Source organism: Comamonas endophytica (assembly GCF_023634805.2).
GTDB lineage: Bacteria > Pseudomonadota > Gammaproteobacteria > Burkholderiales > Burkholderiaceae_C > Comamonas > Comamonas endophytica.
The window spans coordinates 1683416-1795182 of the sequence record NZ_CP106881.1 but is presented as its reverse complement, the minus strand read 5'-3'; the positions used below and the strand labels follow the sequence as shown (position 1 = coordinate 1795182).

Here is a 111767-nt window from a genome sequence, read left to right as displayed (position 1 = left end):
GTGCCGGTCTCGGCGTTTGCCGCCGCGGGCGACATGGCAGGGCTCAACAAGGCATTGGAGCAGGGCCTGTCGGCCGGCCTGAGCGTCAACGAAGCCAAGGAAATCCTGGTGCAGCTCTATGCCTACGCCGGTTTCCCGCGCAGCCTGAATGCGCTGGGCGAGCTGATGAAGGTGCTGGAGTCGCGCCGCCAGCGCGGCATCACCGATCCCGCGGGCGCGCTGCCCGGCCGCCCGGCGCCCAAGGGCGATGCGCTGCACGCAGCCGGCACCGCCAACCAGACCAAACTTTCGGGCGGCCCGGTGAAGGGCGCACTGTTCGACTTCGCGCCGGCCGTCGATGAATACCTCAAGACGCACTTGTTTGGCGATATCTTCGAGCGCGACAACCTCGACTGGCAAAGCCGCGAACTGGCCACTGTCAGCATGCTCTCGGCGCTGCCCGGCGCCGAGTCGCAGCTGCAGTCGCACATGCGCATCAGCATGAATGTGGGCATCACCGCGGCGCAGCTGCAGCAGCTCGCGGCGGTGCTGCAGGAGCGCGTGGATGCAAGCAATGCGCAGCGTGCGCGCGAGGCGCTGCAGCGGCATCTGGCAACGCAGACGGCGCGCTGACAGGGCCGCTCAGCGCGGCGCCAGTATCGCCATGGTGATGCGCGAGGTGCAGGTGAGCTGGCCTTCGTCGTTCACCATGTCGATCTGCCAGACCTGCGTCGTGCGGCCTATGTGCACAGGCTTGGCGGTAGCCGTGACCCAGCCGCTGCGCGCGGCGCGCAGGTGGTTGGCGTTGATGTCCAGGCCGACCGCGGTATGGCCCTCGGGGCTGGCGTAGAACGCGCCCAGCGAGCCCAGGGTCTCGGCCAGCACCACGCTGACGCCACCGTGCAGCAACCCGAAGGGCTGCATGGTGCGCGCGTCCACGGGCACGCGGCCGGTGATGAAATCGTCACCGACCTCGGTGATCTCGATGCCCAGATGGCTGACGGCGGTGTTGGCGCTGCTCTGGTTCAGGGCTTGGGCGGTGATAGGTTTTTTCCAGATGGGCATGGGCGGCTCGAAGGGTGGATGCGATGGGTGCATCATGCCTAAAGCCGGCGAAGGCGCCACAACGGAGGCGACAGCTGTTTTCCACGAGGGCAGGCCGTCCATCCTTCGACGAGCTCAGGACGAACGGTTCGCGTAAGGTGCGCCCTCGACCAACGTTCTTGATGAGCCTGTCTTTGCCGTTCGTCCTGAGCCTGTCTTTGCCGTTCGTCCTGAGCCTGTCTTTGCCGTTCGTCCTGAGCCTGTCGAAGGATGAACGGCCCCCTAAAGCTCAGGGAGTGGGCCGTGGATCAGGGAGCGCTTCGATCACCCGTGCATGCTCCCCGTCTCCAGAAAGCGCTCGTGCCAGCTCAACGCCTCACGCAGGATATGCGGCGTATGCTGCGCCCCCTTCAGCCGCGCCCGGTCGAAGTAGTCCTGCAGCATCGGGCGGAAGTCCGGATGCGCGCACTTGTCGATGATCACCTGCGCGCGCTCGCGTGGCGACAAACCGCGCAGGTCGGCCAGGCCCTGCTCGGTGACGATGATCTGCGTGTCGTGCTCGGTATGGTCCACATGCGAGCACATCGGCACGATGCAGCTGATCTGGCCGTCCTTGGCCACCGACGGCGTGACGAAGAACGACAGATAGCCGTTGCGCGCGAAGTCGCCCGAGCCGCCGATGCCGTTCATCATTCCCGAGCCCATGATGTGGGTCGAGTTGATGTTGCCGTAGATGTCGGCCTCGATCATCGAGTTCATGGCAATGATGCCCAGGCGCCGCACCAGCTCGGGGTGGTTGCTGATCTCCTGCGGGCGCAGGATGATGCGCTCGCGGTAGAAGCCGATGTTGCGCTCGAATTCCTCGTAGGCGGCGTTGCTCAGCGAGATCGCGGTGGCCGAGGCCTGGCGCATCTTGCCGGTGCGCAGCAGGTCGAGCATGCCGTCCTGCAGCACTTCGGTGAAGCCCAGCAGGTTGTCGAAGGGGCCATTGAGCAGCCCCGCGAGTACCGCGTTGGCGACGTTGCCCACGCCCGACTGGATCGGCAGCATGTCCTTGGGCAGCCGGCCGTGGCGCATCTCGTGCGCGAGGAAGTCGATGATGTGCGTGGCGATCTGCGTGGACACCGTGTCGGGCAGCGCAAAGGCCGTGTTGCGGTCGCTCTGGTGCGTCTCCACCACCGCGATCACCTTGGCCGGATCGACGCGCAGATAGGCCTCGCCGATGCGCTCTGCCGCGTGCGTCATGTGGATCGGCGTGCGGCGTGGCGGAATGGCGGTGCCATAGTAGATGTCATGCATGCCCTCGATCGCCAGCGGGGGCTTGGTGTTGACCTCCAGGATCACCTTGTCGGCGATCTCCAGCCAAGTCTTGTTGTTGCCCACGGCGGTGGACGGGATCAGCCGGCCGTCGGGCAGCACGCCCAGCACCTCGATCACCGCCACCTTCATCTCGCCGAGGAAGCCGAACCACGCGTGCTGGGCGACATGCGACAGGTGCATGTCGACGAAGTGCATCTCGCCGGCATTGATCTTGTTGCGGCAGAGCGGGTCGCTCTGGAAGGGCAGGCGCTTCTCGTAGGCATCGGCCGCGGCCAGCAGGCCGTCCATCTCGGGCGCCGTGGAGGCACCGGTCCAGGCGCTGATCTTGAACGGCCGGCCCGCCGCGTGCTCGGCGCGCGCGCGCGCCGCCAGGGCCTGGGGCAGGAGCTTGGGATATCCCGCGCCGGTGAACCCGCTCATGCCCACATTGGCGCCCGCGGGCACCAGCGCGGCCGCCGCCTCGGCGCTCATGATCAGGGAGTGGAAATCGCTATACCGTACGCGCTCAATCAGGGACATCAAAGGCTCCGCAAGAAAACGCCACCGCCTGTCTCCAGCAAATCGGGCGCGGTGGCTTGCGGGGCGGATGTTAGCAGCGCCGGGATGCGCTTTTGGGAACCGTGCGAGGTACCCAGCCTGGCGTCATGGAGCCGTTCCAGACGAGAAAAAGGGGCCTTGCGGCCCCTGTGTATCCCCATTCGTCCTGATCCTGAGCTTGTCGAAGGATCGAAGGATGGACGGCCTGCATTCAAGTTTTCAAGACAGGCCGTCCATGGTTCGACAAGCTCACCACGAACGGTTCCCCTTGCTTCCATCTTCAACGCGGCTTGCGATCCAGCAGCGCATAAAGAATGATCGCCCCGAACGTCGCCGTCCCGATGCCGCCCAGCGCGAAGTCGCCGAACTTGAGCGTGAATTCCCCCGTGCCCAGGATCAGCGTGATCGCCGCGACGATCAGGTTCTTGTTCTGCGAGAAGTCGACCTTGTTGCGCACCCAGATATTGGCGCCGGCCACCGCGATCAGGCCGAACACCACGATCGACACGCCGCCCATCACCGGCAGCGGGATCGCCTGGATCAGCGCGCCGAACTTGGGGCTGAAGCCCAGCAGCACCGCCAGCAGCGCCGCGCACAGGAACACCGCCGTCGAGTAGATGCGCGTGGCCGCCATCACGCCGATGTTCTCGGCATAGGTGGTCACGCCCGTGCCGCCGCCCGCGCCGCTGACCATGGTGGCGACGCCGTCGCCGATGAACGCGCGGCCCATGTACTGGTCGATGTTCTTGCCGGTCATGGCGGTGACGGCCTTGATGTGGCCCAGGTTCTCGGCCACGAGAATGACCACCACGGGAACGATCAGCAGCATGGCCGGGCCGCTGAACACCGGGGCATGGAACTGCGGAAAGCCGAGCCAGGCGGCGTTGGCCACGCCCGACAGGTCGATGGGCTTGCCCAGGCCGGCGACGTTGGTCAGCAGCGCATAGAAGATGCTGGAGATGATCAGGCCGACCAGGATCAGCAGGCGCTGCAGCATGCCGCGGGTGAGCACCGCGACCAGGCCGACGCTGACGAAGGTCAGCGCCTGCATCCAGCTGTCGAAGTTGCTCGAGGCCATGTTCTTGATGGGAATGCCCGCGAGGTTCAAGCCGATGACCGCGACCACGGCACCGGTCACGACGGGCGGCATGAAGCGTTCGATCCAGCCCGTGCCCAGCCACTGCACGATGAAGCCGATCAGCGTGTAGACCGCGCCGCAGGCGATGATGCCGCCCAGCGCCACGCCGATGTTGGCGTTCGCGCCCTGGCCCGCGTAGCCGGTGGCGGCGATCACCACGCCGATGAACGCGAACGACGAGCCCAGGTAGCTGGGCACCTTGCCGCCGGTGATCAGGAAGAAGATCAGCGTGCCGATGCCGCTCATCAGCACCGCCAGGTTCGGATCGAAGCCCATGAGGATCGGCGCCAGCACCGTCGAGCCGAACATCGCGATCACGTGCTGGATGCCCATCAGGCCGGTCTGCGGCCAGGGCAGGCGCTCATCGGGGCCGATCACGCCTCCGGAATGCAGCACATCGGAGGACTTTTCGGTCCAGTGGAAAATTCCCATTGCTTCTCTCCAAACAAAACTGGCGCGATGTTAGAGATATTCGGCGCCGCATGGGGGACAGATTCGCAGAACGTTGTAGGAGGATGACGCCAATATCCCTGTCGCCAAGGCAGCAGTTCCAGGGCTAACCCTGAACCTGCCATACGCCCAGCGCCTTAACGTCTGAACCATGAGCACCATCCCCGCCTATATCCCGCAGATCCGCCGCTACCAGGACTGGCTTGCGCAGCGCCATGGCCTGGAATTTCCCGACTACGACGCGCTGTGGCGCTGGTCCGTCACCGAGCTCGATGCCTTCTGGCAGAGCATCTGGGAGTACTACGACCTGCAGTCGCCGACTCCGCACGGCGCAGTGCTGGCGCGCAATGTGATGCCCGGCGCGCAGTGGTTCCCGGGCGCGCAGCTCAACTACGCGCGGCAAGTGATGCGCCACACCGAAGCCGCCGCCGCCGCAGGCATGCCGGCCGTCATCAGCCGCAACGAGCGCGGCCTGCACCGCGAGCTGAGCTGGCCCGAGCTGCGCCGCCAGACGGCCGCGCTGGCGCTGCACCTGCAGGCGCAGGGCGTGCGGCCCGGCGACCGCGTGGCCGCCTATCTGCCGAATATTCCCGAGGCCATGGTGGCGCTGCTGGCCTGCGCCAGCATCGGCGCGGTCTGGAGCATCTGCGCGCCCGACATGGGCACGCAGGCAGTTCTGGACCGCTTCCGCCAGGTCGGGCCCAGGGTGCTGATTGCCGTCGATGGCGTGCGCTACGCCGGCCGCGATCTCGACCGCCAGCCGGTCGTGGCCGAGCTGCGCGCGCAGCTGCCGAGCCTGGAGCAGGTGATCCTGGTCAACAACCTGGACCTGTCGCTGGAGCGTGCCGACTGCGCGCACTGGGGTCGCATCACCGCGCGCGACGACGCCGCGACCACAGCCTTCGAGCCGCTGTGGCTGCCTTTCGAGCATCCGCTGTGGATCGTGTATTCCAGCGGCACCACCGGCCTGCCCAAGCCCATCGTGCATGGCCACGGCGGCATGGTGCTGGTGGCGCTGCAGCTCAAGGGCCTGCACAACGACGTGGGCTGCAGCTGGGAGCCCAACAGCTGGGGCGAGCGTTTCCACTGGTACAGCTCCACGGGCTGGGTCATGTGGAACGCCCAGACCGCGGGGCTGCTGGGCGGCACCACCTGCGTGATCTTCGACGGCAGCCCCGGCGGCAGCAAGGAGCAGCCCGACTGGGGCGTGCTGTGGCGCTTCGCGGCCGAGACCGGCATCACCAGCTTTGGCGCGGGCGCGGCGTTCTACACCAGCTGCATGAAGGCGGGCGTGGATCTGTCGGCCTGCGGCGACCTGTCGCGCGTGCGCGCGCTGGGCTCGACCGGCTCGCCGCTGTCGGCCGAGGTGCAGCAATGGGGCACGGACCAGTTCCGCGCGCTGCGCGCCAAGGCCGAGGCCGGCGGGCAGCCGGGGCTGCCGTCCGCAGAAGACATCTGGTGGAACAATATCTCCGGCGGCACCGATTTCTGCGGCGCCTTCCTGGGCGGCCACCGCGAGCTGCCGCAGGTGCCGGGCGTGATGCAATGCCGCCAGCTGGGCGCGGCCGTCGAGTCCTGGGACGACCAGGGCCGCCCGGTCATCGACGAGGTGGGCGAGCTGGTGTGCACCCAGCCGCTGCCGTCGATGCCGCTGTATTTCTGGGGCGATGAAGGCGGCAAGCGTTATCGCTCCAGCTACTTCGAGCATTTCCCGCCGGGGCGGGGCCGGCGGCCGGGCGGCGGCGACACCGGGCCCGAGGCCGGCGCCGTCTGGCGCCATGGCGACTGGATCCGCATCACGCCCGAAGGCGGCTGCATCATCTATGGCCGCAGCGACGCCACCATCAACCGCCATGGCCTGCGCATGGGCACCAGCGAGATCTACCGCGCGGTCGAGGCCCTGCCCGAGGTGCTCGACAGCCTGGTCGTCGATCTCGAATACCTGGGGCGCGAAAGCCACATGCCGCTGTTCGTCGTGCTGCGCCCGGGCGTGGAGCTGGACACGGCCCTGCGCGCACGCATCAACGCGGCAATCCGCCTTGGTGTGTCGCCGCGCTTCGTGCCCGACGAGATCCACCGGGTGGCCGAGGTGCCGCGCACCCTCAGCGGCAAGAAGCAGGAGCTGCCGATCAAGCAGCTGCTGCTGGGCAAGCCGCTGGCGCAGGTCGTCAACAAGGACACCATGGCCAACCCCGGGTGCCTGGGCTGGTACGAGGCGCTGGCGCAGCGGCGCCAGGCGGCGCAGAGGAGCGCGGCGGAGTCGGCCCAGATGTGAGGACCTGTATCTCCGCCGACACACGCAGACTGCGGCCCGCAGCCCCAGGGTACACTTCGGCTTCGTCCAACCAGGCCCCGGCCTGGTTTCCGACCTTCCTACCGCAAACCCTTCATGGCCGCTGATTCGACGGGCACCGCCCGCTCCAGTTTTGACCTCAAGAGCGCGCAGCTGCACGTCGTGGCTGTCGCGCTCAAGGATACGGACATCCAGCTGGTTGCGGCCGATCTGGCGCAGCGTCTGGCGGACGATCCCGATTTCTTCGACAACGACCCGGTGCTCATCGACCTGTCCCAGGTCAGGGAGTCCGAGCAACCCATCGACTTCACGGCGCTGATCGCGCTGCTCGAGGCGCACCGCACCCAGCCGGTGGCGGTGCGCGGCGGCAGCGAGGCGCAGACCCGCGACGCGCTGGCCGCCGGCCTGTGCTCGGCGCCCGACGCCCAGGCCGCGCGCGCGGCGCCGGCGGTCGAGGTGCACGAGGTGATCCGCGAGGTCGAAGTCGAGGTCGTGCGCGAGGTGCCCGTGCCCATGGCCGGCGCGATGGTCATCGACAAGCCGCTGCGCTCGGGCCAGCAGGTCTATGCCCGGGGAACCGATCTGGTGGTTCTGGCCGTCGTCAGTTATGGTGCCGAGGTGATCGCCGACGGCAACGTGCATGTGTATGCGCCGCTGCGCGGCCGCGCCATCGCGGGAGCGCGTGGCAATACCTCGGCGCGCATCTTCAGCACCTGCATGGAGCCGCAGCTGCTGTCCATTGCCGGCATGTACCGCACCACCGATACCGAGCTGCCGCCGGAGGTGGTCGGCAAGCCGGCCCAGGTCCGGCTCGACGGCGAGAAAATCATCGTCGAGCCGATGTAATGCGTGAACGGGCGGGAGCCCCGGCTTCCCCACATTGAGCTTCGTCTTTAAGGAACAGTGCAAACATGGCCAAAATCGTCGTCGTGACCTCGGGCAAAGGTGGAGTGGGAAAGACCACCACCAGCGCCAGCTTTGCCTCCGGCCTCGCCCTGCGGGGCCACAAGACCGCCGTCATCGACTTCGACGTCGGGCTGCGCAACCTGGATCTGATCATGGGCTGCGAACGCCGCGTGGTGTATGACCTGATCAACGTGATCCAGGGCGAAGCCAACCTGCACCAGGCGCTGATCAAGGACAAGCAGTGCGACAACCTGTTCGTGCTGGCCGCCTCGCAGACGCGCGACAAGGACGCGCTGACGCAGGACGGCGTCGAGAAGATCCTCAAGGACCTGGGCGAGATGGGCTTCGACTACATCGTCTGCGACTCGCCCGCCGGCATCGAGAGCGGCGCGCTGATGGCCATGCACTTCGCCGACGAGGCGCTGGTGGTGACCAACCCCGAGGTCTCCTCGGTGCGCGACTCCGACCGCATCCTGGGCATGCTCAGCTCCAAGACCAAGCGCGCCATCGAGGGCAGCGAGCCGATCAAGGAACACCTGCTGATCACACGCTACAACCCGAACCGCGTCGAGGACGGCCAGATGCTGTCGCTCGAGGACATCCAGGACATCCTGCGCATCGAGCTGATCGGCGTCATCCCCGAATCGGAAACCGTGCTGCTGGCCTCCAACCAGGGCATTCCGGCGGTGCACATGGCGAATACCGACGTGTCCGAGGCCTACAAGGACGTGATCGACCGCTTTCTGGGCGAGGCAAAGCCCATGCGCTTCATCGATGTGCAAAAACCAGGTTTCTTCAAACGCATCTTCGGGGGGAGGTAAGAGATGTCGATGCTGTCTTTTCTACTGGGTGAAAAAAAGAAGTCGGCTTCGGTCGCGAAGGAACGCCTGCAGATCATCCTGGCCCACGAGCGCGTCGGCGGCGGCCGCAGCCAGCACGACTACCTGCCGGAACTGCAGCGCGAGCTGATGGCGGTGATCTCCAAGTATGTGTCGATCCATCCGAACGACATCAAGGTGCAGCTGGAGCGGCAGGACAATCTGGAAGTGCTCGAAGTGAAGATCGAGTTGCCGGAAGCGGTGAAATAACCAGGACCCGCGCGCTCGTCAAAAGCGTGTGGCAGGGCGTTGCAAGTTGCGCCCTTTTCTTGACATTGGCCGTTCACCTTCGACGGGGCCGCCCAGACAGGCTCAGGGCGAACGGGTTAGGCGCGACGCGTCCCAACTCCTCCGTTCGTCCTGAGCTTGCCTGAGCGGCCCCGGCGAAGGATGAAGGGCCTGCGCTACAGATAAACTCCGGCCGTCTTCAATTGACGGTCTCGGTATCCCCCGCAGGCGCCCTACCTCATCCTTCCATCGTGATAGATCAGCGGCGCCGCCTCATTGCGGTACCCGCACCGCTCCACTTCCCCCACGAAGATCACATGGTCGCCTTCCTGGTAGCGGCTGCGGTTGAAGCATTCGAAGGTCGCCACCGCGCCGTCCAGCAGCGGCACGCCGCTGTGGCCGGGCTGGTGCGCCACGCCGGCCCAGCGGTCGATGCCCTTGGTGGCGAAGCGCATTGCCAGCTCCTTCTGCTCGGCGCCCAGCACATGCACCGCGTAGTGCGTGCCGGCCATGAACACCGGCAGCGACGCCGCGCTGTTGGCCATGCTCCACAGCACCAGCGGCGGATGCAGCGACACCGAATTGAAGGAGCTCACCGTGACGCCCACGGGCTGGCCCAGGGCATCGAGCGCGGTCACGATGGTCACGCCGGTCGCGAACTGGCCCAGCGCCTTGCGGAAATCATGCGGGGTGAAGATCGGTGGCTGGGCCACGGCGGAGGGGGATAGAGGCGAGTTCACGGGCAGCGGTCACGGGAGGGAGGGGCCTATTATGGGCCGAGCCGGATCAACCGCCGCATCCTGGGGAAGAAGCTCGCCATCGCGGCCGAACAGGTCACGGGTCAGCGGGTACTGCGCCGCCTGTTGCGCCAGCAGGCGCGCCATCTGGCCCTTGGGGCAGCGCTGCAGCGTCGACAGCACGCCATGCCCGGTCTGGCCGAGGCCCCAGCGCAGCCGCAGGTCGTGCTGCATGCGCGCCAGCAGGCTCGCGGCCATCTCCGCATCCGCCAGCGCACGGTGGGCGCGCCCGGCGCGCGGCAGGCCCAGGTGGTCGACGATATTGCCCAGCTTGTGGCTGGGCGCCTCGGGGTACAGCCGCCGCGACAGCAGCACGGTGCAGGCAAAGGGCTGCGGCGCCTGAAGGCCCGCTTGGGCCAGTTCGGCCTCCCAGAACCTGCGGTCGAATGCGGCGTTGTGCGCCACCATCGGCGCGGCGCCGACAAAGCGCGCGGCATCGCGCATCACCTCCTCGGCCGCCGGCGCCGCGGCCACCATCGCATTGGTGATGCCCGTGAGCCGGGTGATGAACGGGGGAATCCACACCCCGGTGCGCATCAGACTCTGGAACCGGTCCACGACCTGGCCGTCCTCGAGCAGCACGATCGCCACCTCGGTGGCACGGGCGCCCTGGCCGGGGGTCATGCCGGTGGTTTCGAAGTCGATGACGGCGATGGGGGAGGACATGGGGGGATTGTCCCATGGGGGCCAAACCGGCTTCTTTGCGTGGTTGAACCCGCTTCGAGCGCAAAAAAAGGCCGGAGACAGGCTCCGGCCTTGCTTTCTGGCCTGCAGCAGGCCAAGAGCGGGCGCTTAGCGCACCAGCAGCACCGGCACGGTGCTGTGCGCCAGCACCTGGGTGCTGACCGAGCCCATCACCAGCTTGCCCAAAGCGCCGTGGCCGTGGGTGCCCATGACCAGCAGGTCGTACTGGCCATCTTCGGCTATCTTGGCGATGGTCTCGCCCACCGGGCCGACGCTGGCCATGCCGTTGGCCTGCACGCCGTGCTGCGCCAGGAAGTCGCGCACCGGGTTCAGGATCTTGTCGGCTTCCTCGCGGTAATACAGTTCGAGGTCTTCCTTGGACAGCACGCTGCGGGCGCGGGGAGGCAGCGCGCCTTCCACCGTCAAGGCCGTGTACTGGTGCGTGGGCGCCAGCAGCTCGGCGTGCGAGACCAGGTAGCTGAGCATCTTCTGGGTGTAGGCGCTGCCGTCGACAGCAAGCAATATCTTCATAGGTTCCTCCTGATGTTTTGGATCGGATTGGTGCCAGCAGAAGTTGCGCGTCTTGATGTAGGTCGTGTTTTTTGGAGACCGCAGCCAGCAAGCCGCCCGGCGCGCGGGGCGCGCGGGCGGTAAGGCCATCATAAGTCGATGCAGGCGCGCGGCCGGAAAAAAGCCTGTTCGCCCTTGCGCGCATAGCCCAGCGGATTGGCCACGACCCGGCACTGCCAGGGCTGGCCGTCGGCGCGCGCGCCGCGCACGGTGTAGTCGCTGGGCGCATGCAGATGGCCGTGCAGCCACAGCTGCGCCTGGGCAAACAGATCATCCAAAGCGTTGCAGAAACCCGCCGTGCCCGGAATCAGCCCATAGCGCGGATCGGCACTGTGCAGGCTGGGCGCGAAATGCGTCACGGCCACGGTGGGGCCGTCGAAGGCTTGGGCCAGCGCTTCGCGCAGCCATTGCTGGCATTGCAGCGCCTGCGCGCGCATGGGCTCGGCCAGGAAGGCCTCGCCATGGCGCGTGCCGCCGGTCTTGCGCAGGTAGAAATTGGCCGCGCGGAAGGCCTTCTCGCGCAGGCGCAGCAGCGCGCCCAGGTCGCCGGCCTGCACCTTGGCGTCCTGCAGCGCGATCGCGTCGTAGTCGGTCCACAGCGTGGTGCCCACGAAGCGCACGCCGTCCAGCACCACGCTCTCGCGCTCCAGCCAGATCAGGCCCAGCCGGTCGCAGGCCTCGCGCAGGCGCGCATGCGCGGCGTCGAAGTCCTGCATGTCGTATTCGTGGTTGCCGGGCACGAAGATCACCGGGCAGGGCCAGCCGGCATGCTGCGGCAGCGGCGAAAAGCGCGCCAGGCCGAAGTCCTCCTCGGTCAGCTTGCCGCCCTGCTGGTAGGAGCCGATATCGCCGGCCAGCACCAGCACATCGGCGCCGGGCGCGGGCTCGGCCTGGAAACTGGGATCGGCTTCGAGGTGCAGGTCGGAAAGCAGCTGGATCTTCATGGCGGCGGCACGGATTCACCTTGGGTTGGGGCCGCCTATGTTGGCACAGTCCAGGCCAGGGTGCAGGGCATCGCGCGCAGGGCAGGCGCCGACAGCGCCGCAATGGCCCTCAGGCAGCCGGCGGGGCCAGCAGGCTGACATGCGCCGCCACCACGCGCCAGCCTTCGGGCATGCGCAGCCAGGTCTGGCTCTGGCGGCCGGTGCTGGCGCTGCCGGTGCGGCGGAACTCGATATTGGCCGTGGCGCAGTCCCGTCCATAGGTCGTGATGACCGTCTTCAGCACTTCGCGCTCCAGTCCGCTCGAGGGCCGACCGGCGCGGAAGCCGGCGATGGCCTCGTAGCCATACAGGTTCTCGGTCGCGCCATAGCGCAGCGTGTGCGGGCTTTGCCAGAACAGCTCGTCGAGCACGGACACGTCGTTGGATGTCAGCGCCCGTTCGTAGCGCGCGAACGCGGCCGTCACCTCGGCCAGGACATCGGGAAGGTTGATCTGCATCGGTTCCATCATTGCTCCATGCGGGCCGTGCCCGCTTCCTCCAGAATGCGCGCGGCGCGCAGGCACAGCGCCTCGTTCCACGGCGCGGCGATGAGCTGCACGCCGATCGGCATGCCGCCCGTGCCTTCGGGCCACAGGGGCGCGGCCACCACCGGGCAGCCGGCAAAGGAGATGGGCTGCGTCAGCAGGCCCATGGCCGGGCGGCAGAGGTGGGACGTGCCATTGATCTCTATCCATTCGCTGCCGATGGTCGGGGCGCTGACCGGCGTGGCCGGCGCGATCAGCACATCCCAGTCCTGGAACAGCGCGTTGACCTTGTCGCGGTAGGCGCGCCGAAAGCGCTGCGCGCGCAGGTACCAGTCCGCCGGCTGCAGCAGGCCCGAGATGAAGCGGTCCACCGACAGGGGCTCGAAATCCTGCGGACGGCTGCGCAGATCGTCCAGATGCAGGCTGCCGCCCTCGCTGGCCGTGACGATGAATGCCGCGGCGCGCGCGAGAGCCGCATCCGGCCACAGCACCTCGTCATGCGCTCCCAACGTGCGTGCGGCCAGGTCCACCGCGGCACGCGCCGGGGCGCTGGCGAAATCGCGGAAGTACCCGCCCAGCACGCCGATGCGCAGGCCGCCCGCACCCTGCCGCAGGCTGGGCAGCGCGGCCTGCACGCGCAGCGCATGGCAGCCCGGATCGAGCGCATCGGGCCCCTGCATCGCGTCATAGGCCAGCGCCAGGCCCTGCACGCTGTCCGCGATCGGGCCGAGATGGTCGATGCTGTGCACGAAGGGATAGGTGCCACGGCGCGAAAGCCGCCCGAAGGTGGGCTTGAGCCCCCAGGCGCCGCACAGCGACGCGGGCACGCGGATCGAGCCGTTGGTGTCGGAGCCCAGCGTCAGCGGCACCTGGCGCGCCGCCACCGCGGCCCCGGAGCCGCCCGAGGAGCCGCCGGCGATGCGCGTGGTGTCGCGCGGATTGCGCGTCGGGCCGTAGTGCGTGTTCTCGGTCGTGAAACCGTAGGCGTACTCGTCCATGTTGAGCGCGCCGACCAGCACCGCGCCGGCCGACTGCAGGCGCTGCACCAGCACCGCATCCTCATGCGCCGCGGGCAGCCCCTGGTTGACCTTGGAGCCGGCCAGGGTCGTGAGGCCTTCGATGTCGAAGAGATTCTTCACGGCATAGGGCAGGCCGGCCAGCGGCGGCAGGGATTCGCCGCGCGCGCGGCGCGCATCCACGGCATCGGCCTCGGCGCGCGCGCGTTCGGCCGTGATCTCGGTGAAGGCATTGATGGCGCCATCGCTGGCCTCGATATGCGCCAGGGCTTCGTCGCACACCTCGCGGGCGCTGCGTTCGCCGGTGGCAACTGCGCGCAGGATGGTGGTCGTATTCATGCCTGTGCCTCCTTGACGGGAAAGGGCGCCGGGCAGTAGATCTCGGCCAGCTCGTCTTCGGGCGCCAGCTGCGCCTGCTCCAGCAGCCGGGCCATCGCCACGGTGCGGCCGAAATGCTGCGCGACGGCGGCCGCGCGCTGCGCATCCAGCGTCAGGCCCAGCGCCGGCGCCGCGGCTTTCACGTAGGTGAGGATTTCCTGTTCTTCCATGTCTGGTGCTCCCTGTGATGCGTCAGGCGCGGGCGATGATGGCGACCGGGCCGCCACCGGCCGGCCCCTGGTGCTCGGCGCCGCCGGAAACGTAGACCATGCCGTGTCCGACCACCGAGGCGACGACGGCGCCCGTCACGGCGCGCGCGTGGCGCGTCGAGTTGATGTCCGAATCGACCAGCATGGTGTGGCGCATGCCGCGCACCAGCCCGTCGGGACTGGCTTCGGCCTTACAGAAGACATTCACGATGCGCTCGAGCCCTTCGGCGCCCTCCAGGCCCAGGGCCTGCAGCGTGCGCTGCACGGCCTGCGCATCGATGGCGTCGGCCATCACGTCGTGGGCGATGACCAGCTCGCTGGTGGCCCGGGCGCTCATGCCGATGGCGATGACGACGTTGTGCTCCACCTCGATGCCGGCGGATGCCGAGGCCACGCCCGAGGACAGGCTCCAGTCGTGCAGCACGGCTTCGTCGGCGAGGGCCGCCGCATCCGCCTCGCCGGTGGCCAGCGCAATGCCCAGCGCGCTGGCGCCGCGCGAGTAGCCCATCGATTCATAGGTGTCGGCCGTGACCGGCTCGCAGCCGCGCGCGCGCGCTTCGGCGATCTTGGCGGAGGTCAGCAGCGGGCATTTCACCTGCACGAAATGCAGGTCCCCGGTGGACTCGATGCCCGCGTCGCGCATCGCCTGGCGCACCGCGTCGGCGGTCTCCTCGATCTGCGCGCGGCGGCCGATTTCCTCGGGCAGGAAGTCGCGCGTGAAGGCAATGCCCAGAGTCAGCCGCTTGGCGCCGGCGACAGGCGTGCCCTGCGCCGGGCGCCGCGCGAAGACCGTGTGGTGCGGCGACAGCACGCCCTCGGTGCCACCCGACATGACAAAGGCCACGCGCTGTTCCACTTCGGCGGGCGAAAGCTGCAGGTGCCGGCCCAGGCAGGCCGCCAGCGAGCTGGTGGCGTACTCGCGCGTGTAATCGTTGACGCAGCCGTTGCCCTCGGTCTTGCCCATGACCGCGACGATGTCGCTCGCGGCCACCCGGCCCGAGGCGATCAGCGCCTCGAGGCCGGAGATGTCGCCCGGGCTGCGGCTGGGAATGCGGATGACGTCGACGTGATGCATGTTCGTTGGTCTTTCATTGGTCGAGGGGCTGGAGCGGTGCCCGTTGCCGTCTTGTATGCAAGCGCCATGCCATCCAGCGCTCTCGACCGAGGCCTTTTTGCACCCCGTGCGCTGCCGTTCTGGCATCGGTCTTGCAGTGCATGCGCATGCAACACCTGCGCTTTCTTCACTATGTCGATGCCGTCGCGCGCTGCGGCTCCATCCGCGGCGCCGCCGAGAAGCTCCATGTCGCCTCCTCCGCCATCAACCGGCGCATCCAGGACCTCGAGGAGGAGCTGGGCACGCCGATCTTCGAGCGGTTGCCGCGCGGCGTGCGCCTGACGCCGGCCGGCGAGCTGTTCATTGGCTATGCGCGCCGGCGCAAGGCCGATCTGGAGCAGGTGCGCTCGCAGATCGAGGAGCTCGGCGGCGTGCGGCGCGGCCGCGTCACGCTGGCCGCCAGCCAGGCGCTGGCGCCCGCCTTCCTGCCGCAGGCCATCCACGAGTTCCAGACGCTGCGGCCGGGCATTGCCTTCGACGTCAAGGTGCTCGACCGGGAACGGGCCGTCGATGCCGTCACCGACTTCGAGGCCGATCTGGGGCTGATCTTCAATCCCCCCGAACTGCGCGGCCTGACGGTGCTGGCACAGGCGCGCCAGCGCACCTGCGCGATGGTGGCGCCGGACCATCCCCTGGCAGGGCGCGCGAGCGTGCGGCTCAAGGATTGCCTGGCCTATCCCCTGGCCCTGCCGGACGGCAGCCTGTCGGGGCGCGGCGTGCTGGAGGATCTGTTCGAGCAATCCCCGGAGCAGCCGCATCCTCCGCTGGTGTCCAACTCCTACGAGATGATGCGCGGCTATGCGCGCGAGGCCGGCGGCGTGAGTTTCCAGATCGAGATCGGGGCCGGCCCTTCGGCGGGGGCCGTCGCCATCCCCATCGACGAGCGCCGGCTGCCGGCCGGCAGGCTGGTGCTGGTGGCGCTGCGCGAACGGGTGCTGGCGACGGCCGCAGCGGCATTCGCGGAGTTCGTCTCCGGCAAGCTTCGGGAAGCGGGCCAGATCGGGGAGTGGGCAACCAACTTGGTGCAGCGCGCACCAGAGTGAGACCGGCCTAGGGCGCGCGCGGGAAAGTGGCCTGCGCGGCGCGGAACAGCGCCTGCAGCAGCCATCCGCCGGCGTTGGCCTGCGGCCCGCGGTGGCGCCACAGCGCATCGACATGTACCGGCGGCACGCTGAACGGCAGCTCGCGCAGCGCCAGCGAGTGCGCCATGCCGGTCACGGGCACGAAGTGCCGCGGCAGGATGGTCAGCAGGTCGGATTGCACCACCACGCGCCCGGCGGTGAAGAACTGGTTCACCGTCAGCACCACCTGGCGCTTGCGGCCCAGCGAGGCCAGTGCTTCGTCGATGAAGCCGAACGAGCGCCCGGAAAAGCTCACCAGCATGTGGCGCGCCGCGCAGTAGTTGTCCAGCGTGAGCGGCACCTCGGCCAGCGGGTGGCCTTCGCGCATCACGCAGATATAGGCACTGGCATACAGCCGGCGGCTCTCGAAGCCGACGGCGTCGCCCGATTGCTCGCGCGCCGTGAGATCGGCCAGCACCGCGGGGAAGTAGCCCACGGCAATATCGGCCTCGCCATCTTCGAGCAGCTGGCGCGGATCGCGCGTCGTGAGCGGCAGCACCCGCAGCGTGATGCCGGGCGCCTCGCGTTCCATGATCGCATAGAGCGCCGGCACCAGCGTCGAGGCCGTGGCGTCGGCCATGGCCAGAACGAAGGTGGTGTTGGCGGTGGCCGGATCGAAAGGGTCGGGTGCCAGCGTCTGCTGCAGCTGATTCAGCGCGCCGCGCACCGCGGGCCAGAGCGCGAGCGCGCGCGGCGTGGGCTGCACGCCCTGGCCCTGGCGCACCAGCAATTCGTCGTCCAGCGCCTCGCGCAGGCGGCGCATGGCGTTGCTCACGGCGGGCTGGGTCAGTGCCAGCTTGTGGGCGGCGCGCGTCAGGCTGCGCTCGGCCATGACTTCGTCGAAGACCCGCAGCAGGTTCAGGTCGAGATGCTGGAAGCTGCGCGGCGTCATGGCGGCAATACATCACTCATATGAATGATATTAATTCAAAAGATAAATTTGAAGTTACCTGGGGTAAACCCTATGATTACTGCATTGCCCGGCAATTTCGCCACAAGCGTCTGTAACAAGGGTTTCCATCATGACCAGTTCCGTAGATTCCAGCTCCTCCTTTGAACACAACGGCATCCTGCGCGTGCAGCGCGCGGCCGTGTTCCTGCAGGCCACCGCCGCCGACCTGACGGGTTCGCAGCGCCTGCCGCTGATGGCTGGGTTGCGCGCTGGTCTGCGCCTGCTGTCTGCTGCGTCGCGCCGTACCAGCATTACGCTGCGTGCGGGTTACCGCGGCTGGGTGCAAAGCCGCAGGCAGGCGGCTGAGGACGAGCGGACCTGGAATGCGGCGCTCAAGGATGCGCGCATGATGGCGGATCTGAGCCGGGCGATGCAGAATCAGAGTCGTTGAGTATTACTGGATCCCGGGGCTTTGATGCTCCATTGAAAGCCGCTGCCCAGAAGGTTGCGGCTTTTTTGTTTTTCGACCGGTCCACAGGGGTGCTGCCCGTCCATGGTTCGACAAGCTCGCGACGAACGGTATTGGGAGGCGCGTCGCGAACGGTTTCCTATCCGTTCGTCCCGAGCTTGTCGAAGGATGACGGGCCTGCGCTCAAGTCTTGAAGATAGGCCTTTAGTGGTTCGATCCTTCGGCAGGTTCAGGATCACCACGAACGGTTTTGAGAGGCTCATTGCGAACGTTTTTAGTGAAGCTGGCCACAAACGGTTTCAATACCCGTTCGTCCTGAGCCTGTCGAAGGATGACGGGCCTGTACTCAAGTCTTGAGGACAGGCCGTCCATGGTTCGACAGGCTCACCACGAACGGTTTGGGTCAGTGCACGTCTTTGGAAATAAAAAAGCCCTGCAGAGCAGGGCTTGAGCCAGAAAGCAGGCACCCTGCTTCCTGAAGCATGCGAACTCAATCCGCCAGACGCTTTTCCAGATCCGCACGCGTCGCCAGCAGTTCCTTCGGCAGCTTGTCCGCCAGCTGAGTGAACAGGGCGTCGTGCAGTTCCAGTTCGGCTTGCCAGGCGTCCTTGTCGATGCGGGTCACGGTGTCGAACTGGGTGGCGTTGAAGTCCAGGCCGTTCCAGTTGATTTCGGCGTAGGCCGGGCTCACGCCGAGCATGTTGTCCACGCCTTGCGCCTGGCCTTCGATGCGGTCGATCATCCACTTGAGGACGCGCATGTTCTCGCCATAGCCGGGCCAGACGAACTTGCCGGCTTCGTCCTTGCGGAACCAGTTGGTCGTGTACAGGTGGGGCAGCTTGGCGCCCGTGGCTTCGAGCTTGGCGCCGATGTCGAGCCAGTGCTGGAAGTACTGGCTCATGTTGTAGCCCATGAAGGGCAGCATGGCGAACGGATCGCGGCGCACCACGCCCTGGGCGCCGAAGGCGGCGGCGGTGGTTTCGGAGCCCATGGTCGCGGCCATGTAGACGCCTTCGGCCCAGGTGCGGGCTTCGGTGACCAGGGGCACGGTGGTCGAGCGGCGGCCGCCGAACAGGAAGGCGTCGATCTTCACGCCGGCCGGGTCGTCCCAGGCAGGGTCGAGCGCGGGGTTGTTGGTCGCGGCCACGGTGAAGCGGGCGTTGGGGTGCGCGGCCTTGGCGCCGGTTTCGCGCGCGATCTGCGGCGTCCAGTCCTTGCCCTGCCAGTCGATCAAGTGCTCGGGCAGGCTGCCGGTGTCCTTTTCCATGCCTTCCCACCAGACGTCGCCGTCATCGGTCAGCGCGACGTTCGTGAAGATCACGTTCCTGTCGAGGCTGGCCATGCAGTTCGGGTTGGTGTGGTAGTTGGTGCCCGGAGCCACGCCGAAATAGCCGGCTTCGGGGTTGATGGCGCGCAGCGAGCCGTCGGCCTGGGGCTTGATCCAGGCGATGTCGTCGCCGATGGTCGTGACCTTCCAGCCGTCGAACGCGGCCGGCGGCACCAGCATGGAGAAATTGGTCTTGCCGCAGGCCGAGGGGAACGCGGCTGCGACGTGGTACTTGGTGCCGTCGGGCTTGGCCACGCCCAGGATCAGCATGTGCTCGGCCAGCCAGCCCTGGTCGCGGCCCATGGTCGAGGCGATGCGCAGCGCGAAGCACTTCTTGCCCAGCAGCGCGTTGCCGCCATAGCCCGAGCCGTACGACCAGATCTCGCGCGTCTCGGGGTAGTGCACGATGTACTTGGTCTTGTTGCAGGGCCAGCTCGTGGTGTCCTTCTCTCCCTCGGCGAGGGGCGCGCCCACGGTGTGCACGCAGGGCACGAACTCGCCTTCGGCGCCGATGACGTCGTACACGGCCTTGCCCATGCGCGTCATGATCTTCATGTTGACGGCAACATAGGCGCTGTCGGAGAGCTCTACGCCGACATGGGCGATCGGCGAGCCCAGCGGGCCCATCGAGAAGGGCACGACGTACATCGTGCGGCCGGCCATGCAGCCGTCGAACAGCGGCTGCAGCGTGGCGCGCATCTCATTCGGCGCCATCCAGTTGTTGGTCGGGCCGGCATCGGCCTGGTTCTGGCTGCAGATGTAGGTGCGGTCCTCGACGCGCGCCACGTCGGACGGGTCGGACCAGGCCAGGAAGCTGCCGGGGCGCTTCGAGGGGTTCAGCGGCTTGAAGGTGCCGGCGGCGACGAGCTGCTCGCACAGCGCGTCGTACTCTTCCTGCGAGCCGTCGCACCAGTGGATGTGGGCCGGCTTGCACAGCGCGGCCATTTCGGCGACCCAGGCGATCAGCCGGGCGTTCTTGACATAGGAAGGCGCCTGGATGTCCAGGGCTTGCAGTGCGGGTGCGTTCATCACGGAGAGCTTTCTAATTGAAAAAACGTTTTTTCAAAGGCAGTGCAGCACTGCGGCAGCCTTTGAGAAAACAGGTTTTTTCAGCCTTCGAAGCCACGCCGGATGGCGCGCGGACCCAGCGGAAAAATCACCGGGAAGCCGCCATTCTAGGTAGCCGCCGCATTTTTGTGTCATCAATTGGTCAAAAAACTATGCAATATAAGTATCAATATATGCGGAGCATGATTGAAGGATGCGCAAAAAACAGGCAAAAAAAAGCCCCGTGGCCGGGGCTTCGAGCAGGGAATGAAGTGGCTTCAGGCCAGATAGACAGCGATGAAAGCCAGCAGCAGCATCATGACCGCACCCACCAGCGGCAGCACGATCGGGATATATCGCACCACGGCCTCGGTGGTATCGATGGTCGGCTCGTCGGCCGCATTGGGCGGGGCAGGGTGGGTCATCGGAGGGCTCCCGTGTTGGTCTGCAATGCCGTTATTTTAAGCAGCGCCCATCCAAGCCGCGCATGGGGTAAGCCATGAGGCTGCGCGGCAATGCTCAGGCACGCTGCGCTTCCATGCCCTGCGCGCGCAGGCGCTCGAGCACCTGCTCGACATGCAGCTGGTTGCGCGTCTGCAGCACGCATTCGATCTCGACGTTCTGCGCCGCCAGCAGCGTGAACGCGCGCTGGTGGTGCACCTCCTCGATGTTGGCGCCGGCGTCGGCGACGGTGGCGGTGATGCGCGCCAGCACCCCGGGCACGTCGCGCGCGCTCACGCGGATGCGCGCCAGCCTTCCCGAGCGCACCATGCCGCGCTCGATGATCGCCGCCAGCAGCAGCGGATCGATATTGCCGCCCGACAGCACCAACCCGACCTTCCTGCCGGCAAAGCGCGCACCATGGCGCAGCATGGCTGCCAGGCCCGCGGCGCCCGCGCCCTCGACCAGGGTCTTCTCGATTTCCAGCAGCATCAGCACCGCCTGCTCGATATCGCCTTCATCGACCAGCAGCAGGTCATCGACCAGCTCGCGCACGATGTCCTGCGTCAGCACGCCGGGCGTGGCCACGGCAATGCCCTCGGCAATGGTCGACTGGCCCATCGGCAGCTCACGGCCCTGGATGGCGTTGACCATGGAGGGAAAGCGCTGGGTCTGCACGCCGATGATCTCGATGCCGGGCCTGAGGGCCTTCGCGGCCGTGGCCACGCCAGCGATCAGGCCGCCGCCGCCCACCGCGATCACCAGCATGTCCAGATCGGGCTGGGCCTGCAGCATCTCCAGCGCCAGCGTGCCCTGGCCCGCGGCCACGGCTTCGTCGTCATAGGGGTGCACGAACACCAGCCCCTGGGATTGCGCCAGCTCGCGCGCATGGGCGCGGGCCTCGTCGAGCGTATCGCCATGCAGCACCACCTCGGCGCCGAAGCCGCGCGTGCGCTCCACTTTGACATCGGGCGTGAAGCGCGGCATGACGATGACCGCGCGCAGCCCCAGGCGCTGCGCATGGTAGGCCACGCCCTGGGCATGGTTGCCGGCGCTCATGGCAATGACGCCGCGCGCGCTTTCCTCGGGCGTGAGCTGGGCCAGCTTGTTGCAGGCGCCGCGCTCCTTGAAGGAGGCCGTGAACTGCAGGTTCTCGAACTTGAGGAACACCTGCGCGCCGACGATCTGCGACAGCGTGCGCGATTCCACGCAGGGGGTTTCAAGGATATGGCCGCGCAGCCGCTCCGCCGCGCGCTCGATGTCTTGGAGGCTGATCATGGCGCATTGTGGGTGCAGATGAAAGCCTGAAGGGGGCGTGCTGGTTATGGCGGAGGCGGGATGCCGATCACTCTTATGGCAAACCGTTCGTCCTGAGCCTGCCTGGGCGGCCCCGTCGAAGGATGGACGGCCTGCGCTCGAAACATGAGGGCAGGCCGTCCATGGTTCGACAGGCTCACCACGAACGGTTTCCGCCTGCGCCAAGCGCAGTCGAATGGTCCCTGCTTGGACAGCCGCCTCTACTCCGGCAACGCCCTTTGAGCCTGCCTGGGCAGCCCCGTCGAAGGATGGACGGCCTGCGCTCGAAACATGAGGGCAGGCCGTCCATGGTTCGACAGGCTCACCACGAACGGTTTCCGCCTGCGCCAAGCGCAGTCGAATGGTCCCTGCGTGGATAGCCGCCTCTACTCCGGCAGCGCCCGCTTCAACAGCAGATCCACATTCATCTGCCGCGTATCCAGCGCCCCCAGCACGCGTCCTGCGCCGGCGTGGCCCAGGCGGGTGGTGATGAAGGCCTGCGACACGGCCGGCGGCGCGTCGCGGTGCAGCAGGCAGGCCTGCACGGTGAGCACCAGGCGCTGCACCAGCATGCGCGCCATGGCCTGCTGCTCGGCCGGGGGCTGGGCCAGCATGGCGCGCAGGGCATGCAGATGCGCGAGGATGCGCGCATCGCTCCTGGCGATGCTCTCGAGCGCCTCGAACAGCAGCTTGGTCACGGGGCGCTGGCGGTCGAGGGCGTGCAGCGCCTGCAGGCACAGCGCATTGCCCATACCCTCGCCGCGGCCCTGCGCGGGTGCTGCCAGGAACAGCCGTGCCAGGGCCCGGCCCTGGGGGCTTTCCAGCGCGCCCTGGGAGCCAGCCCATTCCATGGTTTCGGCGGTGATCTCCATGGCGCGGCGGCCGATCCAGAACTGCGCCGCGGGTGCCATGACCTGCTGGAAGGCGCGGTCGATCACCGGCAGCGTGTCGTCGTCGGAGTCGTCGCAGCGCTCGTAGGCCTGGGCCAGGCGCATGGCCAGCACCAACGCGGCCTCGCTTTCGATCGCCATGTCGACCAGCACGCTGCCGAGCAGCGGCTGGCCCTGCAGCTGGGTCAGCCGGCGCGCCTGTGCCAGCGACTGCACCAGCGCCTGGCGCAGCAGCGCGCAGCTGGCGAGCGTGTGGCCCAGCCGCACGACGCTCTGCGCCGTATGCAGGCTGGCCTGGCCCTGGCCTTCCTCGCCCAGCAGATAGCCGCTGGCGGCATCGAGCTGGAGTTCGGCGGCGATATGGGTGCCCAGCGCGTTGGGCTGAGGCTGGACCACCACACCGTTGCGCTGGCCGTCCTCGCGCCAGCGCGGCACGAAAAAGCAGCTGGGTCCTTGCGCCGTCTGGGCGCACAGCAGATGTGCGTCGCTGTCGGGCGTGGCCAGCCCGGGGCTGCTGCCGCTGAGCAGGTACTGCCGGCCCCAGGCGCCCATGCCCACGGGCATGGCCTGGAGCTGCGGCGGCACCGCGCGCAGCGGCTGCGTGGGCTGCACGGCACTGGCATCGAGGCCCATCCAGAGCGCGGATTTCTCGCCGATCGGCAGGTCGCGCGGGTCGTCCTCGGGATTGCGCAGCGGCGGGCCGAGCCGGGCCCAGAGCGCGGACTCCTTGCGCAGCACGGCCAGCGATGCGGAGGTCAGCAGCAGCGGGTCGACGCTGTCGGGGGCGAACTGGCTGTGCAGGTACAGGCCCGCGGCCCAGACGCTCCAGCGCCCGGGCGTGTCTTCGGTCAACGCCTGGGACACCAGCCCCTGGCGCCGGCCCAGCGCGCGCTGCGCCTGCCAGGCCGGATGGTCGTGGGCGGCGGCCGCCGGCGGCTGTGCCCGGGCAAGCCGGTCGGCATAGGCGTCGAGCTCGTCCTGGACCGATCCCAGATTGGCGCGCCGCAGCGCATCCTCCAGGGGGGCATCGTAGGTGATGGACGACTTTGCCGGTTGCAGGACGGTGGACATGGTGTCTCCTGGGCGCGTTGTTGTAGGGGAATGCCGGAATCGGCTGCCCGCATAGACGCAGTATCGCGAGGGCGCAACGCACGCGTTGTCGGAGAGCTTCGCCGTTCGCGCAGTGATTTTGTAATCAGGTTTAACCGGGAAAGGCGCGCTGCAGGATGGGGTCGATATCCTGGTTCGCGGGATCGAGGGTGCCGACGACCCAGCCCCCGCATTGCGCGCCCAGGCGCGTGGCGATGAACGCCTCGGCCGTGGCCCGGGGCGCAGCATGCAGCAGCAGCCCGGCCTGGGCCAGCAGCACCAGCCGCTGCGCCAGCAGCCGGCCCTGGCCTTCGAGCTGGGCGGGGGGCAGTTGCAGTTGCTGGGCCAGCGCCTGCGCCGCCTCGCGCAGCGGCGGCTCGCCAGCGCCCAGCGCCAGCAGGTCGTGCAGCAGCGCGCGCGCCAGCTCGGGTTCGCGCGCGATGGCGCGCAGCACGTCCAGGCACATCACGTTGCCCGAGCCTTCCCAGATGGAATTCACCGGCGCCTCGCGCAGCAGCCGCGCCAGCAGGCTGTCATCCACATAGCCGTTGCCGCCAAACACCTCCAGGGCCTCGGCCGAGAGTTCCACGGCCCGCTTGCAGACCCAGAACTTGGCGGCCGGCGTCATGATGCGCTTCCAGGCGCGCTGCACCGGCGTGTCGTCTTCCTCGAAGGCCTGGGCCAGGCGCATCGACAGCGCCAGCGCGGCCTCGCTTTCCAGCGCCAGGTCGGCCAGCACCGCGCGCATCATCGGATGTGCGGCCAGCGGCTTGCCGAAGGCCATGCGCCGGCGCGCATAGGCCAGCGCCTGCACCGTGGCCGAGCGCAGGATGCCGGCGCTGCCGAGCACGCAGTTCAGGCGCGTGTGGCCGGCCATCTCCAAGATCGTCGCGATGCCGCGCCCTTCCTCGCCCAGCAGCAGACCCCAGGCATCCTCATACTCGACTTCGCTGCTGGCATTGCTGCGGTTGCCCAGCTTGTTCTTCAGGCGCTGCAGGCGCACCGCGTTGCGGCTGCCGTCGGGCCGCCAGCGCGGCACGAAAAAGCACGCTGGCGGCCCGCCCTCGCCCAGCCGCGCGACGACCAGATGCGCATCGGCCATCGGCGCCGAAAGGAACCACTTGTGGCCGCGCAGCAGGTATTCGCCGCCCCTGCCCGCACTCGCGCCGGCGCCCAGCGGCACGGCCTGGGTGGTGTTGCTGCGCACGTCGGAGCCGCCCTGCTTCTCGGTCATTCCCATGCCGATCCACAGCGATTGCTTTTGCGCCAGCGGCACGTCGCGCGGGTCGTAGGCATCGCTGTAGAGCCCGGCCTGCAGCTGCTGCCACAAAGCGGGTTCCTTGCGCAGCACCGGAATGCTGGCCAGGGTCATGGTGCCGGGGCACAGGCTGCCCTGCTCGACCTGGGCATGCAGATAGAAGCCCGCGGCCCAGGCGCTCCAGCGGCCGGGGCGCGGATCGCGAAACGGCAGGCTGGCCAGGCCCTGGCTGCGGAACAGCCGCTGCAGTTCATGCCAGCTGGGGTGATATTCGACCTGATCGATGCGCCGCCCGCGGGCATCGAAGCGCTGCAGTTCGGGCACATGCCGGTTGGCCTGCGCGGCCAGCGCCCAGCTGCCGGCGCTGCCCAGCCGTTGCGCATACTGCGCCAGCTGCGGCAGGCACCAGCCGGCGCCGCCGCGTGCGATCGCTTCCTGCAGCGCGGCATCGGTGGCCAGCGGGTCGAAATCGGTCAGCTCGTCGAACTGGTTGCTGACCTCATGGGTGGCAAAGGCATGCATGGCGGGACCTCCATGCAACCAGTCTAGGAGGCACCGCCCGGCACCGCTGTGCGGCTTGATGCTGAAAGCGCCTACTGCGCCATCTGGCACACGCGCAGCACCTCTGCCCCATAGGCGTCGAACTTCTTCGCCCCCATTCCGGGGATGCCGCTCAGGTCGTCCAGCGCTGCCGGATTGCGCTCGGCGATGGCCGCCAGCGTGGCATCGTGGAAGATCACATAGGCCGGCAGGTTGTGCTCGCGCGCCACCTCGGCGCGCCAGGCCTTGAGGTTGATGAAGCGCACCTGCGCGTCGGGGCCGAGGTTGAGCGCGGCAACATTGGCCGCTGGCGCCCGGCGCGTGCGCTTGGGCGCGCTGGCGGTGGCCTCGCGCAGCATCACCGGGGCGTCGCCGCGCAGCACGGCGCGCGAGCCCGGCGTGAGGGCCAGCGTATCGAAGCTGTGGCCGCTGTCGCTGGTGACCTTGTGCAGGCCCAAAGCCCCCGTGGCCAGCAGCTGGCGCAGCACGCCGCGCAGCTGGGCCTCGGAGTACTGCGCGCCCAGGCCGAAGGTCGACAGGCCCTGGTGCCCGAACTGGCGCACCTTCTCCGTGTCCTTGCCGCGCAGCACGTCCATGATGTGGCCGGTGCCGAAAGTCAGCTGGCTGGCCTCGTGCACGCGGTAGATGGTCGACAGCAGCTTGCGCGCGGCATCGGTGCCGTCCCAGACGGCCGGCGGCTGCAGGCAGTTGTCGCAATTGCCGCAGGGTGTCGATGCCTCGCCGAAATAGCCCAGCAGCCGCTGGCGCCGGCAGTCGGTGGCCTCGGCCAGCGCCAGCAGCGCATCGAGCTTGCCGCGCATCACCTGCTTGAAGCTTTCCTCGGCCGGGCTTTCGTCGATCATGCGGCGCTGGTTGACGACGTCATTCAGGCCGTAGGCCATCCAGGCATGCGCGGGCAGGCCGTCGCGGCCGGCGCGGCCGGTTTCCTGGTAGTAGCCCTCGATGTTCTTGGGCATGTCCACATGGGCCACGAAGCGCACGTCGGGCTTGTCGATGCCCATGCCGAAGGCGATCGTCGCGCACATGACGATGCCTTCCTCGCGCAGGAAGCGGTTCTGGTGGTGCTGGCGCGTGTCGGCCGGCAGGCCCGCGTGGTAGGGCAGTGCGGCAATGCCGGCGTTCTGCAGCGTCTGCGCCAGCTCCTCGACGCGCTTGCGCGACTGGCAATAGACCACGCCGGCCTCGCCCGCATGCTCGGTCTGGATGAAGCGCTGCAGCTGCGCCGTGGCATCCTTCTTCTCGACGATGGTGTAGCGGATGTTGGGCCGGTCGAAGCTGCTGACGAACTGCTGCGCCTGTTCGAGCTGCAGCCGCTCGACGATGTCGGCGCGCGTGAGCGCATCGGCGGTCGCGGTGAGCGCGATGCGCGGCACGCCCGCGTAGCGCTCGTGCAGCACCGTGAGCGCGCGGTATTCGGGGCGGAAGTCATGGCCCCACTGGCTCACGCAGTGCGCCTCGTCGATGGCGAACAGCGACAGCTGGCCGGCCTCGTAGAGGCTGTCGAGCAGACCCAGGAAGCGCGGCGTGTTCAGCCGCTCGGGCGCCGCGTAGAGCAGCGTGATGTCGCCGGTCTGCAGCCGCAGCTCGACCTCCTGCGTTTCCTCGTACGACAGCGTGGAGTTCAGGAACGCCGCATCCACACCGGCTTCATGCAGCGCGCCCACCTGGTCGTGCATCAGGGCGATCAGCGGCGAGACCACGATCGCCACGCCGTGTCCCTGCTGCTGGCGCACGATGGCCGGCACCTGGTAGCACAGGCTCTTGCCGCCGCCCGTGGGCATCAGGACCAGCGCGTCGCCGCCAGCGATCACATGGCTGACGATCGCCGCCTGCGGGCCACGGAACTGGTCGTAGCCAAAAACTTCTTGCAATACGGACTGCGCGGTGGACAAGCGGATACTCTCGAGAAAACTGCGGGGGCGGCATGCCAGCCGGGCGGCCTGCGGCGGCGATGGCGATGCTGCGGAACTGTATATTGTGCGCCCGCGGCGCCGCGGCGTGGTCCTCGCGCCGCCCCGGCCCCGGCTGCCGCGGGCTTTCTACAATGCGCGCAACCCCCTTGAATCCACTGCGTTTTTGCCATGCCCCGCACTCCTTCGCCCTCCGGATCCATGGCCTTGGCCGACAGCGGCCGGCTGTTCGATGCGGCCGACGAGTCGCCCATCGCGCTCGATGACGGCGCCTGGCTGCTGCCCGGCCGGGCCGAGGCCGAGGCCGGCCAGTGGGTGCAGTGCGTACGGTCGGTCGTGGCCCGCGCGCCCTGGCGCGTCATGCGCACGCCCGGCGGCGCATCGATGTCGGTGGCGATGAGCAATTGCGGCGCCTGGGGCTGGATTTCGGATGCCGGCGGCTATGCCTACAGCGCCGCCGATCCACTGAGCGGCCGGCCCTGGCCCGCCATGCCCGAATGGCTGTTTGCCCAGGCGCGCGCGGCAGCCGCGGCCGCAGGCTACCCCGGCTTTGCACCCGACGCCTGCCTGATCAACCGCTATGCGCCGGGCGCCAGGATGTCGCTGCACCGCGACCAGGATGAAAGCGACCGGCGCGCGCCCATCGTCTCGGTGTCGCTGGGCCTGCCCGCGACCTTTGTCTGGGGCGGCCTCGAACGCAGCGACCGCGTGCGCCGCATGCGGCTCGGGCATGGCGATGTGCTGGTCTGGGGCGGGGCCACGCGGCTGGCCTACCACGGGATCGATCCGCTCAAGGATGGAATGCATCCTTTGCTGGGCAATGAACGCTGGAATCTGACCTTCCGCATGGCGCGATCCCGCTATTCAAGAGATGGCTGACCGGAGACGGGGCCACGCCCAACTTCCTACAATCGGGGGATGAGCCTGCCCCACTACACCCGCGCCAAAGAACTGCCCGCCACCCTTGCCCGCCGCATTGCCATTCTCGATGGCGCGATGGGCACCATGATCCAGCGCTTCAAGCTGGGCGAGGCGCAGTACCGCGGCGCAGGCTACACCGGTGCCGATGCCGTGGGCGAGCGCTTCCAGGACCTGCCGCGCGACGTCAAGGGCAACAACGAGCTGCTGAGCCTGACGCGCCCCGACGTGATCCGCGACATCCACGAGCGCTACCTGGCCGCGGGCGCCGACCTGATCGAGACCAATACCTTCGGCGCCACCACCGTGGCGCAGGACGATTACCTGCTGGGCCATCTGGCCCATGAGATGAACCTGCGCTCGGCCCAGCTCGCGCGCGCCGCCTGCGACAAGTACAGCACGCCCGAGCATCCGCGCTATGTGGCCGGCGCGCTCGGCCCCACGCCCAAGACCGCCAGCATCAGCCCCGACGTCAACGACCCGGGCGCGCGCAATGTCGATTTCGAGACGCTGCGCCAGGCCTATCTGGAACAGACGCTGGCGCTGATCGAGGGCGGCTCGGACGTGCTGCTGGTCGAGACCATCTTCGACACGCTCAACGCCAAGGCCGCATTGTTTGCCATCGACGAGGCCTTCGAGCAGACCGGCGAATGCCTGCCGATCATCATCAGCGGCACCGTCACCGATGCCTCGGGCCGCATTCTCAGCGGCCAGACCGTCACCGCCTTCTGGCACAGCGTGCGCCATGCGAACCCGCTGGCCATCGGCTTGAACTGCGCGCTCGGCGCGGCGCTGATGCGGCCCTACGTGCAGGAGCTGAACCGCGCAGCGCCCGATACCTTCATCAGCTGCTACCCCAACGCCGGCCTGCCCAACCCGATGAGCGACACCGGCTTCGACGAGACGCCCGAGGTCACGAGCCGGCTGGTGCACGAGTTCGCGGCCGAGGGCCTGGTCAACATCGTCGGCGGCTGCTGCGGCACCACGCCCGAGCATATCGGCGCGATTGCCCAGGCGGTGCGCAGCACGCCGACGCGTTCGGTGTTCTACCCGGCCGCGGCGTGAGCGCCATGCCGCGATGAACCAGCCGCTGCCGCCCGCTTCCGGACCGGCCCTCACGGCGGCCGCATCCCCGGTCGCGGCGGTGACGCCCACTGCGGCCACCACGCCCACGGCACCGGCCCAGGCTGCTGCGCCGGCCGCGCCCGCTGCCCCCGTCACTTCCGCGTTGAGCCTCTCGGCCCAGGCGCAGCAGGCGCTGCGGCTGCAGGTGTTCCAGACGCTGGTTGCGCAGCTGGTGACCCAGGTGCAGTCCAGCAACCCGGCCGCGGCGCCGCAGTGGCCGGCATCGGGCGTGGCGCCGCAGTTGCGCGAGATGCTTTCCGCGCTGATCGCGCAGGCTACCGCGGGCTTGCCCCAGCCGCAGCAGCTGGTGGCGGCGCAGCCCTGGCCGCAGGCCTGGGTGAATGCGGTGCTGCCGCCGGCTGCGGCCACGCCGGCACCCGCAGGCATTGCCGCCCCTGCCGCAGGTTCCGGCAGCGAAGCCGCAGGCAGCGCCGCGCCAGGCACGGCCGCCGGTCCCGGCGCGACGGCGCCCCCAGCCCGGGCGCGCCCGGCCCGGCGCCGCGCCTGCCGCCCATGCAGACCCTGCTGGTGCAGCAGGGCGTGGTGCAGGCTCCGGACGGCGAACGCGGCTTTGCGCTCACGCTGCAGGTGCCGCAGGCCTGGGCGCAGATGCAGGCCGCGGCCGTGCCCGCTCCCGGCGCAGCCCTGCCTTCTGCCGCGGCGCCGGCACCGCTGCAGCTGCCGTTTGCCGCGCCCGCGCAGCAGCTGGAATCGGGTGCCCTGGCTTTGGTGATGCAGGGCGCGGGGCCTGCGGGGGAGAGGGTGCGCACCAGCGCGCTGCTGTGGCTGGATTTCCAGCCGCCGCCGGCCGCGGCGGGCGCGCCATCCGCAGCAGCGGCGCTGGCCGGCCTGCTGCCCTCGGCGCAGATGGCGCAGCAGGCATTGGCCACGCTGCAGCCCCGCAGCGACCCCTGGCTGCAGATGGCCGTTTTGCAGGCCAGTGGTCAGCAGCCGCGCGATGAGCAACGCATCGAGGAGCGCCGCATCGGGCTGTGCCAGGAACTGGACTGCCCCTATCGCGCCAAGGCCAGCTGCGTGCAGCCCTTCTGCACGGAAATGAACCGGGCCTGGGCCACGGCGCGCATCGGGTCGGCCGCCAGCTGAGGCGTGCGCCAGTCAAGCCCGGGACGCCGATTCATGCCATATTCAACGCCGGCAAGCCGACCACGGCGACGCTGTTGTCCGCGTCCTGGGGCTCGGCAACTTCAAAGGGCTGAAGCATATCCCCACAGGCGCTATCCATAGGTGGCTGCACATCGGCTTGTGCTTCGTCGTCTGGGGCACTGGTTCCGCCGTCCTGCTGGTCGATAGCTTCCATCAGGAACTTGATCTGCGCCGTTGTCAGGGTGTTGGCTTCCGTCAAGGCCTTCTCTTGAGCTTCACGCAGGGCTTCGACTTCCTCCAAGGCCTTCTCTTGAGCTTCATGCAGGGCTTCGACTTCCCCCAGGGCCTTGTATTGAGCTTCCTGCCGGGCTGCCATTTCCTCCAGGGCCTTCGGGTCAACTTCCTGCAGGGCTTCGGTTTCCTCCAAGGCCTTCTTTTGAGCTTCCTGCATGGCTGCGACTTCCTTCATGGTCTTCTCTTTAGCTTCCTGCAGGGCTGTGACCTCCTTCATGGCCTTCTCTTTAGCTTCCTGCAGGGCTGCGGCTTCCTCCAGGACCTTCTCCTTAGCTGCCTGCGACGCTGCGACTTTCTCAATGGCCTTCTCTTGTGCTTGGTATTTGAATGCTATTTTTTCCCGAAGCATGCTCGCAGCGGATTTGAGCTCGCGGAGCATGTCGTTGACGACGTGCTTTTGTGTTTCATAGCCTTGCTTGAGATACGTCCCGGATGTGTTGAGCATGGTTGAAAGTGAAAAGTTGATGGATGAATATATAGCTTAACTCTATCAATAATGATTAATCAATAGCATTTTCATTTGTTGTGAATTTGCTTAATCAGCACGCGCCTGCCTTGGTTCCAGCCAGGGCCGTGCGTTGGTGGAGTGCCTGGAGGCCGGTGGCGCGGCAGGGGGCCAGGGCCTCGCGCAGGCGCAGGCCTGCCAAGACGCGGCGCGAACTGCGTGGCGGTGCAGGCGCTGGAGCCGCAGAGGCAGGAGCGCAGTAGGTTGGAGCCTGCGTCTGATGCGCAGTCCGTACAGACCCAGCGTATTTGCCGGGTGCCAGAAAGCAGTGTCCCCCTCCACCGTCAGGTGAGAGGGGGACCAAGGGCGTCAGCGCGCCGCGTTCAGGGCCTGCGGCGCCCGGCGCGCGTCACGGGTAGAGGCCGCGCATCTCGCGCGCATGCAGTATCCGCTGGCACGCGATGATGAACGTCGCAGTCCGCAGGCTGACCTTGTGGTCCTGCGCCACCTGCCACACGCCGGCAAACGCGTCTTGCATGATGCGCACCAGGCGCGCATTGATCTCGTCCTCGCTCCAGAAGAAGCTGGAGAAATCCTGCACCCATTCGAAATAGCTCACCGTGACGCCGCCGGCGTTGGCAATGACGTCGGGCAGCACCAGCACGCCCTTGTCGTTCAGGATGTCGTCGGCTTCGGGCGTGGTCGGGCCGTTGGCGCCCTCGATCACCAGCTTGGCCTTGATCTTGCCGGCGTTGTCGGCGTGGATCTGGCCCTCGAGCGCGGCCGGGATCATGATCTCGCAGTCCACGCCCCAGAACTCTTCCTTGGCCAGCACGTCGGCACCGGCGAAACCGGCCACGCCGCCCGTGTGCTGCACATGGCGCAGCAGCGCCGGCACGTCGATGCCCAGGCTGCTGTGGATGCTGCCGCTGTGGTCCTGCACCGCGACCAGCTTGGCGCCGGCCTCGACGAACAGCTTGGCGGCAATGCCGCCGACATTGCCGAAGCCCTGCACGGCGATGCGCGCCTCTTCGACGCGCATGTTGGTGCGGCGCATGGCTTCAATGCCGACGGTGAACACGCCGCGGCCCGTGGCTTCGCGCCGGCCGAGCGATCCGCCCAGGTCCACGGGCTTGCCCGTGACCACGCCGGTGGCGGTGGAGCCGGTGTTCATCGAGTAGGTGTCCATCATCCAGGACATGATCTGCTCGTTGGTGTTGACGTCCGGCGCCGGGATGTCCTTGTTCGGGCCGATGATGATGCCGATCTCGCTGGTGTAGCGGCGCGTGAGGCGCTCGAGTTCGGCGTGCGACAGCGTCTTGGGATCGACGCGGATGCCACCCTTGGCACCGCCGTAGGGCACGTTGACGGCCGCGTTCTTGATCGACATCCAGGCCGACAGCGCCATGACTTCGGACAGCGTCACGTCCTGGTGGAAACGCACGCCGCCCTTGCCCGGGCCGCGGCTGGTGTTGTGCTGCACGCGGTAGCCCTCGAAGTGGGCGATGGTGCCGTTGTCGAGCTCGATCGGCACATCGACGATCAGCGCGCGCTTGGGGCGCTTGAGCGTTTCGACCCAGCGCGCAAGATGGCCCAGGTAGGGCGTGACACGGTCGATCTGCTGCAGGTAGATGCCCCAGGGGCCGAGCTTTTCGGCTTGCAGATAGGAGGGCAGGGGATGGGCCGGCAACGTGCTGGTCGACGGGGAGACAGGGGTGTTTTGCATGGAAGATTCCAAAGCGTTTGAAGCGGTGGTCAAAGAAGTAATGACACGTTTTTGAGCTTATTCCTGCAGTTGCGGCTTGTCCAACGCCGCTTCCTTTGCTTGTTATGCATTTCATGCATAACCATGGTGTGTCTCCCAGGACACTTTGCCGTGGAACCACGTTTTTACGCAAGAATGCAGCCCTGGTCACATTGCTGTCTTTGCCAAGGAATTCCATGTCCGTTGAAGCCGTCACCCACACCTTGCTGCAGGCGCGCGCCCATGGCCGGCTGGCCGATGCGCTGCCGCTGGCCGAGAGCCTTGCCAGCGTGGAGGACGCATATGCGGTGCAGCAGGCCGTGGCCCGGCAGCGCGACTGGTTCTACAACGGCGCGCCGCGCGCCTGGAAGTCGGGCGGCGCCTCCCGCAGCGCGCCGCTGACCCATGCGCCGCTGCCCCCGGCGGGCGTCTGGGCCAGCCCGGCGACGGTGGCCCGCTGGCCCGTGCGTCCGGGCGGCATCGAAGCCGAGATCGCGCTGCGGCTGGGGCAGGATGTGACGCCTGCACAGGCCGAGGGGCTGGTGGCGGGTCGGGGCGCGGAGCTGATCGATGCGATGGCCGTCTCCATCGAAGTGGTGGAGTCGCGCTGGCTGCAGCAGTTCTCGGCGCCGCCGTTGCTGCTGCTGGCGGATCAGCTGTGCCATGGGGCGCTGGTGGTTGGCGACTGGCAGCCTTGCGATCTGGTGCGGGCTGCTCCCGACTGGATGCAGCAGGTGTGCCGGTTGCGCGTGGGCGAGGGCGAGGTTTCGGTGCATGCCGGCACCCATTCGCTGGGAGATCCGGCCTGGCTGCTGGCGGACTGGTTGCGCCATGCGACTTCTCGGTACGGCACGCTGAGGGCAGGTACCGTCGTGACCACTGGGAGCTGGGTGGGGTTGGTACAGGTGCAGGCGGGGGATCGGGTGCATGCGCAGTTTGATGGGGTGGGAGAGGCTTGGCTGCAGCTTTGATTGGGGGCTAGGCGCCCCCGCCAGCCCGGGCCCTGCGCGCGGCAGGCGCAGCCAGATGGGCGGGATCGGGAGCGGAATAGCTTCTTTGGGACGTGAAAGACGTCAACCGTGCCTATAGCGAGCCCTTGCAGGTAAAACCGTTCGTCCTGAGCTTGTCGAAGGATGAAGGGCCTGCCCGAGAGTGCATGGATACGCTCACCCCCGCTCACTCTCCACCCATCTGCTTCCCCATCGCCCGCACAAACATCTGCGCCCCCAGCCCCATCGGCCTTTGCTTGGACCACACCACGTCCACCCAAAGCCGCAGGCCGTTGCTGAGATTGGAAAACGGCATCTCCACCAGCCGCCCGGCCTCGATGTAGGGCGCCACCAGCGAGCGCGGCTGCCAGCCCCAGCCGAGGCCGGCCTCGATCAGGCCCAGGGCGGCGAGATGGTTGTCGGTGCGCCAGATATGGCGGGCATAGACGAAGCGGGCGTCGATCTGGCCGAGGTCGCGGCTGGCGACCACGATCTGGCGCGTGGTCTTGAGGTGTTCTTCACTGAGCGACGGCAGTCCATGCCCTGCGGCCTGGGCGCGTGCGGCTTCCAGCACCGGATGATTCGGGGACATGACGGCCACCAGGGTGTCGCTGCCGACCTCCTCGAAGCCCTCCCGGCCGTCGAGGCTGGGGCGCTCGAAGACCAGCGCCAGCTGCGCGCGGCCGGTGTGCAGCATTGCCAGCGCGTCTTCCTGCGGCGCGGCCAGCACCTCGACTTCCAGCAAGGGATGGGCCTGGGCCAGCGCGGCCAGGGCTGCGGGCCAGTGCGAGGCCAGCAGCTCGGGAGCGATGGCGATGCTCAGGCGCTGCTCCAGCCCCTGCGTCAGCGCCAGGGCCTGGCCGTTGAGCTGCTGCAGCTGCGCGGCCAGCAGGCGCGCCTGGGGCTCCAGCGCACGCGCGCTGGCGGTGGGCTGGGGCTCGCGGCCAGTGCGGTCGAAGAGATGGAGCTGGAGCTCCGCTTCGAGGTGCGCGATCGCCATGCTCACGGCCGACGGCACCCGCGACAGCGCGCGCGCCGCGGCCGAGAACGAGCCGTGATCGAGAACCGCCAGGAACACCAGAACATTGTCGGAGGAGAAAGCCATGGGCTCAATCTATCAGCAAAGTTGAAAGATGCTGACTTTTGCTGTCAGTGAGAACCCTATAAAGTCCGCGCATGTCTTTGAATATCTCTTCTCCGAAGCGCCAGCTGCAGGGACCCTGGCGGCGCGTCGTGTATGTCACTTTGTTTGAAGTGTTTGCCATTGCCGCCACTTCCTTTGGCCTGTCCGCACTGACCGGCGAAAGCGCCGCCCATTCCAGCATCGTTGCCGTCATGACCTCGGCCATCGCGGTCGCCTGGAATGTGGTCTGGAACGGCCTGTTCGAGCGCTGGGAAGCGCGCCAGGCGCAGCGCGGCCGGGGCTTCGCGCGGCGCGCGGCGCATGCGCTGGGCATGGAGGGCGGGCTGGTGGTGATGCTGGTGCCGCTGTTCGCCTGGTGGTTCAAGGTCAGCCTGTGGCAGGCCTTTCTGATGGACCTGGGGCTGCTGCTGTTCTTCCTGGTCTATACCTTTGTCTTCAATTGGGCATTCGACCGGGTGTTCGGGCTTCCGGCTTCGGCGCAGGAGCAGTCCGCGCCTCAATCCGTGGCCGCCGGCGCCTCGTAAGCCAGCTCCAGCCGATACGCCATCCCCAGGAACAACGACTGCGCCAGCGCCATGGTGCTGGTCAATGAACGGAACCCAAAGGTCGCGCCATCCTGCGCGACCAGCACCACGCTGGCTTGCGCGGCCAACGGGCTCAGCTGGCTGTCGGTGATGGCCAGCAGGTGCGCGCCGCGGGCCAACGCGGCCTGGGCCAGCTCCAGCGTTTCCTGCGCATAGGGAGCGAACGACACCGCCAGCATCACGTCGCCGGGGCGCAGCGCGCGCATCTCGAGCTGCTGCATCGCGCCCAGGCCATTGAGCCAGTGCACCGGCTTGCCGGTGTGCTGCAGCGCATAGGCCAGGTAGGCGCCCACGGGAAAGGCGCGGCGCGAAGCCGCCAGCCAGATCGCCGGGGCCTGCACCATCAGATCCACGCCGGCTTCGAAGCGCTCGTCGGGCAGCTGGCGCTGCAGCGCCTGCAGGCTGTCGACGCTGCGCTCGATGACTTCGCGCGCCAGCTGCCCCACGGCCAGGGTCTGGGCGCCGGGCACGATCAGGCCGCGGATGCGCTCCTGGTAGCCGCGGTTGGGCGCGAGCTGGCGTTCGGCGTCGGCGCGGAACAGTGCCTGCAGCTCGGAATAGCCGCTGAAGCCGAAGTGCTTGGCAAAGCGCACCACCGCCGACGGCTGCACGCCGCAGGCCTCGGCCGTGGCCTGCACGCCGTCGAGCGCCAGCCGGTCGCGGTGCATCTCCACATGGCGCGCGATGGTCTTGAGCTGGCGGCTCAGGCCATCGAATTGCGTCTGCAGGTCCGCCAGGAAGGCCTGCGTATCCGAAAACGGCGCCGGCGCCACGGCCACCGGGGCTTTCCCTGAAGTTGTTGTTCTATTTTTCATGAATTTAGAAAATATTTTCTATATCGGATTATCATCCGCTGGCGAAGATTATCCGGCGGGGCCTGCGCGCTGCCGATGTGACCACAAGGAACCCATGAGCACGCTGCCCTTTCCCGCCGACCGCCCCTTCGACGTTGCCTGCCTCGGGCGCCTGGCCGTCGATCTCTATGCGCAGCAGATCGGCTGCAGCCTCGAGGACGCCAGCGGCTTCTCCAAATACCTCGGCGGCTCCTCCGCGAACATTGCCTTCGGCACGGCGCGGCTGGGCCTGCGCTCGGCCATGGTCTCGCGCGTGGGCAACGAACAGAACGGCCGCTTCCTGTGCCGCACGCTCGAGCGCGAAGGCTGCGACGTGAGCCAGGTGCGCATTGACCCGGAGCGCCTGACGGGCATGGTACTGCTGGGCATCAAGGACCAGGATACGTTCCCGCTGCTGTTCGCGCGCGAGAATTGCGCCGACATGGCGCTGTGCGAGGACGACATCGACGAGGCGTTTCTCGCGCGGTGCCGCAGCCTGGTGGTCACCGGCACCCATCTGAGCACGCCCGGCGTGCTGGCCGCCAGCCGCAAGGCGCTGGAAATCGGTGGTCGCCATGGCCTGGTGCGCGTGCTCGATATCGACTACCGGCCCGTGCTCTGGGGCCTGACCGGCAAGGGCGACGGCGAGACCCGCTACATAGGCAACGACCAGGTCAGCGCGCACCTGCAGCAGCAGCTGGGAATGTTCGAGCTGATCATCGGCACCGAGGAGGAGTGGATGATTGCCGGCGGCGCCGAAGGCGACCTGATGGCCAGCCTGCGGTGCGCGCGCGAATGCACTCGCGCGGTATTCGTCGTCAAGCGCGGCCCGCTGGGCTGCTCGGTGATCGAAGGCGCGATCCCAGCGGCCATCGACGATGCGCTGACGGTGCTGGGCGAGCGCATCGAGGTGCTCAACGTGCTGGGCGCGGGCGATGCGTTTGCCTCGGGCCTGCTGGCAGGGCTGCTGCGCGGCAAGTCCTTTGCCGAAGCCGCGGCCATGGCCAACGCCTGCGGCGCGATCGTGGTGTCGCGCCATGGCTGCGCGCCCGCCATGCCCACGCCGGCCGAGCTGGCGCACTGGTTCTCGGGCAAACGCCACGTGCGGCCCGACCAGGATCCGCAGCTGGCGCATCTGCACCGCGTCACCGCGGCGCGTCCGGCCTGGCCCGAACTTTGCGTGCTGGCCTATGACCATCGCTCGCAGTTCGAGGAGCTGGCCGACCAGGCCGGCGCCGACCGCGCGCGCCTGCCGCGGCTCAAGCGCCTGATCAACCGCGTGGTCGAGGAAGTGGAGACCGATCCCGGCTGCCAGGGCCGCATGGGCGTGCTGATCGACGGCCGCATCGGCGAGGCCGCGCTGCACGACGCCACCGGCCGCGGCTGGTGGGTGGGCCGCCCCATCGAGCGCCCGGGTTCGCGCCCGCTGCGCTTCGACGGCACGCATTCGCTGGCCTCGCAGCTGCAGCACTGGCCGCGCGAGCAGACCGTCAAGTGCCTGGTGTTCTACCACCCGCAGGACGACGCCGCGCTGCGCGCCGAGCAGGAGGAATGGCTGCAGCAGGTCTGGGAGGCGACGCGCGCCAGCGGCCACGAGCTGCTGCTGGAAGTGATTCCGCCCAGGGACCGGATCGCGCCCGGCGACACCGGCGAATGCGTGGTGCAGACCATCGGGCGCTTCTACGACCTGGGCTTCAAGCCCGAATGGTGGAAGGTGGGCGCGATGTCGCGCGCGCAGTGGCTGGCGCTGGAGGCGCTGGTGCGCGAGCGCGATCCGTATTGCCGCGGCGCGGTGATCCTGGGGCTGTCGCAGCCGCTGGAGCAACTGATCGCGGCCTTTGCCGAGGCCCCGGCCTCGCTGGTCAAGGGTTTCATGATCGGGCGCAGCGTGTGGTCGGCGCCGGCGCTGGCCTGGCTGCAAGGCGAGATCGACGATGCGGGGCTGCATGCGCGCATCGCGGCGAATTTCCGCGCGCTGATCGCGGGATGGCGTGCGGCGCGCAGCGCGCCGCGGGTGGCGCAGCCCCTGGCCGAAGGGCTGCCGGCATAACTGCAGCTTTATCGGCTGCATAGGAATTCAGTGGAATCGAAGCGCCTCGCGCTCACAGAACAAGGAGACAGACATGACCCATTCCCTTCACCGCCGTGCCTTTGGCCGCCGGCTGGCCGCGTTGGCCGCGGCGTCCGCCCTGCCGGCCTGGGCTGCCGGCACCTCGCCGGCCAGTGCCTCGCCGGCCGGCGGCTACCCGCAGCGCCCGGTCGAGCTGATCGTGCCCTTTGCCGCGGGCGGCGGCACCGACGTGCTGGCGCGCGCGCTGGCCGAGACCATGCGCCGGCACTTTCCGCAGAACGTGATCGTGATGAACCGCGCGGGCGCCAGCGGCGCGCTGGGCTGGTCCGAGCTGGCGGCGGCCAAGCCCGATGGCTACAAGCTGGCGATCATCACCGTCGAGATGACGATGATTCCGCACATGGGGCTGACGAAGGTCACTTCGGACGATGTGCAGCCCATCGCGCGGTTGAATGCCGATCCGGCAACGATTGCGGTGCGTGCCGACTCGCCGTTCAAGACGCTGGAGGAATTCCTGGCTGCCGCGAAGAAGAGCGCGGGCGATGTGCGCATCGGCAATGCCGGGCCGGGCTCGCTGGGGCATCTTGCCGCGGCGGCGCTGGAGGACAAGGTCGGTGTGCAGTTCAACCATCTGCCGTATCGCGGTGCGAACCCGGCGGTGCTGGATCTGCTGGGCGGCCATATCGAGGCCGTGGCGGTTACGCCGGTCGAGGTGGCCACCTATGTGGCGGCGGGCAAGTTGCGGCCGCTGGCGATCATGGGCGACAGGCGCATCCAGGCGGGCTGGGAGCAGGTGCCCACGCTCAAGGAGCGTGGCATCGATCTGGTGATCGGGGGCTGGCGCGGCCTGGCGGCGCCGAAGAACACGCCGCCGGAGATCGTGCAGCAGTTGCGCACGGTGATGGCGCGGACCTTGCAGGAGCCCGAACTGCGCGCGACCATGGCCAAGCAGAACATGGGCGAGGGGTATCTGGACCAGCCGGCGTTTCTGGAGGTGATTGCGCGGGACAACGCTACCTTCAAGCAGCTGGTCAACAAGCTGGGGATCAAGGCTTGAGAGTTGGTTGATCCCGTATATGCCAAGCGCCCGGAAGGATGCCGCGTGGTTCTTCTATAGAGGGGCCGTTTACCCTTCGACGGGGCCGCCGAGGCAGGCTCAGGGCGAACGTTATTCAAAGCGCTGCGGTTTTCTCCGTTCGTCCTGAGCCTGTCGAAGGATGAACGGCCCCTCTCCAAATAAGCCCCGTCACCCTTTCCCCTGCGGCGCAAACCCCCCCGCAAACACCTCCCGCAACCACTCCACGAACACCCCCACCGCCCGCGGCACATGCGCCGAATAGGGCCGCATCGCATAGATCGTCGGACTGAAAGCGCCCATCGGCCGCCACTGCGGCAGCACCGGCACCAGCTGGCCCGAAGCCAGCGCGGCCTGGGCGCTGAAGTCGGGCACCAGGGCGATGCCCAAGCCGGCGATGGCCGCGTCACGCAGCGCCTCGCTGTTGTTGGCCACCAGCGGGCCGCTCACGGGCACGGTGGTGCGGGCGCCGCCGCCGCGGCCCAGGCGTTGCAGGGTCCAGGCGGCGGCTTCCTGGCCGCGCGGGTAGTGCAGGCAGCGGTGCTGGCGCAGGTCGTCGGGCACGGCGGGCGCGGGGCCGTGGCGCTCCAGATAGGCCTGGCTTGCCACCAGCACCGAATGGGTCGTGCACAGCGCCCAGGCCACATGGTTCTCGGGCGGCGCGGCGGTGTGACGGATCGCCAGGTCCAGGCCCTGCTGCGACAGCGGGCGCAGCTGGTCCGAGAGGTCGAGCTCCAGTTGGATGTCGGGATAGCGGTCGAGAAACGCCGGCAGCCGCGGCACCAGGTGCTGGCGCGCCAGCGCCACGGGCGCCGTGACGCGCAGGCTGCCGCGCGGCGCGTCGGCGAGGTCGCGCACCTGCGCGAAGCTGCCGGCAATGCGCTCGAAGGCCTCGCGCGTGTCCTGCACCAGATGCCGGCCGGCCTCGGTCAGCAGCATCGAGCGCGTGGTGCGCCGCACCAGCGGCACCCCGGCCGCGCGCTCCAGGCCGGCAATGTGCTGGCTCACCGCGGCCTTGCTCACGCCCAGGCGCGCGGCGGCGGCCGTGAAGCTGCCCTGCTGCTCGAGCACCACCAGCCACCACAGGTGCGACCAGAGCTGCTCGGTTTTCAATGCATCGTTGGAATTCATTGCGGCATTGTTCATCAAATCAAACAATCAATTCAGCTGCCAGGGCTGGGCAGGGCGTAGCCGGCTGCCTAAACTTGGCTCCAGTTTCGCGACGATCCAAGGAGCTTCCATGAACGCAGCCATCTCCACCGCCTCCATCACCCATTTCATCCACGGCCAGCGCGTCGCCGGCAACAGCCTGCGCACCCAGCCCGTCACCAACCCCGCCACCGGCGCCGTCACGGGCGCCGTGGCGCTGGCCAACCGCGCCGATGTCGACGCCGCCGTGGCCGCGGCCGCTGCCGCTTTCCCGGCCTGGGCCGACACCCCGCCGATCCGCCGCGCGCGCGTGATGTTCAAGTTCCTCGAGCTGGTCAACCAGCACAAGGACGAGCTGGCGCACGCGATCACCGCCGAGCATGGCAAGGTGTTCACCGATGCCCAGGGCGAGGTCGCGCGCGGCATCGACATCATCGAGTTCGCCTGCGGCATCCCGCAGCTGCTCAAGGGCGACTTCACCGAGCAGGTCTCGACCGGCATGGACAACTGGACGCTGCGCCAGCCGCTGGGCGTGGTCGCCGGCATCACGCCCTTCAACTTTCCGGTGATGGTGCCGATGTGGATGTTCCCGGTGGCCATTGCCGCGGGCAACACCTTCGTGCTCAAGCCCAGCCCGACCGACCCGACGGCCTCGCTGATGATGGCCGAGCTGCTGCAGAAGGCCGGCCTGCCCGACGGCGTGTTCAACGTGGTCCAGGGCGACAAGGAAGCGGTGGACGCGCTGATCGAGCACCCCGAGGTCAAGGCCGTGAGCTTCGTCGGCTCGACGCCGATCGCCAACTACATCTACGAGACCGGCGCGCGCCTGGGCAAGCGCGTGCAGGCGCTGGGCGGCGCGAAGAACCACATGGTGGTGATGCCCGATGCCGATATCGACCAGGTGGTCGATGCGCTGATCGGCGCGGGCTATGGCTCGGCCGGCGAGCGCTGCATGGCGATCAGCGTCGCGGTGCTGGTGGGCGACGTGGCCGACAAGGTCGTGGAGCGCCTGGTCGAGCGCACGCGCACGCTCAAGGTGCTCGATGGCGAGAACCTGGCGGCCGAGATGGGTCCCATCGTGACGCGCGCCGCGCAGGAACGCATCGCCGGCTACATCGCCCTGGGCGAGCAGGAAGGCGCGCAGCTGCTGGTCGACGGCCGCAATTTCGACGGCGCGCAGGCCGGCGCGGGCTGCGAGGGCGGCTTCTGGCTCGGCGGCACGCTGTTCGACCACGTGACGCCGGAGATGCGCATCTACAAGGAGGAGATCTTCGGCCCGGTGCTGGCCTGCGTGCGCGTGCCCGACCTGGCCCAAGCCATTGATCTGGTCAATGCGCATGAATTCGGCAACGGCGTGGCCTGCTTCACGCGCGACGGCAACGTGGCGCGCGAATTCGGCCGCCGCATCCAGGTCGGCATGGTCGGCATCAACGTGCCGATCCCCGTGCCCATGGCCTGGCAGGGCTTCGGCGGCTGGAAGAAGAGCCTGTTCGGCGACATGCATGCCTATGGCGAGGAAGGCGTGCGCTTCTACACCCGGCAAAAGAGCATCATGCAGCGCTGGCCGGAGAGCATCGGCAAGGGGGCGGAATTCGTGATGCCTACGGCGAAGTAGGGCGCTCTCTGGTCGCTAGCCACCCTTCGACAGGCTCAGGGCGAACGGATTTTCCCGTTCGTGGTGAGCTTGTCGAACCATGGACGTCCTGCCCTCCAGACCCCTAGCCACTGCGACCTCCGCGCATCCCCGTTAAAATCCCGGGTTAACCCCCAAGGAGCGTTGCAGCGACGGCCCCGGCACGTGTCCGGACCGCTCGTCAGGCTTGGGGTTTCGTCTTCCGCAACGACGCTCACCTGTTGGCCCTTGTTTTTTGCAGGTGAGTTGCATGCCGTCTGAAGTTTCCATTCCTCCGATGCGTCTGTCGGGCCTCGAGCCCGTGTTCGTGGGCGAGGACACGCTGTTCGTCAACATCGGCGAGCGCACCAATGTCACCGGCTCCAAGGCCTTTGCGCGGCTGATCCTCAACGGCCAGTTCGAGGATGCGCTGGCCGTCGCGCGCCAGCAGGTCGAGAACGGCGCGCAGGTGATCGATGTCAACATGGACGAAGCCATGCTCGACAGCGAGGCCGCGATGGTGCGCTTCCTGAACCTGATCGCCTCCGAGCCGGACATCGCGCGCGTGCCGATCATGGTCGATTCGTCCAAGTGGGCGGTGATCGAGGCCGGGCTGCGCTGCATCCAGGGCAAGGGCATCGTCAACTCGATTTCCATGAAGGAGGGCGTCGAGCCCTTCAAGCAGCAGGCCAAGCTGGTCAAGCGCTATGGCGCCGCGGCCGTTGTGATGGCGTTCGACGAGCAGGGCCAGGCCGATACCTTCGCGCGCAAGATCGAGATCTGCGAGCGCGCCTACCGCATCCTCGTCGACGAGGTCGGCTTCCCGCCCGAGGACATCATCTTCGACCCGAACATCTTTGCCGTCGCCACCGGCATCGAGGAGCACAACAACTACGCCGTCGATTTCATCGAGGCGGTGCGCTGGATCAAGCAGAACCTGCCCGGCGCCAAGGTCTCGGGCGGGGTGTCGAACGTGTCCTTCTCCTTCCGCGGCAACGACCCGGTGCGCGAGGCGATCCACACCGTGTTCCTGTACCACGCGATCCAGGCCGGCATGGACATGGGCATCGTCAACGCCGGCATGGTCGGTGTCTATGACGACATCGAGCCCGTGCTGCGCGAGCGCGTCGAGGACGTGGTGCTCAACCGCCGCCCCGACGCCGGCGAGCGCCTGGTGGAAATCGCCGAAACCGCGCGCAGCGGCGCCAAGGACGAGAGCAGGAAGCTCGAATGGCGCGGCACGCCCGAGGCGCCCGTCACCGTGGCGCAGCGCCTGGCGCATGCGCTGGTGCACGGCATCACCGACTTCATCACCGAGGACACCGAGGAGGCCTACCGCGAGGTGCTGGCGCGCGGCGGCCGGCCGCTGCATGTGATCGAGGGCCCGCTGATGGCGGGCATGAATGTCGTCGGCGACCTGTTCGGCGCGGGCAAGATGTTCCTGCCGCAGGTGGTGAAGTCGGCGCGCGTGATGAAGCAGGCCGTGGCCCACCTCGTGCCCTACATCGAGGAGGAAAAGCGCCAGCAGCAGGCCGCGGGCGAGGATGTGCGCTCCAAGGGCAAGATCGTGATCGCCACCGTCAAGGGCGACGTGCACGACATCGGCAAGAACATCGTCACCGTGGTCCTGCAGTGCAACAACTTCGAGGTCGTGAACATGGGCGTGATGGTGCCCTGCCACGAGATCCTGGCCAAGGCCAAGGAGGAGGGCGCGGACATCATCGGCCTGTCGGGCCTGATCACGCCCAGCCTGGAGGAGATGCAGTACGTGGCCGGCGAGATGCAAAAGGACGAGTACTTCCGCAGCCGCCGCATGCCGCTGCTGATCGGCGGCGCCACCTGCTCGCGCGTGCATACGGCGGTGAAGATCGCGCCCAAGTACGAGGGCCCGGTGATCTACGTGCCCGACGCGTCCCGCAGCGTGGGCGTGGCGCAGAGCCTGCTGGGCGAAGGCCTGCAGGAATATCTGCAGGCGCTGGAGGCCGACTACGACAAGGTGCGCCAGCAGCATGCCAACCGCAAGCAGGTGCCGATGTGGCCGCTGGCCAAGGCGCGCGCCAATGCCACGCCCGTGGACTTCACGCGCGTGCCGCCCGCGCCGCGCGCGCTGGGCCGGCGCGTGTTCAGGAATTTCGACCTGAACGAGATCGCGCGCTTCATCGACTGGGGCCCGTTCTTCCAGACCTGGGACCTGGCGGGCCCGTACCCGGCCATCCTCGACGACGAGATCGTCGGCGCCGAGGCGCGCAAGGTCATGGCCGACGGCCAGGCGATGCTGCAGAGGATCATCAGCGGCCGCTGGCTGTCGGCCAATGGCGTGATCGGCCTGTACCCGGCCAACAGCGTGGGCGACGACATCGAGTTCTACACCGACGACACGCGCAGCGAGGTGCTGCTGACCTGGCATGGCATGCGCCAGCAGACCGAGAAGCAGGCCGTCGAGGGCGTCATGCGCCCGAGCCGCTGCCTGGCGGATTTCGTCGCGCCCAAGGACAGCGGCATCAAGGATTACGCCGGCCTGTTCGCGGTCACGTCAGGCCTGGGCATGGAGAAGAAGGAGCAGGAGTTCATCGACCAGCTCGACGACTACTCCGGCATCCTGTTCAAGTCATTGGCCGACCGCCTGGCCGAAGCCTTTGCCGAATGCCTGCACCAGCGCGTGCGCACCGACCTCTGGGGCTATGCGCCGGGCGAAGCGCTGAGCAACGAGGAGCTGATCAAGGAAAAGTACCAGGGCATCCGCCCCGCGCCCGGCTACCCGGCCTGCCCCGACCACAGCGCCAAGATCGCGCTGTTCGAAGCGCTGCAGTGCGCCGACATCGGCATGCACCTGACCGAAAGCCTGGCGATGACGCCGGCTTCCAGCGTCAGCGGCTTCTATCTGGGGCATCCCGATGCGACCTACTTCAATGTGGGGCAGATCGGGGAGGATCAGCTGGGCGACATGGCGCGGCGGCGGGGGATTCCGGAGGAAGAATTGCGGAGTTTGCTGGCGCCTAACTTGGCTTGAGGGCAGGCCCGTTACCCTTCGACAGGCGCAGGTCGAACGGACCCTACCGTTCGTCCTGAGCCTGTCGAAGGATGAACGTCCTGCCTACAGTTCCGCCGACCAAGGCACCTCGGCCCGCGGCCTTCCCGTCGCAAAGAACGCCTTCAGATTCTCCACCACCAGATCCCCCATCGCCCTTCGCGTCTCATGCGTGCCGCTGGCCATATGCGGCGCCAGCACCACGTTGTCTAGTTCGAGCAAAGCCGGCAGCGGCCGCGGTTCGTCCTCGAACACATCCAGCCCCGCCCCCGCGATGCGCCCCTGCTGCAGCGCCTGCACCAGCGCCGCTTCGTCGACCACGCTGCCGCGCGCGATATTGACCAGGAAGCCCTTTGGGCCGAGCGCGTCCAGCACCTCGGCGGTGACCAGATGGCGCGTGCCGGCGCCGCCGGCGGCGGCCACCACCAGGTAGTCGCACCACTCGGCCAGGGCCAGCAACGAGTCCTTGTACGCATGCGGCGAGCCCTCGACCGGGCGGCGGTTGTGATAGCCGACCTCCATGTCGAAGCCCGATCCGCGGCGTGCAATCGTCGAGCCGATGCGGCCCATGCCGAAAATGCCCAGGCGCTTGCCCGACACCCTGGTCTGCAGCCCGAAGCGGCCGCGCGTCCAGTCGCCGCGGCGCACGAAGCGGTCGGCGGCGCTCACGCCGCGCGAGACGTCGAGCAGCAGCGCAAACGCGAGATCCGCCACGCAGCCATCGAGCACCTGCGGCGTGTGGCCCACGCGCACCTTCTGCGCGACCAGCGCGGCCTCGTCCAGCGTGTCATAGCCCACGCCGAAGCTGCTCACGACCTGCAGGTTCGGCAGTGCGCGCACCAGTTCGGCGTCCGCGCCGATGCCGGCCGAGGTGACCAGGCCGACGAATTCGGCGCCATGCGCGGCCAGGAAGCCCGCGCGGTCGGCCTCGAGGTCGAGGCGGTGGATATCGAACTGGGCGGCCAGCTCCTGATCGAGCGCGGCCAGGGGCATCTTGCCGTTTTGCAGCAGGCGAGGGGGACGGGACATGGGTCGATTCTTTCGAAGTGCAATGACGCCGGACATTCTCGCCGCGTTTTTTCCCGCTGCCGCGCCAGCCATGCGTGTCAGACTTTTTCGCAGGATGCGTTCCGGCAGCGCGCAGGAATGCATTTTTGATAGCGCAAGCGCGCATCCTGGTTCAAGATAAGCGCATGCCTCCGATGCTCGACTCCCTCATGAAGCGCGCACATGTCCTCGTGCGCCCCATCCAACCGCTGATCGATGCGTTCAACCTCTGGCTGAACGCCGACGGGCTGCGCATGAGCGCGGCGATGTCGTTCTACGGCATCCTGAGCCTGGCGCCGCTGCTGCTGCTGCTGGTCGGAGTCCTCGGCTGGTGGCTGGACCGTTCGTATATCGAAACCACGCTGCTGGCCCAGGTGCAGGGCATCATCGGCGAGCGCGGCGCCGAGGTCGTCAAGGCGGCGCTGGCCAGCGCCCAGGAGCCCAGCGAAGGCACGGTGGCTTCGATCATCGCCTTCGTGCTGCTGCTGTCGGGTGCCACCGGTGTGTTCGTCGAGCTGCAGTCGGCGCTCGAGAAGCTCTGGCAGATGAATTCGGCGCAACCCGCCGAACAACGCGCCGCGTGGTGGCGCATGGCCACGCTGCGCCTGCGCGGACTGGCCTATGTGCTGGCGCTGGGTTTCCTGCTGATGGTCTCGATGGTGCTGTCCACGGCCGTCCACATGCTCACGACCTGGGCCGGCAGCCATCTGGCGGTGGCGCCCATGGCGCCGCTGGTCGGCCTGATCAACGAGAGCGTGGCCTTCGGCATTTCCATGCTGCTGTTCGTCGGGCTGATGCGCATCGGCACCGGCCCCAAGCCGCCGCTGCGTTTCCTGATCTTCGGTGCGTTCATCGGCGCCACGCTGTTCACGCTGGGCAAGCAGGGCCTGGCCTACTACCTGTCGACGGCGGCCGTGGTCTCGGCCTATGGCGCGGCCGGCTCGATCGTCGTGCTGCTGATGTGGATCTATTTCTCCTCGGCCATCTTGCTGTTTGCCGCCGCCAGCGCCAAGGCGGTGTGCGATGCGCGCAGCAAGAAGAAGGAGCCGCTGGGCGAACTTGCGAAGCAGCCCGACAGCGCCATTCCCACCTATGCGGGCGAGAATATCTGAGCTGATTCCGCCGCAGCCCACCGGCCGCCTGCCCGGCCAAGAAATGCCGGAAAGCATTTCAACAAGCGGGCTCGCCATGACGTGTCTGCCGAGGCCCCACGGGCAGGCATTCCGGATGATGCCCGGCATTGGCTGCGTTGAGCCGACGGAGCCACTGCATGCCACCAACTGCCGGAAGATCAGTCACGGACGTTCAGCGTCGGGATCATTCTTTTTCCATAGTAAGCAGCAACAAGCAAGCTGAACCAGCGGCCGATGCGCTGCTCGCCAAATGCGAACTCCGCTCCTATGCGTTCGCCGGTCGAGGAAGCGCCACTAACGCGCCCGGTCGCATTGGAATCGGAAATTTCAACCTTGCCGTAGAGAGCGAGTTTCAAACCCATCAGTCTGCCGATGTAGTTCCTGGGAAGGAAATAAAACCAATGGCTTGGAGCGCCAGAAACGGAACCGGTGGCACACGACCGGGAGATGCCAACCGTGCTGTCTGGCGCGGCAAAGGTGGCTCCCATCAACCCGCCGACGCTGTTTGTGCCGGACACTGATCCGGTTGCATAGGCCACGGAAATTTCGATCTTGCCGCCGGTGGAGATGCTCCCACCCACCAGCCCACCGACCAATTCCTTGCCGTCCACCGTTGCCATGGCATGGGAGCTGGAGATCCGGGCCGTGCCGCCGTCGGCCGAGCTGATCAATCCAACCAACCCACCTACGGCGTCTGCGCCAGACACGGCTCCTTCTGCATAAGACCGGGACATATTGGCGGTGCCGCCTTCGGTGGCCGTATGCTGGCCGACCAGCCCGCCGACAACGTTGGCGTTGCTCGACACCTGCGCGATTGCATGGGCGTTGCAGAGCTGGATCTCACCGCCTTTTTCGGCCCGGTTACGGCCCGCTATCGCGCCGACCTTCCCCTGTCCCGCGACACGCGCGCAGGCATACACGTTGTCCACAAGAGCCATGGCGCCGCATGCCCTGTTGTCTCCCACCAGCCCGCCGACGTAGCTTGCGCCCTCCACGCTGCCCCTGTGCAAACCGACGTTGCGCAGCGTGGCGTTCACGGCATTGCCAAAAAGGCCTGCATGGTTTTGCGCCGGACGTTTGACGGTCAGGCCGGCAATGCGATGGCCCAGGCCGTCGAAGATGCCACCAAAAGCCTGGTTTCGATCTCCAATCGGCGCAAAGCCCGCTTCCTTCGACCACTTGCGCGTGGGGCTGGCATCGATGTCCGCGCCCAGCGCGTATTTGCCCGACAGGTTGCCCTGAATGCCTTGCAGGTCCAGCCCCGTGGTGCTGTCCTGGCTGCCCAGCGCTGTCAGGATGGTGTAGCTGTCGCCGTTGATCTTCAGCCGTTGATTTTCTGGGATGCTTTGGTCCTGCACGTCCCTGAAATCCACGCGTCCGGTGAACTTGTCGTTTATCCGTGCCATGCGAACGCCGCTGCCTGCAGCGGCTGTCGCGTTGGCTTCGGAGTAGCCCCCGTAATTCATCTCCAGCCCGGCCGTGCCTTCGGCAGTCATGACGCCATTGACTTTGATATTGCGCCCGGCGTTGAGCGTCAATGTGTTTGCCGTCCACGTGACGTCATCGTTGAAGTGGATGTCGCCTTTGCCGCCGGCAATGCCTTGGCTGACCATGGCGATGGTGACATTGCCTTCGTCCAGGTCGCCGGACAGCTGCGCGCCGGAGATATCGCCGCCAACGGGAGCAATGGTGTAATCGCCGGGCTTGATCAGCCAGGTGCCGGCATGGCCGCTGGCGGCGCAGGTGGTGACCTTGCGGCCGGCTTGCAGCGTGACCCGGGCGGCGCGGGTTTCAACAAACCCGCCATTGCTCCCATCGGGCGCGCTTGCATCGATTAGGCCGCTGTGCACCACCTCGCCATGCCGCATGTCGCCCAGCAGCAGGATGCGCCCTTCTTTCACGGCCAGCGTGCGCGCCTGCACCGTGCCGGTGTTGGACACCACGCTGGCCGACAGTGTGTCGGCGGTGCTGGAAGTCATCACCACCTGGCCGCCATCGGCCTTGATCAGTTGCCTGTTCTCGATCAGCGTGTGCACCGTGGCCGGGTCCACCGCCACCTGCAATCTTCCATCCACGCCAGCCTGCAGCGTGACCTCGTTGCCACCGGCCAGCACCACGTTGCCCGACTGCGCGCTGAGGATTCCATCGTTCTTCACCGTGACCGCCAGCAGCGCCAATGTGCCGCCATCTGCCACCGTGATATTGCCCCCGTTGGTGATGCCTCCCCGTGCCGCGCTGCGCGTGAAGACCGGCTTGCCTGCATCGAAGTCGATGCTGGTGATATCCAGCGTCGAAGCCGCCAGCCCGCCCATGTTTACCTGGCTGTCTTTGCCAAAAACCACACCGTTTGGATTCACCAGCCAGACCTGGCCATTGGCACTGAGCTGTCCGCTGATCTCACTGGCATTGCCGCCCACTATGCGGATGAGCGTGACGGCACTGGCATCGGGCTGGTTGAATTGCACCTTGGCTCCGCTGCCGATGGCAAAGTCCTGCCAGTGCAGGATGGCGACCTGGCTGGCCTGATCGACGGTCATCTGCGCGCCGCTCTGGCCAACGCTGGCCTGGCCGGAAACCACTTGCCCGCCGGTCGGCAGGACCTGGGCTGCTGTGCGCACAGCCAGCTGCGCGCCCACCAACGGCGCCACGGACGTCAGCACAGCAGGGTTCTTGCCAGGGTGGCCCTTGCCAGGGCCGCGCGTGGCCGCAGGGGCGGGGGCATGGAACCGGGCGCTGTGATTCGAGAGAGGGCGGTAGTGGGGGTTCATGAAAGTCTGCCTCCAGGACATCAGGAAAATCAGGTGGTTTAATGCATAAACTATGCGATGTGAATGTATGATAGTTTTAAACTATCTTCAATGCGAGGTGGAGCATCACGTGCATTCACCGGTGCAGAGGCGATGGCGCTGGGCGCAGGTGCAAGGCCAGAACGACACAAGCGCCCGGGGGCGGGCGTCAGTGTGAAGCGCCCTTTAGCCCTTCGAGCAGGGCGGGACGCAGGCAGACGGCTGTTCGATCCAGGCGCAATGCGGCAATGGCTGCCGTGGAGGTTCGACTGCAGGAAGCGGGCGTGGCTCCGGCGTGTATGGCCTGCGCCTCAGCCCTGGAGCGGCAAATGCGAAAGCCAGGCTGGAAGGACCCAAAGCACCCAAGCCCGAGAAATAGAAGCCGGGGCCTATCTGCCAGGCCCGTCAAATCCAATGCGGTACCAGCCATCCTGCGCCTGGATGGCCTGGCGCAGGAATGGCTTACTTCTCGACGAACGCGCGTTCGACGACGAAGTCGCCGGGGGTGGTCGTGTTGCCTTCCTTGAAGCCGCGCTCCTCGAGCATGTGCTTGAGGTCCGCAAGCATGGCGGGGCTGCCGCAGAGCATGACGCGGTCGGTCTCGGGGTTCAGCTCGGGCAGGCCGATGTCGGCGGCGAACTTGCCGCTCTGGATCAGGTCGGTGATGCGGCCCTGGTTGCGGAAGGGCTCGCGCGTCACGGTGGGGTAGTAGATCAATTTGCCGCGCACGATGTCGCCGAGGAACTCGTGCTCGTTCAGGTCCTGCTCGAACAGCTGCCGGTAGGCCAGCTCCTCGACCTGGCGCACGCCGTGCACCACGACGGCCTTCTCGAACTTCTCATAGGTCTCGGGGTCGCGCGCGACGGACAGCCAGGGCGCGAGGCCGGTGCCGGTGCCGATCATGTAGAGGTTCTTGCCGGGCAGCAGGTAGTCGATCAGCAGCGTGCCCGTGGGCTTCTTGCCGACGATGATGGTGTCGCCCACCTGGATGTGCTGCAGCTTCGAGGTCAGCGGGCCGTTGTCCACCTTGATCGACAGGAACTCCAGGTGCTCCTCGTAGTTCGCGCTGGCGATCGAGTAGGCGCGCAGCAGGTTCTTGCCGTCCACCTTCAGGCCGATCATCGTGAAGTGGCCGTTGGAAAAGCGCAGCGAGGTGTCGCGCGTGGTGGTGAAGGAAAAAAGGCGGTCGGTCCAATGGTGGACGGACAGCACGCGTTCTTCGTTGAAAGCACTCATGGCGTGATAGGGATGAAGTGGAACGGGACCCGGTGCAAGGACAGGTCGGAAGCTGGCTGGCAAAACGCGGCGTGGAGAGGCACAACGTTCACGGGGCGGGCATCTGTCAAGCGGGCAAACCTGGGCATTGTCGGGCAAATGCGGATGTAAGGGTACATTTCATTCCCAGTCCGTATTCAGAACCAAGGAAATCGCATGACAAGGCAAGCGTGGACGGTGGCGGCAGTGCTGGCACTGGCCGGGGGACAGGCGGGGGCGCAAGGCGTCATCAAGATCGGCGAGATCAACAGCTACAAGGCCATGCCGGCCTTCCTGGAGCCCTACAAGAAAGGCATGGAGCTGGCCGTCGAGCAGATCAATGCCGGCGGCGGCATTGCCGGCAAGAAGCTCGCGCTCGTCACGCGCGACGACAACGGCAACCCGGGCGACGCAGTGCGCGCGGCCGAGGAGCTCTATGCGCGCGAGAAGATCGACGTGCTCACCGGCAGCTTCCTGTCGCATGTGGGGCTGGCGCTCACCGATTACGCGCAGCAGAAGAAGCGCTTCTTCCTGGCCTCGGAAACGCTGACCGACAAGGTGGTCTGGGCCCAGGGCAACCGCTACACCTACCGGCTGCGCGGCTCGACCTACATGCAGGTGGCAATGCTGGTGCCCGAGGCGGCGAAGCTGAAGAAAAAGCGCTGGGCGATCGTCTATCCCAACTACGAATACGGCCAGTCGGCGGTGGCGACCTTCAAGAAGCTGCTCAAGCAAGCACAGCCCGATGTCGAGTTCGTCGCCGAGCAGGCGCCGACGCTGGGCAAGATCGATGCCGGCAGCGTGGTGCAGGCGCTGGCCGATGCCAAGCCCGATGCGATCTTCAACGTGCTGTTCTCTGCCGACCTGGGCAAGTTCGTGCGCGAGGGCAATACGCGCGGGCTGTTCAAGGGCCGCGAGGTGGTGGGGCTGCTGACCGGCGAGCCCGAGTACCTGGAGCCTTTGAGGAAGGAAGCGCCGCTGGGCTGGATCGTCACCGGCTACCCCTGGTATGCGATCAAGACGCCCGAGCACCAGGCCTTCCTCAAGGCCTACCAGGACAAGTACAGGGAGCATCCGCGGCTGGGCACCATCGTCGGCTATGGCGCGATCAAGTCGCTGGAAGCCGGGCTGCGCAAGACCGGCGGCAGCGCCGACAGCGAGAAGCTCATTGCCGCGTTCAAGGGCCTGGAAGTCGACATTCCCTTCGGCCGCATCACCTACCGGCCCGAGGACAACCAGTCGACCATGGGCGCGTATGTGGGCAGGACGGCCTATGACCAGAAGCTGGGGCATGGGGTGATGGTGGACTTCCACTATGCGGATGGGAAGGATTACCAGCCGTCGAACGAGGCCGTGCGCCAGCTGCGTCCTGCCGCCGCGCGATGAGCCTGTCCGGACTGCTGGTGCAACTGCTCAACGGGCTGGCCAGCGCCTCCTCGCTGTTCCTGGTCTCGGTCGGGCTGTCGCTGATCTTCGGCGTCACGCGCACCATCAATTTCGCGCATGGCTCGTTCTACATGCTGGGGCTGTACATCGCGTACTCGCTGGTCGGCTATCTGGGCGAGCACATCGGTTTCTGGCCGGCGCTGCTGCTGGCGCCGCTGGCCACCGCGGCGCTGGGGGCGCTGGTCGAGATGGCGCTGCTGCGGCGTATCTACAAGGCGCCCGAGCTGTTCCAGCTGCTGGCGACCTTTGCGCTGGTGCTGGTGATCAAGGACGCGGTGCTCTGGCATTGGGGGCCGGAGGAGCTGTTCGGCCCGCGCGCGCCGGGGCTGGAAGGCGCGGTCGACATCCTGGGGCGGCAGTTCCCGGTCTATGACCTGCTGCTGATCGCCGCGGGGCCCGTGGTGCTGGGGCTGCTGACGCTGCTGCTCACGCGCACGCGCTGGGGCACGCTGGTGCGCGCCGCCACGCAGGACCGGGAGATGGTCGGCGCGCTGGGCGTCAACCAGGCCTGGCTGTTCACGGCGGTGTTCGCGCTGGGCACGCTGCTGGCGGGCCTGGGCGGCGCGCTGCAGCTGCCGCGCGAGCCTGCACATCTGGACATGGACCTGCTGACGATCGGCGCGGCCTTTGTCGTGGTGGTGGTCGGCGGCATGGGCTCGATTCCCGGAGCGTTCGTTGCGGCGCTGCTGATCGCCGAGCTCAAGGCGATCTGTATCTGGCTCGGCATGGTCGAGATCGCGGGTGTCGAGATTTCCTTTTCCAAGCTGACGCTGGTCGTGGAATTCGTCGTCATGGCCGTGGTGCTGGTCTGGCGCCCCTGGGGGCTGATGGGCCGGCCGCAGGCCGCGGCGCGCGCGCTGGGCGAGGCCGAGGCGCCGCTGCGGCCCACGGGCACACGCGGGCAGGCCGCGGCCTGGGCGGGGCTGGCGCTGCTGGCCGCGCTGCCGCTGCTGGCCGGCGAGGGCAGCTATGCGCTGGTGCTGATGACGGACATCCTGATCATGGCGCTGTTTGCCGCCAGCCTGCATGCGATCCTGGGGCCCGGCGGCATGCATTCCTTTGGCCATGCGGCGTACTTCGGATTGGGCGCCTATGCGGCGGCGCTGCTGGTGCGCGGCAGCGGGCTGCCGATGGAGGCCGCGCTGCTGCTCGCACCGCTGGCCGCAGCCGGCGGCGCCTTGTTGTTCGGCTGGTTCTGCGTGCGGCTGTCGGGTGTCTACCTGACCATGCTGACGCTGGCGTTTGCGCAGATCGTCTGGGCCATCTGCTTCCAGTGGGATGCGGTGACGGGCGGCAGCAACGGGCTGACCGGCGTATGGCCCAGCGAGTGGGCTTTGCTGAGCGCGGGCTTCTACTGGCTGGCGCTGGCGCTGGCGGCCGCGGGTGTCTGGCTGCTGCGGCGCATGCTGTTCGCGCCGCTGGGCATGTCACTGCGCGCGGCGCGCGATTCGGCGTTGCGTGCCGAGGCGATTGGCATCGATGTGCGGCGCGTGCAATGGGCCGGCTTCGTCATCGCCGGGCTGTTTGCCGGGCTGGCGGGCGCGCTGTTCGTGTTCTCCAAGGGCAGCATCTCGCCCGACAGCCTGTCGGTGACGCGCTCCGTCGATGCGCTGGTGATGGTGCTGCTGGGCGGCGTGCAGTCGCTGGCCGGGCCGCTGCTCGGCGCGGGCGTGTTCACCTGGCTGCACGACACCATCGCGCGCGAGACCGATTACTGGCGCGCGCTGCTGGGCGCGGTCATCCTGCTGCTGGTGCTCCTGTTCCCGCAGGGCCTGGCCGGCATCGCGCGGCCGCTGCGGCGCCTGTTTCACCGCAGCGAGGTGCGCGCATGAGCCTGCTGCAGGTCACGGGGCTGAACAAGGCCTTTGGCGGGGTGAAAGCCGTCGATGGCGTGGATTTCTCGCTGGACAAAGGCGAGCTGCTGGCGCTGATCGGGCCGAATGGCGCGGGCAAGTCCACCACCTTCAATCTGGTCGGCGGGCAGCTCGTGCCCGACAGCGGCTCGGTGCGCCTGGCGGGCCGCGAGATGGCCGGGCTGCCGCCGCGCGCCATCTGGCGTCTGGGCGTGGGCCGCACCTTCCAGATCGCCGCGACCTTTGCCTCGCTCAGTGTCGTGGAGAACGTGCAGATGGCGCTGCTGTCGGCCGACCACAAGGTGTTCGCTTTCTGGCGCCGCGCGGCCGGGCACCGGCGCGCCGATGCGCTGGCGCTGCTCGAGCGCGTGGGCATGGGCACCCAAGCCGACCGGCCCTGCAGCGCGCTGGCCTATGGCGACGTCAAACGGGTGGAGCTGGCCATGGCGCTGGCGCATGCGCCGCAGCTGCTGCTGATGGACGAACCCACGGCCGGCATGGCGCCGGCCGAGCGGCTGGCGCTGATGGCGCTGACGCGCGCGCTGGCGAAAGAGCGGCAGATGGGCGTGCTGTTCACCGAGCACAGCATGGACGTGGTGTTCGGCCAGGCCGACCGCGTGCTGGTGCTGGTGCGCGGCAGGCTGCTGGCCGAGGGCACACCCGAAGCCATCCAGCGCGATGCGCGCGTGCAGCAGGCCTATCTGGGCAATGGGCAGATTCTGGGAAAGCACAGGCAATGACGGCACCTCTACTGGAAGTCAGCGGGCTGGACGGCTGGTATGGCGCGGCGCAGGTGCTGCAGGACGTCGCGCTGAGCGTGGGCCCGGGCGAGGTCGTGGCGCTGATGGGGCGCAACGGCGCAGGCAAGTCGACCACGCTCAAGGCCATTGCCGGGCTGCTGGCGCGCAGCAACGGACAGGTGCGCTGCATGGGCCAGTCCATCGCCGGCTGGCCTGCGTACCGCATCGCGCGTCTGGGCCTGGGCTATGTGCCCGAGGACCGGCGCATCTTCACCGATCTCACGGTGCGCGAGAACCTGGAGGTCGGCCGGCAGGCGCCGCGCCGCTGGCCCGACGGGCGCGCCGCGCCGCACTGGACGCCCGAGCGGCTGTTCCAGCTCTTTCCCAATCTCGGCGAGATGCCGGACCGCCCGGGCGGACGCATGAGCGGCGGCGAGCAGCAGATGCTGTCGGTGGCGCGCACGCTGATGGGCCAGCCGCTGGTGGTGCTGCTCGACGAGCCCTCGGAGGGCGTTGCGCCGCTGATCGTCGAGCACATGGCAGAGGCCATCCTGGCGCTCAAGAGCGCGGGCATCGGCATCCTGCTGTCGGAGCAGAACCTGCCGTTCTGCGAAGCCGTGGCCGACCGCGCCTATGTGCTGGAGAAGGGCTGCATCCGCTACGCCAGCAGCATGCGGGAGCTGCAGGGCAATCTGGCGGTACGCCAGGCTTACCTGGGCATCTGAGGCGTGCGGCTGGCCCAGGCCAGCAGCGTGCCCAGCGCCAGCATGGCCGCGGCCAGCGCGAACAGCGGATGGTAGAGATGAGTCTGCGCGTAGAGCCAGGCCATGCCCGTGCCCGACAGCGCCTGGGCCAGCGCGAACGCCGCCGTCGCATAGCCCCAGATGCGCTTGTGCGCCAGCGGCCCGACCAGCTGCAGCAGCCGCCCCGAGACCAGTGCCGCCATGCCCGGCGACAGCGCGCCGACGATGAACGAAGACACCCCGTAGGCGACGAGCTGAAGCGCGGGCGAGGGCCCGGACAACAATGCCCAGGGCAGCGCCACGGGAATGCCCACCGCCACCGCCTTGAGCGCCATGCCGCCGACCACGGCGCGGTGCCAGTCCCAGCGCGTTGCGCACCAGGCGGTCACGATCGGGCCCAGCAGCGCGCCCAGGCCGAACAGCCCCCACTGCAGCGCGCCGAATGCGGTGCCGAGCTGGCGTTCGCGCGCCAGGTAATCGACCCAGAACACGGTATGCGGCACGAAGCCCGCGGCATCGCAGGCATAGGCGGCCAGCAGCCACAGCACGGGCACAAGCCAGAGCCGGCGGGTCTTGCCTTGAGGCGGCGGGGCGGGCGCCGCCACCGTCTGCTGCCGTGCCAGCTGCGCCGCCACGGCCGGGATCCGCAGGCTGCTGCGCCAGCCCCAGAAGCCGCACAGCGCCGACACCAGCGCCAGCGCCACCCAGGTCCATGCCAGATCGAGCCGCGCCAGCGCCGGCACCAGCGTGGCCGACAGCAGCGCCCCGACGCCGACGCCCGCGAACAGCACCGGGCCGAGCACTGCGCGCCGCGCCACGGGCAGCGCCGCCATCGCCGCAGAAGGGCCCACCACCATCAGCACCGCCGCCGCGACACCGGCCAGGCAGCGCCAGGCAAAGAAGGTGGCAAAGGGCTGCGGCAGCACCGACAGCGCGAAGCTCAGCGCCACCGCGATGAAACTGCCCAGCAGCACGCGCGGCACGCTCCAGCGCTCGGTGAGCCGGTGGGCGCCGAGCGCGCCCACGAGGTAACCCAGCAGCGTGGCCGCGCCCAGGTAGGCGGCCTGGTCGGCGCTGAACCAGTGCGCCTGCACCAGCGCCGGCATCAGCGCGGTGAAGGCCATGCGGCTCAGGCCGACACCGCACAGCGTGGCCAGCAGGCCGGTGAGCAGCAGGGGGAATTCGTGGCGTTGGATCACAGGAAAGTGCGGCAGGGCAGCGGCAGGACGCCGCGGGCTGCAGCATGCGCGCCTGGCGTGCGGCTGGCAAGCGCCGGCTGTCGCCTTGGGCGCTACATTGCAGGGACTGCCTCAGTCGTAGATCTTCTGCAGCAACCGGATCAGCGTCTTGCGCTCCGCCGCCGTGAGACTGCTGGTGGCCTCGATTTCCAGCGCGCTGACGGTCTGCTCGGCGCGCTCGTTCAGCGCCTGGCCCTCCTCGCTCAGGTACAGGCCCATGGCGCGGCCATCGAAGGGGTGCGGGCGGCGCACCAGCAGGCCGCGCTTTTCCAGCAGGGTCACGAGGTTCACGAGGTTCGGCGCCAGGATGTTCAGGCTGTTGCAGACCTGGCGCGAGGTGACGCCCGGGTTGTGGGCCACCAGGTTGAGCAGCGAGAATTCCACGATCTTCAGCTGGTGCACGGCCATGCATTCGGTGAACACCTCGATGATGGACAGCGCCGCGCGCCGCGCGTTGTAACCGACCAGCGTGCGCAGGAAGTCGGTGTTGACGGTGTCGACGATGTCGGTGGACGGGTCTTTGGCGCTGTGCATGCGCCGATTGTGCTGCTGCCAGGCAGCGCGGCAATAGCTGGTCTTCCCGAGGGCGGCCCCGTTGCAACGCATCCGGCAACAACGGGGGCGGCCAGTTGCTAGCGACACAAAAGCGCCAACCCCCGGTCGAGCACCGTGACCCCACGCGCCGGTACCGTGCAGCGAAAGCGCAGGGGGGATTCGCCATCTGGTCCAAGCCATAGCTCGGTGCGCAGCACGTCGCCCGGATAGACCGGCGCCGAGAAGCGCACATCGAAGCGCCGTAACTGTTGCGGGTCGGCCCCGGTCATGCGCAGCAGCGAATAGGCGGCAATGCCATAGCTGCACAGGCCATGCAGTATCGGGCGCTCGAAGCCCGCCTGGCGCGCTACCGCCGGAGAAGCGTGCAGCGGATTGCTGTCGCCATTGAGGCGGTAGATCAGCGCCACCTGCAGCGGGATTGCGTAATCGAAGCTGCGGTCGCAGGCCCTGTCCGGCAGCGGTTCGGGGCCCGCCGGGCCGGCAGCCGGGCCGCCGAAGCCGCCGTCGCTGCGGCAGATGGCGTTGGAGGTCAACGAACACAGCAGTTCGCCGCTGCCGGTGTCGAACAGATCGCGCCGCGTGTGCACATGGGCCGCGCGGCCCGGGCCCTTGTCGACGATCTCCTCGATGACGGTGCGCCCGGTGACGCGCCCGGATACCGGCAGCGGCCGGTGCACGACCAGCCCCTGCTCGCCATGCACCACGGCCTGCCAGGTGATGCCGGTGCCCGGTTCGCGCTGCCAGAAGCCGCCGTAGCCCAGCACCACGGCCATCGTCGGCAGCAGGCGCAGGCCCTCCTCGTAGACGAAGTCCAGCTGCGCCTGGTCCATCGGGTCGTGGCCCAGGCCCAGGCCCAGCGCGTAGAGCATGCATTCGCGCGGCCCGTAATCCTGCACCACGTCGGCAAACACCCGCGACTTCAGCTGTTGGTAGTCGATCGCCATGGCTAGATCGCGCCGCGCTTGCCCCAGCCGGGCAGGGGCATCGCCGTGGGCTTGGCCAGGCCGAAGGGCTCGGGCGCGATGGTCACGATCTTGCGGCTGCGCCACTGGTCGTAGGTCGGGAAGGCGCGGGTGTTGCTCTGCGTCTTCGGGTCGAACTTCACGCCCCAGCCGACGATGGTGGAGCCCGCCGGAAGGTCCAGCGCCAGCGCGGCGGCACGGATCTTCTCGGTGTCCATGGCGCCGGCGTCGGGCAGGATGCGCTTGAGCAGCAGGTGCATGGCGGTGAAGCCCATGCCGGTGTGCGCCGAGGGCTCGCGGCCGTTGAATTTCCTGCGGTGCTCCTCGTGGAAGCGCTTGAACAGCGCCGCGGCTTCCGGCGTCAGGCCCGCGGGGTTGATGTTGATCGAGGTGCCGGCATTGAAGATGCCGTTGACGTCGTCCATCAGCGCGTCGGCGTATTCGCCCACGTTGTGGCCGCCGCCATTGCCGATGACGGCCTTGAAGTTGAGCCCCGCTTCACGCGACTGGCGCGCGAACAGGATGCAGTCGGGCGTGTACTGGCAGGCGATCAGCACATCCGGCTGCAGCGACTTGTAGCGCTGCACCATCGACGACATGTCGGTGGTCTTGTAGCTGTAACTGGTGGCGTCCACCAGGTTGACGTTCATCTTCGCCAGCCAGCCCTTGGCGCCCTCGGCAATGGCGCTGCCGTTGGAGGAGTCCTCGGTCAGCAGCGCGACCTTCATCTTCGACAGCTCCAGCCCGCAGCCCGGCGCGATGGTGTCGGTGACGAAGCGCGCGGCGCCCGCGCCCAGCACGGTGGCCGGGTAGATCATGCGGAACAGGTACTTGAAGCCGCGCTTCGTCACCTCGTCGGCCACCGCGCCCTGCTCCAGGTAGATCACCTTGTTGCGCTCGGCCACCTGGCTGGCCGGCAGCGAGATCGAGCTGGCGTAGGAGCCGACGATGACCTTCACCCGGTCCTTGCTGATCAGCCGGTTGGCCTGCGACACCGCCTCGGTGGAACTGGGCACGTCGGCCACCGCGAATTCCACCGGCGCGCCGAACACGCCGCCCTCGGCATTGACCCATTCCTGCGCCATCTGGAAGCCGCGGTAGACATCGTTGCCCAGCGTGGCCAGCGGCCCCGACAGCGGCAGCAGCACGCCGATCTTCACCGGTGTCTTGCCCTGTGCCAGAACCGCGGGCGCCGCCGTGGCGGCCAGCCCGCCTGCGGCCAGCGCCGCGAAGGAACGCCGCGAGATACCATCATCATGCTTCATGCCAATGTCTCCGTCTTGTGGTTGAGGCCGAGGTAGATGCTCTGCACCTCGGGGTTTTGCGAAAGCTCGCGGCCCGTGCCGCTCAGCGCTGCGTGGCCGTGCTGGAGCACGTAGGCGCGGTCGGCCATGGCCAGGGCCCGGCTGACGTTCTGCTCGACGATCAGCAGCGTGACGCCGCTGTCGCGGATGCTCTGTATCGCGTCGTAGACCCGGTCCACCGCGATCGGTGCCAGGCCCAGCGACACCTCGTCGAGCATCAGCAGCTCGGGCATGGCGACCAGGCCGCGCGCGATGGCGCACATCTGCTGCTGGCCACCCGAGAGCGTGCCCCCCAGCTGCTGGGCGCGCTCCTGCAGGATGGGAAACAGCCGGTGCACGAAGTCCAGCCGCTGCTCCAGGTGCGGGCGGGCGCGCTTCGAGTACGCCCCCAGCTCCAGGTTGCGCCGCACCGTCATGCGCGGAAACAGCCGCCGGCCTTCGGGCACCAGCACCACGCCCTGCTCGACGATGGACTTGGTGGCCTGGCCGCCGATCTCGGCGCCGTCGAAGCGGATGCTGCCGCGCATCGGCTGCAGCAGGCCGGCAATGGTGCGCAGCAGCGTGGTCTTGCCGACGCCGTTGGAGCCGACGATGGCCACCACCTCGCCGCGCTGCACCTGCATGTCCATGCCGAACAGCACCTGCGTGTCGCCGTAGCCGGCATCGAGGTCACGGATCTCAAGCATGCTGCACCTCCGTTGCCGCATCGCCCAGGTAGGCGCGCACCACGGCGGCATCGCGCATCACCTCCTGCGGCGGGCCGTCCGCGATCTTGCGGCCGGTGTCCATCACCACCAGGCGGTCGCATATTCCCATCACTGCCTCCATGTTGTGCTCCACGAACAGCACCGTCATGCCCTCGCCGCGCAGCGTGCGGATCAGCTCCAGCATGGCGCCCACCTCCGAGGAATTGAGCCCGGCCAGCACCTCGTCGAGCAGCAGCATGCGCGGCTGCGTGGCCAGGGCCCGGCCCACCTCCAGGCGCTTCTTTTCCGCGGTGGTCAGCGCGGGCGTGGGCACGTCCAGGCGCCGGCCCAGGCCGACGCGCTGCGCCACGGCGCTGGCGGCGGCGCGCGCCGCGTCGATGCGGCGGTGGTGCAGCATGGCGCCGGCCATGATGCTTTCGAGCACCGTCATCGAGGCAAAGGTCTGCGGGATCTGGAAGGTGCGCGCCAGGCCGCGCCCGCAGATGCCGGCCGAGCCCATGCCGGCCAGCGAGCGGCCCTCGAAAAGGATCTCGCCGGCATCGGGGGGCAGGGCGCCGGCCACGAGGCTGAAGAGGGTGGTCTTGCCGGCGCCGTTCGGTCCGATCAGGCCGAAGATCTCGCCCTGCGCCACGTCGAAGTCCACCGCGTCCACCGCCACCAGGCCGCCAAAGCGTTTGGTGAGTTGCCGTACCTGCAGCATCACTGTTCTCCTGTCTTGGGCTGCGCCCCGGCGCTGCGGCGCCCGCGCGCCGCGATTCGCTCGCGCAGGCTGCGGGCGCCGCCCAGCAGGCCCTGCGGCAGCAGCACCACGATTACGATCAGCAGCAGGCCGTAGACCACCAGGTGGGTGCCGGAGGCGGCATCGCCAAAGGCCTCCACCAGGAATTCGCGGAAGGGCAGCGCAATCGCCGCCCCCAGCACCGGCCCGGCCAGCGTGCCCACGCCGCCCAGGATGCTCATCAGCGCCAGGTCCACGGACAGCGCGACGGTGAACACCGTGCCCGGCTCGATATACATGACGTACTGCGCCATCAGCGTGCCGCCGATGGAGCTGAAGGCCGCGCTAAGCAGCAGCGCCAGCAGCTTGTAGCGGCGCACCGGCACGCCGGTGGCCTCGGCCGCGTCCTCGTTGTCGCGGATGGCGCGCAGGTAGAAGCCCATGAAGCTGCGCGACAGCACGAAAGCCGCGGCCAGCACCAGCGCCAGATAGCCGCCCGCCAGCCAGACATAGCTGGCGCGGTCTTCGAACACCATGCGCGCGAGACCCGGCTGGAAGTCGATGCTCAGGCCATAGGGCAGATCGACGAACTTGCGCGAATAGATCAGCAGGATGCGCACGGTCTCGGAAAAAGCCAGCGTGGCCATGGCGAAGAACACCCCGCGCATGCGGAAGGTGGGAAAGGCAATGACCACCGCCAGCAGCATGCTGAAGGCCGCCCCCACCAGCATGCCCAGCCAGGGGCTGATGCCGGCGTAGTTGAGCAGCACCGTCGAGGTGTATGCGCCGATGCCGACGAAGGCCGTATGGCCCAGCGAGAACTGCCCGGCCATGCCGCCGACGATGTTCCAGGCCGAGGCCAGGCCGGCGTACAGCAGGGTCAGCACCATCAGGTTCAGGTAGTAGTCGTTGCTCGGCACCAGCGCGCCGAGCAGCACGGCTGCCACCAGCAGCAGGGTCCAGAAGGCGTCGCTGCGGTGCAGCAGCAGATAGCGCAATGTCATTTGAGAGCCTCCTTTTCCGCGCCCTTGACGCCGAACAGACCATGCGGGCGCAGCGCCAGCAGCAGGATCAGCAGCACGAAGTGCGTGGCTTCCTTGAGATCGGGGCTGAAAAAGCCCGTGAACGACTCCATGACCCCCAGCACCAGTCCGCCGATCACCGTCCCGGGCACGCTGGCCAGGCCGCCCAGCACCACCACCACGAAGGCCACGAGCACGAAGAAGGTGCCCACCGAGGGGAAGGCATAGAAGCTGGGCACCAGCACCGCGCCGGCGATGCCGGTGAGGCCGATGCCCAGGCCGAAGGTGAGCAGGAAGATGCGTCCGGGATCGATCCCCATCAGCCGCGCGGCCGAGATGTCCTGCGAGATCGCCTCGATGGCGCGCCCGAGGAAGGTGAGGCGCAGGAACAGCACCACCGCCGCCAGGATGGACATGGCGAAGCAGAAGGCCACCAGCCGGTTGGCGCTCACGGTGATGCCCAGGAACTCCACCGACTCCGCCCCGGCCGGCATCACCTGCACCGTGCGGTAGTCGCCGCCCCACAGCAGCAGGGCCAGGTTCTGCAGCGCGATGCCCAGGCCGAGCGTGGCGAACACCTGCGTCATCTCCGGCTTGTAGATGGTGAAGCGCATCAGGCACCAGTAGAAGAGCAGGCCCAGCACGAAGAAGGCGGCGCCCACCAGCGGGGCGCCGTAGTACGGATTGATGCCGGTGCCGCGCATCAGCCAGTAGCCCGCGTACATGCCCAGCATCAGGAACTCGCCGTGGGCGAAATTGACCACCTTCGCCACGCCGAAGATGAGGTTCAGCCCGAGCGCGCAGAGGGCATAGACACCGCCGAGCAGGATGCCCGACACCAGGAGTTGGATGAAATCGTTCATGGCAGAGATGCGATTTGCAAGGGCGCGGGTTTTGCCGTATCCGGTTGAAGTTAATAGTTTATAAACTACAAGATGTGTACATCCTGGTCCCGGCTTCGAGCGCTGTCAATAGGGCAAACCGGGCCCCAACCCACTTCGAACCATGAGCATCCAACGCAGTCTGAAAAACAGCCGGCCCAGCCCGGAACTCATTGCCGCAGTCCTCGAGGAGGCCGGCATCGGCGCCGTCTTCGGCATCTCCGGCGGCCACACCGGCCGCATCTTCGGGGCGCTCGAGCAGCGCCAGCAAAGCATCCGCACGGTGCTGGTGCGCGAGGAGTCGCTGGCCGCCGTGATGGCCGAGGTGTACGGGCGCCTCACCCGCAAGCCGGGCGTGGTGCTGGGGCAGGGCCCCTGGGTGCTGGGCAATGGCCTGGTCGGCACCATCGAGGCGCGGCTGTCGAGCTCGCCGATGCTGCTGCTGACGGACTTCAGCGACACGCCGCCCTTTGGCCTGCATGCGCCCTACCAATCGGGGACGGGGGAGTACGGAAATTGGGATGCGCGCCAGGCCTTTGGCGGCCTGGTCAAGCAGGTGTTCGCGGTGCACGAGCCGGCCTCGGCGGTGCATGCGACGCAGCTGGCAGTCAAGCATGCGCTGAGCGGCCAGCCCGGCCCGGTGGCGGTGATCTTCGGGTTGCAGGCGCTGACCGGAGAGGTCGGCCCGCAGTCCGAGCCGCGGCTGTATCCGACGCATCACTACCTGCCGCCACCGGCAGCGGCGGCCGATCCGCGCACGGTGGCACAGGCCGCGGCAGCGCTGCGCGCCGCGCGCCGGCCGGTGATCGTCGCCGGCAACGGCGTGCGCCTGGCCGCCGCCTACGAAGCGCTGCAGCGCTTTGCCGAGCGCAGCGGGGTGCCGGTCGTCACCACGCCCTCGGGCAAGGGGGTGCTGGCCGAGACCCATGACCTGGCACTGGGGGTGTTCGGCACCTTCGGCACCGATGGCGCCAATGCCTGCGTGGCCGAGGCCGACCTGGTGCTGGTGGTGGGCTCCAAGCTCACGGCCTCTGACACCGTGCGCGAGAACCCGCTGCTGCTCGACCCGGAGCGCCAGGTCTTCGTGCAGATCGACGTGGAGACGCGCAACGCCTCCTGGACCTTCCCGGCGGAGCATGTGCTGCTGGGCGATGCCGGCGCGGTGCTCGATCAGCTGGGCGAGGCACTGGGCGGCATGCCCGCGTTTGCCGGGCAGCAGCGCGTGGCCGGCCACCGCGCGCGGCATGGGCATTTCAACGCGCCGGCCTACCAGTCCGACGCCGCGCCGCTGATGCCGCAGCGCATCATCGCCGAGATGCACGCGCATCTGCCCGAGGATGCGATCGTCACCTGCGACGCGGGCGAGAACCGCATTTTCATGACGCACTGCTACCAGACGCGCTCGGCGGGCGCCTTCCTGCAGGCGGCGGGCGCCGGCCCGATGGGCTACGGCATTCCAGCGGCGCTGGCGGCCAAGCTGGTGCACCCCGAGCGCGCGGTGGTGGCGGTGGTGGGCGACGGCGGCTTCGCCATGACCATGAACGGGCTCATGACCGCCGTCGAGCAATCGCTGCCCATCGTCGTGATCATCTTCAACAACCAGGCACTGGGCTGGTCGCTGCATTCGCGCGGGCCCTTTGCCACGACGCTGGGCGACTTCGACCACGCCGCCATTGCCCGCGGCATGGGCTGCGAGGGCGTGCGGGTGCATGAGCCGTCCCAACTGGGCCCGGCGCTGCAGGCGGCGCTGGCCAGCGGCCGGCCCACCGTCATCGACGTGATGACTTCGCTGGAGTTGCGCTTCGATCAGCTGACCTCGCCACTGAGCGCGGTCGTCGAATCCCGTGAACCCCAAGGAGACGCGCAATGACCGTTCGAATCCAGGAAATAGCCGCAGGCCTGCGCTTTCCCGAAGGCCCGATCGCCATGCCCGACGGCTCGCTGCTGCTGGTGGAGATCGAGGGCCGCACGCTGACGCGCGTGGGCACCGATGGCCGCGTCGAGCGCATCGTGCAGTTGCAGGGCGGGCCCAACGGCGCGGCCCTCGGGCCCGATGGCAAGGTCTACATCTGCAACAACGGCGGCTTCAAGTGGCATGACAGCGCCGAGCACGGCATACGCCCGATCGGGCAGGCGGACGATTACACCGGCGGCTGGATCGAGACCGTGGACCTGGCCAGCGGCCGCGTCGAGCGCCTCTACGAGCGCAGCGAAAGCGGACCGCTGCGCGGGCCCAACGACCTGGTGTTCGACCGCCAGGGTGGCTTCTGGTTCACCGACCATGGCAAGACCCGGGCGCGCGACGTGGACCGGGGCAGCGTGTATTACGCCCGGGCCGATGGCTCCTCCATCCGCGAGATCATCTTCCCGCTGTGGTCGCCCAACGGCATCGGGCTGTCGGCCGATGAACGCACGCTCTATGTGGCCGAGACCTTCACCGGTCGGATCTGGGCCTTCGAGCTGAGCGCGCCGGGCGAGATCAAGCCCCAGCCCTGGCCGCATTCGCCCCAGGGCGGGCGGCTGGTGGCGGGGCTGCCGGGCTACCAGAACCTGGATTCGCTGGCGCTGGACAGCGCCGGCAATATCTGCGTGGCGACGCTCTCGAACGGCGGCATCACGGTGGTGTCGCCCTGCGGCGCGCACATCGAACACATTCCCATGCCCGACGCCATGACCACCAATCTGTGCTTTGGCGGGCCTTCGTTGCAGACTGCTTTCATCACCCTGTCCTCCACCGGGCGGCTGGTGGCGATGGAGTGGGAGCGGCCCGGGCTGGGGTTGAATTTTCTCAATGTTTGAAGGTGGGGGGCGCCCAGCCGGGGGCGCCTATGGCAGTTTCGTGCTGAGCAGCCCGTCATCCTTCGACAAGCTCAGGACGAACGGATAACCCCACCGTTCGCCCTGAGCCTGCCTCGGCGGTCCCGTCGAAGGGCGTTTCAGGGCAGGGCGGTCAAGATGAAAATGCCCTTGCCGGGGGCGCCCAGCGGGCAATCGGGCCCTCAGCGCCCCCTCCACCGCGGCGCGCGCTTTTCAATGAAAGCCAGCGGCCCTTCGCGGTAATCCTCGCTGGCCGCCACCACGGCCATGGCCTCGGCGCTGCGCTGGCGCAGTTCGGGCTCGATGCGGTCCAGCGCGGCGCGCGCCACCTTCAGGCTCTCGCGCACCGCCACCGGGGCATTGGCGCCGATCTGGCGCGCCAGCAGCAGCGCCTCCTGCAGCGCCTCGCCCGGCGCCGTGAGGCGGTTGACGAAACCGAAATGGTGGGCGCGCGCCGCGTCGATCGGCAGGGCGGTGGCGATCAGCTCCAGGGCGACATTCGGGGGCAGCGCGCGCGGCAGCCGGTACAGGCCTCCGGCCGCGGCCACCAGCCCGCGCAATACTTCGGGCAGGCCGAAGCTGGCAGCGGTGGAGGCCACGACCATGTCGCAGCTCAGCACCAGCTCGCAGCCGCCGGCCAGGGCCTTGCCGTCCACCGCGGCGATCCATGGCTTGTCGCGCCGCGCAAAGGCCAGGCCGGCAAAGCCGCCGCGTTCCGTGCGCAGGCTGGCGCGCCGGCCGGCGGCGATCTCCTTCAGATCCGCGCCGGCGGAAAACACCTCCGCATGCGAGCTGGCAAGCACCACCGCGCGGATTTCGGGATCGGACTCGGTGCGCTCCACCAGCGCCTCCATGGCCGCGGCCACGGCGCCGTTGACGGCGTTGCGCGCCTGCGGCCGGTTGAGGGTCAGCACGGCGGTATGGCCGTCGCGCACTTCGTAGAGGATTTCTCCCGCGTCGGCGTTCATGCAGCCTCCATGGCAAGGCCGGGCTGCAGCACCACCTTGGACACACCGCGCGCCTTCGATTGCTCGAAGCCCTCGATGGCCTGGTCCAGCCCCATCACCAGCGAGACAAAGGGCCGCACGGCCTCGGGCGTTTCGTACAGGCGGCGCGCCATCACCTCCCAGCCGCGGCGCTGCGAGGCATGGGCGCCGCGGATCTGCTGGCGGTTGCGCACCAGTGCCGTCAGGTCGATGGACGCGGGCTGGGCATGGATGCCGGCCGTCACCAGGATGCCGTCCTTGCGCAGCACCGACAGCCCCTGCGAGATGCTGGCGGGATGGCCCGTGGCCTCGAACACCACATCGGCCATGCGGTTGCCGGTGGCCGCCAGAAAGGCGCTGGCCAGATCGGGCGTGTGCGCCAGATCCAGCGTGTGCGTGGCGCCGATCTGGCGCGCGGTCTGCAGCCGGGCGCCGTCGTTCAGGCCTGCCACCACCACCGTGGTGGCGCCGCGCCAGGCAGCGGCCCGCGCGATCGCCTGGCCGATGGTGCCGGGGCCCAGCACCAGCACCGTGTCGCCATGGGTCACCGCGCCCACCTCGGCGGCGTTGTCGCCCACGCACAGCGGCTCCATCAGCGCGCCCAGCACCGGGTCGGTGCCCTCGCGCAGGGGGATGCACGCCAGCCAGGGCACGCGCACGAAGCGCGCAAAGGCGCCGTCGCTGGTCAGCCCGATGGTGCGGCGCGATTCGCAGCGCTGCGCAAAGCCGCCGGCGCAGGCCGCGCACTTCATGCAGCCGATGGTGGGAATGGCGGACACCAGATCGCCCTGCGCCAGGCCCGGGACATCGGGCCCGACGGCGGCGATGCGGCCGCAGAACTCGTGGCCCAGGATGACCGGCAGGCGCCGGCGCATGAACTCGTAGCTGCCGGTCCATTCGTAGACATGCACGTCCGAGCCGCAGATGCCGGCCGCGGCCACCTCGATCAGCACTTCGCCCGGGCCAGGCCGGCCGGGCTCGGGCACCTCGTCGAGCGACAGCCCGGGAGCGGGGGCGGTTTTGCGCAATGCCAGCATCTCAGACCACCTCGTACCAGCTGACGGGAGGGAAGGCGTCCGGGTCGGTCACCACATCGATCAGCGTGACGCCGTCGGCCGCGAGAGCCTCGTCGAGCGCCGCGCCCAGTTCGCCCGGCTGCTCCACGCGCACGCCATGCGCGCCGGTGGCCCGGGCCAGCGCGGCATGGTCCACCGGCGCGAATTCGCAGGCATCGGTGAAGGCGCCGAATTTGACGTTCTCCGCATGCTTCTGGTAGCCCAGGATGCCGTTGTTCAGCACCACCAGCACCACCTTGAGCTTCATGCGCACGGCGGTCTCCAGCTCGGCCCAGGCATGGGCGAAGCCGCCGTCGCCCACGACGCAGAAGATATGCCCCTCGGGCTGCGCCACGCGTGCGCCCAGGGCCATCGGGAAACCCCAGCCCAGCCCGGCCAGGCCGCGCGGCGTGAGAAAACGCATGCCCGCGCGGCGCGACTTCAGGTAGTTGGCGATCCAGATCGAGGAGTAGCTGGCATCGGCCACCACCACGCTGTCGCCCTGCAGACGGCTGTCGATCTCCGCCATGATGCGCTCCGGCCGCACCGGCGCGGCATCGCTCTCGACCAGCCGCGCCACCTCGCGCACATGCTGCTGCTGGCCCTGGCGGATCGTGGCCTCGACATCGGCGCGCGCGGCATGGCGCTTGCCCAGGTCGAGCGTCTCCAGGCGCTCGGTGAGGGCGGCCAGCGTCAGCCGCGCGTCGCCGATCAGCCGCATGGCTTCGTAGTTGCGGCCGACTTCCTCGGGCGCCACGTCGATGTGGATGAATTTCGCGCCCTCGGGGTACAGCTTCCAGGAATCGGTGCCGTTCTGGTTGGTGCGGTTGCCCACGAGCAGCACCACATCGGCGCCCGTGACCATCTGCTTGAGATAGCGCGCGCCGCCGTTGGGCCCGGTGAAGTAGCTGACCACGCCCAGCGACAGCGGATGGCGCTCGTCCACGCTGCCCTTGCCCATGACGGTGGTGGCCACGGGCAGGCTGGCGGCCTCCTGCAGACGTGCAAGCTCGGCGCTGGCGCCCGACAGGTGCACGCCGCCGCCGGCAATGACGACGGGCCGCTCGGCGCCGGCCAGCAGGGCCGCGGCGGCATCCAGGTCGGCGCTGCCGGGCAGGGCGCGGTCCAGCGGATAGTGGCCCAGCGAGGCGGCACGATGGCTGGCGGGGGGCGCGGGCTCGAGCAGCAGGTCGGCGGGCAGCATCAGCACGGCAGGCCCGGGCCGGCCGCTGGTGGCGGCCACGAAGGCCATGTCCAGGTAGTCGTCGATGCGCCTGGCATCGGTGACGCGGCGCACCCACTTGCTGCAGGGGCGGAACATGGACTCGTGGTCGATTTCCTGGAAGGCGTTGCGGTCCGTCTGGTCGCGCGCCACGTCCTGCACCAGCGCGATCACCGGCACCGACACCTTCAGCGCCTCCATCAGCGGCGCCACCAGCAGGGCGGCGGCGGGGCCGTTCTGCGCGGTGACCACGCCCACCTTGCCGGTGAGCCGCGCATAGGCATCGGCCATGTAGCCGCCGGTGTTCTCCTGGCGGTAGGCGATCTGCTGCAGGCCCAGCTCGCGCGCGGCCAGGTGCACCATCGACGGCAGGCTCTGGCCGAAAAGGCAGGTCACGCCGTGGCGCTGCAGGCCCTGGGCGATGCGGTGCGCGACGGTATCGCGGTAGTCCAGCCCGCGCGAGCGCGTGGCGCGGCGGGTGGTGGGATCGAGCGCATCCAGGGATGCAACGGGAGCGGAAGCGATGTCGTTCACGGCGTGTCTCCTAGTAGAATGCTTCGAATAATTCTATAAACTATAGAATATGTCAACCCGGAGTGACCCAGTGGAGAACCGCCGCCTTGGACCCCTTGGCTGTGCGTGTGATTCAATTGGCCAAACCCTTTGAACACTTTTTGAAAATGATCCTGTCCGCCAGCGATAACGCGCACGAAGCCTCGGAGCGCCTTGCACACACGAACCTGTCGACCAAGGTGTATGAATTCATGCGCAGCGCACTGGCCAACGGCGAGCTGCTGCCGGGCCAGAAACTCAGCGCCCGCACGCTGATCGACCGCCTGGGCGTGAGCCAGACCCCGGTGCGCGAAGCCATGCTGCAACTGGTGGCCGAGCGCGCGCTGACGATGCACCGCAACAAGTCGGTGACCGTGCCGGTGCTGAGCGCGGACGACTACATCGAGCTGCGCGACATCCGCGTCGCGCTCGAGGGCCTGGCCTGCCGCTGCGCGGCGGAGAACGTGAAGAACGCCGATCTCGTGGCGCTGGGCAAGCTGCACCGGCAGATGATGGTCGCCAAGCGCGGCGGCGATTACCGCAGCACCATGCGGCTGAACCGTGAATTCCACCTCGGCATCTACGCCCTGAGCGGGCGCGCCGAGCTGGTGGCGCTGATCGAGTCGCTGTGGGTGCGCACCGGCCCCTATCTCAACCTGATCTACCGCGACACCGTCCCGCTGCCGAAGACCCACGAGCATGACGGCCTGCTGGCCGCGCTGAAGGCGCGCGATCCCGAACTCGCGGCGCAGGCGGTGGCGCAGGACATCATCCGCGGCGGCGAGCCGGTGGTGAATGCGCTGCGCGCGGATGCGCAGGCGCAGGCGGAAAGCGCCTAGAGCGTTTTCATCTTGACCGCCCTGCCTTGAAACGCCCTTCGACGGGGCCGCCGAGGCAAGCGCAGGGCGAGCGGTAAAAAACCGTTCGTCCTGATCCTGAGCTTGTCGAAGGATCGAAGGATGAATGGCCTGTCCTCAAGATCCCACCGTAATCACCACCTTCCCCCTTGCCCCGCGGCCAGCCACCAGCTCCATCGCCTGCGCCGCCTGCTCCAGCGGGAATCGCGCGCAGATATACGGCCGCACCCGCCCCTCGCGGAACCACTGGAAAAGCTCGCGCATGTTGGCCGCGTTGTCCTCGGGCTGCTTGCGTGCGAACGCCCCCCAGAACACGCCGAGGATGGCGCAGCCCTTGAGCAGCGGCAGGTTGAGCGCGATGGATGGTATATCGCCAGCCGCGAATCCGACCACCAGGAAGCGTCCGTTCCACGCGATGCTGCGCAGCGCCGGCTCGCTGAGCTTGCCGCCCACCGGGTCATAGACCACATCCACGCCCCGGTCGCCAACGATTTCCTTGATCCGGGCGCGCAGGTCGTCGCGGCCATAGTGGATCAGCGCGTCGGCGCCGTGTTCGGCACACAGCGCCAGCTTTTCGTCGCTGGAGGCAGCGGCAATCACGCGCGCCCCCATGGCCTTGCCGATCTCGATCGCCGCCAGCCCCACGCCCCCGGCGGCGCCCAGCACCAGCAGGGTCTCGCCGGGCCGCAGCCGGGCGCGGTCCTTCAGCGCATGGTGCGAGGTGCCATAGGTCAGCGCAAAGGCCGACGCCGTGTCGAAGTCCATCTCCCCGGGAATGGGCAGCACGCGCCAGGCCTCGGCCAGCGCCTCCTCGGCATAGCCGCCCCAGCCCAGCGGCGCCAGCACGCGGTCCCCTGGCTGCAGCCCGGTGACCTCGCTGCCCACGCGCAGGATGGTGCCGGCCACCTCGCCGCCCGGAGAAAAAGGCATCTCGGGCTTGTACTGGTACTTGCCCTGGATGATCAGCGTGTCGGGGAAATTGACGCCCGCGGCGGCAACGCCGATCACCACCTGCTGCGGCCCGGGCTGCAGGCTGGGCACGTCCTCGAGTTGCAGGCTGTCCGGCGGGCCGTATCGGCGGCAGAGCATGGCTTTCATGAAGTCACTTTCATCGTATCGCCGGCGCTCTGGCGCGCCAGGTCGGAGCTGCCCACGCCGCCGGCGGCGCGCAGGTCGGAGAGTTCGGCTTCATCCATGCCCAGCAGCTCGCGCAGCACCTCGGCGGTATGTTCGCCCAGCTGCGGCGGCGCGCGCCGGTAGGCCACGGGCGAGGCCGAGAACTTGAGCGGATTCGCCACGATCGGCGTGATGCCCTTGACCGGATGCGCCACCTGCTGGCGCAGGCCGCGGTGCCGTACCTGTTCGTCCTCGAAGACCTGGCCGATATCGTTGAGCGGGCCGCAGGGCACGCCGGCGTCGGACAGGCGCGCACGGCACTCGGCCACCGGCATCCGCGCCATGGCCTCGGCCAGCGGCGGAATCAGGCTGGCGCGGTTCGCCACGCGCAGCGCATTGCTGGCGTAGAGCGGCTCCTGCGCCAGATGCTCCAGGCCCAGCACGCGGCACATGGCAGTGAACTGCTTGGCATTGTTGACGGCCACCACCAGCTGCCCGTCGGCGCAGTCGAAGGCCTGGTAGGGGCAGCTCATCTGCGAGGCGATGCCCACGCGCTGCGGCAGCTGGCCCGCGATCAGGTAATTGGTGGGCACCAGCGTCATGGCGGCGATCTGCGCATCGAGCAGCGCCAGATCGATGTGCTGCCCGCTGCCCCCGGGCGTGTCGCGCCAGCGCAGCGCGGCCAGGATGCCGATGGTGGCGTACAGGCCGGCCGTGGCGTCGGAGATCGGGTAGCCCACGCGCTGCGGCCCGCCGCCCGGGGCGTCGTGCGGCCCGCCCGTGGCGCTCATCAGGCCGCTCATGGCCTGGAAGATCAGGTCGTAGCCCGGCAGCTGGCGGTACGGCCCGGTCTGGCCGAAGCCGGTGATCGAGCAGTAGACCAGGCGCGGGTTGATGCGGCCGAGCGTGGCGTAGTCGAGCCCGTAGCGCTGCAGGTCGCCGGTCTTGAAGTTCTCGATCAGGATGTCGCATTCGGCGGCCAGGCGCCGCGCCACCTCCTGGCCCGAGGGCAGGGACAGGTCCAGCTCGATGGAGCGCTTGCCGCGGTTGACGGCGCTGAAGCCCGAGCTGTCCTCGGTGTTGTGGCCCGCGCGCTGCGCCGGCCGGCTGCCCTGGGTGCGCGATTCGTCGCCCACCCCCGCGCGCTCGACCTTGATCACGTCGGCGCCGAAGTCGGCCAGCATCTGCGCGACCCAGGGGCCGGCCAGCACCCGGCTCAGGTCCAGCACCCGGATGCCGCTCAGGGCGCCCATGGCCGCGCTCATGGCTGCTTGCCGGTCAGCCCGGCTTCCTTGAGGGCCTTGCCCATGGCGACGTAGCCCTCGTCGATCATGCGCGCGTATTCGGGGCCGGTCATGGTGACGGCATCGAGCCCCATGCGCTTGAACCCGTCCAGCACGTCCTTGTCCTTCATGGCCGTCATCATCGCGCCCTGCAGCCGCTCGACGATGGGTGCGGGCGTGCCCTTGGGCACCGCCAGGCCCATCCAGGACTCGATCTCCACGTCATAGCCGCTTTCCTTCACGGTGGGCATGTCGGGCCGGTCGGGCCAGCGCGCGGGGCTCACCGAGGCCAGCAGCCGCAGCTTGCCCGACTGCACGTGCGGCATGATCTCCGACGGGGTCTGGATGATGACCTCCGTCTGCCCGGCGATCAGCGACAGCACGGTGTCGTTGCCCGACTTGTACAGCACCTGCTCGAAGCGCGCGCCGCTCTTGCGGCCCAGCTCGTACAGGGCGATGTTGTTGGGCGCGCCCGGTGCGCCGAAGAAGATCGGCTTGACTTTGGCTGCTTCCACCAGGTCCTTGACCGTCTTGTAGGGCGAGTCGGCGCGCACGGCCAGGCCGTACTGGAAACGGCCGAAGGCGCCGGCGAAGATGAAGTCCTTGGCGGTATAGGTCACCGGCAGCATGTGCGGCACGATGGCCATGGGCGCGAAGGTCAGCACGCCGACGTTGTAGCCGTCGGGCTCGAGCCGCGCCAGCTGCGCCGGGTTCAGGGTCGCCTGGGCGCCGGGCCGGTTGAGAACGATGATGGGGTGCTTCAGCTCCTTTTCCATGGATTTGGCCAGCAGGCGCGCCGAGACGTCGCCCACGCCACCGGCCCCGTAGCCGACGCCCAGCTTGATCTCGCGCTCGGGATAGGTCGCGCCGGCCGCTAGCGGCAAGCTCATCGCGCTGGCGGCCAGGGTGGCCGCGGCCAACACTTGAAGGATCCTGTTCATGGCTTTGTCTCCGGTGGATGCGGGGCTTTGGCAGCCCTCGTGGTGGTGAATGCGCGGTGGTTAGATCATGAAGGTGCCGCCGTTGACGTCGAGCGTGGCGCCGCTGATGAAGCCGGCTTCCCGGCTGGCCAGGAAGGCGGCGGCAGCGGCGATGTCCTGCGGCGTGCCGAGCCGGCCGACGGGAATGCGTTCCAGATAGGCGGCGTTGACCGCGGCGCCGGCGGCAGCCGCCATGGCGCTCTCGATGCGGCCCGGCGCGATGGCGTTGGCGGTGATGCCGTCGCGGCCATGCTCGGTGGCCAGCACCCGGGTCAGGCCCATCATGCCGGCCTTGGAGGCGGCGTAATGCGCGCCGGCAATGTCGGTGCGCGTGCGCCCGGCCTGCGAGGCGATGTTGACGATGCGCCCGAATCCGCGCCCCTTCATCTGTTCCAGGCAGGCCTGCGAGCACAGGAACGCGCCTGTGAGATTGATGTCCAGCACCTGGCGCCATTCGGCCTCGTCCATTTCGGCGATGGGCGCCTTGACGCCCGCATGCTTGGGCGAGATGCCGGCGTTGTTGACCAGCACGCCGACGGGCCCGAAGCGTTGCAGCGTCTGCTGCGCCAGCCGTTGCGCATCCTGCGCGCTGGACACGTCGCACACCATGGCGAGCAGGCGCTCCCGGTGGCCCAGGGTGTTCTGGGCCTGCTCCAGTACCTCGGCCTGGTTGTCCGCGATGGCCACATAGGCGCCCTCGTCCATGAAACGCTGCGCGATGGCCAGGCCGATGCCCCGCCCCGCGCCAGTCACAATCACCACCTCGCGTGCAAAACGTTCCATCTTGTCTCCTATCTTGTATTCTGTACTTTATAGACTTCAAGCAAATGGACTGTCAACGGTATCAACGCTATCCCGGCGCCTCTGTTGCCGGAGAGTGCGATGCCTTGGATAGGGTGATGTGAGCGCAGCCGCGTGGCGTATCCAGCAGTTGGTGCGAATGCCGGTTCGAGGCGGTGCCGGTTCCGGGCATGCGCCAGCAAGGCTGCTACTGCGCCTGCAGCAGCGCCCGCCGGTACTGCACCGCCTCCGCCACATGCGGCGTCTCGATGCCGGCGCTGTCCGCCAGATCGGCAATCGTGCGCGCCACCTTGAGCACGCGGTGCAGGCTGCGCCCCGACCAGCCCAGGCGCGCGGCGGCGGCCTGCACGAAATCGCTGGCCGCGGATGCCAGCCGCAGGTGCTGGTCGATGGCGCGGCCCTGCAGCTGCTGGTTGGGCGCGCCCTGGCGCCGCAGCGCCGCGGCATGGGCCTTTGCCACGCGCGCGCGGATCTGCGCCGTGGTTTCGGCGGGCGCCGCCGCCAGCAGCTGCGCCGCGGGCAGCGCCGGCACTTCGACATGCAGGTCGATGCGGTCGAGCAGCGGGCCGCTGAGCTTGCCCTGGTAGCGCGCCACCTGGTCGGGCGTGCAGCGGCAGCGCCGCAGCGCCGAGCCCCAGAAGCCGCAGGGGCAGGGGTTCATCGCCGCCACCAGCTGGAAGCGCGCGGGAAACTCGGCGCGCTGCGCGGCGCGCGCGATGCTGATGCGGCCGGTCTCCAGCGGCTCGCGCAGGGCTTCCAGCGCGGCGCGGCTGAACTCGGGGAATTCATCGAGGAACAGCACCCCGTGGTGCGCCAGCGAGATCTCGCCCGGGCGCGGCGGCGAGCCGCCGCCGACCAGCGCCACGGCGCTGGCCGTGTGGTGCGGGCTGGCCGTGGGCCGCTGCGCCCAGCGCCGCGCATCGAAGCGCCCGCTGAGGCTGGCTAGCGCCGCGGTCTGCAGCGCCTCGTCGACCGACATCGGCGGCAGCAGGTCGGCAAAGCGCTGGGCCAGCATCGACTTGCCCGCGCCCGGCGGGCCGATCAGCAGCAGGCTGTGCGCGCCCGCCGCCGCGATCTCCAGCGCGCGCTTGGCCTGCGCCTGGCCCTTGACCTCGGCCATCTCGGCATTGCCTGCATGGGTCTCGCGCGGCTGGCAAGGCATGCGCTGCCAGCCGGCGGATGCCGCATCCTCGTCGTCCGCGTGGCGCGGCACAAAGGCCTGCACCACGTCCAGCAGATGGCGCGCGCAGAACACCTGCGCCTCGGGCACCCAGGCCGCCTCCTCGGCGCTGCCCGGCGGCAGCACCTGCAGCACCTGCTCGCGCTGCTGGTGCAGCGCCAGGCTGGTGGCCAGCGCGCCGCGCACCGGCCGCAGCTCGCCCGACAGCGACAGTTCGCCCGCGAACTCCCAGCCGGCAAGCCGCTGCGCGTCGATCTGGCCGCTGGCGGCCAGGATGCCGATGGCAATGGGGAGATCGAAGCGCCCCGAATCCTTGGGCAGGTCGGCAGGCGCGAGATTGACGGTGATGCGCTTGTTGCCGGGAAATTCGAGCCCGGCATTGATCAGCGCGCTGCGCACGCGCTCGCGCGCTTCCTTGACTTCGACATCGGCCAAGCCCACCAGCGTGAAGCAGGGCAGGCCATTGGCCAGATGCACCTCCACCGTGACCTGCGGCGCATGCAGCCCGAGCAGGGCGCGGCTTTGAACGAGGGCAAGGCTCATGGGAGTGACACGCAAGGGGGCGGGGCTGTTCCGGGCGCGAAACAGTTTGCCACGCGGGCAGATGCGGCCTCAGGATCCCATGACCTTGCCCGGGGCAGGGCGGCAAGGGGCCCAGCTACCTGCCGGCATGCCGCGCCACGGGTGCGAGCCCGTCCATCAGCGCCGCCACCCAGTCCATGAACACGCGCAGTTTGGCGCTCACATGCCGATGCGGCGGGAAGGCCAGATAGAGCGGCATCGGCTCCAGCTGCCAGTCCTCGAACAGCGCCACCAGCTCGCCGCTTTGCCGGTGCGCTGCAGCCATGTATTCGGGTAGCCACAGCACGCCCAGGCCCGCCAGCCCGGCGGCCAGATAGGCGTTGCCGTCATCGACCGAGAGCGCGTGGCGCCCACGCACTTCGATGCTCTCGCCCGCGCAGTGCATGGCATAGGACGCGGCCCTGCCGTGGCGGGCCCAGTGGAAGCCGACGATGCGGTGATGCGTGTCCTGCAGTTCATGCGGATGCAGCGGCTTGCCGGCCAGCGCCAGGTATTCCGGCGCGGCGTAGACACCCAGCTGCAGGTCGCCTATATGCCGGTGCATCAGCGACTGGTCGGTGAGCTGCCCGCCGCGCACCACGCAGTCGACGTTCTCGCCGATGATGTCCACCATGCGGTCGCTGACGCCCAGATCGAGCTGGATATCGGGATAGCGCGCATGGAAGTCGCGCAATGCCGGCACCAGGATCAGCCGCGCAAAGGGGCTGGGCACGTCCACGCGCAGCCGGCCGCGCGGGGAAACGGCCGCGCCCGACAGGCTGGTCTCGGCATCGTCCACATCGGCCAGCACGCGCACCACGCGCTCGTAATAGGCCGCGCCGTCGGCGGTCACGTTGACCCTGCGTGTCGTGCGATGCAGCAGGCGCACGCGCAGCCGCGCTTCGAGCTGCTGCACCAGCTGCGTGACGCTGGTCTTGCTCATGTGCAGCGTCATCGCGGCCTTGGTGAAGCTGCCGGTTTCCACCACCCGGGCAAAGGCCTGCATGGCGTCGAAACGGTCCATCCGAACTCCGGATCCAATGAAGATTGTTTGGATTCTACGAACAGTGTTGGACAGGCTTGCTGGTTTATCGAAGCCTGCGAGGTGCCTAAAGTCGGTTTCCTCTCCATTGAAGAAAGAAACCCATGACGCAACGCGATGTCGTTTTCCCCGCGGGCCGCCAGGCGCTGTATGAACGCAACCGCTATTCGCCGGCGGTGCGCGCCAATGGCCTGTTGTTTGTCTCCGGCCAGGTCGGCAGCCGCGAGGACGGCTCACCCGAGCCGGAGCTCGAGGCCCAGGTGCGGCGCGCATTTGCCAACCTGAATGCGGTGCTGGAAGCTGCCGGCTGCACTTTCGAGGACGTGATCGATGTCACGGTTTTCGTGGTGGATCCCGAAGCCCACTTCGAGACCATCTGGCGCATCGTGCCGGAATTCTGGGGCGAAGCGCCCTACCCGACGCTGACAGGGGTGGGCGTGACCTGGCTTTATGGTTTCCAGTTCGAGATCAAGGTGACTGCCAGGCTGCCGGTGGCTGCTGACTAGCTGCGCGTGGCCGCAGCGCCGGCTTCGGAGCCTTTGTCCGCGCCGCCCGGCAACTCCGCTGGCTCGGCAGGCGGCTTCACGATACCCTTTGCCGCCAGATGCTCTTGCGGGCTGGGCCCCACGTTCGGGCCATCGGGGATGTCGGATTTCTCGTCCACCACCCGCGCCGATTCCTGCATCACGTCTTTGTTGGTTGTTTGCACAGCGACTCCTGTTGTCGAATCGGTGGCCGATCACTGCCGCGCCTCAGGCCCGCCGCGGGCGCGAGGCGCGCTGCTGCCAGGCGCGCCTGCGGCGCGTCAGCGGGCCGTATTGCCGGTGCCGCTGCCGGGCATGCCGCCCGACCCCGGCGAGGTGCCGTCGCCGGCCGGCGTGCTGTTGGCCGAACCCGGCGAGGTGCCCGCGTCCGTGCCGGCCGTGCCGGTGCCGCCCGTGCCCGCGCCGGTCGTGCCCGGGATGGGGACGGGCCCGGTTTCGACGCCCGACCCGGTGGTCGGGCCGTTGATGAATTTTCCGCCGTCCGTGGTGTCGGAGCCTGTGGCATTGGTGCCGGTGCCGGTGCCGGCGTCAGGCGATGGCGACTGTTGGGTACCCGTCTGGGGAGCTTCCGTTTTCCAATTGGGCGTCTCGTTGCGGTCGCAGGCGGACAGCGCCATCGCGGCGCCGACGATCGAAGCCAGGGCAAGCATCCTGCAGCCGGCGAGTGGGGTGGTTTTTGTGGCGTTCATCGATTCCTCCTGGGTTGGTGATGAATGGCTGGCCGCAGGTGCATGCGGCCAGGCGCCATCACGAGGGCAGTCAGCCTGCCGGGCATCGGCGGGCAATGAATGCACTGTGTGCCGCCACAAGGGTCCCGGATGTGGGCGGAACCTAGCAGGACCTGTAGGAAAGCTGCCCCTGGCCCGCACGCCCCGCGTGCAGCGCCAGCCCCGCCACCTCCAGCGTCGAGCGCAGGATCCGCCCATGGGTGGAGTCCGTCACATACAGCGTGCGCCGGTCCACGCCGCCAAAGGCCAGGTTGGTGGTCGAGCTGCCGGCTGCGCCGCGCAGCACCTCGACCGGCTCGGCGCGGTGGTTGAGCACCCACACATAGCCCAGGCCCGGGTTGGCGACCAGCAGCCGGCCCTCGGCATCGACCGCCAGGCCGTCCGGGCCGCTCGGGCCGTAGGAGGTGAAGAACTGGCTGACCTTGGCGACGCTGCCGTCGGGCAGCAGCGGCACGCGCCAGACGCAGTTGCCGCGCGTGACGGCCAGATACAGCACGCGGCCGTCGGGCGACAGCGCCACGCCATTCGGGCTGGGCACATTGTTCAGCAGCAGGTCGAGCTGGCCGTTCGGGCGCAGGCGGTACAGGCGCCCGCTGGGGTCGTGCAGGCCGCTCTGGCCCTGGTCGGTGAAATACAGGTTGCCCCCGGCGTCGAAGACCAGATCGTTCACGCCCTTGAAGCGCTCGCTGTTGCGCCGCTCCAGATAGGGCGTGACTGCGCCGCTGTGCACGTCGAGGCGCATCAAGCCGTTCTTGTAATCGGTGATCAGCAGCGTGCCGGCATCGAGGAACTTCATGCCGTTGGGCTCGCCGTCGTACTCGGCGACCAGGCTCCATGCGCCCTGCGCGTCGATGCGGAAGATGCGGCCCCAGGGAATGTCGCTCACATAGAGATTGCCGGCCGCATCGAACACCGGGCCCTCGAGAAAGGAGTCGGTGACCGCGCCGCCGCGGTTGGCATCGGACCAGTCGCTGCGCTCGCGGCGGCGCAGCGATTCAGGCATCGTGGTGAACAATTCCAGGTCTCGGACCCGGGGAGCTTGCAGCAGAAACATGGGAGCACTTTCCTTCTCGATCTCGGAAGCCGGCGCGGGCGGCGGCACGGCCCCGCGCATTGTCAGTCCAGCTTGATGCCGCCCTTGCGCACGACCTCGCCCCATTTCGCGTCTTCCTTGGCCAGGAAGCTGGCGAACTCCGCGGCCGTGGAGCCGACGGGCTTGGCGCCGATGTCGGCCAGGCGCTGCTGCACGGCTTCTTCCTTGAGCACCTCCACCACGGCCTGCTGCAGCTTGCCGGCCACCGCGGGCGGCGTGCCCGCGGGCAGGAACATGCCGTTCCATTCGAAGACCTCGTAGCCGGGAATCACGGTCTCGGCCACGGTGGGCACGTCGGGCAGGCGCGGGCTGCGCTCGGGCGACGACACCGCCAGCGCGCGCAGCTTGCCCCCCGCCACCAGCGACTGCGACGCGGCGACGGTGCTGAACATGAAGTCCACCTGGCCGCCGATCACGTCTGCAATGGCCGGGCCACCGCTCTTGTAGGGCACGTGCACCATGTCCAGCTTGAGCTGCTGGCGAAACAGCTCGGACGCCAGGCGCTGCACCGTGCCGCTGCCGCCCGAGGCGAAATTGAGCTTGCCCGGCTGCGCCTTGGCCTTGGCGATCAGGTCGCCCACGTTCTTGAGCGGCGAGTTGGCGGGAACGATCAGCACGTTCGGCGCCTGCAGCACCAGCGACAGCGGCTGCAGCGCATTGGCGGCATACGGCATCCTGGCGAACAGGTGCGGGTTGATCGAATAGGGCGTGGCGTCATACAGCATGGTGTAGCCGTCGGCCGGCGCCTTGGCCACGGAGCTGACGCCGATGGTGCCGCTGGCGCCCGCGCGGTTCTCGACGATCACGCTAGTGCCCAGCTTGGGGCCCATGTGCGTCGCCACCAGGCGCGCTACCGCGTCGGCGGCGCCGCCGGGCGCGTAGGGCACGACGATGGTGATCGGGCGGTCGGGAAAGGCGGCGTGCACCGTGGCGGCGGCCAGGGCACAGGTGGCAATCAGGGTCTTGGCGAGAGCATGCATGGTTTTGTCTCCGGAGGAATGGATGGGGCCGCGCCGCGCGCACCCCGGCGCGGCCCTGGGTTCAATGGGCTGGTGCGGCGGCGCGCTCCAGCACCTGCAGCACATTGCGCGCGGCGCCCAGGCCCATGTTCACGTAGGCATCGCTGGTCACGCCGCCGATGTGCGGGCTCAGCACGATGCGCGGCTCGCCCTGGAAGGGGTGGCCGGCGGTCATCGGCTCGACGGCAAAGCTGTCCAGGCCCGCGGCCATGACCTGGCCGGAGCGCACCGCGGCCAGCAGCGCCGCTTCATCGATCAGGCCGCCGCGCGCGGTGTTCACCACGATCACTCCGCGCCTGCATCGCGCCAGCGTTTCGGCGTTCAGCAGGCCACGGTTGTCGGCGGTGAGCGGGCAGTGCAGCGAGATCACGTCGGATTCGCGCCAGAGCGTTTCGAGCGCCACGCCCTGCACGTATTCGGGCAGGTCGCGCGCATAGGGATCGAAGCCGATCACGCGCATGCCCATGGCGTCGGCCATGCGCGCGAAGCGCAGGCCGATCGCGCCCAGGCCCACCAGCCCGACGGTGCGCCCGCCCAGTTCCAGGCTCTTGTGCGTGGCCTTGTCCCAGTGGCCGGCGCGCATGCGCGCGTCCAGCGCCACCACCGACTTGGCGCAGGCCAGCAGCAGCGCCATGGTCTGTTCGGCCACGGCCGCGGCGTTGACGCCCAGCGCCGCCACGACCTCGATGCCGCGCTCCTTGGCCGCCACCTTGTCGATGGTGTCGGTGCCGCTGCCGTGCTTGGAGATCACTTTCAGCGCCGGCGCCGCATCCATCATGGCCGCGCCCACGCCGCCGTAGCGCACGATGATCGCCACCGGGTTGTGCGCGCGGCACAGCGCGATCAGGCTTTCCTCGGTGGGCGTCTTGCCGGCATAGACCATGTCATAGCCGTCCAGCAGCGCCAGCGCCTGCGGTGCCAGGTCGGCACCGGTGACGAGAATGCTGCTCACAGCGCTTCCCCTTCCTTGAGCACGCCGGCGGCGCGCAGCGCGGCGGGCAGCCACTTGGAGGCGGTGTCGCCGCGCGAAATGGCGTCGATGCGCGCAGCTTCGTCGGCCACCTTCCTGTCGGCCAGCGCCATCAGGCCCGGGGCCTTGGCGCGCTCGATCACGACCACGCCGTCGGCATCGCCCACGACCAGGTCGCCGGGGTTGACGACGGTGCCGCCCGCGGAGACCGGGTGGTTGATGCGGCCGGGCACGTACTTGGTCGGGCCCGCAGGGTTGAAGCCGGCGCTGAACACCGGGAAGTCCAGGTCCAGGATTTCCAGCTTGTCGCGGATGGCGGCATCGACGATCACGCCGGCCAGGCCGCGCTTCTTGCAGGCGCTGAGCATCAGCGTGCCCATCAGCGCCGCCGTGAGATCGCCCTTGCCATCGATCACCAGCACGTCGCCGGGCTGCGCCAGCGCGATCGCGGCGTGGATCATCAGGTTGTCGCCGGGGCGCACTTCCACGGTGAAGGCCGGGCCGGCGACCTTCATGTCCTGGTGCACGGGCGCGACGCGGCCGTGCATGGTGCCGCGGCGGCCGGCGACGTCGGCCAGGATCGCTGCCTGGAAAGTGCCGGCTTTCTCTACGACGTCGGGGGCCACGCGCTCGATGTCGCGGATGATTTCTGGAAGTTGGTTCATGGTGCTTCGTCCGGTGGAAATGGAGAGGGCGCAGAGGGCGGGAATGCGCAGCCCGCGGACATGCGCGCGGGCATGTCCTGTGATCTGTAGGGATGGGGCAGGAGCGCTGCGGGCAGCGCCTCAGTCGAGGCTGGCGCCGGATTCCTTGACGACCCGGGCCCAGCGCGGGATTTCCGCTTTCAGCAGCTGCTGGAAGCTTTCCGCCGAGCCGCCCAGGATCTCGCCGCCCTCGTAGCGCAGCCGCTCGGCGGCGTCGGGCTGGGCCAGCGCCTGGTTGATGGCCTTGTTGAGCTGCTGCACGATGGCCGGCGGCGTTCCCGCGGGCGCCAGCACGCCGAACCAGCTCACGGCCTCGAAGTCCTTGTAGCCCAGTTCCGCCAGCGTCGGGGTCTTGGGCAACTGCGTCGAACGCGCCTTGGAGGTGATGGCAATGGCGTTCATCTTGCCGTTGCGCACCTGGCCGATCAGCGTGGGAATGGTCGACATGTACAGGTCGATCTGGCCGCTCACGACATCGGTCATGGCCTGCGCCGCGCCCTTGTAGGGCACGTGGCGCAGCTTGATGCCCGCCGCATGCTGGGCCAGCTCGCCGGCCAGGTGCGACACGGTGCCGTTGCCCGAGTAGCCCAGCGTGATGCCATCGGGCCTGGCCTTGGCCGCGGCCACGACATCGGCAAAGCTCTTGTAGGGCGAGCTGGCCGCCGTCACCAGCACGACCGGGGAGGACACTGCCAGCGCCACCGGCGTCAGGTCCTTGATCGGGTCGTAGGGCAGCTTGGGGTAGAGCGCGGGGTTGATCGCCAGGTTGCTGGTCTGGCCGATGACCAGGGTGTAGCCATCGGGTGCGGCCTTGGTGGCGGCATCGACGCCCAGGTTGCCGCCGGCGCCGGGGCGATTGTCCACCACCACGGTCCACTTGTTCAGGTCGGTGAGCTTCTGTGCCACGGTGCGCGCGATCATGTCCGTGCCGCCGCCGGGCGGAAAGGGCACGATCAGTCGAACCGGCTTGGAGGGGTAGGCAGCCTGTGCCTGGGCGCTGGCCAGGGGCAGGGCGGCGGCAGCCAGGCCCAGGGTGGCGGCGCAAAGCTGCGCGGCGAATGCATGAAAACGCGTGGTCGATGCCATTGTCTTGTCTCCGTCGATGTATTTATGGGTTGCCGCGGTGCATGCCGGCAATGGAAGCGCAGTTTAAAAAAACGTTTCAACGCATACAATGCCGTTTCGCACGATGAAACACATTGCACGATGAAGCCCGACGACACCCCACATCCCCCGCCAGTGAAGAAGCTCCGCAACGCCCGTCCCGCGGTCTTGGCACCCATGTCCGAAATGACCGGGCCGGAGGGCGAGCCGGCTGCCTCCAATGGCTTCGTGACCGCGGTGGCGCGCGCGCTGCAGCTGCTCGAGGCCTATGCGCTGGGCGAATCCCATCTGTCGCTGGCCGAGCTCAGCCGGCGCTGCCAGCTGCACAAGACCACCGTGCTGCGGCTGGCGCGCACGCTGGCCCACCATGGCTACATGGTGCAGCGCGAAGACGGCGACTGGCGCCTGGGGCCGGCCGCGGGCTGGCTGGGCGCGCGCTACAAGGCCGGCTTCGACGTGCAGAACGTGCTCGAGCCGGCGCTGCGCGCGCTGACGCTGGCGTGCGGCGAAAGCGCGGCCTTCTATGTGCGCGAGGGCAATGCGCGCACCTGCATCGTGCGTGTCGAGGGGCCGCAGGCGCTGCGCCACCACGCGCGCATGGGCGAGGAACTGCCGCTGGACAAGGGCTCGCCCGGGCGCGTCATCCTGGCCTTCTCAGGCGAGCCCGGGGCGCTCTATGAACAGATCCGCGAGCGCGGCTACCACTACTCCATCGGTGAGCGCGAGCAGGGCGTGGCCACCGTATCCGCGCCGGTCTTCGGCATGCACTGGCGGCTGTTCGGCTCGGTCTGCATCTCCGGCCCGGCTTCGCGCCTGCCGGTTCAGAAGCTCGAGTCGCTGGCGCAGACGCTGCTGGCCACGGCCAACCAGCTGTCGTATGCATTGGCTGGAACCGCCGGGAACACGGGCACCTCGGCGGTGCGCACTTCGCGCTGGCATCCCTGAATCCGTGACATGGCACGGCAAGCCTGGTGCGTTGTCCATTTTGGTGCAGCGCCATGGGGGGAATCCGGGCTGTTTGCGCACCAATAGGGTGCAATGCGTCCAGTCCATGTCTTTCCGGTAATGCCTGCATACCGTGGCGGCTTCGACCTACTTGCCTTGGCACAGTTCATGCTTTTCACCGGTTGTCGAAAATTTTTACAACTGGAGAGCCTCATGTCCCGTGCCTGGATCAAGACCATCGGTGTCGCCTTTGCCGCCGCTCTGCCCATGCTGGCCAGCGCCCAGCTGACCGCCAACGTCAGCCTGACCAGCAATTACAAGTTCCGTGGACAAGACCAGGACGCGAGCCGCACCAAGGCCTTCAAGCCGGCCCTGCAAGGCGGCTTCGACTACAGCTTCGGCGATACCGGCTGGTATGTGGGCAACTGGAACTCCAGCGTCGACTGGGTGCCCGGCAACTCGCTCGAGAGCGATTTCTACGCCGGCTACAAGTTCGAAGGCGGCGGCGTGGCCTGGGACCTGGGCGCACTGACCTACGTCTACCCGGGCGGCAAGGTGGCCAACACCACCGAGATCTATGCCGCCGCCGGCTTCGGCCCGCTGACGGCCAAATATTCGCACACCGTGTCGAAGCGCTACTTCGGCTTCGACGGCGGGCGCAACACCGGCTACTTCAACCTGGCTTTTGCCCAGGAAGTGGCGCCCAAGGTGACCTTCAAGGCCTCGGTCGGCTACACGCGCTTCTCGAGCGATGTCGAAGGCACGCCGAACTACGCCGACTACAGCGTGGGCGGCGCCTACGACTTCGGTGACGGCCTGTCGCTGGGCGCGGCCGTCGTCGGCGCCAACAAGAAGAACCACTTCGGCTTCGTCAACAAGAACCGCTTCGTGGTTTCGCTGACCAAGGCCCTGTAATTGCAAAGGGGCGCCCTGCGTCCCGATCAACGAGGAACGACTCATGAAAATGGTGACCGCCATCATCAAACCCTTCAAGCTCGATGAAGTGCGCGAAGCACTGTCCGACATCGGCGTGCAGGGCATTACCGTGACCGAAGTCAAGGGCTTCGGCCGCCAGAAGGGCCATACCGAGCTGTACCGCGGGGCGGAATACGTGGTCGACTTCCTGCCCAAGCTGAAGATCGAGGCGGCGATCGCCGACGACATGGTCGACCGCGCGCTCGAAGCCATCGAGGCCGCGGCCCGCACCGGCAAGATCGGCGACGGCAAGATCTTCGTTTCCCACCTCGAGCAGGTGGTGCGCATCCGCACCGGCGAGACCGGCCAGGAAGCCCTCTGAGGCCTGCGTTCGTACCGATCAGAAAGATTGTTGCCATGAAAAAATTGCTTGCCTCCCTCTGCCTGGGCATGAGCCTGCTGTCAGGCGGTATCGCCCTGGCGCAGACGCCTGCGGCCGATGCGACTGCCACCACTCCCGCGGTGGAAGCGTCCGCTGCGGCGCCTGCACCTGAAGCCGTCGCTGCCCCGGCAGCCGCCGCACCCGCCCCCGAAGCGGCCGCGGTCGCTACCCCTTCTCCCGTGGCCGAAGCACCTGCTGCAGCCGCTGAAGCCGCGCCCACGCTCGACTCCGGCGACACCGCCTGGATGCTGACCTCGACCATGCTGGTGATCCTGATGATCATCCCCGGCCTGGCCCTGTTCTACGGCGGCCTGGGCCGCTCCAAGAACATGCTGTCGGTGCTGATGCAGGTCTTCGTGATCTTCTCGCTGATCACCGTGCTGTGGACCATCTACGGCTACACGCTGACCTTTGGCGGCGAAGGCAAGTTCTTCGGCGGCTTCGACAAGCTGTTCCTCAAGGGCATCACGCCCGACACGCTGTCGAGCGCACTGAAGACCATTCCCGAATACGTGTTCGTGTCCTTCCAGGCCACCTTCGCCGCCATCACCGTGGCGCTGATCGTCGGCTCCTTTGCCGAGCGCATCAAGTTCGCCGCGGTGCTGGTGTTCGCCGTGCTGTGGTTCACCTTCAGCTACATCCCGATGGCCCACATGGTCTGGGGCGGCGGCCTGCTGGCCGAAGACGGCGCGCTGGACTTCGCCGGCGGCACCGTGGTGCACATCAATGCCGGTATCGCCGGTCTGGTCGGTGCCTACGTCCTGGGCAAGCGCCTGGGCTTCGGCAAGGAGTCGATGGCCCCGCACAGCCTGACGCTGAGCATGGTCGGTGCCTCGCTGCTGTGGGTGGGCTGGTTCGGCTTCAACGCCGGCTCGGCCGGCGCGGCCAACGGCATTGCCGGCCTGGCTTTCGTCAACACCATCGTCGCCACCGGCGCCGCCACCCTGTCGTGGCTGGCTGCCGAAGCGCTGCACAAGGGCAAGGCCTCGATGCTGGGCGCGATCTCGGGTGCCGTCGCCGGCCTCGTGGCCATCACTCCCGCCGCCGGCTTCGTCGGCCCGATGGGCGCCATCGTCATGGGCCTGATCGTCGGTCCCCTGTGCGTGTGGGGCGTGGGTGGCCTCAAGCGCATGCTGGGTGCCGATGACGCGTTCGACGTGTTCGGCGTGCACGGTGTCGGCGGCATCGTCGGCGCCATCCTGACCGGCGTGTTCTGTGCCGCCAGCCTGGGCGGCGTTGAGCCGGCCAACTACTCCATGGGCCACCAGGTCTGGGTGCAGATCAAGAGCGTGCTCGTGACGCTGGTGTGGTCGGGTGTCGTGGCTTTCGTTTCCTACAAGATCGCGGATCTGCTGGTCGGCCTGCGCGTCAGCGAGGAAGAAGAGCGCCAGGGCCTGGACATCAGCTCCCACGGCGAAACCGCCTACGTGCGGTAACTCCCGGCACGGGCGGCCCTGTCTGGTGGCGGGGCCGTCTGCCCCAACTTCATTGCGAATACCAGGTTCTCCTCGGACGCTGGAATTTCAGCCCACCCATGCGGTGGGCTTTTTTTTGGGACTGGTTTTTCTATAGGGCAGGACCTTCATGGTTCGGCAAGCTCACCACGAAGGGTTTTTCCGTTCGCCCTGAGCCTGCCTGGGCGGGCCCGTCGAAGGGTGGACGTCCCGCCCTACAAGTCGTCCCCCCGGCCCAAGCTTCACGCCCCGCGTGCAAAAAATTCACGCTCCTGCCCCGGTTGCGTTGCGACCCCTGCCGCTACGATAAGCGCATGGATTCAGCCCTCAGCCAGATCACCGGGCGCGTGCGCGCCGCCGTTGCCGACCGGACCCCGCTGCGCCTGCGCGGCGGCGGCAGCAAGGACTTCCATGCGCGCACGCTGGAGGGCGAGATCCTCGACACGCGCGCGCTGCAGGGCGTGCTCAGCTACGAACCCAGCGAACTGGTCGTCACCGCGCGTGCCGGCACTTCGCTGGCCGAGCTGCAGGCGCTGCTGGCCGAACAGGGCCAGTGCCTGCCCTTCGATCCACCCCACTTCGCCCCCGGCGCCACGGTCGGCGGCATGGTCGCCGCGGGCCTGAGCGGGCCGGCGCGCGCCAGCGTCGGCGCGGTGCGCGACTATGTGCTGGGGCTGGAGATGCTCAACGGCCGCGCCGAGCTGCTGCGCTTCGGCGGCCAGGTGATGAAGAACGTTGCCGGCTACGACGTGCCGCGGCTGATGGCCGGTTCCTGGGGCACGCTGGGCCTGATCACCGAGGTCAGCCTCAAGGTGCTGCCCCAGGCTCCGGCCGAGGCCACGCTGCTGTTCCGCTGCACGCAGGCCCAGGCGCTGCAATGGCTCAACACCTGGGGCGGCCAGCCGTTGCCGCTGAACGCCAGCTGCTGGGTCGAGGACCAAGGGCAGGGCACCCTGTTCTTGCGGCTGCGCGGCGCCAAGTCCGCGGTGCAGTCGGCCTGCGCCACGCTGGGCGGCGAGCGCCAGGACAACGCGCAGGTGGCCGCCGACTGGGACGCCTGCCGCGACCACCAGCTGCCCTGGTTCCTCGACCGCCTGGCGCAGCCCGAGCTCGCGCTGTGGCGCCTTTCGGTGCCGGCCCAGGCGCCGGTGCTGGCGTTGCCCGAGGGCGCGCGCGGCCCGCTCGTCGAGTGGCATGGCGCGCTGCGCTGGGTGCAGGCGCCGCGCGCGCTGGGCCCGGCGCTGCAGGCGCTGGCGGCGCAGGTGGGCGGCTCGGCGCAGATGTTCCATGCGCAAAGTGCGGGTGCGGGCGGCAGCGGCGCAGGGCTGGTCCCCGCCGCGCCGCTGCCGCCCGCACTGGCGGCGCTGCACGCACGGCTGCAGCAGGCCTTCGATCCGGCCGGCATCTTCAACCCCGGGCGCCTGGCCTGATCCGGCTCCTTTTCTTCCCACGCCATGCAAACCCAACTTGCCCCCGCCTTCCGCGGCACGCCCGAGGGCGCCGAGGCCGAAGCCATCCTGCGCAAATGCGTGCACTGCGGCTTCTGCACCGCCACCTGCCCGACCTACCAGCTGCTGGGCGACGAGCTCGACGGCCCGCGCGGGCGTATCTACCTGATCAAGCAGGTGCTCGAAGGCCATGCGCCGACGCGCGCCACGCAGCTGCATCTCGACCGCTGCCTGACCTGCCGCAACTGCGAAAGCACCTGCCCCAGCGGCGTGCAGTACGGCCATCTGGTCGACATCGGCCGCAAAGTGGTCGACGAGCAGGTCGAGCGGCCGCTGGGTGAGCGCCTCACGCGCTGGGCGCTCAAGGAAGGGCTGACGTCGCCGATGTTCGCGCCCGCGATGAAGCTGGGCCAGGCGGTGCGTCCGCTGCTGCCCGACGCGCTCAAGGCCAAGGTGCCGGCGCCGCAGGAAACCGGTGCCTGGCCCGTGCGCGAGCATGCGCGCAAGGTGCTGTTGCTGGCCGGCTGCGTGCAGCCGGCGATGCTGCCGCGCATCAACTACGCCACGGCGCGCGTGCTCGATGCCGCCGGCATCCAGACCGTCATTGCGCCCAAGGCCGGCTGCTGCGGCGCGGTCAAGTTCCATTTGGACGACCAGGACGGCGCGATGGCGCAGATGCGCGCCAATATCGACGCCTGGTGGCCCCAGGTCGAAAGCGGCGCGGTCGAGGCCATCGTGATGAACGCCTCGGGCTGCGGCGCCACCGTCAAGGACTATGGACATGTGCTGCGCGACGACCCCGCCTATGCCGGCAAGGCCGCACGCATCAGCGCCCTCACGCGCGACCTGAGCGAGCTGCTGCCCGAAATGCTGCCCGAGCTGGCGCAGCGCCTGCAGGGCCGCATCGCGCCGCCCGCAGGCGTCATGGCCTACCACCCGCCCTGCACGCTGCAGCACGGCCAGAAGCTGCGCGGCGGTGTCGAGACCTACCTGGGCCAGCTGGGCTTTGCGCTGCGCGTGGCGCGCACCGAGTCGCATCTGTGCTGCGGCTCGGCCGGCACCTACTCGGTGCTGCATCCGCAGATCGCCGGCCAGCTGCGCGAGCGCAAGCTCGACGCGCTGGGCGAGGCCTGCGGCGAGGCTCCGCCGGTGGCGATCCTGTCGGCCAATATCGGCTGCATCACCCATCTGCAAAGTGGCACCGAGGTGCCGGTGCGGCATTGGGTGGAGGTGCTCGATGAGGCCCTCCCATCCCACTGAGGATGTGGTTTGCGCACCCATTGACCTGCCTTCGAGAGACAACGCCGCTGTCCGGCGATTGCCAATGCTGGCATGATGCGAGGTTGTCTTTTATTGCATTGAGCTGCGCTACGCCATGACCGATCCCGTGTCTGAACCACAAGAACAGAATGCTGCGGCTACGGCCCCCGGAGCTGGTGCCCCAGCGGCTGATTCCTCAGCGGCTGATGCGCCAGCTGCTGAGGCCTCCCGCAAGCCGCGCAGCCGCGGCGGCCGCAACCGTGGTGGACGCGGCGGCCAGGGCCGCCGTGACGGCGCTGCGGCGCCCGCGGCCCCCGCCGACCGCCCCGCGCAGGCTCCGCGCAGCCAGCATCCGCTGCTGCTGAAGCTGGCCGAGCTCTATCCCCGGCTGTTCGGCGAAAACCCGCTGCCGATGAAGCGCGGCATCTTCCAGGACCTGCTCGAAGCCCAGCCCGAAGCCTTCGACCGCGACGGCCTGAAGGTGGCGCTGTCCATCCACACCCGCTCCTCGCGCTACCTCACCGCCGTGGCCGCGGGCCAGCCGCGCCACGACCTGCAGGGCCAGCCCGTCGAAGACATGGCACCCGAGCATGTGCACCATGCGCTGCTGGAAGTGTTCCGCCGCCGCCAGCAGCGCTCGAACGAGGACCTGCGTCCCAAGCTGGTCAACCGCATCATCCAGGCCTTCGAAGCCTCGGGCCTGAGCCGTGAAGCCTACGCCGAGCGCGTGCAGACCCGTGACGACGCGAGCAACGCGCTGGTGGACGAAGCGCTGGCCGAAGCCGCCATGCGCGCCGCCAGGGACGAAGCCCTGCTGCGCGCCTTCGAGGCCAGCGGCCAGGAGCTCGCCGCCTTTGCCGACATGTATGGCATGGTGGCGCGCACCGCCGCCCAGACCATCGAGCGCGCGCGCCGGCGCAAGGCCCTGGCGGAGCAGGCCGCTGCTGCGGCTCCCGCCGAGCCGGCTGGCGACCAGGCCTGAGGCAGCGGCAACGCTGACCAGACCCAGCCCCGTGCGCATCCGCCCGGGGCTTTTTTTCGTTCAGGTCAGGGCGGCTTCGATGTCCTTCGCCAGTTTCGCCGGCGCATCCTGCGGCGCATAGCGGCGAATCACCTGGCCGTCGCGGCCCACCAGGAACTTGGTGAAGTTCCACTTGATGGCCTTGCTGCCCAGCAGCCCCGGCGCCTGCGCCGTGAGCCAGCGGTACAGCGGGTGGGCGCCCGCGCCATTGACCTCGATCTTGTCCATCAGCGGAAACTGCACGCCGAAGTTGCGCTCGCAGAACCGTGCGATCTCGTCGGCGCTGCCCTTTTCCTGCGCGCCGAACTGGTTGCAGGGGAAACCCAGCACCGTCAGCCCCTGGTCGGCGTATTGCGCATGCAGCGCCTGCAGCCCCGCGTACTGCGGCGTGAAGCCGCAGGCGCTGGCGGTGTTGACGATCAGCAGCGCCCGGCCCTGGTATTGCGACAATGGTACTTCGCGGCCTTCGATATCGGTAGCGGTGAAGTCGTAGATCGAGCTGTGGTCAGCCATGGTCCATCCCTGGTGTTGTGATGGCTGGGAGCTTATGCCCGGGGCCGACGCGGCGCCTGTACGAGCGCATCCAGGGCCAATGCCCGCAATGGCTGCATCTCAGTGGCTGTTGTCTTGCCGGGCAATCTTGCGCAGACGCACCACTTCGCGCGGATAGTGCCTGCAGTTGTAGGCATGCCAGCGGCCGATGCACAGCATGATGCCGGCCACGGCCAGGCCGAACAGCGTGATCGCGCCGAACGCCGACAGCCCGAGCTTGGTCGACAGGCTGTAGAACGCACCCAGCAGCAGGATGCAGGCCTGTTCGTTGAAGTTCTGCACCGCGATCGAGCGGCCCGCGCCCATCAGGTTGTGGCCGCGGTGCTGCAGCAGCGCATTCATCGGCACGACCAGGAAGCCGCCGAGCGCGCCCAGCACGATCAGGAAAGGCACGGCCAGCCAGATGGTGTCGATGAAATTCATGCAGATCACCAGCACGCCCATGGCGATGCCCAGCGGAATCACGCGGGTCGCGGTTTCCAGCTTCATGTAGCTCGACGCCGCCACCGCGCCCACGGCGGTGCCGATCGCCACCACCCCGACCAGCGACGACGCCTGCGTGGTGCTGTAGCCCAGCGCCGCGGCGCTCCAGGCGAGCACGATGTAGCGCAGGTTGCCCGACACGCCCCAGAACAGCGTGGTGGTGGACAGCGAGATCTGGCCCAGCTTGTCCGTCCACAGGCGCTGGCTGCAGATCCAGAAGTCGGGCAGCAGCGCCAGCGCGTTGCCCAGCAGGGTCTTGTCCGGGTCCTGGCGCAGCGGGCGCATGGCCACGCCGGTGTGGGGAATGCGGGTGTTGATCCAGGCGGCCAGCACGTAGACCAGCACCAGCGCGGCAATCGAGGCCTCGGCGGCGTTCTGCACCCCGGGCAGGTTCAGGGCCAGCAGATGGGACGACAGCACCGGGCCGACCAGCTGGCCGCCCAACAGCACGCCCAGAATGATTGAGGTGATGGTCAGGCCCTCGATCCAGCCATTGGCCTTGACCAGCTGCGACGCGGGCAGCAGCTCGGTCAGGATGCCGTACTTGGCCGGCGAATAGGCAGCGGCGCCCAGGCCGACCACGGCATAGGCCACCAGCGGATGGTGGCCGAACAGCATCATCAGGCAGCCGACGACCTTGATCGCATTGCTGATGAACATGACCCGACCCTTGGGCAATGCGTCCGCGAACGCGCCGACGAAGGGCGCCAGGACCACGTAGAACAACGCGAACATCGGCACCAGGGCGGCGCGCTGCCACTCGGGTGCGCCGCCCGTGCGCAGCAGCTCCACGGCGGCCACGAACAGGGCGTTGTCGGCCAGCGAGCTGAAAAACTGCGCCGACATGATGGTGTAGAAACCGCGCTTCATGGAATGGCTGGAACGGGCATCGGCGGGGCCTTTGCCGGAGGTGGTGGAGGACTCAAACGCAGTGAGCGCTGGTTATAACATGCAGCTTCGGGCCAGCAGTGCCAGAATTCCCTGTCTCCTTTTGCTTCAGCACCATGCCGCGTCCCATCCTCGCCACCATCCATTCCAGCGCCCTGCGCCACAACCTCGAACGCGTGCGCCAGGCGGTGCCGGATGCCAAGCTGTGGGCGGTGATCAAAGCCAATGCCTATGGGCATGGCATCGAGCGCGTGTACGAGGCGCTGCGCGGTGCCGACGGCTTTGCATTGCTGGACCTGGCCGAGGCCGAGCGCGTGCGCCAGCTCGGCTGGCGCGGCCCGATCCTGCTGATCGAGGGCGCCTTCGAGGCACGCGACCTCGAGCTGTGCTCGCGCCTGGGCCTGTGGCATGTCGTGCACTGCGACGAGCAGATCGACTGGCTGGCCGCGCACAAGACGCAGGTCGGCCACCGCGTGTTCCTGAAGCTGAACTCGGGCATGAACCGGCTGGGCTTCCCCGCCGAGCGCTTCCGTTCGGCCTGGGCGCGGCTCAACGCACTGACCCAGGTCGACGAGATCTCCTTCATCAGCCACTTCAGCGATGCCGACGGCCCGCGCGGCGTGGGCCACCAGCTGCAGGTGTTCCACGAGGCCACGCGCGACCTGCCCGGCGAGCGCAGCCTGTGCAACAGCGCCGCGACGCTGGCGCTGGCCGATGACGCGCAGGTGCGCTGCGACTGGGTGCGCCCGGGCATCGTGCTGTACGGCAGCTCGCCCGACTTTCCACGGCATACACACGGCGACTGGGCGCTGCAGCCGGCAATGACGCTGTCCAGCCGCGTGATCGGCGTGCAGCAGCTGCAGGCCGGCGACACGCTGGGCTATGGCTCGACCTTCACCGCCGACGGCCCGATGACGGTGGGCATCGTTGCCTGTGGCTATGCCGACGGCTACATGCGCGCGTGCGGCACGGGCACGCCGGTGCTGGTCGACGGCCAGCGCACGCGGGTGCTGGGGCGGGTCAGCATGGACATGATCAACGTCGACCTGACGCCCATCGAGGGCGCGGGCATGGGCAGCGAGGTCACGCTGTGGGGGCGGGCGTCGAATGGGGCGCGGCTGTCCATTGACGAGGTGGCGGCTGCGGGAGGGACGCTGGGGTACGAGTTGATGTGCGCGGTGGCGGCGAGGGTGCCGGTGATGGTGGATTGAAACGGTTTCTGCTACTTGAGGGCAGGCCGTCCACCCTTCGATCCTTCGACAAGCTCAGGATCAGGGCGAACGGTTTCTAATCCGTTCGCCCTGAGCCTGCCTGGGCGGCCCCGTCGAAGGGTAACGGGCCCACTCTCAAATCGAGGAAACCGTTCGGCTACGCAGGCACTCCTGGGCCTGCCTGGGTGGCCCCGTCAAAGGAGTGTCTGAAACTCGAGCCCCGATCACTCCCCCTCCAGATTCCCCACCATCCTCCCCAGCAACCCTCGCAGCACCTCTTGCTCCCCGGGCGAGAAATCCCGCAGCATCCGCGCAGTGATTTCCCTGCGGCGCTCGCCCATGCGCTCGAAGACCGCCTGCCCCGCGGGGCTCAGGCGCAGGCAGCGGCTGCGCGCGTCCTGGGCGTGGGGCACGCGCTCGAGCCAGCCCTTTTCCTCCAGCGTACCGAGCATGCGCGCGATCTGGGCCTTGTCGTTGCCGCTGTGCTCGACCAGGTCCCTTTGCGTGCGCATCGGATGGCGGCCGACGAACAGCAGCGCGCGCGCCTCGTTGGGCGTGAGCTCGGCCTGCATCGCCGCACGCATGCGCTGGCGGTAGGCATGCATCAGGTCGTGCATGGCGTCGAAAACGTCTGCAGGGTGGTTGGCAGTCATCGCAGTGTGGGTTTTATGGTTGACTAAATCAACGAGATAGCCGATATTTCGTTGACTAAATCAACATTTTACGCCAGAGGCCTGCATGACCACCACTTCACCCGACACACCTTCCGCCCAGCCCCTGCGCGTGGAGCGCCAGCGCCACCCCTTTGGCGCGCGCCACCTGCAGCTGCTCAAGCGCGAGAGCGTGACCCCGGGCTTCGTGCGCGTGACGCTGGGCGGGCCCGAATTGGCGGGCTTCGTCAGCACCGGCTTCGACGACCATGTGAAATTCATCCTGCCGCAGCCGGGCCTGGAGCGCCCGAACCTGCCAAAGATCGTCGACGGACGCCCGAGCTTCGAGGGCGAGCGCCCGACCACGCGCGACTACACGCCGCTGCGCTACGACCTGGAACGCAACGAGCTGGAGATCGAATTCGCGCTGCACAACACCGGCCCGGCCGCCGACTGGGCGCTCAACGCGCCGCTGGGCCAGTGGGTCGGCGTGGCCGGCCCGCGCGGCAGCATGCTCGTTCCCAGGGAATTCGAATGGCACTGGCTGCTGGGCGATGAAAGCGCGCTGCCGGCCATCGAGCGCCGCCTGGCTGAACTCCCGGCTACCGCCAAGGCCACGGTGCGCATCCACGTGGCCGATGCACGCGACCAGCGGCCGTTGGGCAGCGCCGCCCAGCTGGACCTGCAATGGGTCGATTCGCTCACGGCTGCTGCCGAGGCATTGGCACTGCCCGCGGGCGATGGCTTCATCTGGGCCGCGGGCGAGCACAGCGAGATGGCGGCGCTGCGCCGCGTCGTGCTGGCCAAGCCCGGTGTGGATGTGAAGCGCATGCGCATCGCGGCGTACTGGAAACGCGGTGAGATTGCTCACCACGCTGAACTTGACGGCGCCCCCTGAGCGGCTGAGGTCCGTCCGGAGGGACTGTAAGTATAGCCAGTACTATGGGTACCACACAGCTCTCCCGAGCCGAAAGCCGAGGGGCGATATGCTCGCTCCATGGCCAAAGAGAAAACCCAATATGTCTGCAATGCCTGCGGCGCGACCAGCCCGCGCTGGCTGGGCAAGTGCCCCTCCTGCGGGGCCTGGAATTCGCTGATCGAATCGGTGCCAGAGTCCGCCAGCGGCGGCAAGAACCGGCTGAGCGCGCCCCAGGGCTATGCCGGCATGGCCAATGCCCAGCCCGTGACCCCGCTGTCGGCCATCGAGGCCACCGACGTCGCGCGCACGCCCAGCGGCATCGACGAGCTCGACCGCGTGCTGGGCGGCGGCATCGTCGAGGGCGGGGTGGTGCTGATCGGCGGCGACCCGGGCATCGGCAAGTCGACGCTGCTGCTGCAGGCGCTCGATGCGCTGCACCGCCAGGGCCTGCCCACGCTCTATGTGACGGGTGAGGAAAGCGGCGCGCAGATCGCGCTGCGCTCGCGCCGGCTCGGCCTGGACAACAGCCAGGTGCAGGTGCTGGCCGAGATCCAGCTGGAGAAGATCCTGGCCACCGTGGAAGCGACCCAGCCGATGGTGGTGGTGGTCGATTCGATCCAGACCGTCTATTCCGACCAGCTGTCGTCCGCGCCCGGCTCGGTGGCGCAGGTGCGCGAATGCGCGGCGCACCTCACGCGCGCCGCCAAGACCACCGGCATCTGCGTGGTGCTGATCGGCCACGTGACCAAGGAAGGCGCGCTGGCCGGGCCGCGCGTGCTCGAGCACATGGTCGACACGGTGCTGTACTTCGAAGGCGACACGCACAGCAACTTCCGCCTGGTGCGCGCGATCAAGAACCGCTTTGGCGCGGTGAACGAGATCGGCGTGTTCGCCATGACCGAGAAGGGCCTCAAGGGCGTCACCAACCCGAGCGCGATCTTCCTGAGCCAGCACACCGAGCCCGTGCCCGGCAGCTGCGTGCTGGTGACGCTGGAAGGCACGCGGCCGATGCTGGTCGAGATCCAGGCGCTGGTGGACCAGGGCGGCCCGAGCCCGCGCCGGTTGTCGGTGGGCCTGGACAAGGACCGCCTGGCGATGCTGCTGGCGGTCCTCAATCGGCATGCGGGCGTGGCCTGCGCCGACCAGGACGTGTTCGTCAACGCGGTCGGCGGCGTGCGCATCAACGAGCCTGCGGCCGACCTGGCGGTGATGTTGGCGATCACTTCCAGCCTGCGCGGCAAGGCGCTGCCGCGCGGCTTCATCGCCTTTGGCGAGGTCGGCCTGGCAGGCGAGGTTCGGCCCGCGCCGCGCGGGCAGGAGCGGCTCAAGGAAGCGGCGAAACTGGGGTTCACGATGGCTGTCGTGCCCAAGGCCAATGCACCGAAGAAAGCCATTCCAGGGCTGACTATCCATGCCGTCGAACGCGTCGATGAGGCCATGAATATCGTGCGCGGAATCAGCTGACGCACCGCGCAAAAGGTTATACGCACTCACCACAACCCCCAAGTCCGGCGTCCATAAGACAATGGCGGCCATGAATTTGCGCAAAATCTGGGTCCCCGTGGGACTGGCAGTGCTGTTGTACGCTGCCCATCAAACCTATGGCTGGCTGGGCGTGGCCGGCGTCGGCGGCGGTATCGTGATGTGGCTGCTGCTGCACTTCAACCGGATGATGGCGGTGGTGCGCAAGGCCTCGCAGCACCCGATCGGCTATGTCGCCAGCGCCGTCATGCTCAATGCCCGGCTGCGCCAGGGCGTGAACATGATGCATGTCGTGGCCATGACGCGCGCTCTGGGCCAGCAGCTGTCGCCCGAGGGCCAGCAGCCCGAAGTCTTCCGCTGGACCGATGGCTCGGATTCGCACGTGACCTGCACCTTCGACCATGGCCGCCTGGTGTCCTGGGAGCTGTATCGCCCCAAGCAGGAAGAAGCCCCCGCCCCCGCCATCGAACACACGAGCGCGCCGTAGAATCTCCTTTTTGCGTTTCAGCGAAGGATTTCCATGAGCTCCGCAGTTCCCTCGATGGCCGACCGTGACGGCAAGATCTGGATGGATGGCGAATTGGTCGAGTGGCGCGACGCCAAGGTGCATGTGCTGACGCACACGCTGCACTACGGCTGCGGCGCCTTCGAGGGCGTGCGCGCCTACGAGACGGCGCAGGGCACGGCCATCTTCCGCCTGGAAGACCATACGAAACGCCTGTTCAACAGCGCCAAGATCCTGCGCATGAACATCCCGTACACCCCCGAGCAGGTGAACCAGGCGCAGATCGAGGTGGTGCGCGCCAACCAGCTGGCCTCGTGCTACCTGCGTCCGCTGGCCTGGATCGGCGACAGGAAGCTCGGCGTCTCGCCCAAGGGCAACGACATCCACCTGATGGTGGCGGCCTGGGCCTGGGGCGCCTATCTGGGCGAGGAGGGCATGGCGCGCGGCATCCGCGTCAAGACCAGCAGCTATACGCGCCACCATGTGAACATCACCATGAGCCAGGCCAAGGCGGTGAGCAACTACACCAACTCGATCCTGGCCAACACCGAGGCCCTCGACGACGGCTACGACGAGGCGCTGCTGCTCGATGCCGCAGGCTTCGTCTCCGAGGGCTCGGGCGAGAACATCTTCATCATCAAGGACGGCGTGGTCATCACGCCCGACCTGTCGGCCGGCGCGCTCAACGGCATCACGCGCAACACGGTGTTCGCCATCTGCCAGGACCTCGGCCTGGAGGTGCAGCAGCGGCGCATCACGCGCGACGAGGTCTACATCAGCGACGAGGCCTTCTTCACCGGCACCGCCGCCGAGGTCACGCCGATCCGCGAACTCGACCGCATCCAGATCGGCGGCGGCAGCCGCGGCCCGATCACGCAGCAGATCCAGTCGGCCTTCTTCGACATCGTCAACGGCCGCAACCCCAAGTACGCGCACTGGCTCACGCCGGTGTAAGCTTTTTCCCAGCCCCTCGAGACAAGAGAACAAGACAATGACCCAAGCCGTCGTAGAACTGGCCGCCAAGGACCTCAACAGCTTTGGCGGCGTGTATTGCCCCAGCCCGCTTGCCGACATGAAGGTGTGGAACAGCCACCCCAAGGTCTACATGGACCTGGCCCACGCCGGCGAAGCCCGCTGCCCCTATTGCGGCACGGTGTACCGCCTCAAGGAAGGCGAGACCGTGGGCCACGGCCACTGAGCCGGTTCAGGCGCGTCGCCTCAGCCGCCGCAGGCCCGGTGCCACAGGCTGCCCGGGCGCGCGCCGCCATGCTGCGACAGCATCTCGCCCAGATGCCGGCGCTCGCCGCCGCGCAGCTTCACCAGCGGCGGCAGCACCTGTGGCGCCGGCGCCAGGCACAGCTGGGGGTAGAGCAAATACCATTTCCAGCGCAGCGCCGCATGGTAGAAAAACGCGGTGTCCTCGGCCTTGTAGAGCACCAGCGGGCCATGGGCCTGGCGGCGCAGCACCTGCTGGGCCGTCACATGGATCAGCAGATAGCTCGGGTCGGCAATGCCCTGCAAAATGGCCGCGCTTTCGGGCTGTGCCTGCAGCCGCTGCAGATAGGCCTGCGTGCCCTCGACGATCAGCGCCCGGTGGAATTCCTGCTGCCAGTCCTGCATGAAGCGCGAATGCGCGGGCGCGCCGAAGGCCCAGCTCTCGATGACCGGATAGCGCCGGTCGCGCGTGAACCCCTCCAGATAGAAGCCGACCATTTCGCCATGCTGCTGCGCCGCGCCCTGCGCCATCCATTCCAGCGAGGCGGTCAGCACGGTGCTGGCGTCGAGCCAGTAGCCGCCATGGTGCGCCACGAGATACAGCCGCAGCCAGTCCGACTGCTTGGTCGGGTGCAGCGCGGCAAACCCGGGCGGCAGATCCTGCGCGGCGACATGGGCAAGGATGTTGTCAGGGTGCACCAGTACGATTTCGTACCCGGGGCAGTGCCGGCGCCAGCTTTGCATGCACTGGGCCGTGAGGGCATCGGTCTGCGGCTGGTTCCAGTAGGTCCACAGGATCCTGGGAATCGGTGCGTCCTGGGGCACTGCCTGCGCCGGGGCGGCGCCCGGCAGCAGCAGCGGCGCCGGCAGCTGGAAAGCCGCAGGGGCGCCGAGCTTCCAGAGCGCGCAGCGCCGCACGAATTCAAACAACGATGCCGGGATTTTTCGCATACGTACTGAGATCAGGTACACAGGGTGCAGCATTGTGAATCAGGGGGAGGGAAGATGAAAGATTGGGGCAAACAAATGCCTTTGGCGCTGATGACGGCGGCGGCATTCCTGCTGCCGGCGGCGGCGCTGTCGCTGAAATCGGGCTATTCCTATGGCATCGCCATCATGGTGATCGCCGCGCTGTGCTGGGTGCACCGCTGGGCGCTGCGCCGGCCCGACCGCGGCACGCTGCTGCTGCTGGTGCTGTTTGCCGCCATGGCGTGCATGTGGTTCGAGCTGTCCGCGCTGGAGGATGCGGCCAGGCGCTGGGACCGGCCCGTCAAGTTCCTGCTGGGCGCGATGTGCCTGCTGTTCGCCATGGCCCATCCGCCGCGGCCCGCGGCCTTCTTCTGGGGACTCGTGGTCGGCACCATCGGCGGGGGGCTCACGGGCCTGTGGCAGGTCCATGTGCTGCAATTGCCGCGCGCCACGGGCTACACCAATGCCATCCAGTGGGGCAATATCGCCCTGCTGATGGCCACCCTGCTGGCGGTGCAGGCCGGCGTGCACTGGCAGCAGCTGCGCCGCTGGCAAAAACCCGTGGTCGTGCTGGCCGTGGCGCTGGGGCTGCAGGCCTCGCTGCTGTCGGCCTCGCGCGGCGGCTGGGTCGCGCTGGGGCTGGCGTTGCCCGCGGTGCTGGTGATCGTGTGGCGCTACCGGCGCGAGCTGCTGTGGAAGCTGATCGCCGGCTTCGCGCTGGCGCTGGCGGTGGCTGGAGCCGCCAACATCGGGATGCTGTCGCAGCGCATGCAGCTGGCCCAGGACGAGATCAGCCACTATTTCGAGGAATCGCACACCCATTCCTCGCTGGGCATCCGGCTCGAGCAGTACCGGCTGGCAGGCCAGCTGGTCAGCGAGAAGCCGCTGCTGGGCTGGGGCATGCTGGGCTATATCGATGAAATGCACCGGCGCGTCGACGCGGGGCAATACAGCCAGTCCATCCGCGAATACAACTTCATCCACAACGAATTCATCGACCTGTGGGTGAAGCTGGGCGTGCCCGGCGTGCTGCTGCAGGCCGCGCTGTACGTCAGCGTGCTGGCATTGTTCTGGCCCAGCGCGCGGCGCATGCGGCGCTTCGAGGGCGCGCCCGAGCGCTGGCGCAACGTGCTGGCGCTGCGCCTGGCCGGCAGCATGGTGCCGCTGATGTATTTCTCCTTCGGCCTGACGCAGCATTTCTTCGTGCACAACAGCGGCATCGTGTTCTTCGTGTTCTGCGTGGTGATCCTCTGGTCGGCGCTGCGCGGCCAAGAGGGCCATGCCGGGAGCGCAGCATGAGCGCCAAGGACAACGTCCAGCGCCTGCCGCGCGTGCTGCACTTCGTGACCGGCGGCTTTTCCGGCGCCACGCAGGTGGCGGTGGACCTGGTGGCGGCGCACAGGCAGTCGGGGCGCTTCGAGGCGAAGCTGGTGCTGCGCCGCAAGCGCAACACGTCGGCCGCGCGCGTCGAGGCGCTGCGCGCGCGCGGGCTCGACGTGCAGGTCGTTGCCGGCTGGTCGCATGCGGCCAGCATCTGGGAGCTGTGGAAGGTCTGCCGTGAATTCCAGCCCGACGTGCTGGTGGCGCATGGCTTCAGCGAGCATCTCTGGGGGCGCTATGCCGGCCTGCTGGCGAAGGTGCCGCGGCTGGTGCATGTGGAACACAACTCGCGCGAGCGCTACACGCGCTGGCGGCTGGCGCAGGCGCTGTGGCTGAGCCGGCGCACCCAGGCCACGGTGGGCTGCTCCGAGGGCGTGCGCCAGAGCCTGCTGCAGCGCGGTTTCCCACCGGAAACGACGCTGGCGATCAGCAACGGCATCCGGCTCGCGCCCTATCTGCAGGAGCCGCCTCTGCTTGCCGCGCGCGCGCCGGTGATCGTGATGGCCGCGCGCTTTGCCCGCCAGAAGGACCACGCCACGCTGCTGCGCGCGCTGGCGCTGCTGCGCGAACGCGGGCTCGCGCCGCGGCTCTTGCTGGCCGGCGGCGGCAAGGCCAGCGCGCTCAAAGCCGCGCGCCAGCTGTGCGCGCAGCTCGGGCTGGAGCAGCAGGTGGATTTCCTCGGGCTGTGCGACAACGTGCCGCAGCTGCTGCAGCAAAGCCGCATCTGCGTGCTGGCGACGCATTACGAGGGCATGCCCCTGTCGCTGATCGAGGGCATGGCCGCGGGCTGCGCCGTGGTGGCCAGCCGCGTCATCGGCGTGCAGGAAGTCATCGACCATGGCGCCAACGGGCTGCTGGCCGAACATGCGGACCCGGCCTCGATGGCCGATGCCTTCGAGCAGCTGCTGCGGGGCGATGCGCTGGCGCAGCGGCTGGCTTCGGCGGCGCGCCAGGAGGCGCTGCTCCAATACAGCCTGGAGCGCATGACGCGCGACTACGAGGACCTGTTCGCGTCGCTGCTCGATACGGGAGCCAAGGCATGAACTGGCTGAGCCTGCTGATCCCCGTCTACAACGTCGAGCCCTATCTCGCGCAGTGCCTCGAGTCCGTCATGGAGCAGGCCGGCGAGGGCGTGCAGGTCATCGTGCTCGATGACTGCTCCACCGATGGCTCCTGGGCGCTGATGCAGTCGCTGGCCGCGCGCTGGCCCGGGCGGCTGCAGCTGATGCAGCATGCGAAGAACGGCGGCCTGAGCGCGGCGCGCAACACCATGATCGATGCCGCCGACGGCGAGTACCTGTGGTTCCTCGACTCCGACGACAAGCTGCTGCCGGGCAGCATCGGCGCGCTGCAGCGCATCGTGCGCGCCCATGCGCCCGATGTGGTGCTGTGCGATTTCTCGGTCTGGCGCGAGCGCCCGCGCCTCAAGCACGCGCTGCGCGGCGAGCGCCACCGGCGCAGCTTCGAGGGGCCCTCGGGCCAGCTGCTGCGCGACCCGGCGCAGCTGCTCGCCGGCATGCTGGCCACGGGCCAGCTGCATGCCTGGTCGAAGATCTCGCGCCGCGCGCTGTGGCCCGGGCTGCGCTTTCCTGCGGGGCGCTATTTCGAGGACCTGATGACCATGCCGCAGCTGGCGACGCGCGCGGCCAGCTTCTACCACTGCGCCGAGCCCTGGGTCGCCTATCGGCAGCGCGGCGACAGCATCCTGGCGACGATGAACGAGACCAAGGCGCGCGACCAGGCCGGCGCGCTGCTGCCGCTGGCCGCCTGCCAGCCCTTGCCGCTGCTGCAGGACGCGCGCGTGCAGTTCGCGTGGGCGCACCAGTGCGCGCGTGGCTTCATCGGCGCGATGCGCTATGCCGAGCGCCTGGGCCGCTCGGCGCCGCGCGCCCGGGTGCAGGCGCTGGCCGATGCGCTGCGCGCCGATTTCGAGCGCGCCTCGCCGCTGCTTCCCGCCCGGTTGGCGCGGGCCTATCTGCGCCGCGGCTGGTTGCTGCGCTGGATGAAGCTGCGCCGCTGGCTGAAATGGAGACCCGAATGAATACCAAGGCAACGGGGTTCAAGACCCGCGGCGAGCTCTGGCTGGCGCGCTGGATGCAGCGCTACTATGCGCTGCGCCGCCGCCCCCTCGAGGCGGGCCCGCCGCAGCTGTTCCACCTGTTCGGCAAGGGCGGCGCCACGCGCGCGCAGGGCCTGGCGGCGCGCGGCATTCCGCGCGTCATCTGGGCCTACTGGAATGGCGCGGCGCCGCCGCTGCTGGTCCAGCGCTGCTTCGAGAACTGGCGGCGCTTCAATCCGGACTTCGCGATCCACATCCTCGACGACCAGACGGTGGCCGAGCATATCCCGCATCTGCCGCCCGAGGTGCTCGCGCTGCCCGTGGCCAAGCGCTCGGACTGGATCCGCCTGGAGCTGCTGCGCCTGCATGGCGGCATCTGGCTCGATGCCAGCACCATCCTGACCGAGTCGCTCGAATGGGTGCTGCGCCAGCAGGAAGTCAGCGACGCGGATTTCATCGGCTACTACCTGGAGCGCTACACCACCGAGCCGGACTGCCCGGTGGTCGAGAGCTGGTTCATGGCGGCGCCGCCGCTCAGCCCCTTCATCGCCGACCTGCAGCACGAGTTCACCACCGAGGTGATCGCGCGCACCGGCCGCGAGTATGTGGAGCATCTGCAGCGCCGCGGCGTGTACGAGGCCATGCGCCAGAACATCGACATTCCCGAGTACCTGAGCATCCACCTGGCGATGCAGGTGACGCTGCACAGCGGGCGCCCCTACGCCATGTGCCTGGCGCGCGCCGAGGACGGGCCGTTCTTCCTGCATGTGCTGGGCGGGTGGCGGCGCACGGCGCTGAAGATCCGGCTGATGTTCTCGCGCGTGCGCCAGCCGCCGGTGCCGCTGATCAAGCTGCGCAATCCCGACCGCAAGCGCCTGGACCTGTATCTGGAGCGCGGCCTGTACGTGAAGGGCAGCATCGCGCAGCGCTACCTGCTGCCCGATGCCAAGCGCCGCGGGTCATGAGGCCAGCGGCAGGCTGAGCACGAAGCAGGCGCCGGGCGCGCCGTCGGCGCGGCCCTCGCAGCGCACGCTGCCGCCATGGCGCTCGGCAATGGAGCGCACCAGCGCCAGCCCCAGGCCGACGCCGCCCGAGCGCTCGCTGGCGCCGGGCAGCCGGTAGAACTTCTCGAAGATGCGCTCGCGCTGATCGGCCGGCACGCCCGGCCCATGGTCGCTGACGCGGATCTCGGCGCGGCGCGCGCCGATGCACGACAGCTCCAGCACGATCTCGCCCTCGCTGTAGCGGCGCGCGTTCTCCAGCAGGTTGCGCACCGCGCGGCGCAGCAGCTTGGCCACGCCCGGCACCTCCAGCGATGCCAGTCCGTGCAGCTGCAGCTCGGCGTCGACGCGCGCGCATTCCTCGGCGCACAGGCCGATCAGGTCCACCGATTCCTCGGTGCCGACATCGACCTCGGGCGAATCCAGCCGGCTGGCCAGCAGGATCTCGTCGACCAGTTGGTCGAGCTCGTTGACATTGCGCAGGATCTCGGCGCGCGAGGCCGGGGAGGGCTGGTCGCCGGCCATCAGCTCCATGCCCATGCGGATGCGCGTGAGCGGCGAGCGCAGCTCGTGCGAGGCGTTGGCCAGCAGCGACTTGTGCGAGGCCATCAGCGCCTCGATGCGCCCGGCCGAGGCGTTGAACTGGCGCGAGAGGTCGGCCAGCTCGTCGTTGCCCTGCACCGGCACGCGCGTGGCCAGGTCGCCGTCGCCAAAGCGCTGCACGCTGCGCTGCAGGTTCTCGAGGCGCTTGAGCAGCCGGCGGATGATCGGGAACACGCCCAGCGCCACCGCCAGGCCGACCAGCGCCAGCATCCACAGGAAGCCGAAGGGCCGCAGCCAGAACGCGGCCGGGCCGTGCGGAGGGGGGCGCTCGCCGCGCTGCGTACGCGGCGCCATCTGCAGCTGGAAGCTCTGGCCGTCCTTGCTCTCGATATCGAACAGCAGGCCTTCGGCCGGGTCGCCGGGCCGGCGTATGCCCAGGCCCTGCGCCAGGATCCGGCCGTCGGCGTCGCGCAGCACGATCTCGCGCGCCGGCGCGGCGCTGGCGCTGTTCTGCTGGGCGTTGAATTCCGCCGCGGTCTGCCAGGCCCAGGCGACCAGCAGCGTCAGCACCGCCACGCCGCCGACCACGGCCAGCCAGATGCGCAGGTACAGGCGGCGGGAGAAGAGGCGCAGCAACTGCATGGCTTCAGTCCTGCTGCTTGGCGAACACATAGCCCACGCCGCGCACCGTCAGGATGCGCTTGGGGGCCTTGGGGTCGGCTTCGATGGCCGCGCGGATGCGGCCCATGTGCACGTCGATGGAGCGGTCGAAGGCCTCGAGCTCGCGGCCGCGCACGGCTTCCATGATCTGCTCGCGCGAGAGCACGCGGCCCGCGCGCTCGGCCAGCGCCACCAGCAGGTCGAACTGGTAGGAGGTCAGCTCGCAGGACTGGCCGGCCACGGACACGGTGCGCGCGTCGCGGTCGATCTCCAGCGAGCCGAAGCGCAGCGCCTGGGTGGGCGCCTCCACCGCGCCATGGCCCTGGCGCCGCAGGATCGCGCGGATGCGCGCCAGCAGCTCGCGCGGCTCGAAGGGCTTGGGCAGGTAGTCGTCGGCGCCGATCTCCAGGCCGATCACGCGGTCCATCGGGTCGCCCTTGGCGGTCAGCATCAGCACCGGGATCTGCGCCGCGGCGCCGGGCAGCGCGCGGATGCGGCGGCACACTTCCAGGCCGTCGATGTCGGGCAGCATCAGATCGAGGATCACCAGGTCGGGCAGGGCCTGCGGGTCGACGACCTGCAGCGCCGCCAGGCCGCCGAGGCCGTCGCCGCAGTGGGTCAGCTTCAGGCCGTTCTGGCCCAGGTACTCGCCGACCATCTGGGCCAGGCGGGTGTCGTCTTCGATCATCAGCAGGTGGTGCACGCTCATGGAGTCGGTCGGGGGAAGTGAGGAAGAGAACAGGGCCATGGGGCCATCGTGGCGCCGGGGTGTCGCTGTGGCTTGTCGCCTGCGTAAAGATGGGTAAATCTCGCAGGCCCGGCGCCGGATGTCAATCGCGCGGCCGCAGCGGCACGCGCGAAGCGGCCCACACCAGCAGCAGCACCGGCAGGCCCAGCGCCGCGGTGGCGACGAAGAAATCGACGTAGCCATGCGCATCGACGAACACGCCCGAGAAGCCCGCCAGCCACTTGGGCGCCAGCAGCATCATCGAGCTGAACAGCGCGTACTGGGTGGCCGAATACTGCACGTTGGTCAGCGCCGAGAGGTAGGCGATGAAGGCCGCCGAGGCAATGCCGCCGGCGAGGTTGTCGGCCGAGACCACCAGCGCCAGCGCCGTGAGGTCATGGCCGCGCGTGGCCAGCAGCGCGAACAGCAGGTTGCTCATGGCCGACAGCACCGCGCCCAGCATCAGCACCCGCATCACACCCCAGCGCATGGCCATCGCGCCGCCGAGAAAGGCGCCGGCCAGGGTCATGATGACGCCGAACACCTTGGTCACGGCCGCGACCTCATCCTTGGTGAAGCCCATGTCCACATAGAAGGGGTTGGCCATGATGCCCATGACCACGTCGCTGATGCGGTAGACGGCGATCAGCGCCAGGATCAGCAGCGCCTGCGCGCGGTAGCGGCGGACGAAGTCGGCGAAGGGCGCGAGCACGGCGCCGCGCAGCCATTCGGCCGCATTGCGCGCCCGCGGCAGCGCGTGCGGCGCGGGCTCGCGCGACAGCAGCACCGTGAGCACGCCGACCAGCATGCTGGCGGCCATGGCGCAGTAGGCCACCTGCCAGGCATCGTGCAGATAGCCCGGGGCATCGCCCTGGGCGCGCGCGGCGATCCACAGCACGCCGGCGCCGGCCCAGATCATCGCCAGCCGGTAGCCGGTCTGGTAGGTGGCGGCCAGCGCCGCCTGGCGGTCGGCATCGGCCGACTCGATGCGGAAGGCATCGAGCGCGATGTCCTGCGTCGCCGAGCCGAAGGCCACCGCCAGCGCGCACCAGACCACGGGCTGCAGGCTGGTGAGCGGGTCGTTGAAGGCCATGCCGACCAGGCCGGCCATCACCAGCGTCTGCGCCAGCAGCAGCCAGCTGCGCCGGCGCCCGAGCCGGCGCGTGAGCAGCGGCAGCGGCAGGTGGTCGACCAGCGGCGCCCAGAGCCACTTGAAGGCATAGACCAGACCGACCCAGCTCAGGTAGCCGATGGTGGCGCGGTCGATGCCGGCCTCGCGCAGCCAGAACGACAGCGTGCCCAGCACCAGCAGCAGCGGCAGGCCCGCCGAGAAGCCCAGCGCCAGCATGCGCCAGCTCGCGGGCTCGCGGTAGACGCGCCAGGTGGCGCGCCAGCTGCGGGCGGGGGGAGAAGCGGGCGTGGCGGTGGAAGAGGATTGGTTCATGGAGGTGTGAAGGCTGCGCAGCCATTATCCGCATGCGGCCGGCGTGCACGGCGCTGGCGGCATTGTCTGACGGTCAAGCCTGTGGGAAGCGCTAGACTTTTGTGCATGCAGCACCTCCATCTTCCCTCCCTCGCTTCCCAAAGCGCCGGCAGCTGCTGGCATTGCGCCTGCGCGGCCGCAAGCCCCTGGCAGGCGCGCCGTGCCTTCCTGCGCCTGGGCGGCGCCGCGGCCCTGGCGACCGCCAGCGGATCTGCGCTGGCACAGGTCAACGTCGGCAGCGGCTCGCGCCTGCGCCAGCTGGTCCCCGCGGAAACCCTGGAACAGGCCGCGGTCGAGCAGTACCAGCAGCTGCTGGCCCAGGCCAAGGCCCAGGGCGCGCTGGCACCGCCGAACAATGCGCAGCTCAGGCGCCTGCATGCCATTGCCGGCCGGCTGGTGCCGCACACGGCGCAGTGGAACGAGCGCTCGCGCTCCTGGCGCTGGGAGGTGAACCTGATCGGCAGCCAGGAGATCAACGCCTTCTGCATGCCCGGCGGCAAGATCGCCTTCTATACCGGCATTCTCGACAAGCTGGCGCTGACCGACGACGAGACCGCGATGATCATGGGCCACGAGATGGCGCATGCGCTGCGCGAGCATTCGCGCGAGCAGTTGGCGAAGAACCAGGCGACGGGCATCGGCCTGTCGCTGGGCGCGCAGCTGCTGGGTCTGGGCGACCTGGGCAACATGGCGGCCCGGCTGGGCGGCGAGCTGCTGAGCCTGCGCTTCAGCCGCGCCGACGAAAGCGACGCCGACCTGGTGGGCCTGGAGATGGCCGCGCGCGCCGGCTACAACCCGCAGGCCGCGGTGACGCTGTGGCAGAAGATGGGGCGCAACACGGGCGGGGGTGGCGGCAATGGGCTGGCCTTCCTGTCCACCCATCCCAGCGGACCGGAGCGGATCCGGGAGCTGGAGCGGAATGTGCCGAAGGTGCAGGGGTTGTATAGGGAGGCGAGGAGGTAGGTGTCGCTAGTCGATCAGCCTACCTTGTATAAACCGTTCGTCCTGAGCCTGTCGAAGGATGAAGGGCCTACCCTCTAGAGCAGGCATTCACGCACTATCGGACAGGCCGTCCATGGTTCGATCCTTCGACAAGCTCAGGATCACCACGAACGGTTTGGCCCGCGCCGGTCCGGAGGTGACGTATTCACCGTTCGTCCTGAGCTTGCCTGGCCGGCCGCGTCGAAGGATGAACGGCCGGCCCTCCAAATCCGGCGCGGCTCAAGTCCCGCCCACATAAGGATTGCTCAACCTTTCCCTCCCCAGCGTGCTCTCCGGCCCATGCCCCGGGATGAACACCGTGCGCTCGCCCATCGGCCAGAGCTTTTCCACGATGCTGGCAATCAGCTGCTCGTGGTTCCCCTGTGGAAAGTCGGTGCGCCCGATGCTGCCCGCGAACAACACGTCGCCGACGAACACCCGCTCGATCTGCGGCGCATGGAACACGACATGGCCCGGCGTATGCCCCGGGCAGTGGCGCACATGCAGCGTTTCCTGGCCGATCTGCACGCTGTCGCCGTCATGCAGCCAGCGCGTGGGCGTGAAGCTCTGCGCGGGCGGGAAGCCGAACATCGCGCTTTGCTGCGGCAGCCCGTCGATCCAGAACTGGTCGCCCTCGTGCGGACCGATGATCGGCAGCTGGTGCGACTGCGCCAGCTCTCCCGCGCCGCCCGCGTGGTCGATATGCGCATGGGTCAGCCAGATCGCGCGCAGCGCCAGGCCCAGGCGCTGGACCTCGGCGAGGATCAGGGGCAGGTCGCCGCCGGGATCGATGACGGCTGCGTCGCGGCTTTCGCTGCACCAGACCAGCGAGCAGTTCTGCTGGAAGGCGGTAACGGGGATGGTGAGGTATTCAAGCATGGGGGCAGTGGGGTAGCGGACAGCAGAGTTTAAGAGTATGGGCACCCGGCGCAAGCGGCCGGATCGCGGCAGGCGCGCCGGCCTGTAGGCGAGGTCCCGCAGAGCGGCGGGCATCAGGCCGCTATGGAGCGGCATGCAGCAGCCGTACGTTGGAGCCAGCAGCCACCTGGAAGGAGGCTGTCACTTTTTCCCTCATCCAATGGAGCCGCAAATGACACAACAAACCACCGACCGCCATCCCCTCGACGACCTCACCTACGACTGGGTTGCCCTGATCAAGAACAAGTCGGAGGCCCTGGAGGCCTACGACCAGTACATCAAGGATGCGCAGGCGGCAGGCTCGAAGGAGTGTGCGGACTTCTTCCGCAAGGTGCATGACGCCGACAAGGCGCAGCTGGCCGAAGCCAAGCAGCACCTGCTGCTGGTGCTCCAGGGCAAGATGGGCCAAGGCAACGCCTGAGCGGTGCATCCCGGGCGCCCGGAGTCCATTGGCGACGGGCGCGCTTTTTTTCTGGAGGCGGCAGGATTCCGGTGGGCTGCGAGGGCCGGATCTGCAGGACGGCGCTGGCTAAAGCGCTTGCCCGTTGAATGGGATTGCTTGTTCCGACAATGATGTCGCCGCCTAATGAACCAGCTGCAGTTTGACAGTCAAGCTGCGCCGGCATTGAAAGGCCAGCCATGCATGCCTTGAGCCTTCTCCTTCTTGTCCTGATGGGCCTGGCGTTGGCGCTGGGCGGCGGGTACCTGCTGTACCTGGGCGGCAGCCCGTTCTATCTTTTCAGCGGCCTGGTCATGCTGGCCGTGGCCGCGGGGCTGTGGCGGCGCAGGCGCTGGGCCCTCTGGCTGTATGCCGCCTGGCTGCTGGCGCTGCTGGTCTGGTCGCTGTGGGAAGTGGGGCTGCACTGGTGGCCGCTGGCCACCCGGCTGGGCATTCCGGTGCTCATCGGCCTGCTGCTGGCGCTGCCGGCCGTGCGGCGCAATCCCCAAGGCACCGAGGGCGGGGGCCACTTTGGTCCGGCCTGGCCGGTGCTGGGCACGGCGCTGCTGTCGGCCGCGGTGGCGCTGTCCGGCATTCCACGCCCGCTGCATGAGATCGAAGGCACGCTGGCGATGGACATCGTCACTGCCGATGCCAGGCTGGGCGATGGCGCACTGCCCGAAGGCGAGTGGACGGCCTATGGCCGCACCCAGCATGGCCAGCGCTACTCGCCGCTCAAGCAGATCACTCCCGCAAACGTTCATCAGCTCGAGGTGGCTTGGCAGATCC

General features: G+C 68.3%; 103 protein-coding genes and 1 riboswitch (2 of these 104 running past the window's edge). Of the genes, 45 read left to right on the top strand and 58 right to left on the bottom strand.

Translation table 11 applies throughout. The features are described 5' to 3' along the window. Positions 1-612 carry the 3' portion of a carboxymuconolactone decarboxylase family protein gene (locus M9799_RS08110; RefSeq protein WP_231042944.1) on the top strand. 120 nt of this gene lie to the left of the window's left edge, so the window shows 612 of its 732 coding nt (coding positions 121-732); the start codon falls outside the window, past its left edge; it ends in the stop codon at positions 610-612. Between the two features lie 9 nt (positions 613-621). Here the strand turns inward: M9799_RS08110 and M9799_RS08105 are convergent, their stop codons facing one another. The 3 genes from M9799_RS08105 to M9799_RS08095 form a co-directional block, all read right to left on the bottom strand. Continuing rightward, a complete protein-coding gene (locus M9799_RS08105; protein ID WP_231042945.1) occupies positions 622-1044 on the bottom strand; it encodes a hotdog fold thioesterase in 423 nt (140 codons plus the stop codon). A gap of 303 nt (positions 1045-1347) precedes the next feature. Continuing rightward, complete coding sequence (locus M9799_RS08100) at positions 1348-2862, bottom strand: acetyl-CoA hydrolase/transferase family protein (protein ID WP_231042946.1); 1515 nt, start codon at positions 2860-2862, stop codon at positions 1348-1350. Between the two features lie 298 nt (positions 2863-3160). After that, positions 3161-4450 (bottom strand): solute carrier family 23 protein, encoded by a 1290-nt coding sequence (locus M9799_RS08095; protein ID WP_231042947.1) that lies wholly within the window; start codon positions 4448-4450, stop codon positions 3161-3163. A gap of 169 nt (positions 4451-4619) precedes the next feature. On the opposite strand from M9799_RS08095, the gene M9799_RS08090 reads away from it, so the two are divergent. The 4 genes from M9799_RS08090 (at position 4620) to minE (ending at position 8755) form a co-directional block, all read left to right on the top strand. Then, positions 4620-6743, top strand: a complete 2124-nt coding sequence (locus tag M9799_RS08090) for an acetoacetate--CoA ligase (RefSeq protein ID WP_231042948.1) — start codon at positions 4620-4622, stop codon at positions 6741-6743. A gap of 114 nt (positions 6744-6857) precedes the next feature. Continuing rightward, positions 6858-7607, top strand: coding sequence for a septum site-determining protein MinC (minC, locus tag M9799_RS08085; RefSeq protein ID WP_231042949.1), 750 nt, complete (start codon positions 6858-6860; stop codon positions 7605-7607). Between the two features lie 65 nt (positions 7608-7672). Further along, positions 7673-8488, top strand: a complete 816-nt coding sequence (gene minD, locus M9799_RS08080) for a septum site-determining protein MinD (protein WP_231042950.1) — start codon at positions 7673-7675, stop codon at positions 8486-8488. Between the two features lie 3 nt (positions 8489-8491). Next, complete coding sequence (gene minE, locus M9799_RS08075; RefSeq protein WP_175505582.1) at positions 8492-8755, top strand: cell division topological specificity factor MinE; 264 nt, start codon at positions 8492-8494, stop codon at positions 8753-8755. Between the two features lie 251 nt (positions 8756-9006). Here the strand turns inward: minE and M9799_RS08070 are convergent, their stop codons facing one another. The 8 genes from M9799_RS08070 to atzD all read right to left on the bottom strand — a co-directional run bounded on the left by M9799_RS08070 (position 9007) and on the right by atzD (position 14969). Next, positions 9007-9513 (bottom strand): flavin reductase family protein, encoded by a 507-nt coding sequence (locus tag M9799_RS08070; protein ID WP_231042951.1) that lies wholly within the window; start codon positions 9511-9513, stop codon positions 9007-9009. A 9-nt stretch (positions 9514-9522) separates the two neighbouring features. After that, a complete protein-coding gene (locus M9799_RS08065; RefSeq protein WP_231042952.1) occupies positions 9523-10236 on the bottom strand; it encodes a 3'-5' exonuclease in 714 nt (237 codons plus the stop codon). A gap of 126 nt (positions 10237-10362) precedes the next feature. Further along, a complete protein-coding gene (locus tag M9799_RS08060; protein ID WP_231042953.1) occupies positions 10363-10785 on the bottom strand; it encodes a universal stress protein in 423 nt (140 codons plus the stop codon). Between the two features lie 128 nt (positions 10786-10913). After that, the gene (locus M9799_RS08055) at positions 10914-11768 is read right to left on the bottom strand and encodes a metallophosphoesterase (RefSeq protein WP_231042954.1); all 855 of its coding nucleotides are present in this window, start codon (positions 11766-11768) and stop codon (positions 10914-10916) included. A gap of 109 nt (positions 11769-11877) precedes the next feature. Then, positions 11878-12264 carry an oxalurate catabolism protein HpxZ gene (gene hpxZ / locus M9799_RS08050; RefSeq protein WP_231043241.1) on the bottom strand — a complete coding sequence of 129 codons (387 nt, stop codon included), beginning with the start codon at positions 12262-12264 and terminating at the stop codon, positions 11878-11880. Between the two features lie 8 nt (positions 12265-12272). Further along, positions 12273-13646, bottom strand: coding sequence for an AtzE family amidohydrolase (locus M9799_RS08045; protein WP_231042955.1), 1374 nt, complete (start codon positions 13644-13646; stop codon positions 12273-12275). After that, a complete protein-coding gene (locus M9799_RS08040) occupies positions 13643-13855 on the bottom strand; it encodes a DUF4089 domain-containing protein (RefSeq protein WP_231042956.1) in 213 nt (70 codons plus the stop codon). Before M9799_RS08040 ends, M9799_RS08045 begins: the two co-directional genes overlap by 4 nt. Positions 13856-13877: 22 nt before the next feature. Next, positions 13878-14969, bottom strand: coding sequence for a cyanuric acid amidohydrolase (gene atzD, locus M9799_RS08035; RefSeq protein WP_231042957.1), 1092 nt, complete (start codon positions 14967-14969; stop codon positions 13878-13880). Positions 14970-15115: 146 nt separating this feature from the next. Here atzD and M9799_RS08030 point away from each other — a divergent pair, with 146 nt between their 5' ends. Beyond that, on the top strand, positions 15116-16051 hold the full coding sequence (locus M9799_RS08030) for a LysR family transcriptional regulator (protein ID WP_250621334.1): 936 nt from the start codon (positions 15116-15118) through the stop codon (positions 16049-16051). Positions 16052-16058: 7 nt separating this feature from the next. Here the strand turns inward: M9799_RS08030 and M9799_RS08025 are convergent, their stop codons facing one another. Continuing rightward, on the bottom strand, positions 16059-17021 hold the full coding sequence (locus tag M9799_RS08025; RefSeq protein WP_231042959.1) for a LysR family transcriptional regulator: 963 nt from the start codon (positions 17019-17021) through the stop codon (positions 16059-16061). Between the two features lie 130 nt (positions 17022-17151). Here M9799_RS08025 and M9799_RS08020 point away from each other — a divergent pair, with 130 nt between their 5' ends. Beyond that, complete coding sequence (locus M9799_RS08020; RefSeq protein ID WP_231042960.1) at positions 17152-17472, top strand: hypothetical protein; 321 nt, start codon at positions 17152-17154, stop codon at positions 17470-17472. A 508-nt stretch (positions 17473-17980) separates the two neighbouring features. Here M9799_RS08020 and M9799_RS08015 read toward each other — a convergent pair. The 6 genes from M9799_RS08015 to recQ all read right to left on the bottom strand — a co-directional run bounded on the left by M9799_RS08015 (position 17981) and on the right by recQ (position 27291). Further along, on the bottom strand, positions 17981-19846 hold the full coding sequence (locus M9799_RS08015) for a phosphoenolpyruvate carboxykinase (GTP) (protein WP_231042961.1): 1866 nt from the start codon (positions 19844-19846) through the stop codon (positions 17981-17983). A 296-nt stretch (positions 19847-20142) separates the two neighbouring features. Continuing rightward, positions 20143-20289 carry a hypothetical protein gene (locus tag M9799_RS08010; protein WP_231042962.1) on the bottom strand — a complete coding sequence of 49 codons (147 nt, stop codon included), beginning with the start codon at positions 20287-20289 and terminating at the stop codon, positions 20143-20145. Between the two features lie 94 nt (positions 20290-20383). Further along, positions 20384-21583: a threonine ammonia-lyase gene (locus tag M9799_RS08005; RefSeq protein WP_231042963.1), complete on the bottom strand. Its 1200-nt coding sequence runs from the start codon at positions 21581-21583 to the stop codon at positions 20384-20386. A gap of 404 nt (positions 21584-21987) precedes the next feature. Then, entirely contained in the window at positions 21988-23562 is a 1575-nt protein-coding gene (locus tag M9799_RS08000; protein ID WP_231042964.1) for an acyl-CoA dehydrogenase family protein, read from the bottom strand. A 130-nt stretch (positions 23563-23692) separates the two neighbouring features. Next, the gene (locus M9799_RS07995) at positions 23693-25360 is read right to left on the bottom strand and encodes an acyl-CoA dehydrogenase family protein (RefSeq protein WP_231042965.1); all 1668 of its coding nucleotides are present in this window, start codon (positions 25358-25360) and stop codon (positions 23693-23695) included. A gap of 71 nt (positions 25361-25431) precedes the next feature. Further along, complete coding sequence (gene recQ / locus M9799_RS07990) at positions 25432-27291, bottom strand: DNA helicase RecQ (RefSeq protein WP_231042966.1); 1860 nt, start codon at positions 27289-27291, stop codon at positions 25432-25434. A 219-nt stretch (positions 27292-27510) separates the two neighbouring features. Here recQ and alkB point away from each other — a divergent pair, with 219 nt between their 5' ends. The 3 genes from alkB (at position 27511) to M9799_RS07975 (ending at position 30456) form a co-directional block, all read left to right on the top strand. Further along, on the top strand, positions 27511-28188 hold the full coding sequence (alkB, locus tag M9799_RS07985) for a DNA oxidative demethylase AlkB (protein WP_231043242.1): 678 nt from the start codon (positions 27511-27513) through the stop codon (positions 28186-28188). A 39-nt stretch (positions 28189-28227) separates the two neighbouring features. Next, positions 28228-29292, top strand: a complete 1065-nt coding sequence (locus M9799_RS07980) for a homocysteine S-methyltransferase family protein (RefSeq protein WP_231042967.1) — start codon at positions 28228-28230, stop codon at positions 29290-29292. 573 nt (positions 29293-29865) lie between these two features. Next, a complete protein-coding gene (locus M9799_RS07975) occupies positions 29866-30456 on the top strand; it encodes a hypothetical protein (RefSeq protein WP_263725827.1) in 591 nt (196 codons plus the stop codon). Between the two features lie 31 nt (positions 30457-30487). Here the strand turns inward: M9799_RS07975 and M9799_RS07970 are convergent, their stop codons facing one another. Beyond that, a complete protein-coding gene (locus M9799_RS07970) occupies positions 30488-31195 on the bottom strand; it encodes a hypothetical protein (protein ID WP_231042969.1) in 708 nt (235 codons plus the stop codon). A 409-nt stretch (positions 31196-31604) separates the two neighbouring features. Further along, entirely contained in the window at positions 31605-32921 is a 1317-nt protein-coding gene (locus M9799_RS07965) for a Glu/Leu/Phe/Val family dehydrogenase (RefSeq protein WP_231042970.1), read from the bottom strand. Between the two features lie 215 nt (positions 32922-33136). Between M9799_RS07965 and M9799_RS07960 the strand changes: the two genes are divergently transcribed. Continuing rightward, positions 33137-33910: a fumarylacetoacetate hydrolase family protein gene (locus M9799_RS07960; RefSeq protein WP_231042971.1), complete on the top strand. Its 774-nt coding sequence runs from the start codon at positions 33137-33139 to the stop codon at positions 33908-33910. Positions 33911-34115: 205 nt separating this feature from the next. Here the strand turns inward: M9799_RS07960 and M9799_RS07955 are convergent, their stop codons facing one another. Beyond that, positions 34116-35033 carry a LysR family transcriptional regulator gene (locus tag M9799_RS07955; protein WP_231042972.1) on the bottom strand — a complete coding sequence of 306 codons (918 nt, stop codon included), beginning with the start codon at positions 35031-35033 and terminating at the stop codon, positions 34116-34118. Between the two features lie 104 nt (positions 35034-35137). Here M9799_RS07955 and M9799_RS07950 point away from each other — a divergent pair, with 104 nt between their 5' ends. After that, entirely contained in the window at positions 35138-35596 is a 459-nt protein-coding gene (locus tag M9799_RS07950) for a PACE efflux transporter (protein WP_231043243.1), read from the top strand. On the opposite strand, the gene M9799_RS07945 is transcribed toward M9799_RS07950, so the two are convergent. After that, positions 35569-36471 (bottom strand): MurR/RpiR family transcriptional regulator, encoded by a 903-nt coding sequence (locus M9799_RS07945; protein WP_231042973.1) that lies wholly within the window; start codon positions 36469-36471, stop codon positions 35569-35571. The two genes, M9799_RS07950 and M9799_RS07945, sit on opposite strands and share 28 nt — an antisense overlap. A 94-nt stretch (positions 36472-36565) precedes the next feature. Here M9799_RS07945 and M9799_RS07940 point away from each other — a divergent pair, with 94 nt between their 5' ends. Together M9799_RS07940 and M9799_RS07935 are read left to right on the top strand one after the other, a co-directional pair. Then, positions 36566-38539, top strand: a complete 1974-nt coding sequence (locus M9799_RS07940) for a bifunctional 5-dehydro-2-deoxygluconokinase/5-dehydro-2-deoxyphosphogluconate aldolase (RefSeq protein ID WP_231042974.1) — start codon at positions 36566-36568, stop codon at positions 38537-38539. A gap of 73 nt (positions 38540-38612) precedes the next feature. Next, a complete protein-coding gene (locus tag M9799_RS07935; RefSeq protein ID WP_231042975.1) occupies positions 38613-39617 on the top strand; it encodes a tripartite tricarboxylate transporter substrate binding protein in 1005 nt (334 codons plus the stop codon). A gap of 189 nt (positions 39618-39806) precedes the next feature. Here the strand turns inward: M9799_RS07935 and M9799_RS07930 are convergent, their stop codons facing one another. Beyond that, complete coding sequence (locus tag M9799_RS07930) at positions 39807-40766, bottom strand: LysR family transcriptional regulator (RefSeq protein WP_231042976.1); 960 nt, start codon at positions 40764-40766, stop codon at positions 39807-39809. A gap of 109 nt (positions 40767-40875) precedes the next feature. Here M9799_RS07930 and M9799_RS07925 point away from each other — a divergent pair, with 109 nt between their 5' ends. Beyond that, positions 40876-42399, top strand: coding sequence for a CoA-acylating methylmalonate-semialdehyde dehydrogenase (locus tag M9799_RS07925; protein WP_231042977.1), 1524 nt, complete (start codon positions 40876-40878; stop codon positions 42397-42399). A gap of 148 nt (positions 42400-42547) precedes the next feature. Beyond that, a riboswitch (S-adenosyl-L-homocysteine riboswitch) is annotated at positions 42548-42640 on the top strand. Between the two features lie 54 nt (positions 42641-42694). Further along, positions 42695-45406: a methionine synthase gene (gene metH / locus M9799_RS07920; RefSeq protein WP_263725822.1), complete on the top strand. Its 2712-nt coding sequence runs from the start codon at positions 42695-42697 to the stop codon at positions 45404-45406. 84 nt (positions 45407-45490) lie between these two features. Here the strand turns inward: metH and M9799_RS07915 are convergent, their stop codons facing one another. After that, the gene (locus M9799_RS07915) at positions 45491-46453 is read right to left on the bottom strand and encodes a 2-hydroxyacid dehydrogenase (protein ID WP_231042979.1); all 963 of its coding nucleotides are present in this window, start codon (positions 46451-46453) and stop codon (positions 45491-45493) included. A 188-nt stretch (positions 46454-46641) separates the two neighbouring features. Between M9799_RS07915 and M9799_RS07910 the strand changes: the two genes are divergently transcribed. Then, positions 46642-47583: a YihY/virulence factor BrkB family protein gene (locus M9799_RS07910; protein ID WP_263725819.1), complete on the top strand. Its 942-nt coding sequence runs from the start codon at positions 46642-46644 to the stop codon at positions 47581-47583. 179 nt (positions 47584-47762) lie between these two features. On the opposite strand, the gene M9799_RS07905 is transcribed toward M9799_RS07910, so the two are convergent. Next, positions 47763-50372: a filamentous hemagglutinin N-terminal domain-containing protein gene (locus tag M9799_RS07905; protein ID WP_231042981.1), complete on the bottom strand. Its 2610-nt coding sequence runs from the start codon at positions 50370-50372 to the stop codon at positions 47763-47765. A 480-nt stretch (positions 50373-50852) separates the two neighbouring features. Continuing rightward, entirely contained in the window at positions 50853-51626 is a 774-nt protein-coding gene (locus M9799_RS07900) for a ferredoxin--NADP reductase (RefSeq protein WP_231042982.1), read from the bottom strand. Between the two features lie 195 nt (positions 51627-51821). On the opposite strand from M9799_RS07900, the gene M9799_RS07895 reads away from it, so the two are divergent. Genes M9799_RS07895 through M9799_RS07880 form a run of 4 tightly spaced genes read left to right on the top strand, consistent with a single transcriptional unit; the run spans position 51822 to position 56408 of the window. Next, positions 51822-53030, top strand: a complete 1209-nt coding sequence (locus M9799_RS07895; protein ID WP_231042983.1) for an ABC transporter substrate-binding protein — start codon at positions 51822-51824, stop codon at positions 53028-53030. Continuing rightward, entirely contained in the window at positions 53027-54922 is a 1896-nt protein-coding gene (locus M9799_RS07890; protein ID WP_231042984.1) for an ABC transporter permease, read from the top strand. The genes M9799_RS07895 and M9799_RS07890 overlap by 4 nt, the downstream gene beginning before the upstream one ends. Next, positions 54919-55683, top strand: coding sequence for an ABC transporter ATP-binding protein (locus M9799_RS07885; RefSeq protein ID WP_231042985.1), 765 nt, complete (start codon positions 54919-54921; stop codon positions 55681-55683). Before M9799_RS07890 ends, M9799_RS07885 begins: the two co-directional genes overlap by 4 nt. Next, the gene (locus M9799_RS07880) at positions 55680-56408 is read left to right on the top strand and encodes an ABC transporter ATP-binding protein (protein WP_231042986.1); all 729 of its coding nucleotides are present in this window, start codon (positions 55680-55682) and stop codon (positions 56406-56408) included. Before M9799_RS07885 ends, M9799_RS07880 begins: the two co-directional genes overlap by 4 nt. Here M9799_RS07880 and M9799_RS07875 read toward each other — a convergent pair. From M9799_RS07875 to M9799_RS07840, 8 genes are all read right to left on the bottom strand, one after another. Continuing rightward, positions 56393-57625 carry a YbfB/YjiJ family MFS transporter gene (locus tag M9799_RS07875; protein WP_231042987.1) on the bottom strand — a complete coding sequence of 411 codons (1233 nt, stop codon included), beginning with the start codon at positions 57623-57625 and terminating at the stop codon, positions 56393-56395. The genes M9799_RS07880 and M9799_RS07875 overlap by 16 nt on opposite strands. A 111-nt stretch (positions 57626-57736) precedes the next feature. Then, positions 57737-58198, bottom strand: coding sequence for a MarR family winged helix-turn-helix transcriptional regulator (locus tag M9799_RS07870; RefSeq protein ID WP_231042988.1), 462 nt, complete (start codon positions 58196-58198; stop codon positions 57737-57739). 98 nt (positions 58199-58296) lie between these two features. After that, on the bottom strand, positions 58297-59163 hold the full coding sequence (locus M9799_RS07865; RefSeq protein WP_231042989.1) for a MaoC family dehydratase: 867 nt from the start codon (positions 59161-59163) through the stop codon (positions 58297-58299). Between the two features lie 2 nt (positions 59164-59165). After that, positions 59166-60446, bottom strand: a complete 1281-nt coding sequence (locus M9799_RS07860) for an ABC transporter substrate-binding protein (RefSeq protein ID WP_231042990.1) — start codon at positions 60444-60446, stop codon at positions 59166-59168. Beyond that, a complete protein-coding gene (locus M9799_RS07855; RefSeq protein ID WP_231042991.1) occupies positions 60443-61171 on the bottom strand; it encodes an ABC transporter ATP-binding protein in 729 nt (242 codons plus the stop codon). The genes M9799_RS07860 and M9799_RS07855 overlap by 4 nt, the downstream gene beginning before the upstream one ends. Continuing rightward, a complete protein-coding gene (locus tag M9799_RS07850; protein ID WP_231042992.1) occupies positions 61164-61892 on the bottom strand; it encodes an ABC transporter ATP-binding protein in 729 nt (242 codons plus the stop codon). The genes M9799_RS07855 and M9799_RS07850 overlap by 8 nt, the downstream gene beginning before the upstream one ends. Then, the gene (locus M9799_RS07845; RefSeq protein ID WP_231042993.1) at positions 61892-62914 is read right to left on the bottom strand and encodes a branched-chain amino acid ABC transporter permease; all 1023 of its coding nucleotides are present in this window, start codon (positions 62912-62914) and stop codon (positions 61892-61894) included. Before M9799_RS07845 ends, M9799_RS07850 begins: the two co-directional genes overlap by 1 nt. Next, positions 62911-63795: a branched-chain amino acid ABC transporter permease gene (locus M9799_RS07840; protein WP_231042994.1), complete on the bottom strand. Its 885-nt coding sequence runs from the start codon at positions 63793-63795 to the stop codon at positions 62911-62913. Before M9799_RS07840 ends, M9799_RS07845 begins: the two co-directional genes overlap by 4 nt. A gap of 142 nt (positions 63796-63937) precedes the next feature. Between M9799_RS07840 and M9799_RS07835 the strand changes: the two genes are divergently transcribed. Together M9799_RS07835 and M9799_RS07830 are read left to right on the top strand one after the other, a co-directional pair. Beyond that, on the top strand, positions 63938-65683 hold the full coding sequence (locus tag M9799_RS07835) for a thiamine pyrophosphate-binding protein (RefSeq protein ID WP_231042995.1): 1746 nt from the start codon (positions 63938-63940) through the stop codon (positions 65681-65683). Further along, on the top strand, positions 65680-66612 hold the full coding sequence (locus M9799_RS07830; RefSeq protein WP_231042996.1) for an SMP-30/gluconolactonase/LRE family protein: 933 nt from the start codon (positions 65680-65682) through the stop codon (positions 66610-66612). Before M9799_RS07835 ends, M9799_RS07830 begins: the two co-directional genes overlap by 4 nt. A 200-nt stretch (positions 66613-66812) precedes the next feature. Here M9799_RS07830 and M9799_RS07825 read toward each other — a convergent pair whose 3' ends face one another. Genes M9799_RS07825 through M9799_RS07815 form a run of 3 tightly spaced genes read right to left on the bottom strand, consistent with a single transcriptional unit; the run spans position 66813 to position 70394 of the window. Continuing rightward, positions 66813-67598 (bottom strand): enoyl-CoA hydratase-related protein, encoded by a 786-nt coding sequence (locus M9799_RS07825; RefSeq protein WP_231042997.1) that lies wholly within the window; start codon positions 67596-67598, stop codon positions 66813-66815. After that, entirely contained in the window at positions 67595-68653 is a 1059-nt protein-coding gene (locus M9799_RS07820) for a zinc-dependent alcohol dehydrogenase (protein ID WP_263725814.1), read from the bottom strand. The genes M9799_RS07825 and M9799_RS07820 overlap by 4 nt, the downstream gene beginning before the upstream one ends. Position 68654: 1 nt before the next feature. Then, positions 68655-70394, bottom strand: coding sequence for an acetolactate synthase catalytic subunit (locus M9799_RS07815; protein ID WP_422688967.1), 1740 nt, complete (start codon positions 70392-70394; stop codon positions 68655-68657). Positions 70395-70573: 179 nt separating this feature from the next. On the opposite strand from M9799_RS07815, the gene M9799_RS07810 reads away from it, so the two are divergent. Continuing rightward, the gene (locus M9799_RS07810; RefSeq protein ID WP_231042999.1) at positions 70574-71284 is read left to right on the top strand and encodes a GntR family transcriptional regulator; all 711 of its coding nucleotides are present in this window, start codon (positions 70574-70576) and stop codon (positions 71282-71284) included. A 135-nt stretch (positions 71285-71419) separates the two neighbouring features. Here the strand turns inward: M9799_RS07810 and M9799_RS07805 are convergent, their stop codons facing one another. The 6 genes from M9799_RS07805 to M9799_RS07780 all read right to left on the bottom strand — a co-directional run bounded on the left by M9799_RS07805 (position 71420) and on the right by M9799_RS07780 (position 78247). After that, positions 71420-72400, bottom strand: coding sequence for an NADPH:quinone oxidoreductase family protein (locus M9799_RS07805; RefSeq protein WP_231043000.1), 981 nt, complete (start codon positions 72398-72400; stop codon positions 71420-71422). After that, on the bottom strand, positions 72397-73683 hold the full coding sequence (locus M9799_RS07800) for a CaiB/BaiF CoA transferase family protein (protein ID WP_231043001.1): 1287 nt from the start codon (positions 73681-73683) through the stop codon (positions 72397-72399). The genes M9799_RS07805 and M9799_RS07800 overlap by 4 nt, the downstream gene beginning before the upstream one ends. Next, complete coding sequence (locus M9799_RS07795) at positions 73680-74642, bottom strand: Bug family tripartite tricarboxylate transporter substrate binding protein (RefSeq protein ID WP_231043002.1); 963 nt, start codon at positions 74640-74642, stop codon at positions 73680-73682. The genes M9799_RS07800 and M9799_RS07795 overlap by 4 nt, the downstream gene beginning before the upstream one ends. A gap of 60 nt (positions 74643-74702) precedes the next feature. After that, positions 74703-75464, bottom strand: a complete 762-nt coding sequence (locus tag M9799_RS07790) for an SDR family NAD(P)-dependent oxidoreductase (RefSeq protein ID WP_231043003.1) — start codon at positions 75462-75464, stop codon at positions 74703-74705. Between the two features lie 205 nt (positions 75465-75669). After that, positions 75670-77205 (bottom strand): YifB family Mg chelatase-like AAA ATPase, encoded by a 1536-nt coding sequence (locus M9799_RS07785; RefSeq protein ID WP_231043004.1) that lies wholly within the window; start codon positions 77203-77205, stop codon positions 75670-75672. 115 nt (positions 77206-77320) lie between these two features. After that, positions 77321-78247, bottom strand: a complete 927-nt coding sequence (locus tag M9799_RS07780; RefSeq protein WP_231043005.1) for a LysR family transcriptional regulator — start codon at positions 78245-78247, stop codon at positions 77321-77323. Positions 78248-78369: 122 nt separating this feature from the next. Here M9799_RS07780 and M9799_RS07775 point away from each other — a divergent pair, with 122 nt between their 5' ends. Next, positions 78370-78771, top strand: a complete 402-nt coding sequence (locus M9799_RS07775; protein ID WP_231043006.1) for a RidA family protein — start codon at positions 78370-78372, stop codon at positions 78769-78771. Here the strand turns inward: M9799_RS07775 and M9799_RS07770 are convergent. From M9799_RS07770 to M9799_RS07740, 7 genes are all read right to left on the bottom strand, one after another. Beyond that, a complete protein-coding gene (locus M9799_RS07770; RefSeq protein WP_231043007.1) occupies positions 78768-78974 on the bottom strand; it encodes a hypothetical protein in 207 nt (68 codons plus the stop codon). The two genes, M9799_RS07775 and M9799_RS07770, sit on opposite strands and share 4 nt — an antisense overlap. 96 nt (positions 78975-79070) lie before the next feature. Continuing rightward, complete coding sequence (locus tag M9799_RS07765) at positions 79071-79499, bottom strand: hypothetical protein (RefSeq protein WP_231043008.1); 429 nt, start codon at positions 79497-79499, stop codon at positions 79071-79073. A 142-nt stretch (positions 79500-79641) separates the two neighbouring features. Continuing rightward, positions 79642-80592 carry an SMP-30/gluconolactonase/LRE family protein gene (locus tag M9799_RS07760; RefSeq protein ID WP_231043009.1) on the bottom strand — a complete coding sequence of 317 codons (951 nt, stop codon included), beginning with the start codon at positions 80590-80592 and terminating at the stop codon, positions 79642-79644. 62 nt (positions 80593-80654) lie between these two features. After that, a complete protein-coding gene (locus M9799_RS07755) occupies positions 80655-81611 on the bottom strand; it encodes a Bug family tripartite tricarboxylate transporter substrate binding protein (protein WP_231043010.1) in 957 nt (318 codons plus the stop codon). Between the two features lie 61 nt (positions 81612-81672). Continuing rightward, on the bottom strand, positions 81673-82602 hold the full coding sequence (locus M9799_RS07750; protein WP_231043011.1) for a hydroxyacid dehydrogenase: 930 nt from the start codon (positions 82600-82602) through the stop codon (positions 81673-81675). Then, positions 82599-83285 carry an RraA family protein gene (locus M9799_RS07745; RefSeq protein ID WP_231043012.1) on the bottom strand — a complete coding sequence of 229 codons (687 nt, stop codon included), beginning with the start codon at positions 83283-83285 and terminating at the stop codon, positions 82599-82601. The genes M9799_RS07750 and M9799_RS07745 overlap by 4 nt, the downstream gene beginning before the upstream one ends. A gap of 120 nt (positions 83286-83405) precedes the next feature. Continuing rightward, positions 83406-84410, bottom strand: coding sequence for a tripartite tricarboxylate transporter substrate binding protein (locus tag M9799_RS07740; protein WP_231043013.1), 1005 nt, complete (start codon positions 84408-84410; stop codon positions 83406-83408). Between the two features lie 204 nt (positions 84411-84614). Between M9799_RS07740 and M9799_RS07735 the strand changes: the two genes are divergently transcribed. The 7 genes from M9799_RS07735 (at position 84615) to M9799_RS07705 (ending at position 91874) form a co-directional block, all read left to right on the top strand. Beyond that, entirely contained in the window at positions 84615-85373 is a 759-nt protein-coding gene (locus tag M9799_RS07735) for an IclR family transcriptional regulator (protein WP_231043245.1), read from the top strand. 213 nt (positions 85374-85586) lie between these two features. Next, entirely contained in the window at positions 85587-86288 is a 702-nt protein-coding gene (locus tag M9799_RS07730; RefSeq protein WP_231043014.1) for a TorF family putative porin, read from the top strand. Between the two features lie 43 nt (positions 86289-86331). After that, positions 86332-86670 (top strand): P-II family nitrogen regulator, encoded by a 339-nt coding sequence (gene glnK, locus M9799_RS07725; RefSeq protein ID WP_175505503.1) that lies wholly within the window; start codon positions 86332-86334, stop codon positions 86668-86670. Between the two features lie 35 nt (positions 86671-86705). After that, entirely contained in the window at positions 86706-88166 is a 1461-nt protein-coding gene (locus M9799_RS07720) for an ammonium transporter (protein ID WP_231043015.1), read from the top strand. Positions 88167-88498: 332 nt separating this feature from the next. Continuing rightward, positions 88499-89614 (top strand): glycolate oxidase subunit GlcE, encoded by a 1116-nt coding sequence (gene glcE / locus M9799_RS07715; RefSeq protein ID WP_231043016.1) that lies wholly within the window; start codon positions 88499-88501, stop codon positions 89612-89614. A 24-nt stretch (positions 89615-89638) separates the two neighbouring features. Continuing rightward, positions 89639-90892, top strand: a complete 1254-nt coding sequence (gene glcF, locus M9799_RS07710; RefSeq protein WP_231043017.1) for a glycolate oxidase subunit GlcF — start codon at positions 89639-89641, stop codon at positions 90890-90892. Between the two features lie 115 nt (positions 90893-91007). Further along, positions 91008-91874 carry a ProQ/FINO family protein gene (locus tag M9799_RS07705; protein WP_231043018.1) on the top strand — a complete coding sequence of 289 codons (867 nt, stop codon included), beginning with the start codon at positions 91008-91010 and terminating at the stop codon, positions 91872-91874. Positions 91875-91934: 60 nt separating this feature from the next. Here M9799_RS07705 and M9799_RS07700 read toward each other — a convergent pair whose 3' ends face one another. Then, on the bottom strand, positions 91935-92426 hold the full coding sequence (locus M9799_RS07700) for a glutathione peroxidase (RefSeq protein WP_231043019.1): 492 nt from the start codon (positions 92424-92426) through the stop codon (positions 91935-91937). Positions 92427-92525: 99 nt separating this feature from the next. Further along, positions 92526-93818: a lysophospholipid transporter LplT gene (lplT, locus tag M9799_RS07695; RefSeq protein WP_231043020.1), complete on the bottom strand. Its 1293-nt coding sequence runs from the start codon at positions 93816-93818 to the stop codon at positions 92526-92528. Between the two features lie 134 nt (positions 93819-93952). Between lplT and alr the strand changes: the two genes are divergently transcribed. Then, a complete protein-coding gene (alr, locus tag M9799_RS07690) occupies positions 93953-95047 on the top strand; it encodes an alanine racemase (RefSeq protein ID WP_231043021.1) in 1095 nt (364 codons plus the stop codon). Between the two features lie 224 nt (positions 95048-95271). Here alr and M9799_RS07685 read toward each other — a convergent pair whose 3' ends face one another. Continuing rightward, positions 95272-95700, bottom strand: a complete 429-nt coding sequence (locus tag M9799_RS07685; protein WP_231043022.1) for a MarR family winged helix-turn-helix transcriptional regulator — start codon at positions 95698-95700, stop codon at positions 95272-95274. 85 nt (positions 95701-95785) lie between these two features. On the opposite strand from M9799_RS07685, the gene M9799_RS07680 reads away from it, so the two are divergent. The 5 genes from M9799_RS07680 (at position 95786) to M9799_RS07660 (ending at position 99801) form a co-directional block, all read left to right on the top strand. Then, positions 95786-96595 (top strand): siderophore-interacting protein, encoded by an 810-nt coding sequence (locus tag M9799_RS07680; RefSeq protein ID WP_231043023.1) that lies wholly within the window; start codon positions 95786-95788, stop codon positions 96593-96595. 99 nt (positions 96596-96694) lie between these two features. Next, positions 96695-98080: a DNA repair protein RadA gene (gene radA / locus M9799_RS07675; protein WP_231043024.1), complete on the top strand. Its 1386-nt coding sequence runs from the start codon at positions 96695-96697 to the stop codon at positions 98078-98080. 70 nt (positions 98081-98150) lie between these two features. Next, the gene (locus M9799_RS07670; protein WP_231043025.1) at positions 98151-98585 is read left to right on the top strand and encodes a glycerate kinase; all 435 of its coding nucleotides are present in this window, start codon (positions 98151-98153) and stop codon (positions 98583-98585) included. Positions 98586-98618: 33 nt separating this feature from the next. Further along, a complete protein-coding gene (locus tag M9799_RS07665; RefSeq protein WP_231043026.1) occupies positions 98619-99557 on the top strand; it encodes a branched-chain amino acid transaminase in 939 nt (312 codons plus the stop codon). Positions 99558-99594: 37 nt separating this feature from the next. Further along, on the top strand, positions 99595-99801 hold the full coding sequence (locus tag M9799_RS07660) for a zinc-finger domain-containing protein (RefSeq protein ID WP_231043027.1): 207 nt from the start codon (positions 99595-99597) through the stop codon (positions 99799-99801). Between the two features lie 20 nt (positions 99802-99821). Here M9799_RS07660 and M9799_RS07655 read toward each other — a convergent pair whose 3' ends face one another. After that, positions 99822-100688, bottom strand: coding sequence for a glycosyltransferase family 32 protein (locus M9799_RS07655; RefSeq protein WP_231043246.1), 867 nt, complete (start codon positions 100686-100688; stop codon positions 99822-99824). Positions 100689-100844: 156 nt separating this feature from the next. Between M9799_RS07655 and M9799_RS07650 the strand changes: the two genes are divergently transcribed. The 4 genes from M9799_RS07650 to M9799_RS07635 are packed head-to-tail and all read left to right on the top strand — an operon-like array spanning position 100845 to position 105191. After that, positions 100845-102086, top strand: a complete 1242-nt coding sequence (locus M9799_RS07650) for an O-antigen ligase family protein (RefSeq protein ID WP_231043028.1) — start codon at positions 100845-100847, stop codon at positions 102084-102086. Continuing rightward, positions 102083-103210 (top strand): glycosyltransferase, encoded by a 1128-nt coding sequence (locus tag M9799_RS07645; protein ID WP_231043029.1) that lies wholly within the window; start codon positions 102083-102085, stop codon positions 103208-103210. Before M9799_RS07650 ends, M9799_RS07645 begins: the two co-directional genes overlap by 4 nt. Next, positions 103207-104208 carry a glycosyltransferase family 2 protein gene (locus tag M9799_RS07640; RefSeq protein ID WP_231043030.1) on the top strand — a complete coding sequence of 334 codons (1002 nt, stop codon included), beginning with the start codon at positions 103207-103209 and terminating at the stop codon, positions 104206-104208. Before M9799_RS07645 ends, M9799_RS07640 begins: the two co-directional genes overlap by 4 nt. Continuing rightward, on the top strand, positions 104205-105191 hold the full coding sequence (locus M9799_RS07635) for a glycosyltransferase family 32 protein (RefSeq protein ID WP_231043031.1): 987 nt from the start codon (positions 104205-104207) through the stop codon (positions 105189-105191). Before M9799_RS07640 ends, M9799_RS07635 begins: the two co-directional genes overlap by 4 nt. Here the strand turns inward: M9799_RS07635 and M9799_RS07630 are convergent. The 3 genes from M9799_RS07630 to M9799_RS07620 all read right to left on the bottom strand — a co-directional run bounded on the left by M9799_RS07630 (position 105186) and on the right by M9799_RS07620 (position 108601). After that, positions 105186-106412: an ATP-binding protein gene (locus M9799_RS07630; RefSeq protein ID WP_231043032.1), complete on the bottom strand. Its 1227-nt coding sequence runs from the start codon at positions 106410-106412 to the stop codon at positions 105186-105188. The two genes, M9799_RS07635 and M9799_RS07630, sit on opposite strands and share 6 nt — an antisense overlap. A 4-nt stretch (positions 106413-106416) precedes the next feature. Then, on the bottom strand, positions 106417-107139 hold the full coding sequence (locus M9799_RS07625; RefSeq protein WP_231043033.1) for a response regulator transcription factor: 723 nt from the start codon (positions 107137-107139) through the stop codon (positions 106417-106419). 121 nt (positions 107140-107260) lie between these two features. Then, positions 107261-108601, bottom strand: a complete 1341-nt coding sequence (locus M9799_RS07620) for an AmpG family muropeptide MFS transporter (protein WP_231043034.1) — start codon at positions 108599-108601, stop codon at positions 107261-107263. A gap of 105 nt (positions 108602-108706) precedes the next feature. On the opposite strand from M9799_RS07620, the gene M9799_RS07615 reads away from it, so the two are divergent. Continuing rightward, positions 108707-109603 carry a M48 family metallopeptidase gene (locus M9799_RS07615; protein ID WP_231043035.1) on the top strand — a complete coding sequence of 299 codons (897 nt, stop codon included), beginning with the start codon at positions 108707-108709 and terminating at the stop codon, positions 109601-109603. Between the two features lie 258 nt (positions 109604-109861). Here the strand turns inward: M9799_RS07615 and M9799_RS07610 are convergent, their stop codons facing one another. Then, a complete protein-coding gene (locus tag M9799_RS07610; RefSeq protein ID WP_231043036.1) occupies positions 109862-110500 on the bottom strand; it encodes an MBL fold metallo-hydrolase in 639 nt (212 codons plus the stop codon). 211 nt (positions 110501-110711) lie between these two features. Between M9799_RS07610 and M9799_RS07605 the strand changes: the two genes are divergently transcribed. Together M9799_RS07605 and M9799_RS07600 are read left to right on the top strand one after the other, a co-directional pair. Further along, positions 110712-110960, top strand: a complete 249-nt coding sequence (locus tag M9799_RS07605; RefSeq protein WP_231043037.1) for a hypothetical protein — start codon at positions 110712-110714, stop codon at positions 110958-110960. A 218-nt stretch (positions 110961-111178) separates the two neighbouring features. Further along, a protein-coding gene (locus M9799_RS07600; RefSeq protein WP_231043038.1) for a membrane-bound PQQ-dependent dehydrogenase, glucose/quinate/shikimate family crosses the window boundary here: on the top strand, positions 111179-111767 show its start. It continues 1790 nt past the right edge of the window; only the first 589 of its 2379 coding nucleotides appear in the window; it begins with the start codon at positions 111179-111181; its stop codon lies off the right edge, out of view.

Bases quoted from the DNA above. Each gene is read 5' to 3' on its own strand.
- M9799_RS08105 (WP_231042945.1), bottom strand. From the start codon at position 1,044: ATGCCCATCTGGAAAAAACCTATCACCGCCCAAGCCCTGAACCAGAGC.
- M9799_RS08100 (WP_231042946.1), bottom strand. From the start codon at position 2,862: ATGTCCCTGATTGAGCGCGTACGGTATAGCGATTTCCACTCCCTGATC.
- M9799_RS08095 (WP_231042947.1), bottom strand. From the start codon at position 4,450: ATGGGAATTTTCCACTGGACCGAAAAGTCCTCCGATGTGCTGCATTCC.
- M9799_RS08090 (WP_231042948.1), top strand. From the start codon at position 4,620: ATGAGCACCATCCCCGCCTATATCCCGCAGATCCGCCGCTACCAGGAC.
- minC (WP_231042949.1), top strand. From the start codon at position 6,858: ATGGCCGCTGATTCGACGGGCACCGCCCGCTCCAGTTTTGACCTCAAG.
- minD (WP_231042950.1), top strand. From the start codon at position 7,673: ATGGCCAAAATCGTCGTCGTGACCTCGGGCAAAGGTGGAGTGGGAAAG.
- minE (WP_175505582.1), top strand. From the start codon at position 8,492: ATGTCGATGCTGTCTTTTCTACTGGGTGAAAAAAAGAAGTCGGCTTCG.
- M9799_RS08065 (WP_231042952.1), bottom strand. From the start codon at position 10,236: ATGTCCTCCCCCATCGCCGTCATCGACTTCGAAACCACCGGCATGACC.
- M9799_RS08060 (WP_231042953.1), bottom strand. From the start codon at position 10,785: ATGAAGATATTGCTTGCTGTCGACGGCAGCGCCTACACCCAGAAGATG.
- M9799_RS08055 (WP_231042954.1), bottom strand. From the start codon at position 11,768: ATGAAGATCCAGCTGCTTTCCGACCTGCACCTCGAAGCCGATCCCAGT.
- hpxZ (WP_231043241.1), bottom strand. From the start codon at position 12,264: ATGCAGATCAACCTTCCCGATGTCCTGGCCGAGGTGACGGCCGCGTTC.
- M9799_RS08045 (WP_231042955.1), bottom strand. From the start codon at position 13,646: ATGAATACGACCACCATCCTGCGCGCAGTTGCCACCGGCGAACGCAGC.
- M9799_RS08040 (WP_231042956.1), bottom strand. From the start codon at position 13,855: ATGGAAGAACAGGAAATCCTCACCTACGTGAAAGCCGCGGCGCCGGCG.
- atzD (WP_231042957.1), bottom strand. From the start codon at position 14,969: ATGCATCACGTCGACGTCATCCGCATTCCCAGCCGCAGCCCGGGCGAC.
- M9799_RS08030 (WP_250621334.1), top strand. From the start codon at position 15,116: ATGCAACACCTGCGCTTTCTTCACTATGTCGATGCCGTCGCGCGCTGC.
- M9799_RS08025 (WP_231042959.1), bottom strand. From the start codon at position 17,021: ATGACGCCGCGCAGCTTCCAGCATCTCGACCTGAACCTGCTGCGGGTC.
- M9799_RS08020 (WP_231042960.1), top strand. From the start codon at position 17,152: ATGACCAGTTCCGTAGATTCCAGCTCCTCCTTTGAACACAACGGCATC.
- M9799_RS08015 (WP_231042961.1), bottom strand. From the start codon at position 19,846: ATGAACGCACCCGCACTGCAAGCCCTGGACATCCAGGCGCCTTCCTAT.
- M9799_RS08010 (WP_231042962.1), bottom strand. From the start codon at position 20,289: ATGACCCACCCTGCCCCGCCCAATGCGGCCGACGAGCCGACCATCGAT.
- M9799_RS08005 (WP_231042963.1), bottom strand. From the start codon at position 21,583: ATGATCAGCCTCCAAGACATCGAGCGCGCGGCGGAGCGGCTGCGCGGC.
- M9799_RS08000 (WP_231042964.1), bottom strand. From the start codon at position 23,562: ATGTCCACCGTCCTGCAACCGGCAAAGTCGTCCATCACCTACGATGCC.
- M9799_RS07995 (WP_231042965.1), bottom strand. From the start codon at position 25,360: ATGCATGCCTTTGCCACCCATGAGGTCAGCAACCAGTTCGACGAGCTG.
- alkB (WP_231043242.1), top strand. From the start codon at position 27,511: ATGGCCTTGGCCGACAGCGGCCGGCTGTTCGATGCGGCCGACGAGTCG.
- M9799_RS07980 (WP_231042967.1), top strand. From the start codon at position 28,228: ATGAGCCTGCCCCACTACACCCGCGCCAAAGAACTGCCCGCCACCCTT.
- M9799_RS07975 (WP_263725827.1), top strand. From the start codon at position 29,866: ATGCAGACCCTGCTGGTGCAGCAGGGCGTGGTGCAGGCTCCGGACGGC.
- M9799_RS07970 (WP_231042969.1), bottom strand. From the start codon at position 31,195: ATGCTCAACACATCCGGGACGTATCTCAAGCAAGGCTATGAAACACAA.
- M9799_RS07965 (WP_231042970.1), bottom strand. From the start codon at position 32,921: ATGCAAAACACCCCTGTCTCCCCGTCGACCAGCACGTTGCCGGCCCAT.
- M9799_RS07960 (WP_231042971.1), top strand. From the start codon at position 33,137: ATGTCCGTTGAAGCCGTCACCCACACCTTGCTGCAGGCGCGCGCCCAT.
- M9799_RS07955 (WP_231042972.1), bottom strand. From the start codon at position 35,033: ATGGCTTTCTCCTCCGACAATGTTCTGGTGTTCCTGGCGGTTCTCGAT.
- M9799_RS07945 (WP_231042973.1), bottom strand. From the start codon at position 36,471: ATGAAAAATAGAACAACAACTTCAGGGAAAGCCCCGGTGGCCGTGGCG.
- M9799_RS07940 (WP_231042974.1), top strand. From the start codon at position 36,566: ATGAGCACGCTGCCCTTTCCCGCCGACCGCCCCTTCGACGTTGCCTGC.
- M9799_RS07935 (WP_231042975.1), top strand. From the start codon at position 38,613: ATGACCCATTCCCTTCACCGCCGTGCCTTTGGCCGCCGGCTGGCCGCG.
- M9799_RS07930 (WP_231042976.1), bottom strand. From the start codon at position 40,766: ATGAATTCCAACGATGCATTGAAAACCGAGCAGCTCTGGTCGCACCTG.
- M9799_RS07925 (WP_231042977.1), top strand. From the start codon at position 40,876: ATGAACGCAGCCATCTCCACCGCCTCCATCACCCATTTCATCCACGGC.
- metH (WP_263725822.1), top strand. From the start codon at position 42,695: ATGCGTCTGTCGGGCCTCGAGCCCGTGTTCGTGGGCGAGGACACGCTG.
- M9799_RS07915 (WP_231042979.1), bottom strand. From the start codon at position 46,453: ATGTCCCGTCCCCCTCGCCTGCTGCAAAACGGCAAGATGCCCCTGGCC.
- M9799_RS07910 (WP_263725819.1), top strand. From the start codon at position 46,642: ATGAAGCGCGCACATGTCCTCGTGCGCCCCATCCAACCGCTGATCGAT.
- M9799_RS07905 (WP_231042981.1), bottom strand. From the start codon at position 50,372: ATGAACCCCCACTACCGCCCTCTCTCGAATCACAGCGCCCGGTTCCAT.
- M9799_RS07900 (WP_231042982.1), bottom strand. From the start codon at position 51,626: ATGAGTGCTTTCAACGAAGAACGCGTGCTGTCCGTCCACCATTGGACC.
- M9799_RS07895 (WP_231042983.1), top strand. From the start codon at position 51,822: ATGACAAGGCAAGCGTGGACGGTGGCGGCAGTGCTGGCACTGGCCGGG.
- M9799_RS07890 (WP_231042984.1), top strand. From the start codon at position 53,027: ATGAGCCTGTCCGGACTGCTGGTGCAACTGCTCAACGGGCTGGCCAGC.
- M9799_RS07885 (WP_231042985.1), top strand. From the start codon at position 54,919: ATGAGCCTGCTGCAGGTCACGGGGCTGAACAAGGCCTTTGGCGGGGTG.
- M9799_RS07880 (WP_231042986.1), top strand. From the start codon at position 55,680: ATGACGGCACCTCTACTGGAAGTCAGCGGGCTGGACGGCTGGTATGGC.
- M9799_RS07870 (WP_231042988.1), bottom strand. From the start codon at position 58,198: ATGCACAGCGCCAAAGACCCGTCCACCGACATCGTCGACACCGTCAAC.
- M9799_RS07865 (WP_231042989.1), bottom strand. From the start codon at position 59,163: ATGGCGATCGACTACCAACAGCTGAAGTCGCGGGTGTTTGCCGACGTG.
- M9799_RS07860 (WP_231042990.1), bottom strand. From the start codon at position 60,446: ATGAAGCATGATGATGGTATCTCGCGGCGTTCCTTCGCGGCGCTGGCC.
- M9799_RS07855 (WP_231042991.1), bottom strand. From the start codon at position 61,171: ATGCTTGAGATCCGTGACCTCGATGCCGGCTACGGCGACACGCAGGTG.
- M9799_RS07850 (WP_231042992.1), bottom strand. From the start codon at position 61,892: ATGCTGCAGGTACGGCAACTCACCAAACGCTTTGGCGGCCTGGTGGCG.
- M9799_RS07845 (WP_231042993.1), bottom strand. From the start codon at position 62,914: ATGACATTGCGCTATCTGCTGCTGCACCGCAGCGACGCCTTCTGGACC.
- M9799_RS07840 (WP_231042994.1), bottom strand. From the start codon at position 63,795: ATGAACGATTTCATCCAACTCCTGGTGTCGGGCATCCTGCTCGGCGGT.
- M9799_RS07835 (WP_231042995.1), top strand. From the start codon at position 63,938: ATGAGCATCCAACGCAGTCTGAAAAACAGCCGGCCCAGCCCGGAACTC.
- M9799_RS07830 (WP_231042996.1), top strand. From the start codon at position 65,680: ATGACCGTTCGAATCCAGGAAATAGCCGCAGGCCTGCGCTTTCCCGAA.
- M9799_RS07825 (WP_231042997.1), bottom strand. From the start codon at position 67,598: ATGAACGCCGACGCGGGAGAAATCCTCTACGAAGTGCGCGACGGCCAT.
- M9799_RS07820 (WP_263725814.1), bottom strand. From the start codon at position 68,653: ATGCTGGCATTGCGCAAAACCGCCCCCGCTCCCGGGCTGTCGCTCGAC.
- M9799_RS07810 (WP_231042999.1), top strand. From the start codon at position 70,574: ATGATCCTGTCCGCCAGCGATAACGCGCACGAAGCCTCGGAGCGCCTT.
- M9799_RS07805 (WP_231043000.1), bottom strand. From the start codon at position 72,400: ATGAAAGCCATGCTCTGCCGCCGATACGGCCCGCCGGACAGCCTGCAA.
- M9799_RS07800 (WP_231043001.1), bottom strand. From the start codon at position 73,683: ATGAGCGCGGCCATGGGCGCCCTGAGCGGCATCCGGGTGCTGGACCTG.
- M9799_RS07795 (WP_231043002.1), bottom strand. From the start codon at position 74,642: ATGAACAGGATCCTTCAAGTGTTGGCCGCGGCCACCCTGGCCGCCAGC.
- M9799_RS07790 (WP_231043003.1), bottom strand. From the start codon at position 75,464: ATGGAACGTTTTGCACGCGAGGTGGTGATTGTGACTGGCGCGGGGCGG.
- M9799_RS07785 (WP_231043004.1), bottom strand. From the start codon at position 77,205: ATGAGCCTTGCCCTCGTTCAAAGCCGCGCCCTGCTCGGGCTGCATGCG.
- M9799_RS07780 (WP_231043005.1), bottom strand. From the start codon at position 78,247: ATGGACCGTTTCGACGCCATGCAGGCCTTTGCCCGGGTGGTGGAAACC.
- M9799_RS07775 (WP_231043006.1), top strand. From the start codon at position 78,370: ATGACGCAACGCGATGTCGTTTTCCCCGCGGGCCGCCAGGCGCTGTAT.
- M9799_RS07765 (WP_231043008.1), bottom strand. From the start codon at position 79,499: ATGAACGCCACAAAAACCACCCCACTCGCCGGCTGCAGGATGCTTGCC.
- M9799_RS07760 (WP_231043009.1), bottom strand. From the start codon at position 80,592: ATGTTTCTGCTGCAAGCTCCCCGGGTCCGAGACCTGGAATTGTTCACC.
- M9799_RS07755 (WP_231043010.1), bottom strand. From the start codon at position 81,611: ATGCATGCTCTCGCCAAGACCCTGATTGCCACCTGTGCCCTGGCCGCC.
- M9799_RS07745 (WP_231043012.1), bottom strand. From the start codon at position 83,285: ATGAACCAACTTCCAGAAATCATCCGCGACATCGAGCGCGTGGCCCCC.
- M9799_RS07740 (WP_231043013.1), bottom strand. From the start codon at position 84,410: ATGGCATCGACCACGCGTTTTCATGCATTCGCCGCGCAGCTTTGCGCC.
- M9799_RS07735 (WP_231043245.1), top strand. From the start codon at position 84,615: ATGACCGGGCCGGAGGGCGAGCCGGCTGCCTCCAATGGCTTCGTGACC.
- M9799_RS07730 (WP_231043014.1), top strand. From the start codon at position 85,587: ATGTCCCGTGCCTGGATCAAGACCATCGGTGTCGCCTTTGCCGCCGCT.
- glnK (WP_175505503.1), top strand. From the start codon at position 86,332: ATGAAAATGGTGACCGCCATCATCAAACCCTTCAAGCTCGATGAAGTG.
- M9799_RS07720 (WP_231043015.1), top strand. From the start codon at position 86,706: ATGAAAAAATTGCTTGCCTCCCTCTGCCTGGGCATGAGCCTGCTGTCA.
- glcE (WP_231043016.1), top strand. From the start codon at position 88,499: ATGGATTCAGCCCTCAGCCAGATCACCGGGCGCGTGCGCGCCGCCGTT.
- glcF (WP_231043017.1), top strand. From the start codon at position 89,639: ATGCAAACCCAACTTGCCCCCGCCTTCCGCGGCACGCCCGAGGGCGCC.
- M9799_RS07705 (WP_231043018.1), top strand. From the start codon at position 91,008: ATGACCGATCCCGTGTCTGAACCACAAGAACAGAATGCTGCGGCTACG.
- M9799_RS07700 (WP_231043019.1), bottom strand. From the start codon at position 92,426: ATGGCTGACCACAGCTCGATCTACGACTTCACCGCTACCGATATCGAA.
- lplT (WP_231043020.1), bottom strand. From the start codon at position 93,818: ATGAAGCGCGGTTTCTACACCATCATGTCGGCGCAGTTTTTCAGCTCG.
- alr (WP_231043021.1), top strand. From the start codon at position 93,953: ATGCCGCGTCCCATCCTCGCCACCATCCATTCCAGCGCCCTGCGCCAC.
- M9799_RS07685 (WP_231043022.1), bottom strand. From the start codon at position 95,700: ATGACTGCCAACCACCCTGCAGACGTTTTCGACGCCATGCACGACCTG.
- M9799_RS07680 (WP_231043023.1), top strand. From the start codon at position 95,786: ATGACCACCACTTCACCCGACACACCTTCCGCCCAGCCCCTGCGCGTG.
- radA (WP_231043024.1), top strand. From the start codon at position 96,695: ATGGCCAAAGAGAAAACCCAATATGTCTGCAATGCCTGCGGCGCGACC.
- M9799_RS07670 (WP_231043025.1), top strand. From the start codon at position 98,151: ATGAATTTGCGCAAAATCTGGGTCCCCGTGGGACTGGCAGTGCTGTTG.
- M9799_RS07665 (WP_231043026.1), top strand. From the start codon at position 98,619: ATGAGCTCCGCAGTTCCCTCGATGGCCGACCGTGACGGCAAGATCTGG.
- M9799_RS07660 (WP_231043027.1), top strand. From the start codon at position 99,595: ATGACCCAAGCCGTCGTAGAACTGGCCGCCAAGGACCTCAACAGCTTT.
- M9799_RS07650 (WP_231043028.1), top strand. From the start codon at position 100,845: ATGCCTTTGGCGCTGATGACGGCGGCGGCATTCCTGCTGCCGGCGGCG.
- M9799_RS07645 (WP_231043029.1), top strand. From the start codon at position 102,083: ATGAGCGCCAAGGACAACGTCCAGCGCCTGCCGCGCGTGCTGCACTTC.
- M9799_RS07640 (WP_231043030.1), top strand. From the start codon at position 103,207: ATGAACTGGCTGAGCCTGCTGATCCCCGTCTACAACGTCGAGCCCTAT.
- M9799_RS07635 (WP_231043031.1), top strand. From the start codon at position 104,205: ATGAATACCAAGGCAACGGGGTTCAAGACCCGCGGCGAGCTCTGGCTG.
- M9799_RS07630 (WP_231043032.1), bottom strand. From the start codon at position 106,412: ATGCAGTTGCTGCGCCTCTTCTCCCGCCGCCTGTACCTGCGCATCTGG.
- M9799_RS07625 (WP_231043033.1), bottom strand. From the start codon at position 107,139: ATGAGCGTGCACCACCTGCTGATGATCGAAGACGACACCCGCCTGGCC.
- M9799_RS07620 (WP_231043034.1), bottom strand. From the start codon at position 108,601: ATGAACCAATCCTCTTCCACCGCCACGCCCGCTTCTCCCCCCGCCCGC.
- M9799_RS07615 (WP_231043035.1), top strand. From the start codon at position 108,707: ATGCAGCACCTCCATCTTCCCTCCCTCGCTTCCCAAAGCGCCGGCAGC.
- M9799_RS07610 (WP_231043036.1), bottom strand. From the start codon at position 110,500: ATGCTTGAATACCTCACCATCCCCGTTACCGCCTTCCAGCAGAACTGC.
- M9799_RS07605 (WP_231043037.1), top strand. From the start codon at position 110,712: ATGACACAACAAACCACCGACCGCCATCCCCTCGACGACCTCACCTAC.